Annotated in this window: 107 protein-coding genes, 1 pseudogene and 1 riboswitch (1 of these 109 only partly in view); of the genes and pseudogenes, 55 read left to right on the forward strand and 53 right to left on the reverse strand. The window is 71.6% G+C overall.

What is annotated here, in order from left to right:
- Positions 1 to 833: hypothetical protein (locus tag Tsedi_RS03220; RefSeq protein WP_221934193.1), on the forward strand; the 833-nt coding region annotated here is incomplete at its 5' end.
- A 15-nt stretch (positions 834 to 848) separates the two neighbouring features.
- Here the strand turns inward: Tsedi_RS03220 and Tsedi_RS03225 are convergent.
- The gene (locus Tsedi_RS03225) at positions 849 to 3404 is read right to left on the reverse strand and encodes a motility associated factor glycosyltransferase family protein (RefSeq protein WP_185970568.1); all 2556 of its coding nucleotides are present in this window, start codon (positions 3402 to 3404) and stop codon (positions 849 to 851) included.
- A gap of 117 nt (positions 3405 to 3521) precedes the next feature.
- Between Tsedi_RS03225 and Tsedi_RS03230 the strand changes: the two genes are divergently transcribed.
- The 7 genes from Tsedi_RS03230 to Tsedi_RS03260 are packed head-to-tail and all read left to right on the forward strand — an operon-like array spanning position 3522 to position 10320.
- Positions 3522 to 4496, forward strand: a complete 975-nt coding sequence (locus Tsedi_RS03230) for an NAD-dependent 4,6-dehydratase LegB (protein WP_246099178.1) — start codon at positions 3522 to 3524, stop codon at positions 4494 to 4496.
- Positions 4489 to 5649, forward strand: coding sequence for a LegC family aminotransferase (locus Tsedi_RS03235; RefSeq protein WP_143893568.1), 1161 nt, complete (start codon positions 4489 to 4491; stop codon positions 5647 to 5649). The genes Tsedi_RS03230 and Tsedi_RS03235 overlap by 8 nt, the downstream gene beginning before the upstream one ends.
- A gap of 4 nt (positions 5650 to 5653) precedes the next feature.
- Positions 5654 to 6829, forward strand: a complete 1176-nt coding sequence (gene neuC, locus Tsedi_RS03240; protein ID WP_221934195.1) for a UDP-N-acetylglucosamine 2-epimerase — start codon at positions 5654 to 5656, stop codon at positions 6827 to 6829.
- The gene (gene neuB, locus Tsedi_RS03245) at positions 6801 to 7919 is read left to right on the forward strand and encodes an N-acetylneuraminate synthase (RefSeq protein ID WP_246099160.1); all 1119 of its coding nucleotides are present in this window, start codon (positions 6801 to 6803) and stop codon (positions 7917 to 7919) included. The genes neuC and neuB overlap by 29 nt, the downstream gene beginning before the upstream one ends.
- Complete coding sequence (locus Tsedi_RS03250; protein WP_143893570.1) at positions 7912 to 8559, forward strand: acetyltransferase; 648 nt, start codon at positions 7912 to 7914, stop codon at positions 8557 to 8559. Before neuB ends, Tsedi_RS03250 begins: the two co-directional genes overlap by 8 nt.
- On the forward strand, positions 8556 to 9617 hold the full coding sequence (locus Tsedi_RS03255) for a nucleotidyltransferase family protein (RefSeq protein WP_143893572.1): 1062 nt from the start codon (positions 8556 to 8558) through the stop codon (positions 9615 to 9617). Before Tsedi_RS03250 ends, Tsedi_RS03255 begins: the two co-directional genes overlap by 4 nt.
- Positions 9610 to 10320, forward strand: coding sequence for an acylneuraminate cytidylyltransferase family protein (locus tag Tsedi_RS03260; RefSeq protein ID WP_143893574.1), 711 nt, complete (start codon positions 9610 to 9612; stop codon positions 10318 to 10320). The genes Tsedi_RS03255 and Tsedi_RS03260 overlap by 8 nt, the downstream gene beginning before the upstream one ends.
- A 24-nt stretch (positions 10321 to 10344) precedes the next feature.
- On the opposite strand, the gene Tsedi_RS03265 is transcribed toward Tsedi_RS03260, so the two are convergent.
- From Tsedi_RS03265 to Tsedi_RS03275, 3 genes are all read right to left on the reverse strand, one after another.
- On the reverse strand, positions 10345 to 11202 hold the full coding sequence (locus Tsedi_RS03265) for a flagellin N-terminal helical domain-containing protein (protein ID WP_143893575.1): 858 nt from the start codon (positions 11200 to 11202) through the stop codon (positions 10345 to 10347).
- 150 nt (positions 11203 to 11352) lie between these two features.
- Entirely contained in the window at positions 11353 to 12762 is a 1410-nt protein-coding gene (gene fliD / locus Tsedi_RS03270; RefSeq protein WP_143893577.1) for a flagellar filament capping protein FliD, read from the reverse strand.
- A 150-nt stretch (positions 12763 to 12912) separates the two neighbouring features.
- Positions 12913 to 13746, reverse strand: coding sequence for a flagellin N-terminal helical domain-containing protein (locus Tsedi_RS03275; RefSeq protein WP_143893579.1), 834 nt, complete (start codon positions 13744 to 13746; stop codon positions 12913 to 12915).
- 191 nt (positions 13747 to 13937) lie between these two features.
- Between Tsedi_RS03275 and Tsedi_RS03280 the strand changes: the two genes are divergently transcribed.
- The 5 genes from Tsedi_RS03280 (at position 13938) to Tsedi_RS03300 (ending at position 18453) form a co-directional block, all read left to right on the forward strand.
- Positions 13938 to 15224 (forward strand): HD-GYP domain-containing protein, encoded by a 1287-nt coding sequence (locus Tsedi_RS03280; protein WP_143893580.1) that lies wholly within the window; start codon positions 13938 to 13940, stop codon positions 15222 to 15224.
- Positions 15225 to 15246: 22 nt separating this feature from the next.
- On the forward strand, positions 15247 to 15987 hold the full coding sequence (locus Tsedi_RS03285; RefSeq protein ID WP_143893582.1) for an endonuclease/exonuclease/phosphatase family protein: 741 nt from the start codon (positions 15247 to 15249) through the stop codon (positions 15985 to 15987).
- A complete protein-coding gene (clsB, locus tag Tsedi_RS03290; protein WP_246099161.1) occupies positions 15978 to 17213 on the forward strand; it encodes a cardiolipin synthase ClsB in 1236 nt (411 codons plus the stop codon). Before Tsedi_RS03285 ends, clsB begins: the two co-directional genes overlap by 10 nt.
- A gap of 62 nt (positions 17214 to 17275) precedes the next feature.
- Positions 17276 to 18010, forward strand: a complete 735-nt coding sequence (gene folE, locus Tsedi_RS03295; RefSeq protein WP_143893968.1) for a GTP cyclohydrolase I — start codon at positions 17276 to 17278, stop codon at positions 18008 to 18010.
- Positions 18011 to 18027: 17 nt separating this feature from the next.
- Positions 18028 to 18453, forward strand: a complete 426-nt coding sequence (locus tag Tsedi_RS03300) for a BLUF domain-containing protein (protein WP_143893584.1) — start codon at positions 18028 to 18030, stop codon at positions 18451 to 18453.
- Here the strand turns inward: Tsedi_RS03300 and Tsedi_RS03305 are convergent.
- The 3 genes from Tsedi_RS03305 to gpmA form a co-directional block, all read right to left on the reverse strand.
- Positions 18437 to 19204, reverse strand: a complete 768-nt coding sequence (locus tag Tsedi_RS03305; protein ID WP_143893586.1) for a HesA/MoeB/ThiF family protein — start codon at positions 19202 to 19204, stop codon at positions 18437 to 18439. The two genes, Tsedi_RS03300 and Tsedi_RS03305, sit on opposite strands and share 17 nt — an antisense overlap.
- A gap of 22 nt (positions 19205 to 19226) precedes the next feature.
- On the reverse strand, positions 19227 to 20690 hold the full coding sequence (locus Tsedi_RS03310; protein WP_143893588.1) for a S41 family peptidase: 1464 nt from the start codon (positions 20688 to 20690) through the stop codon (positions 19227 to 19229).
- Between the two features lie 129 nt (positions 20691 to 20819).
- Complete coding sequence (gene gpmA / locus Tsedi_RS03315; RefSeq protein WP_143893590.1) at positions 20820 to 21566, reverse strand: 2,3-diphosphoglycerate-dependent phosphoglycerate mutase; 747 nt, start codon at positions 21564 to 21566, stop codon at positions 20820 to 20822.
- Between the two features lie 153 nt (positions 21567 to 21719).
- Between gpmA and Tsedi_RS03320 the strand changes: the two genes are divergently transcribed.
- From Tsedi_RS03320 to Tsedi_RS03335, 4 genes are all read left to right on the forward strand, one after another.
- Positions 21720 to 22130: a rhodanese-like domain-containing protein gene (locus tag Tsedi_RS03320; RefSeq protein WP_143893592.1), complete on the forward strand. Its 411-nt coding sequence runs from the start codon at positions 21720 to 21722 to the stop codon at positions 22128 to 22130.
- Between the two features lie 23 nt (positions 22131 to 22153).
- Positions 22154 to 22423: a glutaredoxin 3 gene (gene grxC / locus Tsedi_RS03325; RefSeq protein WP_143893594.1), complete on the forward strand. Its 270-nt coding sequence runs from the start codon at positions 22154 to 22156 to the stop codon at positions 22421 to 22423.
- Between the two features lie 128 nt (positions 22424 to 22551).
- Complete coding sequence (gene secB / locus Tsedi_RS03330) at positions 22552 to 23025, forward strand: protein-export chaperone SecB (RefSeq protein WP_143893596.1); 474 nt, start codon at positions 22552 to 22554, stop codon at positions 23023 to 23025.
- Between the two features lie 19 nt (positions 23026 to 23044).
- Positions 23045 to 24070 (forward strand): NAD(P)H-dependent glycerol-3-phosphate dehydrogenase, encoded by a 1026-nt coding sequence (locus tag Tsedi_RS03335; RefSeq protein ID WP_143893598.1) that lies wholly within the window; start codon positions 23045 to 23047, stop codon positions 24068 to 24070.
- 26 nt (positions 24071 to 24096) lie between these two features.
- On the opposite strand, the gene panC is transcribed toward Tsedi_RS03335, so the two are convergent.
- Together panC and panB are read right to left on the reverse strand one after the other, a co-directional pair.
- The gene (gene panC / locus Tsedi_RS03340; protein WP_143893600.1) at positions 24097 to 24948 is read right to left on the reverse strand and encodes a pantoate--beta-alanine ligase; all 852 of its coding nucleotides are present in this window, start codon (positions 24946 to 24948) and stop codon (positions 24097 to 24099) included.
- Between the two features lie 40 nt (positions 24949 to 24988).
- The gene (gene panB / locus Tsedi_RS03345; protein WP_143893602.1) at positions 24989 to 25864 is read right to left on the reverse strand and encodes a 3-methyl-2-oxobutanoate hydroxymethyltransferase; all 876 of its coding nucleotides are present in this window, start codon (positions 25862 to 25864) and stop codon (positions 24989 to 24991) included.
- Positions 25865 to 26011: 147 nt separating this feature from the next.
- Between panB and nadC the strand changes: the two genes are divergently transcribed.
- From nadC to Tsedi_RS03360, 3 genes are all read left to right on the forward strand, one after another.
- A complete protein-coding gene (gene nadC / locus Tsedi_RS03350) occupies positions 26012 to 26944 on the forward strand; it encodes a carboxylating nicotinate-nucleotide diphosphorylase (RefSeq protein ID WP_425472715.1) in 933 nt (310 codons plus the stop codon).
- Between the two features lie 16 nt (positions 26945 to 26960).
- The gene (gene nadA, locus Tsedi_RS03355) at positions 26961 to 28058 is read left to right on the forward strand and encodes a quinolinate synthase NadA (RefSeq protein WP_143893604.1); all 1098 of its coding nucleotides are present in this window, start codon (positions 26961 to 26963) and stop codon (positions 28056 to 28058) included.
- Between the two features lie 128 nt (positions 28059 to 28186).
- Complete coding sequence (locus Tsedi_RS03360) at positions 28187 to 28849, forward strand: hypothetical protein (RefSeq protein ID WP_143893606.1); 663 nt, start codon at positions 28187 to 28189, stop codon at positions 28847 to 28849.
- On the opposite strand, the gene Tsedi_RS03365 is transcribed toward Tsedi_RS03360, so the two are convergent.
- The 3 genes and pseudogenes from Tsedi_RS03365 to thiC form a co-directional block, all read right to left on the reverse strand.
- On the reverse strand, positions 28846 to 29151 hold the full coding sequence (locus Tsedi_RS03365; protein ID WP_143893608.1) for a DUF2442 domain-containing protein: 306 nt from the start codon (positions 29149 to 29151) through the stop codon (positions 28846 to 28848). The two genes, Tsedi_RS03360 and Tsedi_RS03365, sit on opposite strands and share 4 nt — an antisense overlap.
- Positions 29152 to 29181: 30 nt before the next feature.
- Positions 29182 to 29451, reverse strand: a complete 270-nt coding sequence (locus tag Tsedi_RS03370; protein WP_143893610.1) for a DUF4160 domain-containing protein — start codon at positions 29449 to 29451, stop codon at positions 29182 to 29184.
- A 79-nt stretch (positions 29452 to 29530) separates the two neighbouring features.
- A pseudogene (gene thiC, locus Tsedi_RS03375) lies at positions 29531 to 31345 on the reverse strand (phosphomethylpyrimidine synthase ThiC); the annotation flags it as partial.
- Between the two features lie 92 nt (positions 31346 to 31437).
- Positions 31438 to 31533: riboswitch (TPP riboswitch) on the reverse strand.
- A 322-nt stretch (positions 31534 to 31855) separates the two neighbouring features.
- On the opposite strand from thiC, the gene aceA reads away from it, so the two are divergent.
- Complete coding sequence (gene aceA, locus Tsedi_RS03380) at positions 31856 to 33175, forward strand: isocitrate lyase (protein ID WP_143893614.1); 1320 nt, start codon at positions 31856 to 31858, stop codon at positions 33173 to 33175.
- Positions 33176 to 33308: 133 nt separating this feature from the next.
- Here aceA and Tsedi_RS03385 read toward each other — a convergent pair whose 3' ends face one another.
- Positions 33309 to 33902, reverse strand: a complete 594-nt coding sequence (locus Tsedi_RS03385) for a malonic semialdehyde reductase (protein ID WP_143893616.1) — start codon at positions 33900 to 33902, stop codon at positions 33309 to 33311.
- Positions 33903 to 34142: 240 nt separating this feature from the next.
- Between Tsedi_RS03385 and thrS the strand changes: the two genes are divergently transcribed.
- Both thrS and infC read left to right on the forward strand, forming a co-directional pair.
- Entirely contained in the window at positions 34143 to 36068 is a 1926-nt protein-coding gene (thrS, locus tag Tsedi_RS03390; RefSeq protein WP_143893618.1) for a threonine--tRNA ligase, read from the forward strand.
- A gap of 15 nt (positions 36069 to 36083) precedes the next feature.
- Positions 36084 to 36692, forward strand: coding sequence for a translation initiation factor IF-3 (infC, locus tag Tsedi_RS03395; protein WP_143893620.1), 609 nt, complete (start codon positions 36084 to 36086; stop codon positions 36690 to 36692).
- Between the two features lie 51 nt (positions 36693 to 36743).
- Here the strand turns inward: infC and Tsedi_RS03400 are convergent, their stop codons facing one another.
- On the reverse strand, positions 36744 to 37730 hold the full coding sequence (locus Tsedi_RS03400; RefSeq protein ID WP_143893622.1) for a WD40 repeat domain-containing protein: 987 nt from the start codon (positions 37728 to 37730) through the stop codon (positions 36744 to 36746).
- 140 nt (positions 37731 to 37870) lie between these two features.
- On the opposite strand from Tsedi_RS03400, the gene rpmI reads away from it, so the two are divergent.
- From rpmI to Tsedi_RS03425, 5 genes are all read left to right on the forward strand, one after another.
- Complete coding sequence (rpmI, locus tag Tsedi_RS03405) at positions 37871 to 38074, forward strand: 50S ribosomal protein L35 (protein WP_143893973.1); 204 nt, start codon at positions 37871 to 37873, stop codon at positions 38072 to 38074.
- Between the two features lie 38 nt (positions 38075 to 38112).
- Positions 38113 to 38484, forward strand: a complete 372-nt coding sequence (gene rplT, locus Tsedi_RS03410; protein ID WP_143893624.1) for a 50S ribosomal protein L20 — start codon at positions 38113 to 38115, stop codon at positions 38482 to 38484.
- A gap of 127 nt (positions 38485 to 38611) precedes the next feature.
- Positions 38612 to 39682, forward strand: coding sequence for a phenylalanine--tRNA ligase subunit alpha (pheS, locus tag Tsedi_RS03415; protein ID WP_143893626.1), 1071 nt, complete (start codon positions 38612 to 38614; stop codon positions 39680 to 39682).
- A 31-nt stretch (positions 39683 to 39713) separates the two neighbouring features.
- Positions 39714 to 42134 (forward strand): phenylalanine--tRNA ligase subunit beta, encoded by a 2421-nt coding sequence (gene pheT, locus Tsedi_RS03420; protein ID WP_143893628.1) that lies wholly within the window; start codon positions 39714 to 39716, stop codon positions 42132 to 42134.
- A 26-nt stretch (positions 42135 to 42160) separates the two neighbouring features.
- Entirely contained in the window at positions 42161 to 42511 is a 351-nt protein-coding gene (locus Tsedi_RS03425; RefSeq protein WP_143893630.1) for an integration host factor subunit alpha, read from the forward strand.
- On the opposite strand, the gene Tsedi_RS03430 is transcribed toward Tsedi_RS03425, so the two are convergent.
- On the reverse strand, positions 42477 to 43379 hold the full coding sequence (locus Tsedi_RS03430) for a DMT family transporter (protein WP_246099162.1): 903 nt from the start codon (positions 43377 to 43379) through the stop codon (positions 42477 to 42479). The two genes, Tsedi_RS03425 and Tsedi_RS03430, sit on opposite strands and share 35 nt — an antisense overlap.
- Positions 43380 to 43485: 106 nt before the next feature.
- On the opposite strand from Tsedi_RS03430, the gene Tsedi_RS03435 reads away from it, so the two are divergent.
- The 3 genes from Tsedi_RS03435 to Tsedi_RS03445 are packed head-to-tail and all read left to right on the forward strand — an operon-like array spanning position 43486 to position 47360.
- Positions 43486 to 44880, forward strand: a complete 1395-nt coding sequence (locus Tsedi_RS03435; RefSeq protein WP_143893634.1) for a phosphomannomutase/phosphoglucomutase — start codon at positions 43486 to 43488, stop codon at positions 44878 to 44880.
- Positions 44881 to 44905: 25 nt separating this feature from the next.
- A complete protein-coding gene (locus Tsedi_RS03440; protein WP_143893636.1) occupies positions 44906 to 45988 on the forward strand; it encodes a glycosyltransferase family 4 protein in 1083 nt (360 codons plus the stop codon).
- On the forward strand, positions 45963 to 47360 hold the full coding sequence (locus tag Tsedi_RS03445) for a 3-deoxy-D-manno-octulosonic acid transferase (protein ID WP_425472716.1): 1398 nt from the start codon (positions 45963 to 45965) through the stop codon (positions 47358 to 47360). Before Tsedi_RS03440 ends, Tsedi_RS03445 begins: the two co-directional genes overlap by 26 nt.
- Here Tsedi_RS03445 and Tsedi_RS03450 read toward each other — a convergent pair.
- From Tsedi_RS03450 to Tsedi_RS12335, 5 genes are all read right to left on the reverse strand, one after another.
- On the reverse strand, positions 47326 to 48678 hold the full coding sequence (locus Tsedi_RS03450) for a TolC family outer membrane protein (protein WP_246099163.1): 1353 nt from the start codon (positions 48676 to 48678) through the stop codon (positions 47326 to 47328). The genes Tsedi_RS03445 and Tsedi_RS03450 overlap by 35 nt on opposite strands.
- An 84-nt stretch (positions 48679 to 48762) precedes the next feature.
- Positions 48763 to 49113, reverse strand: a complete 351-nt coding sequence (locus tag Tsedi_RS03455) for a rhodanese-like domain-containing protein (RefSeq protein ID WP_143893638.1) — start codon at positions 49111 to 49113, stop codon at positions 48763 to 48765.
- A gap of 12 nt (positions 49114 to 49125) precedes the next feature.
- Entirely contained in the window at positions 49126 to 49818 is a 693-nt protein-coding gene (locus Tsedi_RS03460; protein ID WP_143893640.1) for a protein-L-isoaspartate O-methyltransferase family protein, read from the reverse strand.
- A gap of 43 nt (positions 49819 to 49861) precedes the next feature.
- Positions 49862 to 52570, reverse strand: a complete 2709-nt coding sequence (gene mutS / locus Tsedi_RS03465; protein WP_246099164.1) for a DNA mismatch repair protein MutS — start codon at positions 52568 to 52570, stop codon at positions 49862 to 49864.
- Between the two features lie 7 nt (positions 52571 to 52577).
- Entirely contained in the window at positions 52578 to 53471 is an 894-nt protein-coding gene (locus Tsedi_RS12335; RefSeq protein ID WP_143893642.1) for an inositol monophosphatase family protein, read from the reverse strand.
- Positions 53472 to 53654: 183 nt separating this feature from the next.
- Between Tsedi_RS12335 and Tsedi_RS03475 the strand changes: the two genes are divergently transcribed.
- Together Tsedi_RS03475 and cysE are read left to right on the forward strand one after the other, a co-directional pair.
- Entirely contained in the window at positions 53655 to 54410 is a 756-nt protein-coding gene (locus tag Tsedi_RS03475; protein WP_143893644.1) for an RNA methyltransferase, read from the forward strand.
- 11 nt (positions 54411 to 54421) lie between these two features.
- Entirely contained in the window at positions 54422 to 55204 is a 783-nt protein-coding gene (gene cysE, locus Tsedi_RS03480; protein WP_185970572.1) for a serine O-acetyltransferase, read from the forward strand.
- On the opposite strand, the gene Tsedi_RS03485 is transcribed toward cysE, so the two are convergent.
- The 3 genes from Tsedi_RS03485 to yjgA are packed head-to-tail and all read right to left on the reverse strand — an operon-like array spanning position 55182 to position 58087.
- On the reverse strand, positions 55182 to 56804 hold the full coding sequence (locus Tsedi_RS03485; RefSeq protein ID WP_143893646.1) for a sensor domain-containing diguanylate cyclase: 1623 nt from the start codon (positions 56802 to 56804) through the stop codon (positions 55182 to 55184). The genes cysE and Tsedi_RS03485 overlap by 23 nt on opposite strands.
- 11 nt (positions 56805 to 56815) lie before the next feature.
- Positions 56816 to 57415 carry a molybdopterin adenylyltransferase gene (gene mog / locus Tsedi_RS03490; protein ID WP_143893648.1) on the reverse strand — a complete coding sequence of 200 codons (600 nt, stop codon included), beginning with the start codon at positions 57413 to 57415 and terminating at the stop codon, positions 56816 to 56818.
- 39 nt (positions 57416 to 57454) lie between these two features.
- Positions 57455 to 58087 carry a ribosome biogenesis factor YjgA gene (yjgA, locus tag Tsedi_RS03495; protein WP_143893650.1) on the reverse strand — a complete coding sequence of 211 codons (633 nt, stop codon included), beginning with the start codon at positions 58085 to 58087 and terminating at the stop codon, positions 57455 to 57457.
- A 22-nt stretch (positions 58088 to 58109) separates the two neighbouring features.
- On the opposite strand from yjgA, the gene pmbA reads away from it, so the two are divergent.
- Entirely contained in the window at positions 58110 to 59525 is a 1416-nt protein-coding gene (gene pmbA / locus Tsedi_RS03500) for a metalloprotease PmbA (protein ID WP_143893652.1), read from the forward strand.
- Positions 59526 to 59539: 14 nt separating this feature from the next.
- Here the strand turns inward: pmbA and murI are convergent, their stop codons facing one another.
- From murI to rpsU, 3 genes are all read right to left on the reverse strand, one after another.
- Positions 59540 to 60361 carry a glutamate racemase gene (gene murI, locus Tsedi_RS03505; protein WP_143893654.1) on the reverse strand — a complete coding sequence of 274 codons (822 nt, stop codon included), beginning with the start codon at positions 60359 to 60361 and terminating at the stop codon, positions 59540 to 59542.
- Between the two features lie 18 nt (positions 60362 to 60379).
- Positions 60380 to 60847 (reverse strand): GatB/YqeY domain-containing protein, encoded by a 468-nt coding sequence (locus Tsedi_RS03510; protein WP_143893656.1) that lies wholly within the window; start codon positions 60845 to 60847, stop codon positions 60380 to 60382.
- Between the two features lie 129 nt (positions 60848 to 60976).
- The gene (gene rpsU, locus Tsedi_RS03515; RefSeq protein WP_132961253.1) at positions 60977 to 61189 is read right to left on the reverse strand and encodes a 30S ribosomal protein S21; all 213 of its coding nucleotides are present in this window, start codon (positions 61187 to 61189) and stop codon (positions 60977 to 60979) included.
- 162 nt (positions 61190 to 61351) lie between these two features.
- Here rpsU and pap point away from each other — a divergent pair, with 162 nt between their 5' ends.
- Positions 61352 to 62836 (forward strand): polyphosphate:AMP phosphotransferase, encoded by a 1485-nt coding sequence (gene pap / locus Tsedi_RS03520; RefSeq protein ID WP_143893658.1) that lies wholly within the window; start codon positions 61352 to 61354, stop codon positions 62834 to 62836.
- A gap of 21 nt (positions 62837 to 62857) precedes the next feature.
- Here pap and Tsedi_RS03525 read toward each other — a convergent pair whose 3' ends face one another.
- From Tsedi_RS03525 to Tsedi_RS03535, 3 genes are read right to left on the reverse strand one after another with little or no spacing between them, the layout of a single operon-like run.
- Positions 62858 to 63181: a YkgJ family cysteine cluster protein gene (locus tag Tsedi_RS03525; RefSeq protein WP_143893660.1), complete on the reverse strand. Its 324-nt coding sequence runs from the start codon at positions 63179 to 63181 to the stop codon at positions 62858 to 62860.
- A 22-nt stretch (positions 63182 to 63203) separates the two neighbouring features.
- Positions 63204 to 64157, reverse strand: a complete 954-nt coding sequence (gene argF / locus Tsedi_RS03530; RefSeq protein ID WP_143893662.1) for an ornithine carbamoyltransferase — start codon at positions 64155 to 64157, stop codon at positions 63204 to 63206.
- A complete protein-coding gene (locus Tsedi_RS03535) occupies positions 64154 to 65359 on the reverse strand; it encodes an aspartate aminotransferase family protein (protein ID WP_143893664.1) in 1206 nt (401 codons plus the stop codon). The genes argF and Tsedi_RS03535 overlap by 4 nt, the downstream gene beginning before the upstream one ends.
- Before the next feature lie 155 nt (positions 65360 to 65514).
- On the opposite strand from Tsedi_RS03535, the gene Tsedi_RS03540 reads away from it, so the two are divergent.
- Positions 65515 to 65841, forward strand: coding sequence for a DUF3579 domain-containing protein (locus Tsedi_RS03540; protein WP_143893666.1), 327 nt, complete (start codon positions 65515 to 65517; stop codon positions 65839 to 65841).
- A 178-nt stretch (positions 65842 to 66019) separates the two neighbouring features.
- Here Tsedi_RS03540 and rpsT read toward each other — a convergent pair whose 3' ends face one another.
- Complete coding sequence (gene rpsT, locus Tsedi_RS03545; protein ID WP_143893668.1) at positions 66020 to 66325, reverse strand: 30S ribosomal protein S20; 306 nt, start codon at positions 66323 to 66325, stop codon at positions 66020 to 66022.
- Positions 66326 to 66549: 224 nt separating this feature from the next.
- Between rpsT and Tsedi_RS03550 the strand changes: the two genes are divergently transcribed.
- Complete coding sequence (locus Tsedi_RS03550) at positions 66550 to 67659, forward strand: fatty acid desaturase (protein ID WP_143893670.1); 1110 nt, start codon at positions 66550 to 66552, stop codon at positions 67657 to 67659.
- Positions 67660 to 67756: 97 nt separating this feature from the next.
- Positions 67757 to 69262 (forward strand): DEAD/DEAH box helicase, encoded by a 1506-nt coding sequence (locus Tsedi_RS03555; protein WP_143893672.1) that lies wholly within the window; start codon positions 67757 to 67759, stop codon positions 69260 to 69262.
- Positions 69263 to 69271: 9 nt separating this feature from the next.
- Here Tsedi_RS03555 and Tsedi_RS03560 read toward each other — a convergent pair whose 3' ends face one another.
- Positions 69272 to 70120, reverse strand: coding sequence for a symmetrical bis(5'-nucleosyl)-tetraphosphatase (locus Tsedi_RS03560; protein WP_143893674.1), 849 nt, complete (start codon positions 70118 to 70120; stop codon positions 69272 to 69274).
- An 11-nt stretch (positions 70121 to 70131) separates the two neighbouring features.
- Here Tsedi_RS03560 and Tsedi_RS03565 point away from each other — a divergent pair, with 11 nt between their 5' ends.
- Positions 70132 to 71466 (forward strand): hemolysin family protein, encoded by a 1335-nt coding sequence (locus Tsedi_RS03565; protein ID WP_143893676.1) that lies wholly within the window; start codon positions 70132 to 70134, stop codon positions 71464 to 71466.
- Here the strand turns inward: Tsedi_RS03565 and Tsedi_RS03570 are convergent.
- Positions 71354 to 72331 carry a LysR family transcriptional regulator gene (locus Tsedi_RS03570; protein WP_143893678.1) on the reverse strand — a complete coding sequence of 326 codons (978 nt, stop codon included), beginning with the start codon at positions 72329 to 72331 and terminating at the stop codon, positions 71354 to 71356. The two genes, Tsedi_RS03565 and Tsedi_RS03570, sit on opposite strands and share 113 nt — an antisense overlap.
- A 121-nt stretch (positions 72332 to 72452) precedes the next feature.
- Between Tsedi_RS03570 and Tsedi_RS03575 the strand changes: the two genes are divergently transcribed.
- From Tsedi_RS03575 to Tsedi_RS03600, 6 genes are all read left to right on the forward strand, one after another.
- Positions 72453 to 73877, forward strand: a complete 1425-nt coding sequence (locus tag Tsedi_RS03575; RefSeq protein WP_143893680.1) for a form I ribulose bisphosphate carboxylase large subunit — start codon at positions 72453 to 72455, stop codon at positions 73875 to 73877.
- A 48-nt stretch (positions 73878 to 73925) separates the two neighbouring features.
- Positions 73926 to 74285 (forward strand): ribulose bisphosphate carboxylase small subunit, encoded by a 360-nt coding sequence (locus tag Tsedi_RS03580; protein ID WP_143893682.1) that lies wholly within the window; start codon positions 73926 to 73928, stop codon positions 74283 to 74285.
- A 63-nt stretch (positions 74286 to 74348) separates the two neighbouring features.
- Positions 74349 to 75152 carry a CbbQ/NirQ/NorQ/GpvN family protein gene (locus tag Tsedi_RS03585; protein WP_143893684.1) on the forward strand — a complete coding sequence of 268 codons (804 nt, stop codon included), beginning with the start codon at positions 74349 to 74351 and terminating at the stop codon, positions 75150 to 75152.
- A gap of 25 nt (positions 75153 to 75177) precedes the next feature.
- Positions 75178 to 77478, forward strand: coding sequence for a nitric oxide reductase activation protein NorD (locus Tsedi_RS03590; protein WP_143893686.1), 2301 nt, complete (start codon positions 75178 to 75180; stop codon positions 77476 to 77478).
- A 58-nt stretch (positions 77479 to 77536) separates the two neighbouring features.
- On the forward strand, positions 77537 to 78508 hold the full coding sequence (locus Tsedi_RS03595; RefSeq protein ID WP_143893688.1) for a sodium-dependent bicarbonate transport family permease: 972 nt from the start codon (positions 77537 to 77539) through the stop codon (positions 78506 to 78508).
- Positions 78509 to 78513: 5 nt separating this feature from the next.
- Positions 78514 to 78798 carry a P-II family nitrogen regulator gene (locus Tsedi_RS03600; RefSeq protein ID WP_143893690.1) on the forward strand — a complete coding sequence of 95 codons (285 nt, stop codon included), beginning with the start codon at positions 78514 to 78516 and terminating at the stop codon, positions 78796 to 78798.
- 69 nt (positions 78799 to 78867) lie between these two features.
- On the opposite strand, the gene Tsedi_RS03605 is transcribed toward Tsedi_RS03600, so the two are convergent.
- From Tsedi_RS03605 to Tsedi_RS03660, 12 genes are all read right to left on the reverse strand, one after another.
- Positions 78868 to 79725 (reverse strand): protein NO VEIN domain-containing protein, encoded by an 858-nt coding sequence (locus Tsedi_RS03605; protein ID WP_246099165.1) that lies wholly within the window; start codon positions 79723 to 79725, stop codon positions 78868 to 78870.
- A gap of 110 nt (positions 79726 to 79835) precedes the next feature.
- On the reverse strand, positions 79836 to 81413 hold the full coding sequence (locus Tsedi_RS03610; protein ID WP_143893692.1) for a cryptochrome/photolyase family protein: 1578 nt from the start codon (positions 81411 to 81413) through the stop codon (positions 79836 to 79838).
- A complete protein-coding gene (locus Tsedi_RS03615) occupies positions 81410 to 81568 on the reverse strand; it encodes a DUF2256 domain-containing protein (protein ID WP_143893985.1) in 159 nt (52 codons plus the stop codon). Before Tsedi_RS03615 ends, Tsedi_RS03610 begins: the two co-directional genes overlap by 4 nt.
- Before the next feature lie 8 nt (positions 81569 to 81576).
- Entirely contained in the window at positions 81577 to 83268 is a 1692-nt protein-coding gene (locus tag Tsedi_RS03620) for a cryptochrome/deoxyribodipyrimidine photo-lyase family protein (RefSeq protein ID WP_143893694.1), read from the reverse strand.
- Positions 83269 to 83277: 9 nt separating this feature from the next.
- The gene (locus tag Tsedi_RS03625; protein ID WP_143893696.1) at positions 83278 to 83736 is read right to left on the reverse strand and encodes a nuclear transport factor 2 family protein; all 459 of its coding nucleotides are present in this window, start codon (positions 83734 to 83736) and stop codon (positions 83278 to 83280) included.
- Between the two features lie 12 nt (positions 83737 to 83748).
- Entirely contained in the window at positions 83749 to 84519 is a 771-nt protein-coding gene (locus Tsedi_RS03630; RefSeq protein ID WP_143893698.1) for an SDR family NAD(P)-dependent oxidoreductase, read from the reverse strand.
- Positions 84516 to 85103 (reverse strand): DUF3833 domain-containing protein, encoded by a 588-nt coding sequence (locus Tsedi_RS03635; RefSeq protein ID WP_143893700.1) that lies wholly within the window; start codon positions 85101 to 85103, stop codon positions 84516 to 84518. The genes Tsedi_RS03630 and Tsedi_RS03635 overlap by 4 nt, the downstream gene beginning before the upstream one ends.
- Complete coding sequence (locus Tsedi_RS03640; protein WP_143893703.1) at positions 85100 to 86416, reverse strand: MFS transporter; 1317 nt, start codon at positions 86414 to 86416, stop codon at positions 85100 to 85102. Before Tsedi_RS03640 ends, Tsedi_RS03635 begins: the two co-directional genes overlap by 4 nt.
- The gene (locus Tsedi_RS03645) at positions 86413 to 86841 is read right to left on the reverse strand and encodes a chalcone isomerase family protein (RefSeq protein ID WP_221934196.1); all 429 of its coding nucleotides are present in this window, start codon (positions 86839 to 86841) and stop codon (positions 86413 to 86415) included. Before Tsedi_RS03645 ends, Tsedi_RS03640 begins: the two co-directional genes overlap by 4 nt.
- Before the next feature lie 157 nt (positions 86842 to 86998).
- Positions 86999 to 88255 carry an SAM-dependent methyltransferase gene (locus Tsedi_RS03650; protein ID WP_143893707.1) on the reverse strand — a complete coding sequence of 419 codons (1257 nt, stop codon included), beginning with the start codon at positions 88253 to 88255 and terminating at the stop codon, positions 86999 to 87001.
- Positions 88252 to 89085, reverse strand: coding sequence for a DUF1365 domain-containing protein (locus tag Tsedi_RS03655; protein ID WP_143893709.1), 834 nt, complete (start codon positions 89083 to 89085; stop codon positions 88252 to 88254). Before Tsedi_RS03655 ends, Tsedi_RS03650 begins: the two co-directional genes overlap by 4 nt.
- Before the next feature lie 18 nt (positions 89086 to 89103).
- Positions 89104 to 90408, reverse strand: a complete 1305-nt coding sequence (locus Tsedi_RS03660; protein WP_143893711.1) for an NAD(P)/FAD-dependent oxidoreductase — start codon at positions 90406 to 90408, stop codon at positions 89104 to 89106.
- 114 nt (positions 90409 to 90522) lie between these two features.
- On the opposite strand from Tsedi_RS03660, the gene Tsedi_RS03665 reads away from it, so the two are divergent.
- Positions 90523 to 91506: a MerR family transcriptional regulator gene (locus Tsedi_RS03665; RefSeq protein ID WP_143893713.1), complete on the forward strand. Its 984-nt coding sequence runs from the start codon at positions 90523 to 90525 to the stop codon at positions 91504 to 91506.
- Here Tsedi_RS03665 and Tsedi_RS03670 read toward each other — a convergent pair.
- A complete protein-coding gene (locus tag Tsedi_RS03670) occupies positions 91467 to 92411 on the reverse strand; it encodes a LysR family transcriptional regulator (protein WP_143893715.1) in 945 nt (314 codons plus the stop codon). The genes Tsedi_RS03665 and Tsedi_RS03670 overlap by 40 nt on opposite strands.
- Before the next feature lie 99 nt (positions 92412 to 92510).
- Between Tsedi_RS03670 and Tsedi_RS03675 the strand changes: the two genes are divergently transcribed.
- The 9 genes from Tsedi_RS03675 to Tsedi_RS03715 all read left to right on the forward strand — a co-directional run bounded on the left by Tsedi_RS03675 (position 92511) and on the right by Tsedi_RS03715 (position 102444).
- Positions 92511 to 93236, forward strand: coding sequence for an HAD-IA family hydrolase (locus Tsedi_RS03675; RefSeq protein ID WP_143893717.1), 726 nt, complete (start codon positions 92511 to 92513; stop codon positions 93234 to 93236).
- 47 nt (positions 93237 to 93283) lie between these two features.
- Positions 93284 to 94366: a class 1 fructose-bisphosphatase gene (locus Tsedi_RS03680; RefSeq protein ID WP_143893719.1), complete on the forward strand. Its 1083-nt coding sequence runs from the start codon at positions 93284 to 93286 to the stop codon at positions 94364 to 94366.
- A 55-nt stretch (positions 94367 to 94421) separates the two neighbouring features.
- Complete coding sequence (locus Tsedi_RS03685) at positions 94422 to 95306, forward strand: phosphoribulokinase (RefSeq protein ID WP_143893721.1); 885 nt, start codon at positions 94422 to 94424, stop codon at positions 95304 to 95306.
- Positions 95307 to 95344: 38 nt separating this feature from the next.
- A complete protein-coding gene (tkt, locus tag Tsedi_RS03690) occupies positions 95345 to 97381 on the forward strand; it encodes a transketolase (protein WP_143893723.1) in 2037 nt (678 codons plus the stop codon).
- Positions 97378 to 98097, forward strand: coding sequence for a phosphoglycolate phosphatase (gene gph, locus Tsedi_RS03695; protein ID WP_246099166.1), 720 nt, complete (start codon positions 97378 to 97380; stop codon positions 98095 to 98097). The genes tkt and gph overlap by 4 nt, the downstream gene beginning before the upstream one ends.
- Positions 98098 to 98163: 66 nt before the next feature.
- Positions 98164 to 99186 (forward strand): type I glyceraldehyde-3-phosphate dehydrogenase, encoded by a 1023-nt coding sequence (gap, locus tag Tsedi_RS03700; RefSeq protein WP_143893725.1) that lies wholly within the window; start codon positions 98164 to 98166, stop codon positions 99184 to 99186.
- Between the two features lie 82 nt (positions 99187 to 99268).
- Entirely contained in the window at positions 99269 to 100474 is a 1206-nt protein-coding gene (locus Tsedi_RS03705) for a phosphoglycerate kinase (protein WP_143893727.1), read from the forward strand.
- A gap of 26 nt (positions 100475 to 100500) precedes the next feature.
- Positions 100501 to 101568: a class II fructose-bisphosphate aldolase gene (gene fba, locus Tsedi_RS03710; protein WP_143893730.1), complete on the forward strand. Its 1068-nt coding sequence runs from the start codon at positions 100501 to 100503 to the stop codon at positions 101566 to 101568.
- Between the two features lie 162 nt (positions 101569 to 101730).
- Entirely contained in the window at positions 101731 to 102444 is a 714-nt protein-coding gene (locus Tsedi_RS03715; protein WP_143893733.1) for a Crp/Fnr family transcriptional regulator, read from the forward strand.
- A gap of 25 nt (positions 102445 to 102469) precedes the next feature.
- Here Tsedi_RS03715 and lapB read toward each other — a convergent pair whose 3' ends face one another.
- The 8 genes from lapB to serC form a co-directional block, all read right to left on the reverse strand.
- Complete coding sequence (gene lapB, locus Tsedi_RS03720; RefSeq protein WP_143893735.1) at positions 102470 to 103618, reverse strand: lipopolysaccharide assembly protein LapB; 1149 nt, start codon at positions 103616 to 103618, stop codon at positions 102470 to 102472.
- Positions 103608 to 103904, reverse strand: a complete 297-nt coding sequence (locus tag Tsedi_RS03725) for a lipopolysaccharide assembly protein LapA domain-containing protein (RefSeq protein ID WP_143893737.1) — start codon at positions 103902 to 103904, stop codon at positions 103608 to 103610. Before Tsedi_RS03725 ends, lapB begins: the two co-directional genes overlap by 11 nt.
- Positions 103901 to 104203 carry an integration host factor subunit beta gene (locus Tsedi_RS03730; RefSeq protein ID WP_143893739.1) on the reverse strand — a complete coding sequence of 101 codons (303 nt, stop codon included), beginning with the start codon at positions 104201 to 104203 and terminating at the stop codon, positions 103901 to 103903. The genes Tsedi_RS03725 and Tsedi_RS03730 overlap by 4 nt, the downstream gene beginning before the upstream one ends.
- 150 nt (positions 104204 to 104353) lie before the next feature.
- The gene (gene rpsA, locus Tsedi_RS03735; RefSeq protein WP_143893741.1) at positions 104354 to 106036 is read right to left on the reverse strand and encodes a 30S ribosomal protein S1; all 1683 of its coding nucleotides are present in this window, start codon (positions 106034 to 106036) and stop codon (positions 104354 to 104356) included.
- Between the two features lie 161 nt (positions 106037 to 106197).
- A complete protein-coding gene (locus Tsedi_RS03740; RefSeq protein ID WP_143893743.1) occupies positions 106198 to 108228 on the reverse strand; it encodes a bifunctional 3-phosphoshikimate 1-carboxyvinyltransferase/cytidylate kinase in 2031 nt (676 codons plus the stop codon).
- An 8-nt stretch (positions 108229 to 108236) separates the two neighbouring features.
- Positions 108237 to 109136 carry a prephenate dehydrogenase gene (locus Tsedi_RS03745; RefSeq protein WP_143893745.1) on the reverse strand — a complete coding sequence of 300 codons (900 nt, stop codon included), beginning with the start codon at positions 109134 to 109136 and terminating at the stop codon, positions 108237 to 108239.
- On the reverse strand, positions 109133 to 110263 hold the full coding sequence (gene pheA / locus Tsedi_RS03750) for a prephenate dehydratase (protein ID WP_143893748.1): 1131 nt from the start codon (positions 110261 to 110263) through the stop codon (positions 109133 to 109135). The genes Tsedi_RS03745 and pheA overlap by 4 nt, the downstream gene beginning before the upstream one ends.
- Positions 110264 to 110279: 16 nt before the next feature.
- Positions 110280 to 110487: the final stretch of a 3-phosphoserine/phosphohydroxythreonine transaminase gene (serC, locus tag Tsedi_RS03755; RefSeq protein ID WP_143893750.1), read on the reverse strand. Its footprint extends 935 nt past the window's final position; 208 of the gene's 1143 nt are visible here — the last part of the coding sequence; its start codon lies beyond the right edge, outside the window; its stop codon occupies positions 110280 to 110282.

A 110487-nucleotide genomic window follows, 5' to 3' on the forward strand; every position in this document is an offset into this window, starting at 1 on the left:
GCACCTGGCAGGATAGAGAACTACGCAAGAACCGCGCGCTGCCGGTGACGCTGGAGCGCTACAAGGCCGCGCGCGAGCGCCTGATCCAGAGCCGCGCCACGCACCTCGATCAGCTCACCGACAAGCTGCGGGAGCCGCGCGTGCACGCCGTCATCAGCCGGATCCTGGCCGCCGACGACCGCGAGGCCGACGCCCTGCACGAGCAAGTGCCGCTCGATGACCTGCAATACGTCGAAGACCTGGGCCTGATCGAGTCGCGCCCCCAGTGGCGCATTGCCAACCGCATCTACCGCGAAGTCATCCCGCGCGAGCTCACCTACACCACGCAGACCCGCATCACCCACGAGCAGGCCTGGTACGTCCGCCCGAGCGACCGGCGGCTGGACATGGACAAGCTCCTTGCTGCCTTCCAGCAGTTCTTCCGTGAGAACGCCGAGGCCTGGATCGAGCGCTTCCAGTACCGGGAAGCCGGCCCGCAGCTGCTGCTGCAGGCCTTCCTGCAGAGGATCGTCAACGGAGGAGGCCGCATCAGCCGCGAGTACGGCCTCGGCCGTCGCCGAACCGACCTCTTTCTCGAGTGGCCGCTGGATGAAGCGCAAGGCTTTCTCGGGCCGGTGCAGCGGGTCGTCCTCGAACTCAAGATCCTGCACAAGAGCCTGGAAGCGACGATCGAGGAAGGGCTCACCCAGACGGCGGCGTATGCCGACCAGTGCGGCGCGCAGGAAGCGCACCTGATCGTCTTCGACCGCCGGCCCGGACGCAGCTGGGAGGAGAAGATCTTCCACCGCCGCGAGACCTTCGGCGGCCGTACGATTGGCGTGTGGGGGATGTGAGCCGTTCCTTTCCTTTCAGGAACCGGGACGATCCGGAGTGGATCGCAGCATGTCGCGGATGGAACCAGCCAGTGGCGCTCCGCCTGGGAGACGCTCCAGATGGGCAGCCATCAGGGAGGCAGCTTCATCAGACCCGGCGTTGACCATGAGGCGGCCCAAGCGCGCCATGGCGTCGATATCCTGCGGGTGCTCGGTCAGATGGCGCTCATAAACGTCAATGGCTTGTGGGAGCCGACCCGTGGCGGCGAGAAAATCACCATACTGGGTGCGATAGCCCGGAAGCAGGTCAGCCAAGCACTGCAGGGCTTGACCCGCCATCTCCGTCTCACCGCGTTGCAGCGCCCAACTGGCCACGCGCACCAAAGCCATTTTCCATAGACTGCGCTCCGCGGTCTGCAGAACCTGGTCGTAGTAAGCCAGCGCCTCGTCTGGACGATCCTCGAGCTCCGCAAGCAGCCCGCGCGCCAAGGCGATATAGGGCGTTGCCGTTTGCGTGTCGTGAACCCGTTCCAGTCCGGCCAGGGTGTTGCGCAGGCCCTCGGCATTGCGCTGCGCGAACAGCTGCTCCATCCGGACGAGTGCCGCACGCAGGTCGCCATGCGATCGGGCGCGGCGCAAGTGGACACCATCGGTGGCTTGCAGATCCTTCTGCAGCGCGCGCTGAAGTTCATCGAATGCCTCGTGGGCCTGGGCTGGCGCGTCCGAAGGCAGGGCACCGTGACGGCGCAGCCAGCCGAGTACCCGGCCGGGTTCGCCGTGCTGCATCCAGGTCTTCGCCAGCTCGGGTAGCGACAGATGGCCGCCGTACTCCCGCCGGCGCCGCCGTGCCTTGGCCAATCCTTGCTCGATCCAAGTGCGCAGCTGACGCGCCCCGTTCAGGTAGGCGTCGTAATAGCCCTGCAGTGCCTCCTGTACATCCTTTGCGTCGAGCGATTCGAGTTCGCGCACCGGTTTCATGCTGCGCAGCATGCCGGCGCGTCCCAGCTGACTGATCAGCTTCGACAAATCGGGGTGTTGGCGGCTGATTTCCGCCTCCAAGCTTTCCAGCCGCAGGCGAAGGTTGCGGTTGCGGATCGTGCCGTCGTCAGTGAAAAGCTTGTCAGTGACCTTGCGCGCTTGGCGAAGCTGCTGCTCGAACTGCGTGAGTTCGGCGAGCCGGCGTTCGAATTCGCGCGCGAGGCGCTCCGCATGGCGCACGCGCCGGTCATCGGGAAGAGGCTCCAGTGCCACGACCGGAGGGCGGGCGGTATGAGGGTCTTCATCCCATTCGATGTTCTCGAGAGGCAGGTGCTCGACCGATTCGACCCGTGCCGCGCCCGGTGCCGGGTTGATGAGACGCAGGCCACGCTGACGCAAGTGTTGTGCCTGTTGCGCCAGCGTGTCGATGGCAGCCGCGAAGTCAGCCGTCGTACTGGCGCGGCGGCCGTCGTTCGTCTCCACCTCCAGGTTGGTCAGATCGAAGCGCGGTCCGGCCAGCCGTTCGTTGCTGCCTTGCGCATGGGTGTAGCCCTCCGGGGTGAAACACAGGTCGACCCCGGCCAGAATCAGTCGCTGCAGGCCCAGCTCGCCGGCGAACTGCAAGGCCGTGTTGGTAACGGTCGGTCCCACGCCGTGCAGGGGATCAGTTGGGTTCAGCGTCGACGGCCAAGGCAGCAGCGGTCCAAGGTAGTAGCTGCGATGCGGCCACTGGCTCAGCAGGCGCGGGTTGACATGGTACTGGTGGATGAAGATCACCCGGTCACTGAAACGCAGCATGTCGCGACTGATCTCGTAGCTCATCTCGGTGGGATCGACCGAGAACACGAAATCCGGCTCCAACCCCACCTGCAGCAACCGACGGCTGATGCGCGAGACGGCCAGCACGACCAGCCGGTCGCGGTGCTGCCGCACCCACTCCAGGGCTGCATCCAATGACGGCCCGCCGGCCAGCAGCACCCCTGTGCGTCCCGGCATCCTGCCACGCCAGAAGCCGGCCGGTTCCACGTTGTCCGGTGCGTTGGTGAGCTGGCAGGCGATGAAGGCGCCGACCCCGTGCTGGGCCACCGTGCGCCAATGCAGGGAAGCCACCGCCTCGCGCAACGTCCAGCCGAGCTGGGTGTAGTCCGGGGCCTCAGTGGACTGAGCGGCCAGCGAAAAGACCACTTCGACCCGGTCGATGAACAGATAATCCGCCAGACGCAGATCGCCGGCCACTTCCAGCCAATCATCCGGCGTGGCGCAGCGGACATGGGCCGGCAAGTCCTCCAGCAGGCCGGCCTCCTTCAGGGCGGCATGCACCGCAGTCGGCTCCACGAACAGGTAGCGGGTGCCGGCCGGAGGCGGCTCGCGCAGCACGTGACGAATCAGATGGCCGGAGTCGCTGCCCGCGAAGACGTAAAGCGTGTCCTGGGCGCGCAGCTGGCCGCGGAAGGCCTGCTCCAGCGTCAGCGTGACCCCCAGTCTGTCGAAGGTCGTGGGGTTGACCGCCTCCAGCGTGCGCTCCCCGAGAGCGTTGACCCGCCACTGCAGCCTGGGTTGCTTCTCGAGACCGGTGTCCGCGATGGGGTCATCTGGCTGGGGGGATGGGATCATTTCCGGGGTCTTTCTGCAGTTGGATTGCGATAGGATCATAGTGTCAAACCAACACACGGCGATGCGCGCAACAGCCCGATGAACCCACGACCGAACGATGAGCCGTCTCTGTTGGGGATGTGCCTGGTGACCGGAGCCGATGGCTTCATTGGCTCGCACCTCGTGGAGCTGCTGGTGGCACGGGGCTGTCGGGTACGGGCGCTGGCCCAGTACAACAGCTTCAACCACTGGGGGTGGCTGGAGAGCCTGACGTGCCTGCCGCAGGTGGAAGTGGTGAGTGGAGACATCCGTGACCCCCATTTCTGTCACCGGATGATGGAAGGGGTGGACGTGGTGTTCCACCTCGCCGCGTTGATTGCCATCCCTTACTCGTACGTGGCTCCCGACAGCTACGTCGAGACCAACGTGCGCGGCACGCTCAACGTCTGCCAAGCGGCGCGGGCCGTCGGCGTGCGCCGCCTCGTCCACACTTCCACCAGCGAGGTGTACGGTACTGCGCGCTACGTGCCGATCGACGAGGCGCACCCGCTGCAGCCGCAGTCGCCGTACAGCGCCTCCAAGGTCGGTGCGGATGCGATCGCGCTGAGCTTCCACAGCAGCTTCGGCCTGCCGGTGACGGTCGCACGGCCGTTCAACACCTATGGGCCACGGCAGTCCGCGCGTGCGGTCATTCCGACCGTCATCAGCCAGGTGGCCGCCGGCTGCCGTGTCCTCAAGCTCGGCGACCTGCGCCCGACGCGCGATTTCAACTACGTGGAGGACACCTGCCGCGGGCTGCTGGCGTTGGCCCAGTGCGATGCGGCGGTTGGTGAAGTGGTCAACATCGGTTCCAACTACGAGATTTCCATTGGCGATACGGTCAGGCTCATCCTGGAGCTGATGGGCGCTGAGGTCGAGGTGCAGCAGGAAGATGAACGCCTGCGCCCGCCGCAGTCGGAAGTGTTTCGCCTGTGGTGCGACAACCGCAAGATCGAGCGGTTGACCGGGTTCCGTCCACGTGTCGATCTGCGCGAGGGGTTGCAACGCACGATCGCATGGTTCACCGATCCGGTCAACCTGCAGCGTTACAAGCCCCACCAATACAATGTTTGACGTCGAGGGCTTCATCCGCTTTGTGCGCGGGCTGTACGGCCAGCCTGAGGGTGTCATCCCCCTGCACGCCCCGGTCATGGGGGCTCTCGAGAAGGCCCGGGTGGCCGAGGCCATTGACTCGACGTACGTGTCCAGCGTCGGCGCCTTCGTGAACCGGTTCGAGGAGGCGGTGGCCGCCTTCGTCGGGGTGCGTCATGCCGTGGCCACCGTCAACGGCACTGCCGCGCTGCACGTGGCGCTCCGGGTCGCGGGCGTCCAGCCCGGCGACTTGGTGGTGACCCAGGCGCTCACGTTCGTCGCCACCGCCAACGCCATCACCTACTGCGGGGCCGCGCCGGTGTTCGTTGACGTGGAGGAAGAGACCCTCGGCATGGATCCGCGGGCGTTGGAGGCGTGGCTGCGACAGCACGCCACCGTCCGGCAGGGCGTGTGCGTGGAGCGCGGCAGCGGCCGGCCCGTGCGCGCCTGCGTGCCGATGCACACGCTCGGCCACCCCGCGCGCATCGAGGCCATTGCCGAGGTCTGCGCTGAATGGGGGCTGGTGCTGGTGGAAGACGCGGCCGAGGCGATAGGAAGCCTGCGCCAAGGCCGCCATGCCGGGACCTTCGGCCGGCTGGGGGTGTTCAGCTTCAACGGCAACAAGGTCATCACGACCGGCGGCGGAGGCGTGATCGTCACCGACGACGAGGCCTTGGCGCGGCGGGCCCGGCACCTGACCACCACCGCCAAGCGGCCGCATGCCTGGGCCTTCGAGCATGACGAGGTGGGTTACAACTACCGCCTGCCGAACCTGAACGCCGCCTTCGGCGTGGCGCAGATGGAGCGCCTGACGGCGTTGCTGGCCAGCAAGCGGGAGGTGGCCGGCGCCTACGCACGGGCGGCGCAGCGTGACGGTTGGCACTTCGTGCACGAACCGGCGGGTGCGCGCAGCAATTACTGGCTCAATGCGCTGCGGCTGCCCGACGTGGCCGCGCGGGATGTCTTCCTGCGAGCCACCAACGCGGCCGGCGTGATGACGCGTCCGCTGTGGACGCCGATGCACCGCCTGCCGATGTACGCTGATTGCCGCCGCGACGCCCTGGAGGTGACCGAGCGGCTGGCCGGTACCGTGGTCAACGTGCCGAGCTCGCCCCTGCCTGGGCGAGGGGGATGAACCCGTGGTGCGCCGTATCGCCGTCGTCACCGGCACGCGGGCGGACTACGGTCTGCTCTATTGGCTCATCCGGGAACTGCACGAGGCGCCGGACTTCGATCTCCAACTGCTGGTCACCGGCATGCACCTCATGCCGCGCTTTGGACGCACGGTGGAGATGATCGAGCGCGACGGCTTTCCCATCGCGGCTTCGGTCGATCTGGGGCTGGAGGACGACACGGCACTTGCGGTGGCGCGCGCGATCGGGACCGGGACGGCGGGCTTCGCCGATGCGTTGGCCCGCTTGCACCCGGAGCTGGTCGTCATCCTTGGCGATCGCTTCGAGGCTTTGGCGGCGGCCTGCGCCGCGTTTACCCTGCGCATGCCGATTGCGCACATTCATGGAGGAGAGGTCACCGAGGGCGCACTGGATGACGGCTACCGGCATGCCATCACCAAGCTGGCAGCGCTGCACTTCACCGCCGCGGAGCCGTATCGCCGCAGGGTCATCCAGATGGGTGAACCGCCGGAGCGCGTCCACACTGTCGGCGCGCCCGGGCTGGAGCATTGGGTACGAACCCCGTTGCTGTCGCGCAGCGAACTGGAGCGCGTGCTCGATTTCGAACTCGGTGAGCCGACGTTGCTCGTGACCTTCCACCCGGCGACGCTGGACGAGGGCAGTCCCGCTGACCAGTGCCGCGAGCTGCTGGCCGCGCTGGATGCGTTCGGTCAGGCGCGCGTCGTCTTCACGCTGCCGAATGTCGATCCGGGCGGGGCGGCCATCATCCCGCTGCTGGAGGACTATGTGGCTCGTCATCCGCAGCGTACTCGTCTGTTCGCCTCGCTCGGCCAGCAGCGCTACCTGTCGCTGCTGCAGCATGTGCAGGCCGTGGTTGGCAACTCCTCCAGCGGCATCATCGAGGCACCCAGCGCCGGTTGTGCGACCGTGAACATCGGCGACCGCCAGCGCGGCCGGCTGCGTGCGGCCAGCGTGATCGACTGTGCCCCCCGCCGCGCCGACATCGAGGCGGCGATCCGGCGGGCTCTCGATCCGGTCTTCCGCGCGACGCTGCGCGAGGTGCGCAACCCCTATGGCGACGGGTGCGTCGCGGCGCGCATCCTGCGGGTCTTGCGCGAGGTCGATCCGCGAGCCCTGCTGCGCAAGCCCTTTCATGACCTGCCGGGAGTGGCCGATGGGTGAAGCGATTACCCCAGAGCCGGTGTTGGTGATCGCCGAGGCCGGCGTCAATCACAACGGTCGTCCCGACTGGGCGTTTCAGCTCATCGAGGTGGCCGCGCAGGCCGGGGCAGACGTGGTCAAGTTCCAGACCTTCCGGGCCGACTGCCTGGTGACCGCCGATGCGCCGAAGGCCGCCTATCAGCAGCGCGCCACCGGGGCAGGGGAGTCCCAGCTGGCCATGCTGCGCCGACTGGAGCTGCCGGCGGCGCTGCACCGGGAGCTGAAGAAGCATGCCGAGCAGCGCGGGCTGCGGTTTTTGTCCACCGCCTTCGACGAGCCGAGCCTGCGCCTGCTGGTCGACGAGCTTGGCCTCACGCTGCTCAAGATCCCGTCCGGCGAATTGACCAACGCGCCGTTTCTGCTGCAACATGCGCGCAGCGGTGCCGAGCTGATCGTTTCCACCGGTATGGCGACGCTGGCGGATGTCGAGCAGGCGCTGGGGGTGATCGCCTTCGGGCGCATCGCCGGGGCGCAGGAACGGCCGGGGCCGGCCGCATTCCGGGCCGCCTACGCGTCGCCCGAAGGGCAGGCGGCGCTGCGCCACGGGGTAACCCTGCTGCATTGCACCAGCGATTACCCGGCCGTGGCCGAGGCTGTGAACCTGCGCGCGATGGACGCCATGGCGGCCGCGTTCGGTCTGCCGGTTGGATACTCGGACCATACGCTCGGCATCGAGGTGGCGCTGGCCGCCGTCGCCCGTGGCGCCCGTGTGCTCGAGAAGCATTTCACGCTGGATCGCACGCTGCCGGGGCCGGACCATGCGGCGTCTCTGGAGCCGCCGGAACTGGCGCGTCTGGTGGCCGGCGTGCGCACGGTCTCGGCAGCGCTGGGGGATGGCATCAAGCGGCCGCAGCCCGCCGAGCCGGCCACCGCGGCGGTGGCGCGCAAGAGTCTCGTGGCCCGGCGGGCGATCCGCGCCGGGCAGGTGCTCGGTGCGGAGGACGTCGCGGTGATGCGGCCCGGCACCGGCATGTCGCCAATGGCGTACTGGGACGTGATTGGGCGGGCGGCCTCGCGTGACTACGCCGCCGGAGATCTGCTGGATGAGTGACCCGTTCGTCATCCTCGGTGGAGGTGGCCACGCGCGGGTCGTGTTGGACGTGTTGCGCAGCCTCGGTCGACCCGTTCTCGGGGTGTTGATGCCCGAACGGCCCGCCGGCGCCGACTGGTACGGCCTGCCGGTGCTCGGCGATGATGCCTGGCTGGAGCAGCCGCAGGCGCACGCGTGCCTGTTTGCGATCGGCGTGGGCATGGTCCCCGGTCGCCGGTTGCGCCGGCAGGCGGTTCTCGAGCGGCTCAGGGCGCTGGGGTTGCGGGTGCCGGCGCTGGTGCATCCGGCGGCGGTGGTGTCCCAGGCCGCCGGGATGGCCGGGGCGGTGCAGGTCATGGCGGGCGCGATCGTGCAGCCGGGGGTGCGGCTGGGCGCCGGGGTGCTGCTCAACACCGGCGCGCGGGTGGATCATGATTGCGCGATCGGCGAGGGCGCGCACATCGCTCCTGGCGCGATCCTTTGCGGGGATGTGCGCGTCGGCCCACGGGCCTTCGTCGGCGCCGGGGCGGTGGTGCTGCCCGGCGTGACCGTTGGCGAAGGCGCCGAGGTGGCTGCGGGGGCCGTCGTGCGGCGGGACGTGCCGCCGCGATGTCGCTACATTCCGGGGCAGCCGCTCAAGGCGGTGGAGGACGAGGCATGATCAGCGACTGGCAAGACCTGCTGTTGCGACGCGACGACACCATCCGGCGCGCCATCGAGGTGATCGACCGTGGCGCCAAGCGCATCGCGCTGGTGGTGGACGAGGCCGGGCGGCTGCTCGGTACCGTCACCGACGGCGACGTGCGCCGCGGCATCCTGCGCCACCTGGGCCTGGATGCGCCTGTGGCGGAAGTGATGAACCCGCAGCCGCGTGTGCTGCGGCCTGGCTATGGCCGCGAGGAGGCTTTGCGACTGCTGGGCAGCGCGCAGGTGCTGCAGGTGCCGATCGTGGGCGAGGGCGGCGTGTTGGTCGGCCTGGAAACCCTGACCGACCTGCTCAAGCGCCCGCGGCTGGAAAACCCGGTGTTCCTGATGGCCGGAGGGTTCGGGACGCGCCTGCGGCCGCTGACCGACGACTGTCCCAAGCCGATGCTGCCTGTGGGCGGGCGGCCGATGCTGGAGCACATCCTGCAGGATCTGGTCGACTACGGCTTCTACCGCTTCTACATTTCCGTTCATTACCTGCGCGAGAAGGTCATCCAGCACTTCCAGGACGGCAGCCGCTGGGGCGTGACGATTCAGTACGTGCACGAGGATACGCCGCTCGGCACGGCGGGGGCGCTGGGCCTGCTGCCCAAGGAGGCGGTGCAGCGACCGCTGATCGTCGTCAACGGCGACATCATGACGCGCGTCAACTACGAGGCTCTGCTGCAGGACCACGACCGCCACACCCCTGCGGCCACCGTGTGTACGCGTCAGTACGACTTTCAGGTGCCGTACGGCGTGATCGAGCACGACGAGCAACGGATCACCGACATCATCGAAAAGCCGGTCCATCATTTTTTCGTCAGCGCTGGCATCTACGTGCTGGCGCCGCAGGTGGTGCACGCGGTGGAGCCGAACGTCCGTCTGGACATGCCCGATCTGCTGAAGCGCCAGATCAAGTCTGGCCGCGAGGTGCGCATGTTTCCGGTGCACGAATACTGGCTGGACATCGGCCGCGTGGGCGACTTCGAGCTGGCGCAGCGCGACGCGCCGCGGGTGATCGACCATGGCTGACGAGGCTGAAGGAACGGTGCTGGCCCTGATCCCCGCGCGCGGGGGCAGCAAGGGCGTGCCGGGCAAGAACGTCCGGGAGGTGGCCGGGAAGCCGCTGATCGCCTGGACCATCGAGGCGGCCCGTCAAGCGACCTGCATTGACCGCATCGTCGTGTCATCGGACGATGCGGTGATCCTTGATGTCGCGCGCGCCTGGGGGGCCGAGACGCCGTTCGTGCGGCCGGCGGAACTCGCGCGCGACGAGACGCCAGGCACCGACGTGGTGCTGCACGCGCTGCAGCAGTTGCCCGGCGTGGCTTGGGTGGTGCTGCTGCAGCCGACGTCCCCGCTGCGCACGGCGCAGGACATCGATGCGGCCTATGCCCTCTGCCAAGAGAAGGACGCACCGGCCTGCGTCAGCGTGACCGAGGTCGCGACGCCTCCGTGGTGGATGTTCCGCCTTTCCGACGAAGGACGGCTGCGCTCGTTTCTCCCCGAGAGCGAGCGTCCACAGCGGCGGCAGGAGGCTCCGCCACTTTACGCGCTCAATGGGGCAGTTTATGTTGCCCGCGCCGACTGGCTGCGGCGCACGCGGTCTTTTCTGACGGATGAAACGCTGGCCTACGTGATGCCGGCCGAGCGTTCCATTGACATCGACACGCCGCTGGATCTGACGACCGCGGCGTGCCTGTTGCGCGAGCGGTTGCCGCACGGCGGCGCATGAACGCGCCGCCGGCGATGCGCGTCGTCAACCCTGCAGCAGCCGCAGCACGTTCTGCGGCAGCTGATTGGCCTGGGCGATCATGGCGGTGCCGGCCTGCTGCAGGATCTGCGTGCGGCTGAGGTTGGCGGTCTCGGCGGCGAAGTCGGCATCCATGATGCGGCCGCGGGCGGCCTGCTGCTTCTCGATGCCGACGCGCAGGTTGGTCATGATGTTCTCGAAGCGGCTCATGTAGGCGCCGAGCTCGGCGCGGCGGGCGACAATCTTTTGGATTGCGCCGTCCAGCGCGACAAGGAGCAGCGAGGCACTCGTTGCATCGGCGGTGGAGGCGATCGAGAAGCCCGCGCTCATGACGGACTGCAGGAAAGAGGTTTGCGAAAGCGCGGTCAGACCCGTGATGGAGACAGTTTGCCCTCCGCGCGCACCGACCTGAAAGACGTAGTTCGAGCTGAAAGTCGAAGTGTCGTCATACAGGACTGCACGGCCGTTGAAGCTGGTGTGGCGCGCGATACGGTCGAGCTCGTTTCGAAGTTGGACGAATTCTTGATTGATGTTGGCCCGCTCGGCGGTCCCGTTCGTCCCATTGGCGGCGCGCAGAGCCAGATCGCGCATGCGCTGCAGCACGTCGGTCACGGTGGACAGGGCACCATCGATGACCTCGACCATCGACAGCGCATCGGCGGTGTTCTGCAGCGCCACGGTCATCCCGCGTGCCTGGCTGTTCATGCGCTCGGCGATGCCCAAGCCCGCGGCATCGTCCTTGGCGGTGTTCACACGCAGGCCCGACGACAGGCGCGCCATCGTCGTCTGCAGCGACTGCATGTTGTTGATGGTGTTGCGCTGGGCATTCAGCGACATCACGTTGGTGTTGATGGTCAAGGCCATGGTGCGCTCCTAGCAAGTGAGTCCAGGGAACGGCGGCCTGGCGTGCGGTCGGGGCCCGTCCAGCGCCTCCATGGCCGAAATGATCGGCAATCCAGCAAACGACAAAGCCCCGATGAACGGGGCTTTGTCGGGTCAATTGAGACGATTGGCTCAGCGCTTGGGCGCGTTCCAGCCGGCCAGCTGCTGGTTGATGAAGTTGCTCAGCCCACTGTAGCCCGCCATCTTGGTGTCGAGCATCGTGTACTGCGCCCGCAGTGCCGCCTCGGTGCGCTGGACACGCTGCTCGATGCGCTCGATCTCCTGGTTCTTGCGCTTGATCGTGTCCTGCAGGCTGCGCTCGCGCGAGGCGGCCGCGCCGCTGGCCGCCAGCGCGTCGCGCGCGAAGTTGCGGATGCGTTCACCGATGCCGCCGTTGCCGAACAGGCCGGCCAAGCCCTGCGGGCTGGCCAGCGCGGCCTCCAGCCGGGTACCGTCGATCGCCAGCTGCCCGTTGCGGTCAAACATCAGCCCGGCTTCGTTCAGGGTCGAGGGCGTGTTGCCGCTGACCGCATCCGTCGCATAGCGGCGCAGCATCGTCAGGATGCCGATCGCGGCGGAATCGCCGCGCAAGGGACCGTTGCCCAAGCCGGTGGGGTCGCTGCGTGTCAAGTCCCGGATCGTCTTGCTCAGCTCGTTGAAGGCACTGCGGAAATCCTCGACCGCCTTGCGCATGCCCTCGGCGTCGGACGCCACCGTCAGCGTGACCGGCTGGCTGGTGACGGCCTTGGCCGTGAAGGTGATGCCGGACAGCACGTTCTCGAACGTGTTGGTGGGCGACGTCACGGTGATCCCTTCCACCGTCACCTGGGCATCCGCGGCCGACTGCACCAGCGTCTGACCGACCGCCACGCCACCATCCTCGAAGAAAGCCAAACGGCCGATTCCGGTGGTGGTGTTGTAGACGAGATTATCCGCGCCGTCGAAGGCGACGACAGAGAAGCCATTCACCTGCCCGGTGTCCGTACCGCGCAGCACCAACCGCTCCTCGCCGCCGCTGCGCACCACCACGGCCCGCACACCGGCATCGGCCGCGTTGATCTTGCCGGCGATCGTCGTCAAGGTGTCCGTCGCGGCGATCGAGATGCTGACGGAACTGCCGCTGCCGGGGGTGAAGAGTCCGCCGTTCCACTGCCCGAGCTGGATCTCGAGCCTTCCGGTCTCGCCGACGGCTTCGCCCACCCCGAACGCCGAGGTGCGCGTGCTCTGCGCCTGCGCCAGCGCCTGGACCTGCACGGCGAACTGACCGGTAACGGCCCCTGCCTGGGCGGAGACCGCCACGGCATCCGGCTGGCTGGCCTCGGCGCGCAGGGCCTCCCACGTGGAGGTGGCAGCCAGCTTGCCGGCGGCGTCCTGCAGCTTGGCCAGGCCAGCCTTGATCTGGGCCCAGGCCGAGATGCTGGACTGCAGCGAGCCGATCTGCGACTGGATGTTGGCGATCGGCTTGCGTTCCAGCGCCACCAGTTGCGAGACGATGCCGTTGACGTCGAGGCCGCTGCCGACCCCGGGTGATGAGATGGCCATGGCCCGCTCCTCGATGTGGACTTACTTTCCAGGCCGCTTTTTATACCTCCGCCGCAGGCTGCGCAAGCCCCGCATCATGGCCCGATCAGCGGGGCACTTCCGACGACCAAAGGCCGCCCGATCACAGGCGGCCCTGGCGCCACGAGGGGCTTATCGCAGCAGCGCCAGCACGTTCTGCGGCAGCTGGTTGGCTTGGGCGATCATGGCGGTGCCGGCCTGCTGCAGGATCTGCGTGCGGCTGAGGTTGGCGGTCTCGGCGGCGAAGTCGGCGTCCATGATGCGGCCGCGGGCGGCGGTCTGCTTCTCGATGCCGACGCGCAGGTTGGTCATGATGTTTTCGAAACGGCTCATGTAAGCGCCGAGCTGTGCACGACGCTGAACGATGCCTTGAATTGCGGTATCCAGTTGGGTGATGACAGATTCGAAGGCAGAGGCGCCCGACAGCGATCCGATCGTAAGCGAGCCCAAGCCGGAAAGGCCGGCGGTGGAAGTTAGGGCTTGAAATTGGATGCTCAAAACCTGTCCCCCGTTGGCGCCAATTTGAAACACGAAGGTATTTGCGTCGGATCCCAAGATGCGCAGGCGGTTGAATTCGGTTTGCGTGCCAATGCGGCCAATTTCGGCAGCCAACTGGGTAAACTCTTCGTTGATGTTGGCGCGCTCTTGCGCCCCGTTGGTGCCGTTGGCGGCCCGCAGCGCCAGATCGCGCATGCGCTGCAGCACGTCGGTCACGGTGGACAGGGCACCGTCGGCGACCTCCACCATCGACAGCGCATCGGCGGTGTTCTGCAGTGCCACGGTCATGCCGCGCGCCTGGCTGTTCATGCGCTCGGCGATGCCAAGACCAGCGGCGTCATCCCGGGCGGTGTTGACGCGCAGGCCCGACGACAGGCGCGCCATCGTGGTCTGCAGCGACTGCATGTTGTTGACGGTGTTGCGCTGGGCGTTCAGCGAGATGACATTGGTGTTGATGGTCAAGGCCATGGCGGTCACTCCTTGGGATGGTTGCCGGTTGGCTGGCCGCTCGGGCCCCGTGCCTTGCGCTGGTCAGCCGTTTGACGTCCGGTTGCCTGCTATATCGGGCGGTCTGCGGCGGACTTGAGGGTTTTTATACCGTTTGAGGGGCCGTCCTCGCTGCCACGGCGGCAGGCGGGGCGCCTACAATGCCGGCTCCGATGAGCGGCCCGGCCCATCCTCCCGTTCCCCTGCCCACCGAGCAGCTGCGCGTGGGCATGACGCTGCCGTTCACGCTGCTGGATGCGGCCGGGCGCGTGCTGCTGGCCAAGGGGCACGCCATCGAGGATGAGCAGCAGCTGCGGCTGCTGCGCGAGCGGCGCCAGGTGTTCGTGCCGTTCGAGGAGTCGGAGCTGGCGGTCAAGGTGCTGATGACCGGGCTGCTGGAGCTGGACCGCCGCGGCGGGGCGATCAAGGATCTGGACCGCTACGTGCGGCTGGACGAGGGTGAGGCCGACGGGCAGGGCGCCGAGCCGCTGCGCGGTACGCTGCCGGAGCAGTGCGCCGAGGTGTCGGCGCGGCTGCGCCGGCTGCTGGCCGGCATCGAGATGGGGGCGGTGGCGCCCGCCGAGGGGCCGGCGCGCTTCGAGCGGCTGTGGCGCGACATCGGGCAGCTGACCGCCAGCGCGGCGCAGGCGGAGGCCGGCACGCTGGTGCTGACCTACCGCGCCTGCACCAGCCCGGCGGAGTACAGCGTGCTGCACGCGCTGCAGTGCGCGGTGCTGGCGCGGCAGGTGGCGCCGCTGCTGGGGCTGCAAGGGCAGGAGGCGCGCACGCTGGTGCTGGCCACGGCCAGCATGAACGTGGCGATGCTGCGGCTGCAGGATGCGCTGGCGCAGCAGCATGGGGCGCCCTCGCCGGTGCAGCGCGCGCAGATCGACGCCCACGCCGCCGAGGGCGAGCGGCTGCTGCGTGCCGCCGGCGTGGCCGACCCGCTGTGGCTGGAGGCGGTGCGGCTGCACCACACGCCCCTGGCGCCCGGGGTGCGGCTGGCGCAGCGGCCGCCGGCGCAGCGGCTGGCGCACGTGATCCAGGTGCTGGACCGCTACACCGCCTCGATGAGCCCGCGCGCCAGCCGCCCGGGCCGCACCGCCAAGGACGCGGCGCGCACGGCGATCCTGTTTCGCACCGGCGGCGAGCAGGACGAGGTGGGGCTGGCGCTGGTGCGGCTGCTCGGGATGTACCCGCCGGGCACGTTCGTGCGGCTGAAGGGGGGCGAGACGGCGCTGGTGCTGCGCCGCGGCGCGCGTGCGGGCACGCCGGTGGTGGCGGTGGTGGTCAACCGCGCCGGCGAGCCGCTGGGCACGCCCAAGCTCGTCAGCACCGCCCGTGCCGGTCAGGAGGTGGCCGACGCCGTACCCGGCTCGGCGGTGCGCGCGCGCGTCAACCTCGACGAGATGGTGCGCCTGCTGGCCTACTCCCGCACGCCGGCTGCGGGGCTGGGGTGAGCGCCGAAGGTCTCCGGCGGTCATGGCCACCCTGCGCATCGCCACGTACAACATCCACAAAGGGGTGCAGGGTCTGGGGCCGCTGCAGCGGCTGGAGATCCACAACCTGCGCCATGCCATCGCGCAGCTGGGCGCGGACATCGTCTGCCTGCAGGAGGTGCGCGCCTTCCATCACCGGCTGGCGCGGCGCTTCGGCGTGCACTGGCCGCACGAGCCGCAGGCGCAGGTGCTGGCACCGCCGGACTGGGCGGCGGTGTACCGCACCAACGCGCTGACGCGCCACGGCGAGCACGGCAATGCGCTGCTGAGCCGCTTTGCGGTGCTGGCGGTGGCGCACCGCGACGTCTCGGACCACCGGCTGGAGCAGCGCGGCCTGCTGCACGTGACGCTGGCCGTGGCGGGGCCGTGGCGGCCGCTGCACGTGATCGTGGTGCACCTGGGTCTGATCCACGCCAGCCGCCGGCGCCAGGTGGCGGCGCTGGGGCGCTACCTGGCCGAGGCGGTGCCGCCGCAGGCGCCGCTGGTGGTGGCCGGCGACTTCAACGACTGGAGCGAGCGGCTGCACGCCGAGCTGGCGCCGCTGGGCCTGCACACGCTGACAGAGGCGCGCGTGCCGACCTTTCCGGCGCGGCTGCCGTTGCTGGCGCTGGACCGCATCTACGTGCGCGGGCTGCGGCTGCTGGCGCTGCACGCGCCGCACGGCGGCCCGTGGGCGCGGCTGTCGGATCACCTGCCGCTGGTGGGGGAGGTGGCGTGGGCCTGACGCTGCGGCTGCAGCCCGGCCATCACCTGCGCCTGCTGGAGGGGGCGGCCGAGCTGATCCCGGCGATGGTGCAGGCGATCGACCGCGCCCGGCGGCTGGTGCACGTGGAGACCTACATCTTCCACTTCGCGCATGCGGCGCTGGGCGTGGCCGAGGCGCTGGAGCGGGCGGCGCGGCGCGGCGTCGAGGTGCGGCTGGTGGTGGATGCCGTCGGCACGCCGCGCGTGCCGGCGGAGTGGGTGCGGCGTTTCGCCGACGCAGGGGTGCAATGGCGCGCGTTCCGGCCGCTGGGGCGGCTGGGGTTGCTGATTCCGAGCCGCTGGCGCCGGCTGCACCGCAAGCTGTGCGTGGTCGACGGGGTGGTGGGGTTCTGCGGCGGCATCAACCTGATCGACGACCAGGACGACGTGGTGCTGGGGCGGCTGGCGCGGCCACGGCTCGATTTCGCGCTGCAGGTCAGCGGCCCGCTGGTGGCCGAGATGCTGGAGCAGATGGAGCAGCTGTGGTGGCGCATGCAGGCGGTGCAGGCCGCCGCGCAGCGCGACCTGCGCCAGGCCTGGAGCGCGCTGCGCGAGGGGGTGACGTGGCTGGACGAGCTGCTGCGCGCCGAGCCGGCCGCCCCCGTGGCGCTGCGGCGGCCGGAGGCGCGCGGGGCGGCGGCGGCGCTGCTGTGGCGCGACAACCTGCGCCACCGCCACGACATCGAGCGCGCCTACCTGAAGGCCATCGGCAGCGCGCGCGGGCAGATCGTCATCGCCAACGCTTATTTCATCCCCGGGCGGCGGCTGCGCCGCGCGCTGGTGCAGGCGGTGCGCCGCGGCGTGCGCGTGCGGTTGCTGATCCAGGGCAAGTACGAGCGCTTCCTGCAGTACCACGCGCCGCGGCCGGTGCACCAGGCGCTGCTGGCCGCCGGCGTCGAGATCCATGAATATGCGCCCAGCGCCCTGCACGCCAAGGTGGCGGTGGTGGACGACCGCTGGGCCACGGTCGGCTCCAGCAACCTCGACCCGATCAGCCTGCTGTTGGCGCGCGAGGCCAACGTCGTGACCACCGACCGGCGCTTCGCGCTGGCGCTGCGCCGGCGGCTGGAGCAGCTGATGCAGGAGCAGGGCGCGCCGCTGGAGCTGGCGGCGCTGCGGCGCCGGTCCTGGGCCGACAAGGCGCGCGACTGGCTGGCCTTCGCGGTGATGCGCACGGTGCTGTTCCTCACCGGCCACCGTTACTGAGCGCCGCGCGCCCCCGGCGCTGGTGGGGCCGCGGCTTCGGTGTTAGCATGCCTGCCATGCTCATGCCCAACCCCGACGCCATGACCGCCGCCCCTGCAGCCGACGACGACGGTGTGCCCGTCTCGGTGCGCATCCGCGAGCGCATCCGCGCTGCGCGCAAGCGCTTCCACGCCAACGACAACATCGCCGAGTTCATCCGGCCCGGCGAGCTGGAGCAGCTGCTCGACGAGGTGACCGAGAAGATGCAGGCGGTGCTGGACAGTCTGGTGATCGACACCACGAGCGACCACAACACCGAGGACACGGCGCGGCGGGTGGCGAAGATGTACCTCAAGGAGGTGTTCGCCGGGCGCTACGTCAAGGCGCCGGCGATCACCGAGTTCCCCAACGCCGAACACCTCAACGAGCTGATGATCGTCGGGCCGATCACGGTGCGCAGCGCCTGCAGCCACCACTTCTGCCCGGTGATCGGCAAGCTCTGGATCGGCGTGATGCCCAACGAGCACACCAACGTCATCGGGCTGTCGAAGTATGCCCGGCTGGCGGAGTGGATCATGGGCCGGCCGCAGATCCAGGAGGAGGCGGTGGTGCAGCTGGCCGACCTGATCCAGGAGAAGACCCAGCCCGACGGGCTGGCCATCGTGATGGAAGCGACGCACTACTGCATGGCCTGGCGCGGCGTCAAGGACATGGACAGCCGCATGATCAACTCGGTGATGCGCGGCGTGTTCCTGAAGGACGCCAACCTGCGGCGCGAATTCCTGTCGCTGATCCCGCGCCACGTGGCGCCGCAGTGAGCGCGAGGGGGCGAGCGATGCTGGTGCGACTGCTCTACGTCAGCCGGGCGCGTCCCGGCCACACCGCGCAGGACATCGAGGACATCCTGCAGTCGGCGCGCCACCACAACCTGCACAACGGCATCACCGGCATCCTGTGCTACGGCGGCGGCATCTACCTGCAGGCCATCGAGGGCGGCCGCAGCGCGGTCAACCGGCTCTACCGGCAGATCATCGAGGACCCGCGCCACCACGACGTCGAGCTGCTGCTCTACGAGGAGATCAGCGAGCGGCGCTTCGGCGGCTGGACGATGGGGCAGGTCAACCTGTCCAAGCTCAACACCTCGATCGTGCTGAAGTACTCCGAGCGGCCGGAGTTCGATCCCTACGGCGTCTCGGGCAAGGTGTCGCTGGCGCTGCTGGAGGAGCTGATGGCCACCGCCAGCATCATCGGCCGGGCGTGAGGCCGTCGGCGCCGCAGACCGGGCAGTCCGGCCGGCGCGCCAGCCGCACCTCGGTGAACTGGCTGGCGCGGCCGTCGAACATCAGCAGCTTGCCGGCCAGCCCGGCCGGCATGCCGGCCAGCAGCTTGATCGCCTCGGCCGCCTGCAGCGTGCCGATCACCCCCACCAAGGGCGCGAACACCCCCATCGTCGCGCAGCGCACTTCCTCCGGTGGCTGCTCCTCCGGAAAGAGGCAGGCGTAGCAGGCGCTGCCGTCGGCGCGCGGGTCGAACACCGCCACCTGACCGTCGAAGCGGATCGCCGCGCCCGACACCAGCGGCACGCGGTGACGGCGGCTGGCGCGGTTGAGCGCGTGGCGCGTGGCGAAGTTGTCGCTGCAGTCCAGCAGCACGCTGGCGCCGGGCAGCAGGGTGTCCAGCAGCGCCTCGTCGGCGCGCTGCGCGCGCGCCTCCACCCGCACCAGGGGGTTGAGCGCCCGCATCGCCGCGCGGGCCGATTCGACCTTGGGCTGGCCGAGGCGGTCGGTGGTGTGGGCGATCTGGCGCTGCAGGTTGGTCAGATCCACCGTGTCGGCGTCCAGCAGCGTGATGCGGCCGACCCCGGCGCTGGCCAGGTACAGCGCCACCGGCGAGCCGAGCCCCCCTGCGCCGACCACCACCGCGTGCGCCGCCAGCAGCCGCTGCTGACCCTCCACGCCCAGCTCGTCCAGCAGGATGTGGCGCGAATAGCGCAGCAGCTCCTCGTCGGTCATCGTGGGGGCGGGGCGCGGGGGATCAGTTCTCGGCCTTGGCCGGGCGCTCGCTGGCGGTCTTGCTGGCCACCACCGGCAGACCCTTGAGCTGGTTGAGCGCCTGCTGCAGCTGGAAGTCCTTCTCGGAGCCGAACTCCGGCAGCAGCCGCGCGCCGGGGTTCTTGCGCTGCTCCTCCTCCAGCCGCTGGCGCGCCTGCTCGCGCTCGCGTTCGCGCTGGCGCAGCGCCTCGCGCTCGGCCTCGGTCAGCCTGGCCTCGTCCGGCCCGGCCAGGTGCTTCTCGAGGTCGGCCTCGCGCGTGCGCAGCGCGGCGAACAGGTTGCCCTCCGGCGTCTCGTCCACCCACACGTCGGGCACGATGCCCTTGGCCTGGATCGAGCGGCCGCTGGGAGTGTAGTAGCGCGCGGTGGTGAGCTTGAGCGCCGTGTCGGGGCCGAGCGGCCGCACCGTCTGCACCGAACCCTTGCCGAAGGTCTGGCTGCCCATGATGGTGGCGCGCTTGTGATCCTGCAGCGCGCCAGCGACGATCTCACTGGCCGAGGCCGAGCCCTCGTTGACCAGCACCACCAGCGGGATGCGCTTGAGCAGCCCCTGCGTCGTCACGGTCAGGCGCGCCACCGGGTCGCTGCCCGGTCGGCGCAGGTAGTCGCGCGGCGTGGCGCGGTAGGTGGCCTTGCTCTCCTCGAGCTGGCCGTTGGTGGTGACGACCACCGCATCGTCCGGCAGGAACACCGCCGCCAGGCCCACCGCCGCATCCAGCAGGCCGCCGGGGTCGTTCCTCAGGTCCAGCACCAGCCCCTTGAGGTGGGGTTCGGCGCGCACGATCTCTTCGACCTTGCGCGCGAAATCCTCCAGCGTGCGCTCCTGGAACTGCGACACGCGCACCCAGGCGTAACCCGGCTCGACCACGCGCGCGCGCACGCTGACGGTCTTGATCTCCTGCCGCGTGATGGTGACGCGGAAGGTGCGGTTCTCGTCGCGGCGGAACACCGTCAGGTCGACCTTCGTGTTGGGCTCGCCGCGCATGCGCTTGACGGCCTCGTTGATCGTGAGGCCCTTGACGGCGGTGTCGTCGATCTTGGTGATGAGGTCACCGGCCTTGAGGCCGGCGCGGAAGGCCGGCGAGTCCTCGATCGGCGAGACGACCTTGACCAGGCCGTCCTCCATCGTGATCTCGATGCCGACGCCGACGAAGCGCCCCGAGGTGCCCTCGCGGAATTCCCTGAAGCTCTTGGCGTCGAAGTACTGCGAGTGCGGATCCAGTGCCGACACCATGCCGGCGATGGCGTCGGTGATGAGCTTCTTGTCGTCGACCGGCTCGACGTAGTCGCTCTTGATGAGCCCGTAGACGGCGGCGAACTGCTGCAGCTCCTGCAGCGGCAGCGGCGCGAACGTGGCCCGCGCGGTGGCCTGCAGCCCCACGGTGGTCAACGCCCCGGCCAGCGCACCCAGCGCCAGCCATCCTGCGATTCTCAGCTTGTGCCCCATCGGCGTGTCCTGCTCCAACGCTTGGCACTATACACCTTGGAGGTCGGCCGCGCCGGAGCGGTTCCGCGCCCATCCCCCCGGGCTGGAGGGCTGCCCGGGCCGGCGCACCGCGGCGGTTCGGCGGCGTGCTCAGCCTGCCGCGCCCTGCCGCGCCACCGCGGCGGCGGCGGCTTCCGCCGCCGCGGCGTCGCCCAGGTAGTAGCGCCGCAGCGGCCGCAGGTCGTCATCGAACTCGTAGACCAGCGGCACGCCGTTGGGGATGTTGAGGCCGACGATGTCGGCATCCGAGATACCGTCCAGGTGCTTGATCAGCGCGCGGATCGAGTTGCCGTGCGCGGCGATCAGCACGCGCCGGCCGGCACGGATCGCCGGCGCGATGGCTTCGTCCCAGTACGGCACGACGCGCGCCACGGTGTCCTTCAGGCACTCGGTCAGCGGGATCTGCTCCGGGCGCAGATGGGCGTAGCGGCGGTCATGGCGCTGGCCGCGCGGGTCGTCGGGCTGCAGCGCCGGCGGCGGCACGTCGTAGCTGCGCCGCCACAGCAGCACCTGCTGCTCACCGTACTGGCGCGCCATGTCGGCCTTGTTGAGGCCCTGCAGCGCGCCATAGTGGCGCTCGTTGAGCCGCCAGTCCTTGACCACCGGCAGCCAGGTGCGGTCCATCTCGTCCAGCACGTACCACAGCGTGTGGATGGCACGCTTGAGCACGCTGGTGAAGCACAGGTCGAAGTCCCACCCTTCCTCGCGCAACAGGCGCCCGGCCGCGATGGCCTGCGCGATGCCGGTGGGGGTGAGGTCGACGTCGGTCCAGCCGGTGAAGCGGTTCTCCAGGTTCCAGGTCGATTCGCCGTGGCGGATGAGGACGAGCTTGTGCATGATGGGCGCGGGGGAGGCGCGCCGGACGTGGCAGCCCGGCTGCGTCATCGGGAAAACCCCATCATTCTAGAATACCGCGCCGGGCATCGGCCACCGCGCGCCGCGGCGGCACGGCCCGTGACCCCCTTTTCCCGACAACCGAAGCGAGCAAGCGTGGACTTTCTGATCGACAACTGGATGCTGGTGGCGGTGGCGGCGGGCTCGGGCCTGATGCTGCTGTGGCCGGCGCTGACGGGCGGCGTGGCCGCCGGGGTCAACCCCACCGAGGCGGTGCAGCTGATCAACCGCGACAAGGCGATCGTGATCGACGTGTGCTCCCCGGCCGAGTACGCGGCCGGGCACGTGGCCGGCGCGCGCAACGTGCCGCTGGACGAGCTGGCCACGCGCCTGCCGCAGGTGGTCAAGAACAAGGCCACGCCGGTGGTGCTGGTGTGCGCTTCCGGGGTGCGGTCGCGCCGCGCCGCGGCGATCGCGAAGAAGCTCGGCTACGAGAAGGCGGTGTCGCTGGCCGGCGGGCTGGCCGCCTGGCGCGCCGCCAGCCTGCCGGTGCAGACCGGTGCCTGAGTGTCCCACCCGGAAGCCCGACCATGGCCCACGTCAAGATCTACAGCAGCGACTACTGTCCGTACTGCCACCGCGCCAAGGCGCTGCTGCGCGCGCGCGGCGTCACCGAGTGGGAGGAGATCAACGTCGACGGACGCCCGGAGATCCGCCAGGAGATGGCGCGCCTGGTCGGCCGTACCAGCGTGCCGCAGATCTTCATCGAGGGCCGCCATGTCGGCGGCTGCGACGACCTGCACGCGCTGGATGCGTGCGGCGGGCTGGAGCCGCTGTTGCGCGGTGCGGCGGCGGGCTGACCCTCCTCGCCGCGGGGGCCGCCGGGGGCATGCGGGCGGGCTGCCATAATCGGCGCCTGGCCCTCAGGGGCCGACCGAGCCCGCCGGCAGCCGCCGGCTCCCCCCTTCGACCCAAGCCCAAGCCCACCATGGCGGACGAACAGCAGCAACCGACTCCCGTGTTCCAGATCCAGCGCGTCTACCTGAAGGAAGCGTCGCTGGAGCAGCCCAACTCCCCGGCCATCTTCCTCGAGCAGCAACAGCCCTCGGTCGACATCCAGCTCGGCGTGGAGGCGCAGTCGGTGGCCGAAGGCATCTACGAGGTCGCGGTGGTCACCACCGTGCACACCAGGATCGGCGAGCGCACCGTCTTCCTCGTCGAGGCCAAGCAGGCCGGCATTTTCGAGATCCGCCACATTCCGCAGGAGATCCTGCAGCAGGTCATCGGCATCCAGTGTCCGCAGATCGTCTACCCGTACCTGCGCGCCAACGTCGCCGATCTGATCCAGCGCGCCGGTTTCCCGCCGGTGCACCTGGCGGAGCTGAACTTCCAGGCCATGTACGAGCAGCAGCTGGCCCAGCAGCAGGCCGCCGCAAGCGCCAACGCCAACGGTCAGGCCTGACCACGCTGCCCGCCCGCCCATGCGCATCACGGTGATTGGCGCCGGCGCCTGGGGGACGGCGCTGGCGGTGGCGGCAGCCCAAGCCGGCCGCGACGTGCTGCTGTGGGCGCGCGACGCCGCGCAGGCCGAGGCGATGGCGCGGGCGCGCGTCAATGCGCGCTACCTGCCGGAGGTGACGCTGCCGCCGGCGTTGCGGGTGGCCGGCGGTGAGCCGGCCGGCCTTCAGGTCGCCCTCTCCGGCACCGACCTCGTCGTCATCGGCACGCCGATGGCGGCGCTGCGCCCGTGGCTGGCCTGGCTGGCGCAGGCGCTGCCGGCATGCGGCCGCGCCGAGGTGCCGGTGGTGTGGCTGTGCAAGGGCTTCGAGCGGGCGCAGCCGGACGCCGAGTACGGCCTGCTGGGCCACGAGGTGGCGCAGCAGGTGGCCCCGGCGCTGCGCGTCGGCGTCTTCAGCGGGCCGAGCTTCGCGCGCGAGGTGGCGCAGGGCCTGCCGACGGCGCTGGTGGCCGCCAGCGCCGAGCCGGCGGTGCGCGCGGCGCTGGTGGCCGCCTTCCATGGCCCGGCGCTGCGCGTCTACGCCAACGATGACATGATCGGCGTGGAGGTCGGTGGCGCGGTGAAGAACGTGCTGGCCATCGCCACCGGCCTGTGCGACGGGCTGCGCCTGGGCCACAACGCGCGCGCGGCGCTGATCACGCGCGGGCTGGCGGAGATGACGCGGCTGGGCGTGGCGCTGGGTGCGCGGGCCGAGACCTTCATGGGTCTGACCGGCCTGGGAGACCTGGTGCTGACCGCCACCGGCGACCTGAGCCGCAACCGTCAGGTCGGCCTGCGGCTGGCCGAGGGGCTGGGCGCGGAGGCGGCGGTGCACACGCTGGGCCACGTGGCCGAGGGCGTCTACAGCGCGCGCACGGTGGCGCAGCGCGCGCGCCGGCTGGGCGTGGACATGCCGATCACCGAGGCGGTGGTGTCGCTGCTGGACGGCGCGCTGGATGCGCGCGGCGCGGTGGAGCGGCTGATGGGCCGCGACCCCAAGGCCGAGTAGGGCAGCGGCGGGGGCGGCCGCGCGGCTCAGAATTCCCAGTTGTCGATCAGGCGCGTGCGACCCAGCCGCGCCGCGCCCAGCGCCACCAGCCGGCCCGGCTGGATGTCGTGCGGCTCGGGCGGCTGCAGGTCCTCGCGCCGGCGCACCGTCAGGTAGTCCGGCTGCCAGCCGCGCGCCGCCAGCGCCTGCAGCGCGCGCTGCTCCAGTGCCGACAGGTTGTGTTCGCCGCCCAGCACGTCGGCTGCCAGCAGCCGCAGCGCCTGCACCAGCTGCGGCGCCTCGGCGCGCTCCTCGGGCGACAGGTAGCCGTTGCGCGAGCTCAGCGCCAGCCCGTCGGGTGCGCGCGCCGTCTCCAGCCCGTGGATCGTCACCGGCAGCGCGAACTGACGCACCATGTGCCGGATCACCATCAGCTGCTGGTAATCCTTCTTGCCGAAGACGGCGTGGCGCTCGCCCTTGGCCTGGGCGAACACGCACTGGAACAGCTTCATCACCACCGTGCACACCCCGGTGAAGAAGCCCGGCCGGAAGTGGCCTTCGAGCATGTCGGCCAGCGCCGGGTGCGGCTGCACCTTGAAGGTCTGCGGCTCCGGGTACAGCTCGGCTTCGTCGGGCGCGAAGACGATGTCGCAGCCGACCTCGGCCAGGCGCGCGCAGTCGGCCTCCAGCGTGCGCGGGTAGGTGTCGAAATCCTCGTGCGGCAGGAACTGCAGCCGGTTGACGAAGATGCTGGCCACCGTCACGTCACCCAGCGTGCGCGCGTGGCGCACCAGGCTCAGGTGGCCCTCGTGCAGGTTGCCCATCGTGGGCACGAAGGCGGGATGGTCGAACGGCGCGAGTGCCTGGCGCAGTTCGGCGATGGTGCGGACGACTTGCATCGGGCGGGGGGTCCGTGAAGAGGACGCACGCGGGCGGGGTTCACCACGCGTGCAGGGTGTTGTCGGGGAAGCTGCCGTCCTTGACGGCGGCCACGTAGGCGGCGATGGCGTCGCGCACGCTGGCGGCGCCCTCCATGAAGTTGCGCACGAAGCGCGGCGTGCGGCCGAGGTGGATACCCAGCATGTCGTGCATCACCAGGACCTGACCGGCGGTACCGTTGCCGCTGCCGATGCCGATCGTGTGGCAGCGCGGCAGCTGCCGGGTGATGTCCGCCGCCAGCGTCGCCGGCACCATCTCCAGCACCAGCATCGTGGCACCGGCATCCTGCAGCTCCAGCGCCTGCCGGCGCAGCCGCTCGGCCTCGGCCTCGCTGCGGCCCTGCACGCGATAGCCGCCCAGCGCGTGCACGGTCTGCGGCGTCAGGCCCAGGTGGGCGCACACCGGAATGCCGCGCTCGACCAGGAAGCGCACCGTCTCCACCGTCCAGCCGCCGCCTTCGAGCTTGACCATGTGCGCGCCGGCCTGCATCAGCGCGGCGGCGCTGCGCATCGCCTCCTCGCGCGAGGTCTGGTAGCTGCCGAACGGCAGGTCGCCGATGACCCAAACCGTGCCCTGCACGCGGCGCACGCCGCGCACCACGCACTCGGTGTGGTAGCACATCTCTTCCAGCGTCACGCCCACCGTGCTGGGCCGGCCCTGGCAGACCATGCCGAGCGAGTCGCCCACCAGCAGGCAGTCCACGCCGGCGGCGTCGGCCACCGCGGCGAACGTCGCGTCGTAGGCGGTGAGCATGGCGATTTTCTCGCCGCGCTCGCGCATCTCCTGCAGGCGCGGCAGGCTCACCGGCTTGCGCGGCGGCAGCGGGGCGGCAGCGGGCAGGGTGCCGTAGGGCGTGCGGGCCGAGGTGTCGGTCATCGTCGCAGGGGGCAGCGGTATCCAAAAGGCCTCCTAGTCTAGTGCATGCGCCCGCCCGGTCCGCGGCGGCCGCCTGCCCGGCGTTGTATCCTTGGAAGCCTCGGCCGCGCGGGGCACCCCGGCGGCCGGCGCCCCGCGAGTGCCAAGATGATGCCCGCCCTGTCCGATCAGCCCGCCCCGTCCGCCTGGCCCGCCGGCCGGCCCGATCCGCTCAGCCTGCAGCCGCCGCTGCCGGACGTGACCGCGCAGGCCGAGGCCGATGCGGCACGCGCGCTGGCGGAGGATGTCGGCAGCGGCGACCTGACGGCGGCGCTGGCGCCGGCCGGGCAGCGCGTGCGCGCGCGCGTGATCGCGCGCGACAGCGCCGTGGTGTGCGGCCGGCCGTGGGTGCAGGCGGCGCTGCACGCGCTGGACGCCGGCGCGCGCTGGGACTGGCGCGTCGACGAGGGCGGCCGCGTGGAGCCCGGCGCCACCGTGTTCGAGGTCGAGGCCGAGGCGCGCGCGCTGCTGAGCGCCGAGCGCACGATGCTGAACTTTCTGCAGACGCTCTCCGCTGTGGCCACCTTGACGCGCCGCTATGTGGACGCCGTGGCCGGCACGCGCGCGCGCATCTGCGACACGCGCAAGACGCTGCCCGGGCTGCGCGTGGCGCAGAAGTATGCGGTGCGCATGGGCGGAGGGCTCAACCACCGCATGGGCCTGCACGACGCCATCCTGATCAAGGAAAACCACATCGCCGCCTGTGGCGGCGTGGCCGAGGCGCTGCGGCGCGCGCAGCGGCTGGCACCGCAGGCGCTGTTCGTGCAGATCGAGGTCGAGACGCTGGCCCAGCTCGACGAGGCGCTGGACGCCGGCGCGCGTCTGATCCTGCTGGACAACATGGAGCTGCCGACGCTGCGCGAGGCGGTGCGGCGCAATGACGCCCACCCCGGCGGCGGGGCGGTGCTGGAGATTTCGGGCGGCGTGACGCTGGCCAACGTGCGGGCGCTCGCGGAGACCGGCGTGGACCGCATCTCGGTGGGGGCGCTGACGAAGGACGTGCAGGCCGTGGACCTGTCGATGCGCCTGCTGCCGGCGTAAAAGGACGAGCGACGAGATGGAACACGTGATCGAGGTGGAGGTCGAGCAGCCGGCGTGCACCACGCGCCACGCGTGGGCGCGGGTGCCGCAGGAGCCGTCCCCGGCGGAGCGGCAGGCGCTGAAGGCCCGCATCGCCGAGCTGCTGCGCGCGCGCGACGCGGTGCTGGTGGCGCACTACTACGTGCACCCGGACCTGCAGGATCTGGCCGAGGCCACCGGGGGGCTGGTCAGCGACAGCCTGGAGATGGCGCGCTTCGGCCGCGACCATCCGGCGCGCACGCTGGTGGTGGCCGGCGTGCGCTTCATGGGCGAGACGGCCAAGATCCTGTCGCCCGACAAGACGGTGCTGATGCCGGATCTGGACGCGACCTGCTCGCTGGACATCGGCTGCCCGCCCGACGACTTCGCGGCGTTCCGCGCCGAGCACCCCGACCGCACGGTGGTGGTCTATGCCAACACCAGCGCCGCGGTGAAGGCGCAGGCCGACTGGGTGGTGACCTCCAGCTGTGCGCTCGACATCGTCGGTGCGCTGCGCGACGCCGGGCACCGCATCCTGTGGGCGCCGGACAAGCACCTGGGCGGCTACATCCAGCGCGAGACCGGCGCCGACATGGTGCTGTGGCGCGGCTCCTGCGTCGTGCACGACGAGTTCAAGGCGTTCGAGCTGGAGGCGCTGCGGCGCGAGTACCCCGAGGCCAAGGTGCTGGTGCACCCGGAAAGCCCGGCGGCGGTGGTGGCGCAGGCCGACGTGGTCGGCTCGACCTCGCAGATCCTGCAGGCCGCCGCCACCCTGCCGGCCAGGGTGTTCATCGTCGCCACCGACAGCGGCCTGATGCACCAGCTGCGCCAGCGCCACCCGGACAAGCTGTTCCTGGAGGCCCCCACCGCCGGCAACGGCGCCACCTGCAAGAGCTGCGCGCACTGCCCGTGGATGGCGATGAACGGCCTGCGCGGCGTGCTGGAGGTGCTGGAGACCGGGCTCAACGAGATCCACGTGGCGCCGGAGCTGATCCCGCGTGCCCGGTTGCCGATCGAGCGGATGCTGGCCTTCACCGCGGCGCGCAAGCGCGGCGAGCCGCCCGGCGCGCTGGTGCCGGGGCTCGGCGCGGTCTGAGGCCGGCGTGCCCGCCAAGACCCTTCAGGCTGCAGGGTGATGGCGGGCCGCTGCCAACCGTGGCATCGTGCGGTCCGCAGGCGCTGCCGGCTCAGGCCGGCGGCTGCCCGGCACGAGGAGCGGACACGATGGTGACGAGCATGCGACCGGCGCCCCGCTGGCGGGCCTGGGTCATCGCCCTGGCGACCATGGAGGCGGCGTCGCGGGCGACGGCCCTGACGCTCGACGATGTCGCCCGCGAGGGTGAACTGCGCTTTCTGGCCGAGCGGCCCGACCCGGGCGCCTACCGCTACGACGCCGAGGCGCGCATCGACGCCGACAGCCTGCGTGAGGGCGTGGTCACGATGCGCACCTGCCATCGCCAGCTCGATCCCAACCCGCGCATCGTGGTGGCGTTCAACCCCGAGCGCGTGCAGTCGATCGACATCGTCAGCACCGAGGGCGTCGGCCGCGCGTGGGTGGAGGGGCGTCGTGTCGAGCTGGCCGACGTCCGCCGCGGTGGCAGCGTCTGCATCGACCTGCGCACGCGCGCGCTGGAGCCGATCGGCGAGGGCCGCTGGCGTCTGCACGCCGGCCCGCTGATGCGCCGCTATCTGGACGGCTACCTGCCGATGGAGGCCGAGCTCAAGGTCGTCTGGCCGCCGGGCCTGCTGCAGGTGACCACCACCGATCCCGCACCGCAGCCGGGCGTGAAGCTGTCGGCCGGCACCGACGGCGCCACGCTGCACGTGACCTTCGCCGGCCGCCTGTCGGCCACGTGGGAGCTGCAGCGCCCCGCCGCGGCGCGCTAGGCCGCGGCCGGTGCACCGGTTGCGGACTGTTCTGCGGTGGCTTGCGTGTCGCCTGCCGTGGCGATCGGAACACTGCGGTCGTACAGGGTCTCGGGGGCGATGTCGATCTCGCCGGCCCAGGCCACCGTCCCCCAGGCCACGTGGGCGGTGGCGAAACGGCCCGGTTCCTTCAGACGGTCAAATGGCGGACGCGCCAACAGCGGCTCGACGTCGAAGCGGCGCTGCTCGCCATTTTCGAAGCGCAGGCGCAGCGTCCACGGCGGCTCCACCTGCACTTCCACCACGTCCAACAGCGTTGACATCGGCTGACTCCTTCGACGACGGACCTCGGCTCACTGCAGCGGGGGGATGCGGAATGGTTCGACGCCCTGACAGACCAGTTCCCAGTCCGCCATCAGCTCGTCGCGGTGCAGTTCGATCCCGGCCTGCAGCAGCCTGAGCTGCTTCGGCGGCAGTTCGCCGGCCAGCACCGAGCCGTCGTCGATCGCCACCGCCGCCTTGTGCCCCTGGTAGCGGGCATGGATGGGGGCGCGGTGGTGGCGATCCTGGTCCTCGTAGAAGATCGCCACCACGATCCCGTAAAACATGCTGATGACGGGCATGGATGCTGATGACGGGCATGGCCGGCCCAGTCTAGCGCAAGACCGTCACGGCGGGGGAGAGTTACGTCACGTTCCGCGCGCGCAGTTCCTGCGTGATGCGCATCGAGCAGAACTTCGGCCCGCACATCGAGCAGAACGGCGCGCTCTTGGCGGCGTCCTTCGGCAGCGTGGCGTCGTGGTAGGCGCGCGCGGTGTCAGGGTCCAGCGCCAGGTTGAACTGGTCCTGCCAGCGGAATTCGAAGCGCGCCTTGGACATGGCGTTGTCACGGATCTGCGCGCCGGGGTGGCCCTTGGCCAGGTCGGCGGCGTGCGCCGCGATCTTGTAGGCGATCAGCCCCTGCTTGACGTCGTCGCGGTCGGGCAGGCCGAGGTGCTCCTTGGGCGTGACGTAGCACAGCATCGCCGTGCCGTACCAGCCGATCTGCGCCGCGCCGATGGCGCTGGCCAGATGGTCGTAGCCGGGGGCGATGTCGGTCACCAGCGGCCCCAGCGTGTAGAACGGCGCCTCGTGGCAGTGGCGCAGCTGCTCGTCCATGTTGGCCTGGATCAGCTGCATGGGCACGTGGCCGGGGCCCTCGATCATCACCTGCACGTCGTGGCGCCAGGCGATGCGCGTCAGCTCGCCCAGCGTGCGCAGCTCCGCCAGCTGCGCCTCGTCGTTGGCGTCGTGGATGGAGCCGGGGCGCAGTCCGTCGCCGAGGCTGAAGGCGACGTCGTACGCCTTCATGATCTCGCAGATCTCCTCGAAGTGGGTGTAGAGGAAGTTTTCCTGTCCGTGCGCCTGGCACCAGCGCGCCATGATCGAGCCGCCGCGCGAGACGATGCCGGTCAGCCGCCGCTCGGTCAGCGCGATGAAGTCGCGCCGCACGCCGGCGTGGATCGTGAAGTAATCGACCCCCTGCTCGGCCTGCTCGATCAGCGTGTCGCGGAACACCTCCCACGAAAGCGCCTCCGGGTCGCCGCCGACCTTTTCCAGCGCCTGATAGATCGGCACCGTGCCGACCGGCACCGGGCTGTTGCGGATGATCCACTCGCGCGTCTCGTGGATGTGGCGCCCGGTGGACAGGTCCATCACCGTGTCGGCGCCCCAGCGCACCGCCCAGACCATCTTGTCCACCTCGGCGGCGATGTCGGAAGCCAGCGCCGAGTTGCCGATGTTGGCGTTGACCTTGACCAGGAAGTGGCGGCCGATGATCATCGGCTCGCTTTCCGGGTGGTTGACGTTGGCCGGGATGATGGCGCGGCCGGCGGCCACCTCCTGGCGCACGAACTCCGGCGTGATCTCGGCCGGGATGCGCGCGCCGAACGCCTGGCCGGGGTGCTGGCGCAGCAGCCGCTCGGCCATCGCCCGTCCGCGCGGGCCGCAGGCGCGCAGCGCCTCCAGATACGCCTGACGGTTCTGGTTCTCGCGGATGGCGACGAACTCCATCTCGGGCGTGACGAGGCCGCGGCGCGCGTAGTGCAGCTGCGTCACGTTGGCGCCGGCGCGCGCGCGGCGGATCGGGCGCGCCGGCGCCGGCATGCGCAGGTGGGCCGTCGCCGGGTCATTGAGCCGCGCCTGCCCCCAGCTGCTGCTCGGCCCGGGCAGCGTCTCGGTGTCACCGCGCTCCTCGATCCAGCGCAGGCGCAGCGGCGGCAGGCCGCGGCGGATGTCGATGTCGGCGTCGTGCGCCGTGTAGGGGCCGGAGGTGTCGTACACCCACACCGGCGGGTTGGGCTCGCCGCCCAGCGCGGCGGGTGTGGCCGACTGGGCGATCTCGCGCATCGGCACGCGCAGGTCGGGGCGGCTGCCGGTGACGTGGATCTTGCGCGAGCCGCAGATCGGTCCGATCGTGACGGCCTGAGGGGCGGGGGCGCGTGGCGGGCGCGCGACGGTGACGGAGGTCTCGGACATCGGCGTTCTCCTCGGAGGGGCGGGGTGGACGACGCTCCGGGGACGCCACGCGCGACCGCGCGCCTGGTGCCGGCCCGCTGGGCGGGCAGGCGGCTCGTCCTTTCGCCGGCATGATCCGGATCAAGTTCGACGGGTTCGGCGCGCGCTCGGGCGCCGTCTCAGCCCACGTGCCGTGGACACCCCGGAGCGGGTGCGATTGTAGGAAAGGTCGGTCGTGCGTGCACCTGGTTTCATGATGTGGAATCAAGCCTCACTATCGTGAAAGCGGTGCCGCGCCGTGCGTGCGTCTCGTTCCGTATCGTCATGACGACATTCCATAATTCGAAATAGTTGCGCAACCCATTGAAATACAAGATGCAAAACTAGTCTTCTATAAGACACAAGACATGTTTTATGTCTTATAGAAGACTTATACTTGCGCCAACGGCGGCGCGGTGTTCCTGGCGGACGATGCGGCGCCGCCGACGGGGTTGACCTTTTTGCCTGCAACGACGACCAAGGAGTCTGACGATGACGCAACCACTCACCCGCGAGCAGCAGATCGCCGCGCTGGAGAAGGACTGGGCCGAGAACCCGCGCTGGAAGGGCATCAAGCGCGGCTACACCGCCGCCGATGTCGTGCGCCTGCGCGGCTCGGTGCAGATCGAGTACACGCTGGCCAAGCGCGGCGCCGAGAAGCTCTGGCGCCTGATCAACGGCGAGGCCAAGAAAGGCTACGTCAACGCCTTCGGCGCGGTCACCGCAGGCCAGGCGATGCAGCAGGCCAAGGCCGGCCTGGAGGCGGTGTACCTGTCGGGCTGGCAGGTGGCGGCGGACGCCAACACCAGCGAGACGATGTACCCGGACCAGTCGCTCTACGCCTACGACTCGGTGCCGACGATGGTGCGCCGCATCAACAACACCTTCAAGCGCGCCGACGAGATCCAGTGGAGCCGCGGCATCGGCCCCGGTGACGCCGGCTACATCGACTACTTCCTGCCGATCGTGGCGGACGCGGAAGCCGGCTTCGGCGGCGTGCTCAACGCCTTCGAGCTGATGAAGAACATGATCGCCGCGGGTGCGGCCGGCGTGCACTTCGAGGACCAGCTGGCCGCGGTGAAGAAGTGCGGCCACATGGGCGGCAAGGTGCTGGTGCCGACGCAGGAGGCGATCGAGAAGCTGATCGCCGCGCGCTTCGCGGCCGACGTGATGGGCGTGCCCACCATCGTGCTGGCGCGCACCGACGCCGAGGCGGCCAATCTGCTGACCAGCGATCACGACCCCAACGACCGTCCGTTCCTGACCGGCGAGCGCACGCAGGAGGGCTTCTTCCGCGTCAGGAACGGCCTGGAGCAGGCGATCAGCCGCGGCGTGGCCTACGCGCCGTACGCCGACCTGGTGTGGTGCGAGACCGGTACGCCGGACCTGGGCTTTGCGCGCGAGTTCGCGCAGGCCATCCACGAGAAGTACCCCGGCAAGCTGCTGGCCTACAACTGCTCGCCGTCGTTCAACTGGAAGAAGAACCTCGACGACAAGACCATCGCCGAGTTCCAGGACAAGCTGTCGGAGATGGGCTACAAGTACCAGTTCATCACGCTGGCCGGCATCCACATCAACTGGTACAACACGTTCATGTTCGCGTACCACTACGCGCGCGGCCAGGGCATGAAGCACTACGTCGACATGGTGCAGGAGCCCGAGTTCAAGGCGCGCGAGCTGGGCTACACCTTCGTGTCGCACCAGCAGGAAGTCGGCGCCGGCTACTTCGACGACGTCACCACCGTCATCCAGGGTGGCTCCTCCAGCGTCAAGGCGCTGGCCGGCTCCACCGAGGAGGCGCAGTTCCACTGATCGGCGCCGCTGCCGCGCGCCCCGGACGGGGGCGCGGCGCGGTCCGTGCCGCCCGCCCGCGCAGGCCCTCGTGGCCGCGCGGGCTTTTCGCCTGGGGCGGGCGCCGCGCCGCCGCCGTGGCGCCAGAACGGCGTCAGACGATGCGACAGGCCTCGTCGAAACCGAGTCGGGGGCCGCGCGGGTGCAGCCCGGCGGGGTCCCCATAGCCGAGGTTGCACAGGAAGTTCGTGCGCACCGTCGTGCCGGCCCAGAAGGCCGCATCGACCGCCGCGGCGTCGAAGCCGCTCATCGGTCCGCAGTCCAGGCCCAGCGCGCGCGCCGCCAGGATGAAGTAGCCGCCCTGCAGGCTGGCGTTGCGCAGCGCGGTGGTGGCGATCAGCTCCGGGTTGCCCGCGAACCAGTCGCGTGCCGCCGGGTTGTGCGGAAACAGCCGCGGCAGCTGCTCGTAAAACGCCATGTCCATGCCGAGGATGGCCGTCACCGGTGCGGCGGCGGTCTGGGCGCGGTTGCCCTCCATCAGGCACGGCAGCAGGCGCGCCTTGGCCTCGGGGCTGGTGACGAAGACGATGCGTGCCGGGCTGCAGTTGGCCGAGGTCGGCCCCCACTTCATCAGGTCGTAGAGGCGGCGCAGCAGCGCCTCGGGCACCGGGCGCGGCTGCCAGGCGTGGTGGGTGCGCGCGTGGTCGAACAGTTGCTCGGTGGTGATCGGATGGAGGGTGTCGGTCATGGCGTTGGTGGAGTGGAACGGGACGCGCGACGCGATTGTGCCGCGCGCGCCTGCGGCACGGCTCGCCTGGGGCTTCTGTGCGAAAATCGGGCGACTCCGGCGGCGGCGCGCCGGCGCCCCTTGGCCCGCGGTCTCCCGCGCGCCGGCAGGGTGCTGGCCGGATACCCCCCACTCGCCCCGCCGCATGCCAGTGTTGCAGCGCGGCCGCCAGCCGCGCTTTTGCCTTCAGGACCTGCATCCATGATCCAGATCACGCTTCCCGACGGCGCGCAGCGCAGCTTCGACGGTCCCGTGACGGTGGGCCAGATCGCCGCGGCCATCGGTCCGGGCCTGGCCAAGGCGGCCGTGGCCGGCAAGGTGCAACACGACGGCGAGGCCGCGGCGCGCACCGTGGACCTCAGCCACGTCGTCGAGCGCGACGCGCGCGTCTGGATCCTGACGCCGAAGGATCCGGAGGGGCTGGAGGTGGTGCGCCACTCCACGGCGCACCTGCTGGCGTACGCGGTCAAGGAGCTGTTCCCGGACGCGCAGGTCACCATCGGCCCGGTGATCGAGGACGGGTTCTACTACGACTTCAGCTACAAGCGCCCGTTCACGCCAGAGGATCTGGCCGCGATCGAGAAGAAGATGGCCGAGCTGGCCGCGCGCGACGAGCCGGTGCAGCGCCGCGTGCTGCCGCGCGAGGAGGCGGTGGCGCATTTCCGGGCGATGGGCGAACACTACAAGGCCGAGATCATCGCCAGCATCCCCGAGGGCGAGGAGATCAGCCTCTACCGCGAGGGCAGCTTCGAGGATCTGTGCCGCGGCCCGCACGTCCCCTCCACCGGCAAGCTCAGGCACTTCAAGCTGATGAAGGTGGCCGGCGCCTACTGGCGCGGCGACCACCGCAACGAGCAGCTGCAGCGCATCTACGGGACCGCCTGGGCCAGCAAGGAGGATCTGCAGGCCTACCTGCACCGGCTGGAGGAGGCCGAGCGGCGCGACCATCGCCGGCTGGGCAAGGAGCTCGACCTGTTCCACCTCGACGAGCATGCGCCGGGGCTGGTGTTCTGGCACCCGAAGGGCTGGACGCTGTGGCAGCAGGTCGAGCAGTACATGCGGCAGGTCTACCGCGACAACGGCTACCTGGAGGTCAAGGGCCCGCAGATCCTGGACAAGGCGCTGTGGGAGAAGACCGGCCACTGGGACAAGTACCGGGACAACATGTTCATCACCGAGAGCGAGAAGCGCGACTACGCGATCAAGCCGATGAACTGCCCCGGCCACATCCTGATCTTCAAGCAGGGGGTGAAGAGCTACCGCGACCTGCCGCTGCGCTACGGCGAATTCGGCCAATGCCACCGCAACGAGCCCAGCGGCGGCCTGCACGGCCTGCTGCGCGTGCGCGGCTTCACGCAGGACGACGGCCACATCTTCTGCACCGAGGACCAGATCCTGGCGGAATGCGACGCCTTCACGCGGTTGCTGAAGAAGGTGTACGCGGACTTTGGCTTTACCGAGATCCTCTACAAGGTCTCGACGCGGCCGGCGGCGCGCATCGGCTCGGACGAGCTGTGGGACAAGGCCGAGGCCGCGCTGATGCAGAGCCTGCGCGAGTCGGGCTGCGCGTTCACGATCTCGCCGGGCGAGGGCGCCTTCTACGGCCCGAAGATCGAGTACACGCTCAAGGACGCCATCGGCCGCGAATGGCAGTGCGGCACGATCCAGGTCGACTTCAACCTGGCCGAGCGGCTCGATGCCGAGTACGTGGCCGAGGACGGCAGCCGGCGCCGCCCGGTGATCCTGCACCGCGCCATCGTCGGCAGCCTGGAGCGCTTCATCGGCATCCTGATCGAGCAGCACGCCGGCGCCCTGCCGGCGTGGCTGGCGCCGGTGCAGGCGGTGGTGCTCAACATCACCGACGCGCAGGCCGACTACTGTGGCGAAATTGCCAAGGCGTTGCGTGAACAGGGCTTTCGCGTCGCGCTGGATCTTGGCAGCGAGAAGATCACCTATAAAATCCGCCAGCATGCGCTGCAGAAGGTGCCCTACATCCTCGTCGTCGGTGACAAGGAGAAGGCCGCCGGCAGCGTGGCCGTGCGGGCGCGCGGCAACCAGGATCTCGGGGTGATGCCCCTGGCCGGTTTCATCGAGCGCCTGCGTTCGGACATCGCGTCCAAACGTTGACGAAGGAAATCCACCATCGCTACCCCGCGTCCCAGCAACTTCCGTGACCGCCGCCAGCGCGAAGAGCGGCAGCACCGGCTCAACCGCGAGATCACCGCGCCCGAGGTGCGCCTGACCGGCCCCGACGGGCAGCAGATCGGCATCGTGCCGCTGCAGGAGGCGTTGCGCATGGCCGGCGAGCTCGACGTCGATCTGGTCGAGATCGCGCCGATGGCCAATCCGCCGGTGTGCCGGCTGATCGATTACGGCAAGTTCAAGTACGCCGAACAGAAGAAGGCCGCCGAGGCCAAGGCCAAGCAGAAGGTCATCGAGGTCAAGGAAGTCAAGTTCCGTCCCGCCACCGACGAGGGCGACTACCAGGTCAAGATGCGCAACATCCGCCGCTTCCTGGAGGACGGCGACAAGTGCAAGGTGACGCTGCGCTTCCGCGGGCGCGAGATCACGCACCAGGAGCTGGGGCTGGCGCTGCTGGAGCGCATCCGCAACGACCTGGGCGACAGCATCGTCGTCGAGCAGTTTCCCAAGCTCGAGGGGCGCCAGATGGTGATGATGATCGCGCCGGCGCGCAAGAAGGGCGGCGGCGCGCCGAAGTCCGAGGCACCCAAGGCCGACGCGGCGGCCTGACGGCGGGCCCGATCCCTCGGGGCGAGTGAGGCCCGGGGCGCGGCCCTGGATTCAGACGCCCCAGGCGGCCACCTGGCCGCTGGACAGCAGTGCCGCGTAACTGCCCTTGCCGAGCGCCGTCACCGCCAGCACGGCGTTGGGCCGGCTGGCGCGCTGCTTGTCGGCGCGCCGTGGCGCGTTCCAGGCGGCCTTGCGTTCGCCGCTCTTCAGGCTCCACAGGGCCACCTCGCCGCTGGCGCTGCCGGTGACGAGTCGCCGGCCGTCGGCCGTGAACGCCAGCACGGCGAAGCCCGCGCGCGCGGGGCCGATGGCGGGCCCGGCGGGGCGTCCGTCCTCCAGGTGCCACAGCCGAACCGGCCCGATGCCGGGGGCGGCGGCCAGTACCCGTTCGTCCGGCGACAGCGCCAGCGCGCGGATCGGCGCGCCCAGCGCCCAGCGGTGACGCGCCGTGCCGTCGGCCAGATCCCACACGCGCACCACGCCGTCGTCGCTGCCGGTGACGCCAAGCCGCCCGTCGGCCGTCAGCGCCACGCAGCCGATGGCGGCGTTCTGCCGGATCGGCGCCGGCCGGCCCTGCCGCGGCGGCGGCAGGTGCCAGGCCACCATGCCCTGCGTGCCGATGAGCAGGTGCTCGGCGTCGCCCGTCAGCGCCACCGCGCGGATCGGGCTGCCGAGCTCCCACGGGCCGACGTGGCGCTGACGTGCCGGCTGCCACAGGTGCAGCCGGCTGCCGGCGGCGGTGGCCAGCCAGGCCCCGTCCGGCGCGGCCGCGCAGGCACGTACCGCGGCGGCCCCGGAGGGCTCGGGAGCCTCGTGCGCGAAGCGCGCCAGCTGGCGCTCGTCGCGCCACTGCCACAGCGTCGCCTCGCCCTGCAGCGTGCCGGCCAGCACCTGCTCGCCCTGCGCCAGAAAGCAGCCGCACTGCACCCCGGCGGCGGCCACCGGAAACAGCGCCGGCGCCGCCGCATCGGCCGCGCGGCCCAGCAGGAGCAGCGGTGCCGCCAGCAGCGCGCGGCGTGGGAGCAGGGGGCGTGACATGGCCGAAAGTGTATAATGGCTGGCTTTCAGCAGAAGCGGCGGACAGGGCCAGGCTCGAAGCGAAGACCGTGCGCGGTGGGCAGCCGCGGCGGCGCCTTGCGGCCGCAATCCACCTCCACTCGATCCACGAGGAAGCCATCATGCCCAAGATGAAGACCAAGAGCAGCGCGAAGAAGCGTTTTCGCGTGCGTCCCGGCGGCACGGTCAAGCGTGCGCAGGCGTTCAAGCGCCACATCCTGACAAAGAAGACGACCAAGAACAAGCGCCAGCTGCGCGGCCCGGCCAACGTGCATGAGCGTGATCTGGGTCACGTCGCCCAGATGATGCCCTACGCGGGTCTGTGACCGCGGGTCGTCCCTGACGAACGGAAAAGGAGCAAGCCATGCCTCGCGTCAAACGTGGTGTCACCGCGCGTGCCCGCCACAAGAAGGTCCTCGCCCTGGCCAAGGGCTTCCGCGGTCGCCGCAAGAATGTCTTCCGCGTCGCCAAGCAGGCGGTGATGAAGGCGCAGCAGTACGCCTACCGCGACCGCCGTACCCGCAAGCGCGTCTTTCGCCAGCTCTGGATCGCCCGCATCAACGCCGCGGCGCGCGAGCTGGGTCTGACCTACAGCCAGTTCGCCAACGGCCTGCGCAAGGCCGCCATCGAGATCGACCGCAAGGTGCTGGCCGATCTGGCCGTGCACGACAAGGCGGCGTTCGCCGCCATCGTCGAGCGCGTCAAGGCCGGGCTGGCGCAGGGCGCGGCGGCCTGACGGCGCCACCGCGCGGTGCGGCGTGGTCGCCGCGCCGGATGCTTTCGACGGGCCAGCGGCCGCCACGGACGCTGGCCCTTCGTTTTGGGGCCGCCGGCACGGCCCCGTCCCATCGACGGATCCCGGCATGAACGATCTGGATACCCTGGTGCAGGCGGCGCGCACGCAGTTCGCGCAGGCCCGGACCGCGCCCGAACTCGAGAACGCCAAGGCGCGCTTCCTCGGCAAGAGCGGCGCGCTGACCGAGCGCATGAAGGGGCTGGCGGCGCTGAGCCCCGAGGACAGGAAGGCCGCCGGTGCGGCGATCAACGCCGCCAAGCAGGCCATCGAGGCGGCGCTGCAGGCGCGCCGCGCCGAGCTGGCCGAGGCCGAGCTGCAGCGCCAGCTGGCCGCCGAGGCGCTGGACGTGACGCTGCCGGGGCGCCAGCGCGGCCAGGGCGGCCTGCATCCGGTAAGCCTGACGCTGGAGCGCATCGAGGCGATCTTCGGCTCGATGGGCTTCGAGGTCGCCGACGGGCCGGAGATCGAGACCGACTGGTTCAACTTCACCGCGCTCAACACGCCGGCGGACCACCCGGCGCGCTCGATGCACGACACCTTCTACGTCGAGGGCGGCACGCCCGAGGCGCCGCTGCTGCTGCGTACGCACACCAGCCCGATGCAAATCCGCCACGCGGTGCAGCACGTCAAGCGCGCGCGCGCGGCAGCCGGCGACGACGGGGTGGAGCCGTTCGCCGGCGACATGCCGGAGATCCGCGTCATCGCCCCGGGGCGCACCTACCGCGTGGACAGCGACGCCACGCACTCGCCGATGTTCCACCAGTGCGAGGGGCTGTGGATCGGCCGCAACGTCAGCTTCAAGGACCTGAAGGTGGTCTTCACGGCGTTTTGCCGCGCGTTCTTCGAGACCGACGCCCTGGCGCTGCGCTTCCGGCCGAGCTTCTTCCCGTTCACCGAGCCCAGCGCCGAGATCGACATCCAGTTCGCCCACGGTCCGCTGGCCGGACGCTGGCTGGAAGTGGCCGGCTCCGGCCAGGTGCACCCCAACGTGGTGCGCAACATGGGGCTCGATCCGGAGCATTACATCGGCTTTGCGTTCGGCATGGGTCCGGACCGGCTGACGATGCTGCGCTACGGCGTCAGCGACCTGCGGCAGTTCTTCGAGGGCGACCTGCGCTTCCTGGCGCAGTTCCGCTGACGCGCCGTCCCACCCGACGACCGAGGTCACGATGCAGTTTCCCGAATCCTGGCTGCGAAGCTTCTGCAACCCGGCGCTCGCCAGCGATCAGCTGGCCGAGCTGCTGACGATGGCCGGCCTCGAGGTGGAGGAAGTGCGCCCGGTGGCGCCGCCCTTCTCCCGCGTGGTGGTGGCCGAGATCCTGAGCGCCGAGCCGCACCCCAACGCCGACCGGCTGCGCGTCTGCCGCGTCGACGCGGGGCAGGGCGAGCCGCTGCAGATCGTCTGCGGCGCCCCGAACGCGCGCGCCGGCATCCGCGTGCCGTGCGCGCTGGTGGGCGCGGTGCTGCCCCCGGGCGAGGATGGCAAGCCGTTCGAGATCCGCGTCGGCAAGCTGCGCGGGGTGGAGAGTCACGGCATGCTGTGCTCGGCGCGCGAGCTGGGCCTGTCGGACGACCACGGCGGGCTGCTGGAACTCGCCGCCGATGCGCCGGTCGGTCGCGATCTGCGCGAGGCGCTGGCGCTGGATGACCGCATCTTCACCCTCAAGCTCACGCCCAACCTCGCGCACTGCCTGAGCGTCTTCGGCGTGGCGCGCGAGGTGGCAGCGCTGACCGGCGCGCCGCTGCACGCCCCGGTGGTCGTGCCGGTTGAGCCCCGCCACGGCGAGGTGCTGCCGGTACGGATCGACGCGCCGGACCTGTGCGGGCGCTTCACCGGCCGCATCATCCGCGGCATCGACCCCACGGCCAGAACCCCCGACTGGATGGTGCAGCGCCTGGCGCGCTGCGGCCAGCGCAGCATCTCGGCGCTGGTGGACATCTCCAACTACGTGATGTTCGAGCTGGGCCGCCCGTCGCACATCTTCGACCTGGATCGCATCCACGGCGGTCTGCAGGTGCGCTGGGGCCGCGCGGGCGAGACGCTGGAGCTGCTCAACGGCCAGACCGTCACGCTGGACGAGACGGTGGGCGTCATCGCCGACGACCGCGGGGTGGAGTCGCTGGCCGGCATCATGGGCGGGCAGGCCACGGCGGTGTCGGATGCCACGCGCAACGTCTACGTGGAGGCGGCGTTCTGGTGGCCGCGCGCGATCGCGGGCCGCGCGCGCCGCTTCAACTTCAGCACCGAGGCTGCTCACCGCTTCGAGCGCGGGGTCGATCCGAGCACGACGCGCGAGCACGTCGAGCGCATCACGCAGCTGATCCTGGAGATCTGCGGCGGCGAGCCGGGCCCGATCGACGACCACGTCGTCAACGTGCCGCAGCCGCAGCCGGTGACGCTGCGCGTGGCGCGCGCGGCCAGGGTGATCGGCATGCCGCTGACGCAGGCGCAGTGCGCCGAGCCGCTGCGCCGGCTGGGGCTGGAGGTGGCCGAGGGCGAGGGCGTGCTGACGGTGACGCCGCCGCCGTACCGCTTCGACCTGCAGATCGAGGAGGATCTCATCGAGGAGGTGGCGCGCGTCATCGGTTACGACCGCCTGCCGGATACGCCGCCGCTGGCCCCGGTCGTGCCGCGCGTGCGGCCCGAGGCGCAACGCAGCGCCCATGCCGTGCGGCGCCAGCTCGCGGCGTTCGGCTATCAGGAGACGATCAACTTCAGCTTCGTCGAGGAGCGCTGGGAGCGTGACTACGCGGGCAACGAGGCGCCGATCCGGCTGCTCAACCCGATCGCCAGCCACCTGAGCGTGATGCGTTCCAGCCTGATCGGCAGCCTGCTGGCGGTGCTGCGCCACAACGTCGACCGGCGCGCGCCGCGCGTGCGCGTGTTCGAGATCGGGCGCGTGTTCCGCCGTGACCCGTCGGTGCCCGACAGCGACACGACGGTGGCCGGCATCGACCAGCCGCTGCGCGTCGCGGGGCTGGCGTGGGGCGACGCCTGGCCGCTGCAGTGGGGCGAGCGTGCGCGGCCGGTCGATTTCTTCGACGTCAAGGGCGACGTCGAGGCGCTGCTGGCGCCGCGCGCGGCCACCTTCGAGCCGGCGACGCACCCGGCGCTGCATCCCGGGCGCTGTGCGCGCATCGTGCTGGACGGGCGCGCCATCGGCGTCATCGGCGAGCTGCACCCGCGCTGGCGTCAGGCCGAGGGCTGGACGCAGGCGCCGGTGCTGTTCGAGCTGGAGCTGCAGGCGGTGTTGCAGCGGCCGGTGCCGCAGGCGCTGCCGATCGGCCGCCACCAGCCCGTGCAGCGCGACCTGGCGGTGGTGGTGCGCGAGGCGGTCACGCACGCCGAACTGATGGCCGCCATCGAGGCGGCCGGCCAGCCATGGCTGCGCGCGGCGGTGCTGTTCGACGTCTTCCGTCCGAAGGCGGGCGCCGCTGCGGCGGGCATGGGCGAAGGGGAGAAGAGTCTGGCGGTGCGGCTGACGCTGGAGCGTGATGAGGCCACGCTGACCGATGCCGAGATCGACGCCGCGGTGGCGGCGGTGTTGGCGTCGTTGCAACAGCGGCTGGGCGCGCGCCTGCGTGCCTGAGGTGGCATGCTGCTAGCATAGTGCGCATGACTGCCCGATCCCGCGAACGTGGTCCGGCTGGTGCCGGGCCGCACGACGATGCGCCGACGCTGACGAAGGCCGAGCTGGCGCAGGCGCTGCACGAGCGTATCGGCTTCAGCAAGCGCGAGTCCAGGGAGCTGGTCGACGCCTTCTTCGCCATCGTGGCCGAGCGGCTGGTGGCCGGCGAGGCGGTGCGCATCGCCGGCTTCGGCCAGTTCGGCGTGCGCGACAAGGCACCGCGACCGGGCCGCAACCCGCGCACCGGCGAGCTGGTGCCGATCGCCGCCCGGCGCGTCGTTACCTTCCACGCCAGCCCCAAGCTCAAGGAAGCGCTGCAGGCCGGTGCCGCGCCGTGAGGCGGGCCGGATCGACGAACCCGGTGGCCAGCGCCACCCCGGCCAGGATCACCGCGCCGCAGCCGACCATCCATGGCGTGACCGGCTCGTCCAGCAGCACGGCGCCATAGCCGATCGCAAACAGCGGGATCAGGAACGTGACGGTCAGCGTTCGCGCCGGGCCGGCCGACTCGATCAGGCGGTAGAAGATCAGGTAGGCCAGCGCCGTGCACACCAGCCCCGCGGCGAGCACCGCCAGCCACGCACGGGCGCTGACCGGCCCGGCGGGCCAAGTCAGCCATGCCGGTGTCAGCAGGCCCAGCGCGGCGCCGATCTGGCTGCCGGTGGCGGTGGCCACCGGGGCGATGCCCATCAGGTGCTTCTTCGTGTAACTGGCCGCGATCGCGTACAGCACGGTGGCCGCCAGGCACGCCACCACCGCCCAGCCGGTGCCCCCGGACTGGAAGCTGGCCTTGTTCCATGACAGCAGGGCCACGCCGGTGAAACCCAGCGCCAGGCCCAGCGCGCGCCAGCACCCCGGACGCTCGCCAAGCCACAGCCACGCCACCACCGCGCCGAAGAGCGGCACGGTGGCGTTGAGGATCGCCGCCAGGCCGGTGCTGATCGACAGCACCGCGTAGGCGAACAGGCCGAACGGGATGCCGGCATTGATCAGGCCGACGAACAGGATGCGGCCACCGTGGCGGCGCAGCGTACGCCAGTGTCCGCCCAGCAGCAGCACCGGCAGCAGCGCCACGCTGGCCACCGCCACGCGCAGCCAGGCGGTGGCCACCGGCCCGAACTCCAGCGCGGCCTGGCGCGTGAACAGGAACGAGGCGCCCCACAGGGCGGCGAGCAGGACGAATTCGGCGGCGAGCTTGGGCGACATCGGCAAGGCGGCAGGCGGCCCCGCAGGGTGCCGCATGAAGCGAGGCGGCGATCTTAAGCCCTTCTACAATGGCACCCTGTCCCCGATGCAGCCATCGCCCGTTCGCATGACCGACGCCTTTCGTCCTCCTGCTCACGTCTTCAAGGCCTACGACATCCGCGGCGTCGTGCCCGACGATCTCGACGCGGACTTCGCGCGCGCGCTCGGGCGGGTGTTCGGGGCGCGTGCGGCGGCGCTGGGTGAGCGCACCGTGGCGGTCGGACGCGACGGGCGGCTGTCCAGTCCGATGCTGGCCGAGGCGCTGATCGAGGGCCTGCTCGAGGCCGGCGTCAATGTGCTCGACGTCGGCATGGTCACGACGCCGATGCTCTATTTCGCGGCCAGCACGCGCTGCGCCAGCGGCATCCAGGTGACCGGCAGCCACAACCCGAAGGACCACAACGGCTTCAAGATGGTGCTGGCGGGGCGCGCGATCCACGGCGACGAGATCCAGGCGCTGCGCGCGGCGATGGAAAGCGGCGCCCTGGCGGCGTCCGGGCGCGGGCGGGCGCACCGGCTGGACATCCAGCCCGAATACCTCGCGCGCATCGCCGGCGACGTGCGTCTGGCGCGGCCGCTCAAGCTCGTGATCGACTGCGGCAACGGTGTCACCGGCGCCAGCGCCCCCGACCTCTTCCGGGCGCTGGGCTGCGACGTCACGGTGCTGTACGGCGAGGTCGACGGCGAGTTCCCGAACCACCATCCGGATCCGTCCAAGCCCGAGAACCTGCGCGACCTGATCGCCGCCCTGCAGCGCACGGGCGCCGATCTGGGTTTTTCCTTCGACGGTGACGGCGACCGGCTGGGCGTCGTCACGCCCAGCGGGCAGAACATTTTTCCGGACCGGCAGCTGATGCTGTTCGCGCAGGACGTCCTGCAGCGCGTGCCGGGGGGGACCATCGTCTTCGACGTCAAGTGCAGCCAGCGGCTGGCGCCGGCGATCCGCGCCGCCGGCGGCGTGCCGCTGATGCACAGGACCGGCCACAGCCTGATCAAGGCCAAGATGCGCGAGGTCGGCGCGCCGCTGGGCGGCGAAATGAGCGGGCACATCTTCTTCCAGGAGCGCTGGTATGGCTTCGACGACGGCAGCTACGCCGGCGCGCGGCTGCTGGAAATCCTGAGCCGCCATCCCGACCCGGGCGCGGTGCTGGAGGCGCTGCCGACCAGCCACGCGACGCCGGAGCTCAACGTCGCCTGCGCCGAGGGCGAGCCGCACCGCATCGTCGCCCAGCTGCAACGCCTGGCGCGCTTCGATCCCCCGGCCGAGGTCAGCACGGTGGACGGCGTGCGGGTGGACTGGCCGGACGGCTTCGGCCTCATCCGCGCCTCCAACACCACGCCGGTGCTGGTGCTGCGCTTCGAGGGGCACACGCCCGAGGCGCTGGCGCGCATCGAGGCCGAAATGATGGCGCTGCTGCGCCGCGTCAAGCCGGACGCCGAGGTCGGCGCGGCGGCGCATTGACGCGGCGCCCGTGTGGAAAGCCGCCGTGGCCGACGCCGTTTCCGCCATCCTCCATCCGGATCCCGACCCGGAGGTCATCGTCTTCAACCTGAAGCGGCGCTACACCGGGGTGTCGGCCACCGTCAACGCGCTGGTGCCGATCCAGGCGCGCCAGTGGCGGCTGGCGTACTGCGGCACGCCGCTGCCGCACGGCATGCCGGGCCTGACGCTGCGGCAGGCCATCGCCCTGTCGCGCCGGCCGCCGGCGGGGCGGCCGTTCCGTATCTGGCACGTGCGCCGCGACCACGAGATGGCCGCGGGCCTGTGGGCGCGCGACGTGCTGCGGCTGCCGGTGCGGCTGGTGTTCACTTCGGCGGCACAGCACCGGCACGGTTGGTTTCCGCGCTGGCTGATCAGCCGCATGGACGCCGTGATCGCCACCACGCCGAAGGCCGCCAGCTTCGTGCCCAACACCACGGCGGTGGTGCCGCACGGCATCGACCTGGCGCGCTTCTCTCCGCCGCCGGACAAACTGGCGGCCTGGGCCGACAGCGGCCTGCCGGGGCGCGTCGGCGTCGGCGTGTTCGGGCGCGTGAGGCCCGACAAAGGCACCGACGTGTTCGTCGATGCGATGATCGCCGCGCTGCCGCACCTGCCGGACGTGACGGCGGTGATCGCGGGCCGCGCGATGCCGCAGCATGAGGCCTACCAGCGCGCGCTGCAGGCGCGCATCGACGCGGCGGGCCTCGCGGATCGCATCCGCTTCCTCGGCGAGGTGCCGGCGGCCGAGGTGCACCGCTGGTACCAGCGCTGCCTCGTCTGCGTGGCCTGCCCGCGCTACGAGCCCTTTGGCCTGACGCCGTTCGAGGCGGCGGCGTGCGGCTGCGCCGTGGTGTGCTCGCGCACCGGGGCGTTCGAGGAGCTGGTGCAGCCCGGCGTCAACGGCGCACTGGTGGACACCGGCGACGCCGCAGGGCTGGCCGCGGCGCTGCGGCAGGTGCTGGCCGATCCGCAGGCTGCCGCCCGCATGGGGCAGGCCGCGCGCGCGCGGGTGGCCGAGCGCTTCTCGCTCGAGCGCGAGGCGGCCGGCATCGGGGCGGTGTATGCGCGGCTGTTCGAGCAGGGTTGAACCGTCGCCCGGCGAGCGCGCGGCGCTGCGCCTCTACGGCGCGGCGATGACGCTGCTGCGGCCCTTGCTGCGCGCCAAGCTGCGCCGCCGCAGCCGCGCCGAGCCGGGCTACCTCCATGCGGTGGAGGAGCGCTTCGGCCACTACGGCGGCGCGCCTTCGAGCGGCTGGCTGTGGGTGCATGCGGTGTCGCTGGGAGAAACGCGCGCCGCCGCGCTGTGGGTGCGGGCGCTGCAGCAGCGCCGCCCAGACCTGCGCATCCTGTGGACGCACGGCACGGCCACCGGCTGGGCCGAAGGGCAGCGCCATCTGCGCCCGCAGGACGCGCAGGCATGGCTGCCGTGGGACGACCCAGCTTCGGTGCGGCGCTTCCTCGCCCACTGGCGGCCGCGGTTGGGCGTGTTGATGGAAACCGAGGTCTGGCCGGCGCTGGTGCAAGGCTGCCGCGCTGCCGGGGTGCCGCTGTGGCTGGTCAACGCGCGGCTCAACGCCGTCTCGCTGCGGCGCGCACAGCGGCTGCGTTGGCTGGCCGGCCCGGCCTACCGCGGGCTTTCCGGTGTGCTGGCGCAGACCGAGGACGATGCGGCGCGGCTGCGAGCGCTCGGTGCGCCGGTGCGCGCCGTCACCGGCAACGTCAAGTTCGACCTGCCATGGCAGCCTGACCCATGGATGGCGGCGCGGCGCTGGCGCGAAGCCTGGCGCGCGTGCACGGGCCGCCCCGTGCTGGCGCTGGCCAGCAGCCGCGAGGGGGAGGAGGATGCGTGGCTGGCGGCGTGGCGGCGCGTCGCCCCGGCGTGGCCGGATCCCAAGCCACTGTGGCTGATCGTGCCGCGCCATCCGCAGCGCTTCGACGAGGTGCACGCGCGGCTGGCGCAGGCTGGCCTGCGGGTGCTGCGGCGCAGCCACTTGGGCCCGTGGGAGGGGGAGGCGCGCTGGCCTGCCGAGGCGGCGCAGGCCGACGTCCTGCTCGGCGACAGTGTCGGTGAGATGGCGGGCTACTACGCGCTGGCGGATCTGGCGCTGATCGGCGGCAGCTTCGCGCCGCTGGGCGGGCAGAACCTGATCGAGGCGGCGGCGTGCGCCTGTCCCGTTGTGCTCGGTCCGCACACGTTCAATTTCGCCGAGGCGGCGCAGGCGGCGCTGGAGGAGGGCGCGGCGCGGCGCGCCGAGGACTTCGACGCGGCGCTGCACGTGGCGCGGGGGTGGCTGGCCGACCCCGCCGCTCTGCAGGCGGCGCGCGAGGCCGCGCACGCCATCCTGCGCCGCCACGGCGGGGCATCAGCCCGCACGGTGGCGGCGTTGCTCGACGCCTGGGATGCGATAGCAGCGCCGGCCGGGGTCAGCGCGCCTGCAGCAGCGCCTCGATCGGCTTGACGTCGTCGGCGCCGAGCACGCCGGCGGCCTGCTTCAGACGCAGGCCGCCGACCAGCACGTCGTAGCGTGCCTTGGCCAGCTGGGCCTTGGTCTGGTAGAGCTGGCTCTGGGCGTTGAGCACGTCGATGTTGATGCGCACGCCGACCTGGTAGCCGAGCTGGTTGGCCTCCAGCGCCAGCTGGCTGGAGGCTTCGGCCGCCTCCAGCGCCTTGACCTGGCCGAGCCCCGACTGCACGCCGAAGAACGCCGCGCGCGTGGCCTGCGCGACGTTGCGCGCGGCGGCCTCGGCGTCGTTGCGCGCCTTGTCCTCCAACGCCACCGCTTCCTTGATGCGGTTGTCCAGCGCGCCGCCGGTGTAGAGCGGCAGGTTGAACTGCACGCCGACGCTGGCGACGTGGTTGCGCACGTAGGGAAACGGCGGCTGCTGCGCCGGGTTGCGGTTCCACTGATACTGTGCCACCGCATCCAGCGTCGGGCCCTTGGCGGCCTGCGCCTTGCGTACCTCAAGCCGCGCCACTTCCAGCTGCGCCTGGGCGGCGCGCACCGCCGGATGCTCGGCGCTGGCGCGCTGCACCCACGCCTGCACGTCGTCCGGCGTCGGTGCCGGCAGCGCCGCGCCGGCCTTCAGCGGCCACGGATCCGTGCCGCTGCGGCCGACCAGCTGATCCAGCGCCAGCCGCTTGACGCGCAGGTCGTTCTCGGCGGCCACCTCCTGCGCCCGCACGAGGTCGTAGCGCGCCTGGGCCTCGCGCGTGTCGGTGATGGTGGCGGTGCCGACCTCGAAGTTGCGCTGGGCGGCGGCCAGCTGCTGCTCCACGGCGGCCTTCTGCGCACGCACGAACGTCAGCGTGTCCTGTGCGCCCAGCACGTCGAAGTAGGCCTGCGCGACGCGCACGACCAGTTCCTGTTCCGCGAGCTGCAGCTGCGCCTGCGCGGCCTGCAGCGCGCGCTCGGCCTGCTCGACCTCGAGCTGGTTGCCGGGGCGGTAGAGCGGGTGGCTGGCGCCCAGCTTGATGCTTTGGCTGGTGAAGGTGTCGTCCAGCCCGGGCACGGAGCTGTCACGCCGGTTGGCGAAGGCGTCGGCCGACAGGCCGACAGTGGGCAGCACGCGGCTGCGGGCCTGTTCGGCCTTGGCGCGGTTGGCCTCGAACTGCGCCTGTGCCGCGAGGTAGGCAGCGTCGTAGCCGCGCGCGGCCTCCAGCAGCGTCTGCAGGCTCTGGGCGTGGGCGGCGCCGGCCAGTCCGAGGGTCAGCAGGGCAGCCGCTGCGGCGCGCCGCAGCGGCGTCATCGGCAGGAGCGTGCGGGCAGTCTTCGGCATGGCGATCGATCCCTGGTTCGTTGATACGTCCGGGAGTATACGGCGATGCGGCCGACCCTGCACGCGCCGGGCCGTGAGCCGCCCTCAATACTGGGGCACGCCGGGGTCGCGCTCCATCGCCCAGGCATGGATGCCGCCGGCGATGTTGACGACGTCCTCGTAGCCTTGCCGGTGCAGGAAGTAGGCCACCTGGGCGCTGCGGCCACCGTGATGGCACAGGCAGGCGATCGGCCGGTCGCGCGGCAGTTCGTGCAGCCGCGCCGGAATCGAGGCCATCGGCATGTGCTTCAGCTCGAAGCCTTCGGCACGGACACTGGCGGCGGCCACCTCCCACGGCTCGCGCACGTCGAGCACGATGGGCGTGACGCCCGGAGCATGCCGGGCGCAGTCCTGCAGCCACTGATCGAGCTGGGCGGGGCGGATGTGGGGCACCATCGACGTGGCCTTTCAGAAGCGGAAGCGCGCCGGCTCGGGGAAGTTGCGCAGGCGCGGCACGACGATGTCCCACGGCTGCTCGCTGTGGTAGCTGGCCTCGCCGGCGCGAGTGACCACGGTGGCGCGCATGACGACCTCGTCGCCGACGAAGGCCAGCAGGCGCCCGCCGACGCGCAGCAGCTCGAGCAGGTCCGCGGGCACCTCGGCCACGCCGCCCGACAGCACGATGGCGTCGTACGGCGCCTCGTCGACGCAGGCGGCGAAGCGCGCCGCGGCGGCGTCGGCGGTCTTGACCTTGACGTTGGTGGCGCCGGCACGTGCGAGGTTGGCGCGCGCCATGTCCGCCAGGCGCGGGTTGATCTCCAGCGTCAGCACCTGGCGGGCCAGCCGGCCCATCAGCGCAGCCATGTAGCCGGAGCCGGCGCCGATCTCCAGCACGTTGTCGGTAGGCTGCAGGTCGAGTTCCTGCAGCGCGCGCGCCTCGACCTTGGGCGGCAGCATGCATTCACCCTCCACCGCCGGGCGCGACAGCGGGATCTCCAGATCCGACAGCGCCAGCGCGCGGTAGGCCTCGGGGACGAAATCCTCGCGCTTGACCTGCGCCAGCAGCGCCAGCACGCGGGCGTCGAGCACCTCCCACGGGCGGATCTGCTGCTCGATCATGTTGAAGCGGGCTTGCTCGAAGTCGAACGCGGTCGCGCTCATGTGGGTACTCCTGCCAGTATTCGAAGTGTCTCCGAGGTTCATTCTACCGAACGCGTGTTGCCGCCTCGTTGCCGGGACCGAGCAGCGCGCGCAGGCGGTACAGCTCCTCCAGCGCCTGCCGCGGGCTGAGGGCGTCGGGGTCCAGCTCGGCCAGCCGCTGCAGCACCGGGTGCTCCTCGGCGGCGGCCGGCCCATCCGGTGCCGGCTCCGGTTCGGTGGGGGCGGCAAACAGGTCCAGCTGCGGCTGCGCCGCCGCGCCGGCCTGCTCCAGCTGCGCCAGCAGCTGGCGCGCGTGCTGAACCACGGACGCCGGGATGCCGGCCAGCCGCGCGACCTGCACGCCGTAGCTGCGGCTGGCGGGCCCCGGCTCCAGCCGGTGCAGGAAGACGATGTCGCGTCCCTTGCCCTCCACGGCGCTGACGTGCAGGTTGACCGCAGCGGGGCAGCGCGCCGGCAGCTGCGTCAGCTCGAAGTAGTGCGTGGCAAACAGCGTGAAGGCGCGCACGCGGTCGTGCAGGTGGGTGGCGATGGCGCTGGCCAGGGCCAGTCCGTCGTAGGTGGAGGTGCCGCGGCCGATCTCGTCCATCAGCACCAGGCTGTGCTCGGTGGCGCCGTGCAGGATCTGCGCCGCCTCGGTCATCTCCAGCATGAAGGTGGACTGCGCGTTGGCCAGGTCGTCGGCGGCGCCGATGCGGGTGTGGATGGCGTCGATCGACCCCAGGCGGCAGGCGTCCGCGGGCACGTAGCTGCCGATGCTGGCCAGCAGCACGATCAGCGCCACCTGGCGCATGTAGGTGGACTTGCCGCCCATGTTGGGGCCGGTGATGATCTGCAGGCGCGTGCGCGCATCCAGCACCGTGTCGTTGGGGATGAAGGGGCCGGCGCCGGTCTCCTGCAGCCGCGCTTCCACCACCGGGTGGCGTCCGGCGCGGATCTCGATGCCGGGCTGGGTGCTGAAGGTGGGGGCGCACCAGTTCAGCGTCAGCGAGCGCTCCGCCAGCGCCGCCAGCACGTCCAGCGTCGCCAGCGCGCGCGCCAGGTTACCCACCGCCGGCACGAACGGCTGCAGGTCGTCGAGCAGCCGCTCGTAGAGCCACTTCTCGCGCGCCAGCGCGCGTTCCTGCGCGCTCAGCGCCTTGTCCTCGAACGCCTTGAGCTCGGGCGTGATGAAGCGCTCGGCGTTCTTCAGGGTTTGGCGGCGGCGGTAGTCGGCCGGTACCTTGTCGAGCTGGCCCTGCGTGACCTCGATGTAGAAGCCGTGCACGCGGTTGTACTGCACGCGCAGGTTGGCAATGCCGGTACGCGCGCGCTCGCGCGCCTCCAGATCCAGCAGGAACTGGTCGGCGCCGCCCTGGATCGCGCGCAGTTCGTCCAGCTCGGCGTCGAAGCCCGGCGCGATGACGCCGCCGTCGCGGATCTGTGCCGCCGGCTGCGGCAGCAGCGCGCGTGCCAGCAGCGCGGGCAGCTCGGCCGGCACCTGCAGCGCGGGCCGCAGTTCCTCCAGCAGCGGCGCCTGCGCCAGCGGCCAGTCCTGCATGTCGGCGGCCAGCTGCGCGGCCCGCTGCAGCGTCGGCACGAGGGCGGCCAGCTCGCGCGGGCGCACCTGCTTCAGCGCCACGCGCGCGGCCAGCCGCTCCACGTCGGCCAGCCCGCGCAGCGCGCCGCGCAGCGTCTCGGGGCCGAGCGTGCGCAGCACGCCGATGGCCTGCAGGCGCGCCTGCGCCGGGGCGCGGTCGCGCGCGGGCTCCAGCAGCCAGCGGCGCAGCAGCCGGCTGCCCATCGCGGTGGCGCAGGTGTCCAGCAGCGACAGCAGGGTGGGGGCGGGCTCGCCGCGCAGCGTCTGCGTCAGCTCCAGGTTGCGCCGGGTGGCCGGTGGCAGGTCGATCCACTGCTGCGGCCGCACCACGCGCAGGGTGCGCACGTGGGCAAGCCGCCGGCCCAGCGCGTGCTCGCCGTAGTCCAGCAGGGCCGCGGCGGCCGCGTGCGCGGCGGCCAGCTCCTGCGCCCCCCAGCCTGCGAGGCTGGCGACCTGCAGCTGCTCGCACAGGCGGCGCTGGCCCAGCGCGGCATCGAAGTGCCAGGCGGGGCGCAACGTCAAGGCCGTGCGGGCGCCGCCGCTGCCGAGGCCATCCAGCCAGCCGCGCAGCTGCGCTTCCAGCGGCGCGGGCAGCTCGGCGCTGACCAGCACCTCCTGCGGCGCGAGCCGTGCCAGCCAGCCGCGCAGCTCCTCCCACGCGCACTCGGCCAGCTGCAGCGTGCCTTCGGTGACCGCCAGCCACGCCAAGCCGCAGTGCCCGCGCACGCCGCGGTGCAGCGCCAGCAGCACGGCGTCGGCCTTGTCGGCCAGCAGCTCGGCCTCGGTCAGCGTGCCCGGCGTGACGATGCGCACCACCTGGCGCTCCACCGGTCCCTTGGCGCTGGCCACGTCGCCGACCTGCTCGCAGATCGCCACCGACTCGCCCAGCCGTACCAGGCGCGCCAGGTAGCTTTCCACCGAATGCACCGGCACGCCGGCCATCGGGATCGGTGCGCCGGCCGACTGGCCGCGCGTGGTCAGCGTGATGTCCAGCAGCCGCGCCGCCTTGTGCGCGTCGTCGTAGAACAGCTCGTAGAAATCCCCCATGCGGTAGAACACCAGCGTGTGGGGGTGCTGCGCCTTGATGCGCAGGTACTGCTGCATCATCGGCGTGTGCGCCTCCAGCGGCGCCTGCGGCGCCCCACCCGGGGCGACCGGTGCGGGGGAGGTGGTCATCGCCGCCTCACCAGGGCGCGTCGCCGTCGCCGGGCGCCGGCGGTGCCACGGCCGGGGCGTTGCCAGCCGGTGTGGCCGCCGGGGCCGCCGCGCCGAAGCGGCTGTACTTGCCCAGCACGGCCACCATCTGCCCGTAGATGCGCGGGTTGGCCGCCAGGCACTCGCGCGCCTCGAGGAAGTCGGCCTCGCCGCTGAAGTTGCCGACCAGACCGCCGGCCTCGGTGACCAGCAGCGCGCCGGCGGCCACGTCCCACGGCGACAGGCCCATCTCGAAGAAGCCATCGGCAAAGCCCGCGGCGACGTAGGCCAGATCGAGCGCCGCCGAACCCGGTCGGCGCACGCCGGCCACGCGCGGCAGCATGTCGGCGAACAGCTTCAGGTAAGTGTCGTAGGCATCGCCGGGGCGGAACGGAAAGCCGGTGCTGAGCAGGCAGTCGCTCAGCCGCGTGCGCCTGGCCACGCGGATGCGGCGCTCGTTGAGGTAGGCGCCGCGCCCGCGGCTGGCGGTGAACAGGTCGTTGCGCGTCGGGTCGTAGATGACGGCCTGCTCGAGCCGCCCGTCCACCATCAGCGCGATGCTGACGCAATAGACGGGAAAGCCGTGGATGAAGTTGGTGGTGCCGTCCAGCGGGTCGATGATCCAGACATGTCCCTTGCCGCGGCCCTTGCCTTCGCGGCGGCCGGACTCCTCGGCCCAGATGCCGTGGTCGGGGTAGGCGGTGAGCAGCGTGTCGATGATGGCCGCCTCGGCGGCATGGTCCACCTCGGTGACGAAGTCGTTGGCCTGCTTGGTGCCGACGCGCAGCGCCTCCACGTCCAGCGAGGCGCGGTTGATGATCGCGCCGGCGGCGCGGGCGGCCTTGACGGCCACGTTGAGCATGGGGTGGAGGTGGGCGGTCATCGGGCGTGGACAAGGAACGGGGTCGACCCCGCGCGATGGCGGGCGCTGCCGGGCGGCAGCCGCCGCCCTCTTTTTGAAAGACAATCTGACATTCTATCGCCTTTGTGCGCCACGGCTGTGCGTGGGGCGCCCGGCCCTTGGCGCCGCGGCCGGGCCGGTACGCCGCCATCCGCTTCGTGTCCGATGCTGACCCGCTTCGTCCTCGTCGAGCCCAGCCACGCCGGCAACGTCGGCGCGGTGGCGCGCGCGCTCAAGGTCATGGGCTTTGGCGACCTCGTGCTGGTGCGCCCGCGCTGGCCGGACGTGCTGCGGCGGCCCGAGGCACTGGAGCGCGCCAGCGGGGCCGCCGACGTGCTCGCCGGCGCCCGCATCGTGGCGACGCTGGATGAGGCGCTGGTGGGCATCAGCCACGTCTGCGCCACGGCGATGACGCCGCGCGACTTCGGCCCGCCGGTGGCCGCGCCGCGCCAGTACCTGGCGGCGCTGGCGCCGCGCGCGCGGGCCGGCGGCGAGCAGGGGGTGGCGTTCGTCTTCGGGCCGGAGCGTTACGGGTTGGCCAACGCCGACGTGTACCGCAGCCACGTCTGCCTGCGCATCCCGGTGGCGCCGGACTACGGCTCGCTGAACCTGGCCGCAGCGGTGCAGGTGATCGCCTACGAGTGGCGGCTGGCGCTGGGTGGCTTCGACGACGGACCGCCGACGGTGACGGGCGGGCCGGTGCGCGAGCCCCCGGCCGATGCCCCGGCCGTCAGCGGCCTGCTGGAGCACTGGCGCGAGGCGCTGCTGGCGGTCGGCTACCTCGACCCGGCCAGCCCGAAGAAACTGATGGCGCGGCTGCGCCTGCTCGTGCAGCGCGCCGCCCCCACCGCCAGCGAAGTCCATATCCTGCGCGGGGTGGCGCGAGCCGTGATCGCGGCCGCGCGCCGGCGCAGCGGCTAAACTGCGACCCCATGCCGCGAGCCCTGCTGCGTCTGCTGCGCGACGACATCGACGCCATTCTCGAGCGCGACCCGGCGGCGCGCTCGCGCTGGGAGGTGCTGACCTGTTACCCCGGCCTGCACGCGATCTGGCTGCACCGGGTGGCGCACGCACTGTGGCGGCGCGGCTGGAAGTGGCTGGCGCGCTGGCTGTCGCACTGGAACCGCTGGCTGACCGGCATCGAGATCCATCCCGGCGCGCGCATCGGGCGGCGCGTCTTCATCGACCACGGCATGGGGGTGGTGATCGGCGAGACGGCCGAGGTCGGCGACGACTGCACGATCTACCACGGCGTCACGCTGGGGGGCACGTCGCTGTACAAGGGCACCAAGCGCCACCCGACGCTGGGGCCGGGCGTCATCGTCGGCGCCGGGGCCAAGATCCTGGGCGGCTTCGAGGTCGGCGCCGGCGCCAAGGTGGGCAGCAACGCGGTGGTGACCAAGCCGGTGCCGGCCGGGGCCACCGCGGTGGGCAACCCGGCGCGCATCATCGTGGCCGACGCCGATGCGCGGCGCGAGGAGGCGGCGGCGCGCATGGGTTTTTCGGCTTATGGCGTGACGCAGAACGACGACCCCCTGAGCCAGGCGCTGCGCGGCCTGATCGACAACGCCGCCAGCCACGAGCACCAGATCGCGCTGCTGTGGCAGGCCATCGAAAAGCTCGCCTGCGCCCAGCGCGGCCAGTGCCTGCCGCCCGATGCCGCGCGCACCGAGCACTTCGAGGCCGAGCGGCTCAACCAGCTGGTGGGGAAGTGACGTCGGGATCGTCGGCCCAGCGCACGCAGTCGCGCCCGGCGCGCTTGGCGGCGTAGAGCGCCGCGTCGGCGCGCCCCAGCAGGGCCTGCAGCGGTTCGTCGGGATCGCTGCTGGTGACGCCGCCGATGCTGACGGTCACCGTCAGGCCGGGCGCGCCGTCGGCGGCGGGCAGGGGCGTCTGCGCCACGGCATGCCGCAGCTTCCAGGCCACCTGCTGCGCGGCCTCGCGGCCGGTTTCCGGCAGGATGACCAGGAATTCCTCGCCGCCGAGGCGACCGAAGCGGTCGGTGGCGCGCAGCTGCCGTTGCACCGTCTCGGCGAAGTGGCGCAGCACCCGGTCGCCCTCGGCGTGGCCGTGGGCGTCGTTGACGGCCTTGAAGTGGTCCAGGTCGAGCGACAGCAGGCTCAGCGGCCGGCCGTGGCGGCGCACGCGCCGCCACTCCTCTTCCAGCATCTGCAGCAGGTGGCGGCGGTTGGCGATGCCGGTCAGCGGATCGGTGATGACCAGCCGCTGCAGTTCGCGGTTGGCCGCTGCCAGTGCGGCGCGGTGGGCGCGCGCCTGCCACAGCGCCGCGGCCAGCAGCATCAGCACGGCCAGCAGCGCCACGGCCAGCGCCGCACCCAGCCCGAACAGCAGGCGCCGCTGCGCGGCCACCTCCTGCAGCCACGTGGCCGGCTGCAGCACGTGCACCTCCAGCAAGCCGTCCAGCACCATGCCGCGCGCCTCCAGCACCGGGGTCGAGTGGGCCGGATCGTCGATCCACCACAGCCCCGGCCGCGGGCCGGGTTGCCACGGCCACAGGCGTGGCGGATGGTTGCCGTACAGCGGCCAGCGCTCCCCGGAGGGAGGCGGCGTCCAGACGGGCTCGTGCACCAGCCGGTGGAACAGCCGGCGCGGATCGCGGCTGAGGACGATGACGCCGTGCTCGTCGCTGACGAGCACCTGATCGGCGGTGGCCGGCAGCAGCCCCTCGTCCAGCGTGACCGACACCCCCACGTAGCCGACGAAGCGCCCCTCCACCATGACCGGCTCGGCGAAGACGATGCTGCGCCGTCCGGTGGTCTCGCCCACCAGGAACAGCCGCGCCGGACGCCCCTGGCGCGTCTGCAGGTGCAGCGGTCCGCCGCCGTAACGGTTGCCGACGAACGAGGGGATGCCGGGCGGCTCGCCGGCGGCCACCACCACGCCGTCACGGTCGGCCACCGCGATCAGGCCCAGCGCCAGTTCCTGCACCGCGATGTCCAGGCGCCGGTCCAGCGCCTGCTGGCGTGTCCGCAGCTCCGGCCGGTCGGTGCCTTCGCCACGCGCCAATGCCGCCAGGAGCAGGCGCACATCCTCGCCACGCGCAAAGCTCACCGCCACGCCGTGCGCCGGCGCCAGGTGCTGGTTGAGCACCGCCGCCGTGGCCTCGGCCAGCATGTGGGCGCGCATCCGCTCGGTTTCGTGCGCGCGCGCCTCGGCCTGCCGGGCCCACCAGCGGCTGGCGCGGTCGACGGCGGCCACCGCCAGCACCGCCAGCAGCAGCGTGACCAGCCCCGCCACCAGCCACACGCGCGCACGGCGGGCGGCCGGCGTGGCGGGCAGGGCGGTGGCGTCCATCGGCGGCCGGCTCAGGCCGTACGCGGCGGGCGCTGCGCCGACTTCGGCCGAAACGCCGCGCACACCGCCTCGTCCGTTTCGAGGTAGGGGCCGCCGATGAGGTCGAGGCAGTACGGCACGGCGGCGAAGATCCCGTGCACGAGCGGGCGGCCGTCGGCGTCCTTCAGACCCTCCAGCGTCTCGGCGATCGACTTCGGCTGCCCCGGCAGGTTCAGGATCAGGCTGCGGCCGCGGATCACGCCGACCTGGCGCGACAGGATCGCCGTGGGCACGAAGCGCAGGCTGATCTGGCGCATCTGCTCGCCGAAGCCCGGCAGCTCACGGTCGGCCACCGCCAGCGTCGCCTCCGGCGTGACGTCGCGCGGCGCCGGCCCGGTGCCGCCGGTGGTCAGGATCAGGCTGCAGCCGGCCCGATCCGCCAGCTCGATCAGCGTGGCGCTGATCACCTCGCGTTCGTCGGGGATCAGGCGCTCGACGAAGGTGATGGGGTTTTTCAGCGCGCGCGTCAGCCAGTCGCGCAGCGCCGGCAGGCCCTTGTCCTCGTAGACGCCCTGGCTGGCGCGGTCGCTGATGGAGACGATGCCGATGGTGACGGGGTCGAAGTCGGTCATGGAGGGACGGGATCTCGGTTGGGGCGGGTGCCGGGACGGTCAGGCGGTGGCGAGGCCGTCGGCGCGCGCCTGCAGTGCCGCGCGCACGTGCTGGAACAGCTCACGGTAGGCGCGCCCGTGCCGGGGCGGCTGGCCGGCCGCAGCGGCGGGCGCCTCGGCGGCGTCCTTGCGCGCCTGGCGGATGAGCGCGCGCAGACGCTGCCAGTCGGCCTGCGGCTCGATGTCGCGCCAGGCCTCCAGCGCGGCGTCGTCGGCCAGCAGCCGCTCGCGCCACGCCTCGGCCTCGTGCAGCCGCTGCACCTCGGCGGCGCTGCCCTGGCGCTGCTCGGCCAGCGCCGCCTCCACGGCGGCCACCTGCGCCTCGTCGAGCCGACGCATCAGCTTGCCGACGTACTGCAGCTGGCGGCGCCGACCCTCGAAGTCGTCGATGCGGCGCGCCTCGGCCAGCGCTTCCCGCAGCGTCTCGTCCAGCCCCAGGCGCTGCAGCGCCGCATCCTTGAATGCGAGCAGCTGCTCGCCCAGCGCCTGCAGGTGGGCGCTGCGCCGCTTCAGGTCGGTCTTGCTGAAGTCGGCGTCCCACTTGGCGGCGCGCTTGAGCTCGGCGTCCTCGGCGCTGCCGTAGGCGACGAACTGCCCGCGCACGAAATACCCCTTGGGCGGCTTGCGTGGCATGGCCGCTATGATAGCCGTCAGCATGAAAGCGTCCACCCGTTCCCGCAAGGACAAGGCGGCTGCGGCCGCGCAGGGCTTCCAGTTCACCCAGGCACAGTTCGAGGAGCTGGCCGACTTGGCGCTCAAGACCGCGCGTGCGCTCGGCGTGGCCGACGCGGCGGTGGAGGTCTCGGAGGGCAGCGGGCTGAGCGTGTCGGTGCGTCGCGGCGCGCTGGAAAACGTCGAGCGCAACCGCGACAAGGCGCTGGCCGTCACCGTCTATGTCGGCCAGCGCCGCGGCCATGCCTCCACCTCCGACTTCTCCGCCGAGGCCGTGCGCCAGACCGTGCGCGCGGCCTACGACATCGCGCGCTTCACCGCCGAGGATGCGGCCGCCGGCCTGCCGGAGGAGACTGACGTCGCCAACGACTACCCCGATCTCGACCTGTTCCACCCGTGGCCGATCAGCGCCGAGCAGGCCGCCGAGATCGCGCTGCGCTGCGAGCAGGCCGCCTTCGCCGTCAGTCCCCGCATCACCAACAGCGAAGGCGCGGCGGTGTCGGCGCAGCAGTCGCACTTCTGGGCCGAGCACATGCGCGGCGGCGAGCGGCGCCGCCAAGGCATCTTTCACGGCGGCTACGCCAGCTCGCGCCACAGCCTGTCGGTGGCGCCGATCGCCGGCAAGGGCGACGGCATGCAGCGCGACCATTGGTACAGCTCGCAGCGCGATCCGGCCGAGCTGGCCAGCCCCGAGGCGGTGGGGCGTTACGCCGCCGAGCGCGCGCTGGCGCGCCTGAGGCCGCGCAAGATCGCCACCACCGCATGCCCGGTGCTGTTCGAGGCGCCGCTGGCGGCCGGGCTGCTGGGCGCCTTCGTGCAGGCGGTCAGCGGCGGGGCGCTGTACCGGCGCACCAGCTTCCTGCTCGACAGCCTGGGGCGACAGGTGTTCGCGCCCCACGTCGACGTCTTCGAGGACCCGCACATCCTGGGGGCCAAGGGCAGCGCGCCGTTCGACGACGAGGGCGTGCGCACGATCGCGCGGCCGGTGGTCTCGGGCGGCTGCGTCAAGGGGTATTTCCTCAGCACCTACTCGGCGCGCAAGCTGGGGCTGCGCACCACCGGGCATGCGGGCGGCTCGCACAACCTGCTGATGACCAGCCGCCTGACGCAGCCGCAGGACGACCTGCCGGCGATGCTGCGCAAGCTCGGCCGCGGTCTGTTCGTCACCGAGCTGATGGGGCAGGGCGTCAACCTCGTCACCGGCGACTACTCGCGCGGCGCCGCGGGTTTCTGGGTCGAGGACGGCGTCATCGCCTACCCTGTGCAGGAGATCACGATCGCCGGCAACCTGGCCGAGATGTTCAAGGGCATCGTCGCGATCGGCGCCGACGCCTACACGCTGGGCGCCAAGACGGTCGGCTCGGTGCTGATCGAACGCATGAAGGTGGCCGGCAGCTGAGGCCTCGGCGCGGCTCAGTCCAGCGGCTGCGCGTGCACGCGCAGCGCATCGCCCAGCAGGCGCTGCGCCACCGCGCCCACGGCGGCGGGATCGCCGCTGGTCTGCAGCGTGAGCACGGTGGCCGGCGGGCCCTCCGGCGCCAGCAGATCCAGCGCCTGCAGCCGGCGCCGCAGCTCGCGCGCCACCGCGGGGGCCGGGTCCAGCACCTCCACGCCGGCGCCGGCGACGCGCTCGATCACCGGGCGCAGGAACGGATAGTGCGTGCAGCCGAGCACCAGCACGTCGGCGCCGGCCTGCACGAGCGGATGCACGTGCTGCGCCACCGCCGCCTCGGTGGCGGGGCCGTCGAGCTCGCCGCGCTCGACGCGTTCCACCCAGCCGGAGCAGGCGCGTGTCAGCACCCGCACGCCCGCCGCGTGCGCCGCGATCAGGCGCGCCAGACCGGGGCTGGCCACCGTGTTGCGCGTGGCCAGCACGCCGATGGTGCCGCGGCGCGTGCGCTGGGCGGCGGGCTTGACGGCCGGCTCGATGGCCACGATCGGCCAGCCCGGGTGCTGCGCGCGCAGCGCCTCGATCGACAGCCCGGTGACGGTGTTGCACGCCACCACGGCTGCCTTGCAGCCGGCCTCGCGCAGTCGCCGCAGGCCGTGCGCGGCGCGCGCCTGCACGTACTCCACCGGCTTGTCGCCGTAGGGCGCGTGGGTCGAGTCGGCCACGTAGTGGAGCGCCTCGGCGGGCAGCAGGGCATGCACTGCGCGCAGCACCGTCAGCCCGCCGACCCCGGAGTCGAACACGCCGACGGGGGCGGCGGCGGGCGGGCGCTGCACCGAGGTCATGGGCGCGGCGGCCGGGGATCAGCCGCCGGCCAGCGCGGCCTTGACGGCGGCGGAGACTTGCGCCATGTCGGCCTTGCCGGCGAGCTCGGCCTTGGCTGCGGCCATGACCTTGCCCATGTCGGCCGGCGTGGGCGCGCGGCCCAGCTCGGCGGCCAAGCGCTGCACCAGCGCCTGCACCGCCGCGGCGATGGCGGCCGCCTCCAGGCGCTGCGGCAGGTAGGCTTGCAGCACCTCGGCCTCGGCGCGCTCCTTGGCCGCCAAGTCCTCGCGGCCGGCCTGCTCGTAGGCGGCGATCGAGTCGCGCCGCTGCTTGAGCAGCCGGTCGACCACGGCGATGACGCCGGCGTCGTCCAGCGTCACGCGCTCATCGACTTCCTTCTGCTTGATCGCGGCCAGCAGCAGGCGGATGGCGCCCAGGCGCGCGCCGTCCTTGGCGCGCATGGCGGCCTTCATGTCGTCCTGGATGCGGTCTTTCAAGGTGCTCATGACAGGGACGAGGGCAGGAGCGGAACGAAAACAGCCCGCCAAAGCGTCCTCTGGCGGGCTGCGCGGAAGGGCGGGTGCGGCGGTCGCGGGGCCCGGGATGCGACGGCGGCACCGACCCGAGCGGCGGCGTCAGTACAGCCGCTGCGGCAGCTGCATCGAGCGCACGCGCTTGAGGTGACGCTTGATCGCGGCGGCGCGCTTGCGCTTGCGCTCGGCCGTGGGCTTCTCGTAGAACTCGCGGGCGCGCAGCTCGTTGAGAAGACCGAGCTTCTCGATCGTGCGCTTGAAGCGACGCAGGGCGACGTCGAACGGTTCGTTTTCTTTGACGCGGATGGTGGTCATTGGCCAATGGTTTCCGAAAAGGGGTCAGGCGCGGGTGTCCATGCCTGACGGACTTTGCCAGCAAAGACTGCCATTATACCGTTTCGGCCGCTTCCCGAGTGTGTCATCATGTCGGGCGCGCCGCGCCCGCGGGCGCGGCGCACACGCCAGGAGGAGACGACCATGTTCGAATCGGCCGAGATCGGCCACCGGGTCGACCGCGCCACCTACAAGGCGCAGGTGCCGGCGCTGCGCGCCGCGCTGCTGCAGGCGCAGTACGAGCTGCTGGATCGCGCCGACCGCGCGGTGTGCATCCTCATCAACGGCGTCGAGAGCGCCGGCCGCAGCGAGACGGTCAACACGCTCAACGCCTGGATGGACCCGCGCCACATCCGCACCGAGGCGTTCGACCCGATGACCGAGGAGGAGCGGCGTCGGCCGGAGATGTGGCGTTTCTGGCAGGTGCTGCCGCCCAAGGGGCGCATCGCCATCCTGTTCGGCTCGTGGTACACCGACCCGATCCACTGCCGCCTGATGGGCCGCGACGACCGCGACCGCTTCGCGCTGCGGCTGGAGCGCATCCGCCGCTTCGAGCGCATGCTGGTGGCCGAAGGGGTGGTGCTGGTCAAGTTCTGGTTCCATCTCTCGAAGAAGGCGATGCGCGCGCGCCTGAAGGCGCTGGCCGCCGACCCGCGCACCGCCTGGCGCGTCGGCGCACGCGAGAAGGCGCACCTGAAGGGCTACGACGACTTCGTCGCCGTGGCCGACGAGGCGCTGCGCAGCACCAGCCTGGGCGAGGCGCCGTGGATCGTCATCGACGGCAGCGACGACGCCTACCGGGAACTGACCGCCGGCCAGCACCTGCTGGCGGTGCTGCGCCACCATGCCAGCGCCCCGGTGGCCGCGGTGCCGGTGCCGCCGGCGGTGCTGGAGCCGCCGGCGCGGCCCTCGACGCTGCTGCAGGCGTTCGACTACACGCGCCGGCTGGACGGCGAGCGCTACGAGCGGCAGCTGGCGCGCTGGCAGGGCGAACTCAACGAGCTCAGCCGCCACCCGAGGATGCGCCAGCGCGCGCTGGTGGTGGTGTTCGAGGGCATGGACGCCGCCGGCAAGGGCAGCACGATCCGGCGCCTGACGGCGGCGTGGGACGCGCGCTTCTACCGCGTGGTGCCGGTGGCGGCGCCGAACGAGAACGAGCGCGCGCAGCCGTACCTCTGGCGCTTCTGGCGCTACATCCCGGCGCCGGGACGGGCGGTCATCTTCGACCGCTCGTGGTACGGACGCGTGCTGGTGGAGCGGGTGGAGGGCTTCTGCAGCGAGGCCGACTGGATGCGCGCCTACGGCGAGATCAACGCCTATGAGGAGGAGCTGGCCGAGGCCGGCGTCATCATCGTCAAGTTCTGGCTCGCCATCACGCCCGAGGAGCAGCTGCGCCGCTTCCGCGAGCGCGAGACCACGCCCTACAAGCAGCACAAGATCACGCCGGAGGACTGGCGCAACCGCGAGAAGTGGCCGCTGTACGAGCGTGCGGTGGAGCAGATGGTGGACCGCACCTCGACACGGGTGGCGCCGTGGCACATCGTGGCCAGCGACGACAAGCGTTGGGCGCGCGTGGAGGTGCTGCGCACGCTGGCCAAGCGGCTGCGCGCCGAGCTGGGCGACGATTGAGGCCGCGCCGCGGCGGCGGACTCACGCGGGCGCGGCACCCGCATCCATCGGTGGCAGGCCGTGGCGGGCGCGGGCGCGCGCGCAGGCGTCGCCGCCTTCGGCGAACTCGCGGCACGGCGAGGGTCGCCACTCGTAGATGGCGCAGGCGACCTGCCGGCCGACCGTGCCGGTCAGTGCCGCGCAGCGCGGCGGCCAATGGTCGGTGCCGCGCAGGCGCACGGTGGCGCCGGCCACCTCCACCGTCAGGCCGTCGGGCACCTGACCGCCGCAGCCCTGGGTTTCATAGACCGAGAAGTCGACGCGGAACCAGGCGCAGCACGCGCCGCAGCGTTGGCACTCGCTCATCCTTCCCCGAAAACCGCATGGATCACAGCCTGCCCAGCAGCAGGTATTCCATCAACGCCTTCTGCACGTGCATGCGGTTTTCCGCCTCGTCCCAGACGACCGACTGCGGGCCGTCGATGACCTCGGCGTCGACTTCCTCGCCGCGGTGCGCCGGCAGGCAGTGCATGAACAGCGCCTCGGGCTTGGCCTGCGCCATCATCGCCGGCGTCACGCGCCAGGCGGCAAACGCCTTCTGGCGCGCTTCGTTCTCGGCCTCGAAGCCCATGCTGGTCCACACGTCCGTGGTGACGAGGTCGGCGCCGCGGCAGGCTTGCATCGGGTCGTCGAACACCTGCCAGAAGTCGCCGCGCGGCACGCCGGCCACGGCGGGGTCGACCTCGTAGCCGCGCGGGGTGCTGAGGTGCACGCGAAAGCCCAGGATCTGCGCCGCCTGCAGCCAGGTGTTGGCCATGTTGTTGCCGTCACCGACCCAGGCCACCGTGATGCCGCGCAGCGCGCCCGGATCCAGGGTGCCGTCGGCGCGGCGGCCGCGGAATTCGAGCCAGGTGAACAGATCCGCCAGGATCTGGCACGGGTGGAATTCGTTGGTCAGGCCGTTGATGACCGGCACGCGCGAGTGCGCGGCGAAGCGCTCGATCTTGCTCTGCTCGAAGGTGCGGATCATCACCAGATCGACCATGCGGCTGATGACGCGCGCGGTGTCCTCGATCGGCTCGCTGCGGCCGAGTTGGCTGTCGCCGGTGGTCAGGTGCACCACCGAGCCGCCCATCTGGTACATGCCGGCCTCGAAGCTGACGCGCGTGCGCGTGCTGGCCTTCTCGAAGATCATCGCCAGCGTGCGGTCCACCAGCGGCTGGTAGCGCTCGTAGGTCTTGAACTTGTGCTTGATGAGGGCCGCGCGCTCGAACAGATAGGCGTATTCGTCGGCGGTGAAATCCTTGAACTGCAGGTAGTGGCGAAGGGGTGCGGGGGTCATGCGGACGTCTCCTGCAGGAACGCGCGGATCTGCGGCACCAGCTTGGCGATGATCTCGTCGGCCTCGGCGCGCGAGAGGATCAGCGGCGGCACCAGGCGCACCACGCGCTCCGCGGTCACCGAGATCAGCAGGCCGGCCTTGGCGCAGCGCAGCACCAGCTCGCCGCACGGGCGGTCGAGCTCGATGCCGATCATCAGGCCCTTGCCGCGCACCTCGCGCACGCCGGTCACGCTTCTGAGCTCGGCCCACAGCTGCATCAGCAGATGCTGGCCCTGCGTGGCGGCGTTGGCCAGCAGGCCCTCGTCCTCCATGATGCGGATGGTCTCCAGCCCCGCGCGCGTGGCCAGCGGGTTGCCGCCGAAGGTGGTGCCGTGGTGGCCGGGCTGGAACAGCTCGGCGGCCTTCGGGCCGGCCACCACCGCGCCGATCGGCACACCCGAGCCCAGCCCCTTGGCCAGCGGCATCACGTCGGGCCGGATGCCGGCCCACTGGTGCGCGAACCACTTGCCGGTGCGGCCCATGCCGCACTGCACCTCGTCGATCATCAGCAGCCAGTCGCGCTCGTCGCACAGCGCGCGCACGCCGGCGATGTAGTCGGGATCCAGCGGGTGCACGCCGCCTTCACCCTGGATGGCCTCGAAGAACACCGCCACGACGTTGGGGTTGCCGTCGGTGGCGCGCCTGAGCGCCTCCAGGTCGTTGATCGGCACGCGGATGAAGCCCTCCACCAGCGGCTCGAAGCCCGCCTGCACCTTGGGATTGCCGGTGGCCGACAGCGTCGCGATCGAGCGGCCGTGGAAGGCGCGCTCGTACACCACGATCTCGGGCCGCGCGATGCCCTTGGCGTGGCCGAACTTGCGCGCGAGCTTCAGCGCCGCCTCGTTGGCCTCCAGTCCGCTGGAGCAGAAGAACACCTTGCTCAGGCCCGAGCGTTCGCACAGTGCGGCGGCCAGTGGCTCGGTCCAGGGATGGTGGTGGTAGTTGCTGACGTGGATCAGCTGCGCCACCTGATCCTGCAGCGCGCGCACCAGCCGCGGGTGCGCGTGCCCCAGCGTGTTGACCGCGATGCCGGCCAGGGCGTCGAGGTACTCGCGCCCCTGCGCATCCCAGACGCGGCAGCCGCGGCCGTGCGTCAACAGGATCGGCACGCGGGCGTAGGTGGCCATCACGTGCGGCTCGGGGATCGGGGCGAAGTCGTCCATGGGCATCGGGCCGTTGCGGCGCAAGGTCGGCGAAAGACAAGGCCCCGATTCTATCGACGCCGGCGGCGTCGCCCGCCGCCGGTCCGGCCCCGTCGGGCGCGGGGAACGTTCCGGTCACGGAACTGAAGTCTTATATAAGATACAATAGTTGCGAGATGGACACACCCCAAGCGCAGCAAGTCTTCATCCAGGGGGTGACCCGCAGCGGGCGCACCTTTCGGCCCAGCGACTGGGCCGAGCGTCTGGCCGGGGTGCTCAGTCCATTCCATCCGCAGGCCCGTCAGCACGGGCCCGGGGCGCACCTGCGCTATTCGCCGTGGGTGGTGCCCACCGTGGTCGGTGGCATCAAGTGCGTGGTCGTCGACCGCGCGCTGCGCGACTATGACGAGCGCGCGTGGGATTTCGTGATGGGCTTCGCGCGCGACAACGACCTCGTCGTCACCGAGGCCTGCCTGTTGCCCGACGCGCCCAAGCCCGGCTGAGACGGGCGTCGCCGCGTCCGCTCGCCTCTTCGCGCAAGCCTGTCCGAAAAGCACGACGCCTCCGCGGGCGGAGGCGTCGTGGCGGGGTGGCCCTGCGCGACCGGGCCTTTGCTGGCAGCGCACCCCTTCCAAGGCGGTGCGGCGCCACGGCGCCGCACCGGGCGGGTTCGCGCGGAGTTCAGGCGGCCGCGGCGGGCGCCGCGCCCAGGGCCTTGACCTTGGCCGACAGGCGGCTCTTGTCGCGCGCGGCCTTGTTCTTGTGGAAGATGCCCTTGTCGGCGATCGAGTCGACGATCGACTGCATCTGGGCGAACAGCTCGGTGGCCTTGGCCTTGTCGCCGGCGGCGATGGCTTTCTCGACCTTCTTGATCGCGGTGCGGTACTTGGAGCGCAGCGAGCTGTTGTGGGCGTTGAGCTTGGCGTCCTGGCGGGCGCGCTTGCGGCCCGACTTCAGGCGCGGCGACTTGTTGGACTTGGTGGCCATGATGAGATCCTGTGAGGAACGTTTGGGAGGATGTTGCCAGCAAAACCCGCAATTATAAGGTTGCGCGGGGCCGCAGGGTGCGCCGAAAAGGCAGCCGCGCGCGCCGGTGCCGCGTTGATCGTCGTCAACGCCGCGCAAGGTGACTCGGGCATACTTGCAAAGCTGCCCGTCGTGGGCGTTGTCTTCCTTGAACCTTTTCGCGCGTACCGGTTCCGATCACCGTCATGACCCAGGAAAACCCCTCCGCCGCCGCGCTGGCGGCCCAGCCGATCCCCCCCGGCGCCCCGCTGCCGCACCGCAAGATCATCCGCAGCTGGATCACGCCGCTGTCGCAGCGCCGCACCGCCATCGCCGTGCTGCTGCTGTTGTTGGACTGGGCGATCTTTGCCGCGCTGATGGCCGGCACCGTCGCCTTCGAGGCCTGGTGGGCCAAGCTGCTGTGCGGGCTGGCGGCCGGCTTCATGATCGGCCGTCTGTTCATCATCGGCCATGACGCCTGCCACCAGAGCTACACGCCGCACCGCGGCCTCAACAAGCTGCTGGGCCGCCTCGCGATGCTGCCGTCGCTGACGCCCTACAGTCTGTGGGAGGTGGGGCACAACGTCGTGCATCACGGCTACACCAACCTCAAGGGCGTGGACTTCGTCTGGGCGCCACTGACCAAGGAAGAGTTCGACGCGCTGCCGCGCTGGCGCCAGTGGCTGGAGCGCGTCTACCGCAGCGGCTGGGGACCGGCGCTGTACTACCTGGTCGAGATGTGGTGGCTGCGCATGTTCTTCCCGCGCAAGGCCTACATGGGCGCGCGCCGGCCGGAGTTCATCTGGGACGGCGTGTTCGTGCTGGTGGTGGGGCTGGCCTGGATCGGGGCGATGGTGGCCGCGGCGCTGCTGACCGGGCAGTCGGTGGCGCTGCAGGTGATCATGGGCTTCGTCGTGCCGTTCCTGTTCTGGAACGCGATGATCGGCTTCGTCGTGTACGTGCACCACACGCACCCGGCGGTGCAGTGGCACGACGACAAGATCGCCTGGGCCAAGGCGGCACCGTTCGTCTCCACGACCGTGCATCTGGAGTTTCCGCTCAAGATCGGCGCGCTGATGCACCACATCATGGAGCACACCGCGCACCACGTCGACATGAGCGTGCCGCTGTACAAGCTCAGGCAGGCGCAGAAGAAGCTGGAGGAGATGCTGCCCGGGCGCATCATCGTGCAGCGTTTCAGCTGGCGCTGGTACTTCGACACCGCGCGCCGCTGCAAGCTGTACGACTTCACGCGCCGCTGCTGGACCGACTTCCAGGGTCGTCCGACCAGCGATCCGGCGCCGTCGTACGCCTGAGCTGCGGGTCGGGCGGGCAGCGCGCGGGCGGCCGCTGGCGGGCGGCCGCCCGTGTCGTTTCATGCGCGGCGGGTGCTGCGGTGCGACAATGCGGCCTATGAGTTCCGAATCGACCGCTACCCCTCCCACCTTCGCCAGTCTGGGGCTGGCCGAGCCGCTGACGCGCGCGGTGGCCGAGATGGGCTACACGTCCATGACGCCGATCCAGGCCCGGGCCATTCCGGTGGTGCTGCAGGGTCGCGACGTGATGGGGGCGGCGCAGACCGGCACCGGCAAGACGGCGGCGTTCTCCCTGCCGCTGCTGCAGCGGCTGTTGCGTCACGCCAACACCTCGACGTCACCCGCGCGCCATCCGGTGCGGGCGCTGGTGCTGCTGCCCACCCGCGAGCTCGCGGACCAGGTGGCGCAGCAGGTGCGGCTGTACGCCAAGTACACCCCGCTGCGCAGCGCCGTGGTGTTCGGCGGCATGGACATGAAGCCGCAGGTCGAGGAGCTGCGCAAGGGCGTGGAGATCCTGGTGGCCACGCCGGGGCGGCTGCTGGATCACATCGAGGCGCGCTCGGTGGTGCTCAACCAGGTCGAGTACGTCGTGCTGGACGAGGCCGACCGCATGCTCGACATCGGCTTCCTGCCGGATCTGCAGCGCATCCTGGCCTACCTGCCGCGGCAGCGCACGACGCTGCTGTTCTCGGCCACCTTCTCGCCGGAGATCAAGCGGCTGGCCGCCAGCTACCTGCAGGATCCGGTGGTCATCGAAGTGGCGCGCCCCAATACCACCGCCTCCACCGTCGAGCAGCGCTTCTTCCGTGTCGAGGAGGAGGACAAGCGCGCGGCGCTGAAGGCCCTGCTGCGCGCGCACGCGATCCAGCAGGCCTTCGTCTTCGTCAACAGCAAGCTGGGCTGCGCACGGCTGGCGCGGGCGCTGCAGCGCGACGGCTTGGCGGTGGCGGCGCTGCACGGCGACAAGAGCCAGGACGAGCGCCTCAAGGCGCTGGAGGCGTTCAAGCAGGGCCAGGTGCAGCTGCTCGTCTGCACCGACGTGGCCGCGCGCGGGCTGGACATCAAGGACGTGCCGGCGGTGTTCAACGTCGATGTGCCGTTCAACGCCGAGGACTACGTGCACCGCATCGGCCGCACCGGGCGCGCCGGCGCCACCGGCTTGGCCTTGACCTTCGTCACCGGACGCGACGCGCGCCAGCTGGCCGAGATCGAGAAGCTGATCGGCCGCAAGGCCGAGGTGGAGCCGCTGGAGCTGCCCGACGAGCGTCGCGGCCGCCCGGCGCGCGGCCATGACGGGGCGCGTGGCGCGCGCGGCGCGGTGGCCGCGGCGCCGCAGGAGGCCGCCCCTGGCCGTGCCCAGGCGGCCGCCCCGGCACGCCCGCCGGTGCCGCCGTCCGCCAGCCCGGACCCGCTCGGCGACCGGCCCTACGAGCCGTCGCTGCCGCCGGACGTCACCCCGGAGTGGGAACGCAACGCGCGCAGCGCGGCGCCGAAGGGGCTGTCCGCCTACATCCGCCCCAAGCGCAAGGTGCCGGCCCTGCTGCGTGCGCCGCTGCCGGCCGCCGCGCCGGCGGCGCCAGCCGACAGCGCGGTGACGGCCTAGGCCCGTGCCCTAGCGTCCCGGCCGCTGCGCCTGCGGGCAGGGGATGCGGACGACCTCCACGGCGCGGGCGTCGGCCGCCTCGACGCCGTCGGGCAGGCGGGCGGCGCTGAGCTGGCCGCCCCAGACGCAGCCGCTGTCCAGCGCCAGCAGGTCGGCGCGCTGCAGCGGCCCGAGCGTCGACCAGTGACCGAACGCGATCGGCGTGCCGGCGCTGCGGCGGCCCGGTGCGTCGAACCACGGCACGTGGCCGGGCGGGGCGCCGTCGCGACCGTCCTTCGTGTCGAACTCCATCACGCCGTCGGGCGTGCAGTAGCGCAGCCGCGTCAGCGCGTTGACGATCACGCGCAGCCGCGCCTCGCCCTGCAGGCGGTCGTCCCAGGCCGCCGGCTCGTTGCCGTACATGCGGTGCAGCCAGGCGTCGCGCTGCGGGCTGCGCAGCACCGCTTCCACCTCGGCCGCCAGCGCCAGCGTCTGCGCCGCATTCCAGGCCGGCAGCACTCCGGCGTGCACCAGCAGCCAGCCGCGCTCGCGCAGCGCCAGCGGCCGGTGCGCCAGCCACTGCAGCAGCGCGCCGCGGTCGGGGGCGGCGAGGATCGTCTCCAGCGTGTCGCTGCGGTGCGGGGGGCGCACGCCGGCCGCCACCGCCAGCAGGTGCAGGTCGTGGTTGCCGAGCAGCGTCTCGGCCGCGCCCTCCAGCCGCATCAGGCGGCGCAACACCGCCAGGGACTGCGGCCCGCGGTTGACCAGATCGCCCAGCACGATGAAGCGGTCGCGGCTGGGCGAGAAGCCCACCTCGGCCAGCAGGCGCTGCAGCGCCTTGTCGCACCCCTGCACGTCGCCGATCAGGTACAGTGCCATGGCGCAAGATTATGGACGTGCTCATCATCCTGCTGCTGGCGCTGCTCAGCGGCCTGTTCTCGATGACCGAGATCGCGGTGGTGTCCAGCCGCCGCGTGCGGCTGGAGGCGCTGGCCGGCGACGGCGACCGCGGCGCGCGCGCGGCGCTGTGGCTGCAGGACAACCCGACGCTGTTCTTCTCGACGATCCAGATGGGCAACACGACGGTGGCGTTGCTCAACGGCATCGTCGGCGAGGGGGCGTTCGGCGCCGGACTGGCGGCCGCGCTGCATGGCCTCGGCCTGCCGGAGACGGTGGCCGAGGCGCTGGCCACGACGCTGGTGGTGGCCGGCGTCACCTACGTCACGATCGTCATCGGCGAGCTGGTGGCCAAGCGCATCGGCCAGAGTGCCCCGGAGGCCATCGCGCGCTGGATGGCGCGGCCGCTGCTGGCGCTGGCCACGGTGGCCAAGCCGGCGGTGGCGCTGCTGGCGGCCTCCACCAACGCGATCCTGCGGCTGCTGGGCATTCCGCCGCTGCCGCGGCACGAGGTGACGGTGGAGGAGATCCAGGCGCAGCTGGCGCACGGGGTGCGCTCCGGCGTGATCGAGCGCGACGAGCACCGCATGGTGCACAACGTGCTGGCGCTGGACGAGCGCCAGCTCGGCAGCCTGATGGTGCCGCGTGCCGAGATCGACTGGCTGGAGGCCGAGCGGCCGCTGGCCGAGGTGCTGGCGCACGCGCGTCACGGCGGACATTCGTGGTACCCGGTGTGCCACGGCGGGCTGGACGACGTGCTCGGCGTCATCCATCTGTCGCACCTGATCGCGCTGGAGGAGACCGGCGGGCGCGAGCGCGACTGGGCGCGCGACGTGCAGCCAGCGGTGTTCGTGCCGGAAACGCTGTCCGGGCTGGACCTGCTGGAGCAGTTCCGCGCGCGCGCGATGCGCATGGTGTTCGTGGTGGACGAGTACGGGGAGGTGCAGGGGCTGCTGACGCCGCTGGACCTGCTGGAGGCGATCACCGGCGAGCTGCCGGGCGACGAGCCGCACGACGCCTGGGCCACCCCGCAGCCCGACGGTTCGTGGCTGCTGGACGGCAGCATGCCGGCACACGAGTTCAAGACCCGGCTGGAGATCGCGGCGCTGCCGGACGAGGACCGCGACCGCTACGCCACGCTGGCCGGGCTGATGCAGACGGTGGCCGGCAATCTGCTGAAGATCGGCGATGCGGTGGAAGTGGCCGGCTGGCGGCTCACGGTGCTGTCGATGCAGGGGCGCCGGATCGACCGCGTGCGCGCCGAGCGGCTGGCGGACGGCGAGCCGGGGCCGACGCCTGACCCCGGTGCGCATACAGCCAGTCCTTGAACGCCGCCGCCGCCGGTGAGAGCCGCTTGCCGCGCGGGTACACCACGTGCCACTGGCGCAGCAGCGGAAAGCCCTGCACGTCCAGCTGCACCAGCTCGCCCAGCGCCAGCTCGGCGGCCACCGTATGGGCCGACAGCACCGCCAGCCCCAGCCCGCCGGCCACGGTCTGCTTGATCGCCTCGTTGCTGCCGACTTCCAACCGGGCGCGCACCCGCACGCCCAGGGCGTCGAAGAAGCGCTGCATGGTGGCCCGCGTGCCGCTGCCGGGCTCGCGCAGGATGAAGGGTTCGCCTTCCAGCCGGCGCGGGTCGATGGCGCGCTCGCGCGCCAGCGGATGGTCGGGCGGGGCCACCAGCACCAGCGGGTTGTCGGCGAACGGCTCGCTGACGACGTCCCATTCCTGCGGCGGCTGGCCGAGGATGTAGAGGTCGTCCTGGTTGGCCGCCAGCCGCTGCAGCAGCGCATCGCGGTTGCCCACCACCATGGCCACCTCGATGCCGGGATGGGCGGCGGCGAAGCTGCCCAGCAGCTTGGGCACGACGTACTTGACCGTGGTCAGGATCGCCAGCCGCACGCTGCCCTTCTCGATGCCCTGCAGCGCGGCGATGTCCTCCGCGAGCCGGCGCAGCCGTTCCTCGACGTCGGCGGCGGCCTGCGCCAGCGCGTGGCCGGCGGCGGTCAGATAGATGCGCCGGCCGATCTGCTCCACCAGTGGCTGCCCCACCGTGCCGGCCAGCTGCTTGACCTGCAGCGACAGCGTCGGCGGCGCCAGGTGCAGCGCCTCGGCCGCGCGCGCGAAGCTGCCGTGCTGCGCCACGGCGTGGAAGATGCGCAGCTGATGCAGGGTGAGGTGGCGCGGGTTCATGGATTTATTCCAATAAAGTGCTTCGGTTTGAATATTTTACTTTTCATGAGTAGAAGCGGCGTCTACGATCCGCCCAGACCTGACAGGAGCGCAGGTTGCGCCATCAACCCGAGGAGTGAGCATGAGCACACGCAAGACCTACGACGCCGGCGTCAAGGAATACCGGACGATGTACTGGCAGCCGGATTACCAGGTGAAGGACTCCGATTTCCTGGCCTGTTTCAAGATCGTCCCGCAGCCGGGCGTGCCGCGCGAGGAAGCCGCGGCGGCCGTGGCGGCCGAGTCGTCCACCGCCACCTGGACCACGGTGTGGACCGACCTGCTGACGGATCTGGAGTACTACAAGGGCCGCGCCTACGCGATCGAGGACGTGCCGGGCAGCGACGAGGCGTTCTACGCCTTCATCGCCTACCCGATGGACCTGTTCGAGGAAGGCTCGGTGGTCAACGTGTTCACCTCGCTGGTGGGCAACGTGTTCGGCTTCAAGGCGGTGCGCTCGCTGCGGCTGGAGGACGTGCGCTTCCCGCTGTGGTTCGTCACCACCTGCCCCGGGCCGCCGCACGGCATCCAGGTCGAACGTGACAAGCTGGACAAGTACGGCCGGCCGCTGCTGGGCTGCACGATCAAGCCCAAGCTCGGCTTGTCGGCGCGCAACTACGGGCGCGCGGTCTACGAGTGCCTGCGCGGCGGGCTGGATTTCACGAAGGACGACGAGAACGTCAACAGCCAGCCCTTCATGCGCTGGCGCGACCGCTTCCTGTTCTGTCAGGAGGCGACCGAGAAGGCCGAGAAGGAGACCGGCGAGCGCAAGGGGCACTACCTCAACGTGACCGCCCCGACGATGGAGGAAATCTACAAGCGCGCCGAGTTCGCCAAGGAGATCGGCGCCAAGATCATCATGTCGGACTACCTCACGGTGGGCTGGGCGGCGCACCAGAGTCTGTCGAAGTGGTGCCGCGACAACGGGATGCTGCTGCACGTGCACCGCGCCATGCACGCCGTCATCGACCGCAACCCCAACCACGGCATCAACTTCCGCGTGCTGGCCAAGCTGCTGCGCCTGATCGGCGGCGACCATCTGCACTCCGGCACGGTGGTCGGCAAGCTGGAGGGGGACCGCGCCGCCACGCTGGGCTGGATCGACCTGATGCGTGACCGCTACGTCAAGGCCGACCGCTCGCGCGGCATCTTCTTCGACCAGGACTGGGGCGCGATGCCGGGCGTCTTCCCGGTGGCTTCCGGCGGCATCCATGTCTGGCACATGCCGGCGCTGGTGTCGATCTTCGGCGACGACTCGGTGCTGCAGTTCGGCGGCGGCACGCTGGGCCACCCCTGGGGCAACGCCGCCGGTGCGTGCGCCAACCGCGTGGCGCTGGAGGCCTGCGTGCAGGCGCGCAACGAGGGGCGCCAGGTCGAGCGCGAGGGCAAGGAGATCCTGACCGAGGCGGCCAAGTCGTGCCCCGAGCTGCGCGTCGCGATGGAGACGTGGAAGGAGATCAAGTTCGAGTTCGACACGGTGGACAAGCTCGACGTGCAGCACCGCTGAGCCGTCCTCCCGCCAACGCCCTGAACCGTCGAAGAAAGGAACACAGTCATGAGCAACCAAGTGCAGGATTACCCCTCGCGCCTGTCCGATCCGGCCAGCCGAAAGATGGGCACCTTCTCGTACCTGCCGCCGATGGACGAGCAGAAGATCCGCCGGCAGATCGAGTGGATCGTCAAGAACGGCTGGAACCCGGCCATCGAGCACACCGAGCCGGAAAACGCCTGGAGCCACTACTGGTACATGTGGAAGCTGCCGATGTTCGGCGAGACCGACGTCGAGCGCATCCTGGCCGAGCTGGAGGCGTGTCACCGTGCCAATCCCGGCAACCACGTGCGCCTGATCGGCTATGACAACTACCGCCAGACCCAGGGCACCAGCATCGTGGTCTACCGCGGCCGCATGGTCTGAGCCGGCGCTGCCAGCCACCGTGGGGGGCCGTACCGCGGCGCCCCCGCGCACCAGGAGGGGACGATGAGCGATCCGATGGAGGCGTACCGCATCGACGCCGAGCCGTATTACCGGCCGGTGGGCGATGAGATCGAGCTGTTCGAAGCCGCGTATGCGGCGCGCATGCCGATGATGCTCAAGGGCCCGACGGGCTGCGGCAAGTCGCGCTTCGTCGAACACATGGCCTGGCGCCTGCGCCGTCCGCTGGTGACGGTGGCCTGCAACGAGGACATGACGGCGGCCGACCTGGTGGGGCGCTTTCTGCTGGACGCCGAGGGCACGCGCTGGCAGGACGGGCCGCTGACGCTGGCGGCGCGCCACGGCGCGATCTGCTACCTCGACGAGGTGGTGGAGGCGCGCCAGGACACGACGGTGGTGATCCATCCGCTGACCGACAGCCGTCGCGTGCTGCCGCTGGAGAAGAAGGGCGAGCTGCTGCGCGCGCATCCCGATTTCGTGCTGGTCATCTCGTACAACCCGGGTTACCAGACGCTGCTGAAGGACCTGAAGCAGTCGACCAAGCAGCGCTTCGGTGCGCTGGACTTCGGGTATCCCGAACATGCGGTCGAGGTCGAGATCGTCGTGCACGAGACGGGCGTGACGACGGCGGTGGCCGACAAGCTGGTGGCGATCGCCGAGCGCGCGCGCAACCTCAAGGGCCACGGGCTCGAGGAAGGCATCTCGACGCGCATGCTGGTGCACGCCGGCAAGTTGATCGCGCAGGGCGTGGAACCGCGCGCGGCGTGCCGGGTGGCGCTGGTGCGGCCGATCACCGACGACGCGGACATGCGCGACGCGCTGGACGCGGCGGTGGCCACCTACTTCTGAGGCCGCCGGCGGCGGAGGGCGGGACGTGCGGCTGGCCGACTACGCCGAGCTGACCGAGGGCTGGAGCGCTGCCCAGCGCACGGCGCTGGAAGCGGCCTGGCAGGAGGCTGCGCGCGTGCTGTCGCCGCGCGGGCTGGACAACTGGCTCAAGGGGGCGGCGGCGCTGGCGCGCATGGGCCGCGGCGAGGGGGTGGTGACGTCGTGGCTGGAGGCCGCCCCGGCGGTGGCGCGCGAGGTCGGCGAGGACGTCATCCCCGAGCTGGCCCAGCAATGCCTGCTGTTTGCCTCGCGCACGTCGGCGGCGGTGATCGAGCTGATCGTGGCCACGGCGCCGGTGGCGGCGCGACGGCTGGGCGATGCGGAGCTGTTCCTCGGCTACCTGCAGCTGCTCAACGTGCTGCTGGGCCAGGCGCCGCGCGGGCTGCGCCCGATGCTCGAGCACCTGGATGCGCTGTTGGGTGTGCTGACGCTGGGCGGGTTGCGGCGCTGGGCGCTGTGGGGCGCCCAGGCCCACCGCACTGACTACGAGGCGCAGGCGCGCTATTTCGCGCTGCAGTCGCCGCAAGCGCTGGCGGTGCTGCAGAAGGAGCGCAAGGGCACGCTGTTCGTCGACATCCAGCGCCGGCTGGGTATGTACCTGCGCGCGCTGTGGGGGAGGGACTTCCTGCTGCGGCCCAGCGCCGGCGACGGCGACGCGCCCACGCGGCCGTTCATCGCCGGCCAGGTGCTGCACCTGCCCGACGCGCTGGACGACGAGGGCGACGTGACGGCGATGGATCGCTACCGCGCGGCGGCGGCGCACGCCGCGGCCCACATCGTCTCGCTGCCGCGCCACCTGGAGGGGGCCGGACTCGGGGCGCTGGAGAAGGCCTGCGTCGGCGTGTTCGAGGACGCGCGCGCCGAGGCACTGGCGATCGCGCGCTTTCCGCGCCTGGGCGATCTGTGGCGGCGCCTGCACGACGCGCGTCCGCAAGGCGAGACGGCGGCGGCGCTACTGGCGCGCATCGCGCGCGCGCTGCTGGATCCGGCCTACGAGGACGGGCACCCGCTGGTGGCGTGGGCGCGCGAGCAATTCGAGACCATGCCGCTGGAGCGCCCGCGCGCGGCGCACGCACTGGGCCTGGAGCTGGCGGCGCAGCTGCGCGCGCGCGGGGCGGCCTTTTCGCCGCAGCGCGACCGCATCGGCCCCGACTATCGCGACGACAACCGCTACCTGTGGGAGTTCGACCCGGACGCTGCCGATTGGTACGTCCCGGCGACCGAGGCGGCGCCGCGGCAGGTACGCAAGTACGTCTCCGTGATGGAGATGGTCAACGAGGTCGAGGTCGAGACCGCCGGCGATGATGCGCAGGAAATCTGGGTCTGCGCCAGCGAGCTGTTCGACGACGACGGCACCTCGTTCAACGCGCGCGAGGGACGCGAGCCGTTGCCCGAGCCGCGCCATTACGACGAATTCGACTACCACCTCCAGCTCGATCGGCCGGCCTGGGTGACGGTGCTGGAGAAGCGGCCCAAACTGGGCGATCCCGCCGAGGTGGAGGCGCTGCTGGCCGAGCATCAGGACGTGACGCGGCAGCTGCGCCGCCTGCTTGATGCGCTGCAGCCGCAGGGCGTGCAGCGCATCCGCAAGCTGGAAAACGGTGACGACGTCGACCTGGACGCCGCGGTGCGGGCGGCGGTGGACCGCCGGCTCGGGCGCCAGCCCGACCCGCGCGTGATGCTGCGCACGCAGCGCAAGGTGCGCGACATCGCGGTGCTGGTGCTGCTGGATCTTTCGGCCTCCACCCAGGATCGGCTGCCGGGCAGCGAGCGCACCGTGCTGGAGCTGACCCGCGCAGCCACCGCGCTGCTGGGGCAGGCCATTCACCAGGTCGGTGACCGCTTCGCGATCCACGGCTTTTGCTCCGACGGCCGCCACAACGTCTTCTACGAGCGTTTCAAGGATTTCGAGCAGCCCTGGGGCGAGCTGGCCAAGGCGCGCCTGGCGGGGATGCAGGGGCGGCTGTCGACCCGCATGGGCGCGGCCATCCGCCACGCCGGCCATCACCTGGGGCGCGTGGCGGCGGCGCGCCGGCTGCTGCTGGTCGTCACCGACGGCGAGCCCGCCGACGTCGACGTGCGCGATCCGGCCTATCTGCGGCACGATGCCCGCCGCGCCGTCGACACCGTGGTGGCGCAGGGTGTGCAGCCGTTCTGCCTGACGCTGGATCCGCGCGCCGACCGCTACGTCGCCTCGATCTTCGGGCCGCGCAACTACCTCATCCTCGACCGCGTCGAGCAGCTGCCCCAGCGCCTGCCGCTGCTGTATACGGCGTTGGCGCGCTGAAGGCTCGGCCCGGCGCGGGGGCGGAACCTTTGGCGCGCGCCCGGCTCTCAACGGCACCGTGCTTGACCCCATCGTGCTGTTCTTCCTGCTCGGCGTGCTGGCCGGGCTGAGCAAGTCGGACCTCAAGATCCCGGCGGCGATCTACGAGGCCCTGTCGATCTACCTGCTGTTGGCCATCGGACTCAAGGGCGGGGTGGAGCTGTCGCGCTACCCGCTGGGGGAGCTGTTGCACAGCAGCGCGTGGGTGCTGGCCGCGGGCCTGGCGATCCCGCTGATCGCCTACCCGGTGCTGCGCCATCTGGGCCGGTTCGGCCACCACGATGCGGCGGCCATCGCGGCCCACTACGGGTCGGTCAGCGTGGTCACCTACTCGGTGGCCGTGGCCGCGCTCGGCGAGGCCGGCATCGGCCACGACGGCGTGATGGTGATCTACCTCGTGCTGCTGGAGATGCCGGCGCTGCTGCTCGGCGTGGTGCTGGCGCGGCTGGGCGATGCGCCCGCCGGCGGCGGTGGCCGCCTGCAGGCGCTGCGCCAGGTGCACTGGGGGCGCCTGGCGCACGAGGTGTTCCTCGGCAAGAGCATCCTGCTGCTGGCCGGCGGGCTGGTGATCGGCTACGTGGCCGGTGAGGCCGGCTACGCGCCGATCGCGCCGGTGTTCCGCGACGCCTTCAAGGGAGTGCTGGCGCTGTTCCTGCTCGAGATGGGGCTGGTGGCGGCCTCGCGCGCGGGAGCGTTTCGCACCAGCGGCGTGTTCCTGCTCGGCTTCGCCATCGTCATGCCGCTGGTGGCCGCCGCCATCGGCATCGCCACGGCCCGGCAGCTGGGCTTCTCGGTGGGCAACGCGGCGCTGCTGGCTACGCTGTATGCCAGCGCGTCGTACATCGCAGCGCCGGCGGCCATGCGCATTGCCGTGCCGCAGGCCAACCCGGCGCTGTCGATCGGCGCCTCGCTCGGCATCACCTTCCCCTTCAACCTTTTCGTCGGCATCCCGATCTACCTGTGGATGGCGCGGACCTTCATTGCGGGCTGACGGCCATGGCGCGACCTGCCAAACTCGTGACCGTGTACTGCGAGGCGGTGCTGGAGCCGCTGGTGATCCGCGAGCTGGACCGGCTCGGGGTCGTCGGCTACACCGTCAGCGACTGCCGCGGCCGCGGCCAGCGCGGCGAGCGCGGCGGCCAGTGGCGCATGAGCGCCAACGTGCGCATCGAGGTGGTGTGCGACCCCGTCACCAGCGAGCGCATCGCCGCGGCGCTGCGGCCGTATGAGCCGGACTATGGCCTGCTGGTGGTGCGCGGCGATGTCGAGGTGTTGAATTGACCCCTGGAGACGCTGCCGGCCTGAGTGCCGTGAAGTCCCGGAGTTCGGAAGTTGGCACCCGAACGCTCACTACCGGGGCCACGCCAAGAATGAGACCGCAGACAGCTGGCAGGTTTGCCGTATGGCGCCGCTCAGGATGTACAGGCGGGGCGTGCGCCGGAACTCGTACAGCCGGTACACGTGGTAGTGTGCGGCGTGTCGGCTGGACGTCTCGACTTCGTGACGGGTGACGTAGAACGGCGTGTGATCGCCATACTTGGTCGTCTTGACTTCGATCAGCCTTTCTTCGCCTGACGGTTCGAACGATAGGATGTCGTACCCCTCATGGTCGCCTCGAACCCGAGCCGTATGCTCAATCCGAGCGGCGAGCTGCTCGCATCCGAGGCGTGTCAGCCGCTCCTGTTCGTAACGGAGCACGAACTGCTCGCCGGCGGCGCCAAGAGATCGGTTGGCGGCCTCGCGTTCGAGGTAGTCGACCCCACCAACCCTTGGCATGGACTGGAGCCTCGCGAGGCCTGGCCGCGATGGGGGCGACACGTTCAGATGGGGCGGATTGCGTTTTACCGCCAGCACATCGTCGACTTCGGGCATGACCATCGGCCGGTCGGCGTCTGCCGCGGCGAGGTCTTGCAGCTTCGTGTTGGCCGCCAGTCGCTCGGTGACGACGTCGTTCAACAGCGCCTGGTAGTGGTACCGTGGTCGGTAACCGGCCAAATAGGGGTAGCCAGCGTCGATCAGCGCTGCGCTGATGTTGCAGTATTTGAACTCGATGGCCTGCTCGGAGCGGTCTTGCAGGCGCGATTGCAGGGCTCGTCGGTGCGCAGCCTTGCTGTACCGCGTGCCCGTCAGCTCATGCGCCAGCATGACGAGATAGTCGTCGACGATCGCCTCCAGCTCCGATCGGGACCAATCGCGGTTGCGCATCATGCGGTGGGACGTTCAAAAGGCGAGAGATACAGGTGGACGACGCCGTGTCGTACGCCACAGGATTCTAGGCTCGTGTTCCGTGGCGAAAGGCAAGGCAGCGGGCCGAAGCTTCAGGCGTCATCCCATCGCTGCACGAGATGCTCCGCCCACGTCCGCACCGCGTGCCGCTCGTCGTCGGGCAGCTGGCGCCACTGGCGCACCATCATCGCCATGCGCGGGTGGGTGGCGAAGCGCGCCTCGTGCCGGGCGATGAAGTCCCAGTAGAGCGCGTTGAACGGGCAGGCGTCGGCGCCGGTGCGGCGCCGGGGATCGTAGCGGCAGCCGCGGCAGTGGTCGCCCATGCGCTGCAGGTAGGCGGCGCTGGCGGCATAGGGCTTGGTGGCCATCAGGCCGCCGTCGGCCCACTGGCTCATGCCGAGCGTGTTGGGCGCCTCCACCCACTCGAAGGCGTCGACGTAGACGCCGAGGTACCAGCGGTGCACCTCGGCCGGGTCGCAGCCGGCGATCAGCGCGAAGTTGCCGGTGACCATCAGCCGCTGGATGTGGTGAGCGTAGGCGTCGCGCAGCGTCTGGCCGATGGCGGCGCGCAGGCAGGCCATGTCCGTCTCACCGTCCCAGTAGAAGCGCGGCAGCGGTCGGGTGTGGGCCAGCGCGTTGCGTTCGGTGTAGCCCGGCATGTGCGCCCAGTAGACGCCGCGCACGTACTCACGCCAGCCGAGGATCTGACGGATGAAGCCTTCGACGCTGGCCAGCGGGGCGTGGCCGGCGCGCCAGGCATCCTCGGCGCGGCGGATCACCTCCAGCGGGTGCAGCAGCTTGACGTTGAGCGCGAACGACAGTTGCGAGTGGAACAAGCGCGGGCGCCCCTCGGCCAGCGCGTCCTGGTAGGGGCCGAAGTGCGGCAGCGCCTGTTCGACGAAGGCGTCCAGCTGCGCCAGCGCCTCGGCGCGCGTCAGCGGCCACGGCAGCGCCGCGGCGGCGGGCTCGCCAACGGTGGCCACGCCGGCCTGCCGCACCATCGCCCACAGCGCGCGCACGTCGTGCCGCGGGCGGGGATCGGGTGGCTCGGGCGGCTGGCCGCGCCAGGGCTGGCGGTTGGCGGCGTCGAAGTTCCAGCGTCCGCCGGCGGGCTGATCGCCGTCCATCAGCACGCCGTGTTCACGGCGCAGCGCGCGGTAGAGGTGCTCCATGACCCAGCGCCGCCGAGCGCCGAGCCGCCGCGCCACGCCGTCGCGCGGCAGCAGGAAGTGCCGCGTCTCCACCATGCGCACCGGCAGCGGCGCCTGCTGCGCCCAGCGGCGCAGCGCCGCATCGAGCCGCCATTCGTCGGGCTGCTGGTATTCCACCGCCCGCGCACCGTGCGCCTGCGCCAGCGCCTGCAGGTTGGCCACCACGTCCTGCCGGTTGTGCGGGTGGTCGAGCGCGATGTAGCGCACCCGGTGGCCGCGCTGGCGCAGCGCGGCGGCAAACGCGCGCATCGCGGCGAAGATCGCCAGCACCTTCTGCGTGTGGTGGCGGGCGTAGTCGGTCTCGCTGCGCACCTCCATCATGACGTGGAGCACGTCGGCGCGCGGCTCGCACAGCCACGGGTGGTCGAGGTCGAGCTGGTCGCCGAGGATCAGCCGCAGCGTCGGTGCGGCCACGCTGGCCGCCTCGCCGGTCGGCGCGGCGAGACAGGCGCCGTTCAAGCGTCGGACTCCTTTCGCGCCGCAGGGCGCTGGCGCCGGCAGCGTTCGGAGCAGTAGACGACACGTTCCCAGTCGCGCGCCCACTTGCGCCGCCACGCGAACGGGCGGCCGCAGACGAGGCAGGTCTTGGTCGGCAGGAAGGGCTTGCGGTGCATCGCGGAACTCACCAGTCGAAGCCGAGCTGTTCGGGTACGGCCGGGGGAGCGGCGCGCGCGGCGGCTCGGCGCAGGGTGCCGGTGGCGCTGAAGCGGCGTTCGAGCCCGGTGGCCGGATCGCGCGCCAAGGCCCCCGGCATGCCGCGGCGCGAGCCGTGCCGCTGCGCCACCGCCTGCGCCTCGGCGCGCATCTCGGGGCGTTGGCGCCAGGCGTGCAGGCGCGCCTTGGCCGTGCGCAGGGCGGCCTCCAGCTCCACCGGGGGCTGCGGCCAGTCGGCGCCGACGCGCACGCCGCACGCCTGCTGCACGCCGGCCGGCATGCGCCACGGCTCGAACAGCCAGGCATCCGGCACGCGCCGCAGCACCGGGCACCACGCGCGCACGAACGTGCCGTGCGGGTCGTGATCGAGCGCCTGCTTGACGGGGTTGTAGACGCGCGTGGCGTTGATGCCGGTGGTGCCGGACTGCATCTGCACCTGCGGCCAGTGGATGCCGGGTTCGTAGTCGAGGAACAGGCGAGCCAGCCACAGGCCGACCTCGCGCCAGTGCAGCCACAGCGGGTAGGCCGCCACCGACACCAGCATCGCGCGCATGCGGAAGTTCAGCCACCCGTGCGCGCGCAGCATCGCCACGCAGGCGTCCACCATCGGCCAGCCGGTGCGGCCCTCGCGCAGCGCGGCCCAGCGCGCCTCGTCCCATTCGGCTTCGCGCAGGCCGTCGTAGCCGCGGTGCAGGTTGCGCCACTCCAGCTCCGGTTCGCTTTCCAGCTTCTGGATGAAGTGGCAGTGCCAGTAGAGCCGGCTGGCGAAGGCGCGCAGGCCGGCGCGCAGCCGCGCGGCTTCGGCATGCCCGGGGCCGCGGCAGTCGGCCAGCGCCTGCAGCCGCGCCTCGGTGGCCTGCACGACCTCGCGCAGGCTCAGCACCCCGTAGGCCAGATACGGCGACAGGCGCGAGCAGGCGCCGGGGGCGCTCAGCGGCGAGGAGATGCCGCCGCGGTAGCGCACCGCGCGCCGTTGCAGAAAACCGTGCAGCGTGGCTTCGGCACGCGTGCGCCCGCCGCGCTGGCGCTGCGGCGGCTCCCACGGATCCAGGCCCAGCGCGGCGGCGTCCGGCCACGGGCCGGCGCGCGGTTCCCCATCCTCGCCGAGCCACCAAGCCAGCGGCGCGATGGCGGACCGCACCGCCCACGGCCACGGCGCGAACGCCAGCCGCGGCGGCGGCCACGGGGCCTGCGGCGCGCGCATCAGCCGCTCGCGCGCCGCGAGCCACCGGTCGCGGTCGCGCAGGCCGCGCACGACGCCGAACGCCGCCACCTCGTGCAGCGCCACCCCGTGCGCGCGCGCCCAGCGCCGCACGGCGGAGTCGCGCGCGGACGTCCAGCCGTTGCCGGTTTCCTCGTGCGCGTGGATCGCCGCGAGGCCCATGCGGCGGTGCAGCGCCGCCAGCACCGCCACCGCGTCGCCGACGGCCACGTGCAGCGCGGCGTGCGGCCGGCCCGTGGCGCGCAGCGCGGCGTCCAGCTCCAGCAGGCTTTCGCGGATGAAGCCCCAGTGCTGCGCGGCGGCGTCGGGCTGGCGCCACAGCCCGGGCTCGACGATGTAGAGCGCCAGCACCGGCCCGCGCGCCGCAGCCTGCACCAGCGGCGCGTGGTCGCGCACGCGCAGGTCGCGCTTGAACCAGACGAGCTGCACGCCGCTCATGCCGCCGGTTCACCCCCGGTGCGCGCCGCCGGCCACCCGCGCGGCCAGCCAGCGCATCAGCGCGCCAAGCAGCGGCAGCTGGCCGTAAAGCTCCTCGGCGGCGTCCCAGTAGTCGCGGTGTTCGGTGATGCGGCCATCGGCGTCGAAGCGAAAGTGCGTGGCGCCGCGGATGCGTCGCCCCTGCCGCTGCCCGCGCCAGCGGAACGCGAGCGTCCAGGTGACGAAGCCCTGCGTCGCATCGCCGAGCCGCTCGTGCACGACGAAGCGCGGCTCATCCAGCTGCGCGAACATGCGCGCGAAGATCGCGCGGATCGCCGCAAGCCCCTGCACCTCGTGGAACGGATCCTTGAAGCGCGCATCCGGCGCGTAGAGGGCGTCCAGCGCGTCGAGGCGCTCGGCGCCGAGCCGCTCGAACACGGCGGCGGCGCGCGCGGTGGGATCGGGCGGGGCAGGGGGCACAGAGGTCATGGCGGCGCGGGTTCACAGGCCGGTGGCGCGGCGCACCAGCGGGAAGTAAAGCCGATACGGCAGGCAGCGCAGCAGCCGCAGCACGAGCGTGAAGCGCTTGGGAAAATGGATGTCGAACGCGCCGCTTGCCCAGCCCTGCAGGATCCGCTGCGCGGCCTGCTCGGGCGTCAGCAGCGCGGGCATGCGGAAGGTGTTGTGCGCCGTCAGTGGTGTGGCCACGAACCCCGGGTTGACGACGCTGACGCCGATGCCGCGCGGGCGCAGGTCGAGGTGGAGGATTTCGGCCAGGTGGATCAGCGCCGCCTTGGTCGGCCCGTAGGCCAGCGCCTGGGGCAGGCCGCGCCAGCCGGCCACGCTGGCGATCAGGCTCAGGTGTCCGTGGCCCTGCGCCAGCAGCCGCGGCACCACCGCGCCGACCACGTGCAGCGTGCCCTCGACGTTGACGCGCTGGTGGCGCAGCAGCTCGTCGAGGTCCAGCACCGTGGCGCGCTGCGGCTGGTAGTGCGCCGCGGCGTGCAGCACCAGGTCCACCGGCCCTTCGGCCCACAGGTGCGCCGCGGCGGCGGCCACCGCGGTGCGGTCGGTCACATCCAGCGGCAGCGCCTGCCGCCGTGGCGCGGCGGCGGCCCAGGCGGCCAGCGCCTTGGCCTGCCGGGCCGAGGCGATGACGCTGGCGCCGCGCGCGTGCAGCGCTGCGGCCACCGCGCGGCCAATGCCGCTGGAGGCGCCGACGATCCAGACGCGCCGGCCGTGCCAGTCGCGCAGCGGGGGATTGGCGCTCATGGATCCAGCCGCGTGAACGACAGCGTCACCTCGCCGAGCCGGATGCCCCACTTGCGCATGGTGGCGCGGTTGAGCATCGTGCGCTCGTCAATCAGGAACATCCAGTCGTCGAACTGCACCTCCCACACCCGCCCGTCCACCGGCAGGGCCAGCGTGTAGCGCCAGTTCAGCGCGTTGCCGGCGGCCACGCCCTGCGCGGTGCCGACGACGTCGTCGGCGCGGCCTTCGTAGCGGCCGTCGCCGAGGTCGGTCAGCCGCCAGACGCGCCGCTCGGTGGCGCCGTCGCCGTAGGTGAAGCGCTCGTCCAGCACGCCGTCGCGCCCCTGCCACTGCGCGCTCATCTCGACGATGAAGCGCCGCCGCACGTGGCCGAAGCGGTCCTGGAACATGCCGTGCGCCACCAGCCGCCCGTTGAAGTAGGTCTTTAGGTCCAGCACCGGACGCTCGGCGGCATACTGCTGCGGCGTCGGCGTGGCGCAGCCGGCCAGCATCAGGGCCAGCGCCGCCAGGCCCAGCGCGGTGGCGCGCCGGCCGCGGCGGGTCGCCGTGGGCACGGCGGGGGAGGGAGGCCAAGTCGTGTTCATGACGGGTGCACTCCGCAGGTGGGGGTGGCCGCCACCGCGCTGGACGCGGGGGCAGGGGCATCGCAGCGCCGCAGCGTGGCCAGCAGCGCCGCGGCCAGCAGCTTGAGCGCGCACGGCAGCACGGCGTAGGCGAACGTCAAGGCCTGCAGGCCGACGGGGTCGGCGCCGCCCGGCTGGTAGCCGAGCCGCTGCAGCAGCGGCAGCGCCAGCCCGGCGGCCAGCGCGAGGTTGGCCTTGGCCAGCAGGCTCCACCAGCCGAAGTAGGCGCCTTCGTGGCGGCCGCGCCCGCCGGCGGCGGCCACGACGCCGGTCAGCAGCGCCGGCGGCAGCGCCAGGTCGGCGCCGAGCGCCAGGCCCGACAGCGCGCAAATGACCGCGAACGCCGCCACGTCACCCGCGCCGAGCGTGGCGGTCCAGGCAAAGCTGGCCACCGCCAGCAGCATGCCGAGTCCCCAGGCGCGCACGGCGCCGAGACGGGGCACCAGCCGCAGCCACAGCGGCAGCCCCGCCGCCGCGGCGAGGAAATACAGCGCCAGCAGCGGCCCCTGCCAGGCGGCAGCCTGCAGCCGGTCGGTGATGAAGAACAGCACCAGCGTGGCCGGGATTGCGCTGGCCAGGCCGCTTACCACGAACACCGCCGCCAGGCGCCGAAATGCCGGCTGCCGCCATGGATGGCCCCAACCGGCCTGCGGAGCCGCAGTCGATTCCGGCGCCGATCTGGCTGGAGGTCGCGGCGCGCGCGCCAGCGCCGCCGCGCCCAGCGCCAGCAGCGCGGCCAGCAGCGCCAGCGTCGCGGGCCAGCCGATCAGCCCCGGCAACAGCGAGGCCAGCACCACGCCGGCCAGCGCCAGCCCCTCGCGCCAGCCGGCCAGGCGCGCCTGCCGCGCGGTGTCGCCGCCCAGGCGCGCGGCCCAGCTCTGGTGCGCGATCGCCAGCGCGCTGTAGGCCAGCGTCGTGACCAGCACCCCGGCCAGCGCCCAGGCGGCCAGCGCCGCGGGCGGCAGCGCCGGTGGACGCAGCAGCGCCGCCAGCGCCAGCGCCAGCAGCGCGGCCAGCCCCGCCACGCGCCGCAGCACGGCGGCCACACCGCCGCGCGCGAAGGCACGATCCCACGCGCGCCCGAGCCACGGGTCGGTGACGGCGTCGAACGCGCGGGCGGCCAGCAGCAGCGCACCCAGCCACGCCAGCGGCACCCCCAGCTGCGCGTAGACGTGCGGCACGTGCACATAGAGCGGCAGCGCCGCAAACGCCAGCGGCAGGCCGAGCAGCCCGTAGCGCAGGCCGTCGGCGGAGGGCAGGGCCGCGCCGTTCATCGTGCCGCCGTGGGGCCGGAAAGTCCGAGCAGCGCCGCGCGCAGCGCCGGCTGCGACGTGGTCGGCGCCAGCCAGATGCCGAAGAAGCGCTCGGCAAAGCGCGGCTCTGCCAGCTCGCCCAGCGGCTGCGGCACACCGCCCGCGCGCGCCAGCGCGAAGCGCGCCCCGTGCGCCGGATCCCACAAACCGGCGATGTGGTCGCCGTCGGCCACGTCCGGGAACAGCCGCTGCATCGCGGCCAGCCAGCGCGCCTCGTCGGTCGGATCGATCGGCCCAGCGCGGCGCATCTCCTCCAGCGAACGCTGGGCGATGTCGCGGCCCCGGAACGAGCGCAGGTAGTGCAGCTCCAGCACCAGCGGCGCCTGCCCAAGCTGGCCGGGCTGCCAGCCGGGCACGGCCCACAGCGTGGCATGATAGACCGCCAAACTCAGAAAACGCAGCGTGCCGCGCCCGACCGGCGCCGCCCCCGGCAGCAGCGTGGGACCGAGGCCGCCGGGCTCTGTGCTGGCGGCTGCAAGCGGACTTGCGGCGCAAGAGGCCAGCAGCAGCCAGCCGGATACGGCCCGCAGCAGCGCGCGCCGCTCACGCGCGCTCGAGCGTGACCTGCACCACATCGATGTCCCCGGCGTCGAAGCCGGCCTCGCAGTAGGCCAGGTAGAACGTCCACAGCCGCACGAAGCGCTCGTCGAACCCCTGCGCCCGCACGGCCTCAAGCTGCGCGAGGAAGGCGCGCCGCCAACGCCGCAGCGTCTCGGCGTAGTCGGCCCCGAAGGCCAGCTCGTCGCGCACCTGCAGGCCCGCGCGCGCCGCCTGGCGGTGGATCTCGCCGCGGCTGAGCAGGCAGCCACCCGGGAAGACATACTGCTGGATGAAATCGGTGCCGCGCAGGTAACGCTCGAACAGCTCGTCGCGGATGACGATGGCCTGGATGCAGGCGCGGCCGCCCGGGCGCAGCAGGTGGCGCACGGCGTCGAAGTAGGCCGGCCAGTAGGCCTGCCCGACGGCCTCGATCATCTCGATCGAGACGATCGCATCGAACGGCCCGTCGGCGATGTCGCGGTAGTCCTGCAGCCGCAGCTCGACGCGCTCGCTCAGGCCCGCGTGCGCCAGCCGCCGCATCCCGTGCGCCAGCTGCTCGGTCGACAGCGTCACGCCGACCACGCGCGCGCCGAACTCGCGCGCCGCCATCTCGGCCAGCGCCCCCCAGCCGCAGCCGATCTCCAGCACCCGCGCCCCTTCGGCGACGCCGGCCTGCTGCAGCGCGCGGCGCATCTTGGCGCGCTGCGCCTGCTCCAGCGTCTGGCCAAAGTCGCCGCCGAACCACGCCGACGAGTAGGTCATGGTGTCGTCCAGCCACAGGCGGTAGAAGCCATTGCCGAGGTCATAGTGCGCATGGATGTTGCGCCGGCTGCCGGCGCGGCTGTTGCGGCGCAGCCGGTGGCGCAGCCGATACAGCAGCCGCCCGGCCCAGTGGCCGTGGATGGCTGCATCGATCTCGCGCCGGTTGGCCAGCATCACGCGCAGCAGCGCCGCCAGGTCCGGCGTGCTCCAGAGGCCATCGAGGTAGCCCTCGGCAAAGCCGATGTCGCCGCGGCGCAGCGCGGCGGCGGCCACGCGCCAGTCGTGCAGCTCCAGCCGCGCGTGTAAACCAGCCGGGGCGTGCGGCGCGCCGAAGCGCAGCGTCAGACCGTGCGGCGTGCGCAGCTCCAGCTGGCCGTGGCGCATCTGGCGCAGCAGCCGCAGCACGCTGCGGCCGGCCGCGGGGGCCTGGCGCAGGGCGAGCTGCCAGACGGTGGCATCGCCGCCGGGCGGCAGCGGAGGGGCGGACAGCAGGCTCATCGGACGGCTCCGGTAGGGTTGAGCGGGCTCTGGCGGGTCACCCACAGCGCGGGGGCGGGCGGCTTGGCGTGCACGGGCACGCCCTTGAGCCACAGGCGCAGCGCGTGCCAGTGAATGCGCGCGATCACCGCCGCGCTGTGCCAGCGATGGCGCCACAGCAGCCGCGGCCAGTCGCCGGGCCCGGCGGGGCGCAGCGCGCCGCTGACGCTGGTGCGCAGCAGCGCGCCGGCTTGGTCGGCGTAGTCGATGCGCACCACCGTGCGCGGCTGGCCGTCGGCGTGCGCATGCAGAAAGCGAAACGCATAGCCGCCCTCGACGCGGCAGAACGGCGAGACGTGAAACGCCTTCGGCGCGTGCAGCGTGGCGCCCCAGGCCGGACGGTCCAGCACGTAGCAGTGGCGCTCGCCGAAGGTGTTGTTGACCTCGGCGACGATGGCGCGCAGCGTGCCGTCGGCACGGTGACAGTACCAGAAGCTGACCGGCTTGAACGCGTAGCCGAGCACGCGCAGGTAGGTGTGCAGCCACACCGGCCCGTCGGCGTCGTGCACCCCGTGCGCGGCCAGCAGCGCGCGCAGCCACGTCAGTGCACCTCCATCAATGGGGCCGCGGCCATCGCCGTGGTCGCTGTCGAAAAACGCGATCGCGCCGCGGCGGTTCAGCGCCAGGCCGCTGGCGGCCGCCGCTTGCGGCAGCGCGTGCATCGGCAACAGCGCAAACCAGGTTCGGTGTTCGAAACCGTGGGCACGCGGGCGCAGACGGTGGTGGCGCACCACGCCCTCGCCGATCCAGACGCGTTCGGCCTCCAGCGGGGTCGGGGCGGTGGGGCTCATGCGGCAGGCTCCGCCTCTTCAGGCCGCGGCACGGCGCCGCGCCAGCCGGGCCTGCAGCGCCTCGGCCACCGCCTGGCCGGCGCGCAGGCCGTCCTCGTGGAAGCCATAGCCGAGCCAGGCGCCGGCATACCAGGTGTGCCATCGGCCCTGCAGCGCGCCCAGGCGGCGCTGCGCGTCGACGGCGGCGGCGTCGAACACCGGATGCGCGTACTCGAACTCGGCGATCACGCGCGCCGGATCGATCGGCCGCACCGGGTTGAGCGACTCCACCAGCGGCTGCGCGAACGGCAGCGGCTGCAGGACGTTCAGCCAGTAATGCAGGCACACGCGCGCCGACTCACGGCCGGTGTCGGCGGCGCGCTCGTAGTTCCACGCCGACCACACCGCGCGGCGCCGCGGCAGCACCGACACGTCGGTGTGCAGCACCGCGCGGTTGGGCTGGTAACGGATCGCGCCCAGCAGCGCGCGCTCCTCGGCGCTCGGCCGTGCCAGCAGCGCCAGCGCCTGGTCGCTGTGCGTGGCCAGCACCACCTCGTCGAAGCGCTCGGCACCGGCGTCGGTGAACAGCGTCACGCCGGCCTCATCGCGCTCGACGCGGCGCACCGGCGTGCGCAGCCGCGCATCCGGCAGCCGCGCCACGATGCGCTGCACGTACTGGCGCGCGCCGCCGGCCACCGTGTACCACTGCGGACGGCCGTGGACCTGCAGCAGCCCGTGGTTGTGGCAGAAGCGGATCATCGTGCCGACCGGAAAGGCCAGCATCTGGTCGGTCGGGCAGCTCCAGATGCAGCCCAGCATCGGCAGCAGGTACCAATCGCGCAGCGGTCGCCCGAAGCGGTGGCGGTCAAGGAAATCTCCGAGCGGTTCGGCCAGCGCCGCATCGTCGCCCCGCTGCGCCAGCGCGGTGCACAGGCGGTTGAAGCGCAGCAGGTCCGCCAGCATTCCCCAGAAGCGCGGTCGCAGCAGGTTGCGCCGCTGCGCGAACACGGTGGCCAGCGACGCGCCGCCCCACTCCAGCGCCGGCCGTCCGTCCGGGCCGGGCAGCTGTACCGAGAACGACATGTCCGACGGCGCGGTCGGCACGCGCAGCTCCTCCAGCAGCGCCTTCAGCCCCGGGTAGGTGCGGTGGTTGAATACCAGAAAGCCGGTGTCCACCCCGTGCGTGACCGGGCCACCGTCGCGACCCGGCAGCGTCACGTCCACCGTGTGCGTGTGGCCGCCGAAGTGGGTGCCGGCCTCGAACAGCGTGACGTGCGCGCAGGCGCGCAGCCGGTACGCGGCGGCCAGCCCCGCGATGCCGGATCCCACGACGGCGACCTTCATCTGCACCTCCGGCGGCGGCCCGGTGGAACCGCCAGTTTGTCTTGGACAAAAACCATTGTATGCTCCATCGACCCGTTTTGCATCCGCCGGTTCCCGGCCCTTGCCGTCCCGCCCATGACCGATGCCACCACTCCTTCCGAGACCGTCGACGGCGCGCTGTGGACGATCGCCGACGTCGAGCGCGACACCGGCATCGGCAAGGACACGCTGCGCGTGTGGGAGCGGCGCTACGGCTTTCCGCGGCCGCGCCGCGACGGCCACGGCGACCGCCTGTACGACGCCGCGCAGCTGGCGCGGCTGCGCCTGATCCGCCGCCTGATGGACGCCGGCCTGCGCCCCGGGCGCATCGTCGGCCTGCCGCCGGCGCAGCTGGAGGCGCTGGCGCAGCAGCTGAGCGCGCCGGCGGCGGCCCCGCTCGCCGCCGGGGGGGCGGATGACGCCGTGGCGCGCGCGCTCGCGTGGCTGCGCGAGGACCGTGTGGAGGCGCTGCGCGCCGAGCTGCGCGCAGCGCTGCGCCGGCTTGGCCTGGCCCCCACCATCGACGCGCTGGTGGCGCCGCTGGCGGTGGAAGTCGGGCTGGCGTGGCAGCGCGGCGAGCTGCTGGTCTATCAGGAGCACCTGTTCACCGAGACCGTGCAGGGCGTGCTGCGCGAGGCGCTGGCGGCCGCCGAGCCCGCCGCGGACGCGCGGCCGTGCGTGCTGCTGACCACCACGCCGGGCGAGACGCACCAGCTCGGTCTGCTGATGGCGCAGTGCCATCTGGCCGAGGCCGGGGCGCGCTGCGTGGCGCTGGGGCCGGCCACGCCGCTGGCCGACATCGTCGAGGCGGCGCGGCGCACCGCGGTCGACGTCGTCGGCCTGAGCTACAGCGCCTGGAGCGCGCCGCGCGACGTGCTGGAGGCGGTGCAGCGGCTGCGCGCGGCGCTGCCGCCGGCGGTGGCGCTGTGGGTCGGCGGCGCCGGCGCGCAGCGGCCGCTGCGCCGCGTCCGCCTGCCGGGGGTGACGCTGCTGGCGCGCGCCGCCGACGTGGGGGCCGCCGTGCGGCGCTGGCGGGCCGCTCAGGCGCCCGGCGGCGCCAGCGGCAGCAGCGCGCCGTAGCGCTCCGCCAGGAAGGCCTCGCCGCGCTCCAGCACGAAGTAGCGGAACGCCTCCGCTGCCGGCGACAGCAGCTTGGCCAGCGTGTGCACCACGTGCCAGGCGCGCACCAGCGGCGTGCCCTCCACGTCCAGGCGCGCGATCAGGCCGTGCTGCAGCTCCAGCTTCAGCGCATGCAGCGACACGAAGCCCAGCCCGAGCCCGGCCATCACCGCCTGCTTGATCGCCTCGTTGTCCGGCAGCTCCATCGCGATGCGCAGCTCCAGTCCGTGGCGCTGCGCGAACTGTTCCAGCAGCGCGCGCGTGCCCGAGCCGCGTTCGCGCACGATGAACGGGTAGGGCGCCAGCGCCTCCGGTGTCGGGTGACCGACGCGCAGCAGCGGGTGATCCAGCGGCGCGACGAACACGTGCGGGTGCGCGGCGAACGGCTCGGCGCGCACCGCCAGCTCCGACGGCGGGCGCCCCATCACCGCCACGTCCAGCTCGTTGGCCTGCAGCAGGCGCAGCAGCTGCTCGCGGTTGCCGGTCACGAGCCGCACGTCGACGCCGCGGTGCTCGCGCCGGAAGGCTGCCAGCAGCGCCGGCAGGAAATACTGTGCCGAGCCGACCATGCCGATCGTCAGCTGCCCCGCCTCCAGGCGCTTGAGGCGCGCCGCGGTGTCCTCGGCGTCCTTCAGCGTGGCCAGGACTTTGCGCGCGTAGACCAGCATGTACTCGCCGGCGGTGGTCAGCGCCACGCGCCGGCCCTGACGCTCGAACAGCGGCAGCCCGACGTGGCCCTCCAGCTCCTTGATCTGCATCGTCACCGCTGGCGGCGTCAGGTGCAGCGCCTCGGCGGCGCGGGCGAAGCTCAGGTGCCGCGCCACCTCGACGAAGATGCGCAGCTGACGGAAGGTGGCGTTGCGCATGGTTAAGTGATAGCTGAATCGAAGGTGAAGAAAACGTGAATTTACCTTATGTAAGCTGATGCTTATAGTGATGCCGACCATCGCTGCAGGAGGTGCACCATGCTCCACGCCCTGATCTTTGACGTCGACGGCACGCTGGCCGACACCGAGCGCGTCCACCTCGCGGCCTTCAACGCCGCCTTCGCCAGCGAGGGGCTGGACTGGCACTGGGACGAGGCGCTCTACACCCGGCTGCTGGAGATCTCCGGCGGCAAGGAGCGCATCCGTCACTACTGGCAGCAGGTGCACCCCGAGCGGCAGGACATCGACGGCACCGAGCTGCGCGCGCTGATCGACCGTCTGCACGAGGTCAAGACCGCCTTCTACGAGGAGGCGGTGCGCCAGGGCGCGGTGCAGCTGCGCCCCGGCGTGCTGGCGCTGATCGAGCAGGCGCGCCGCGCCGGCCTGCGGCTGGCGATCGCCACCACCACCTCGCCGGTCAACATCGCCGCGCTGCTGCGCAGCGCGATGGGGCCTGACTGGCAGCTGGCGTTCGACGTGGTGGAGGACGCTTCCACGGCGCCGCGCAAGAAGCCGCACCCGCAGGTCTACAGCCAGACGCTGGCGCGGCTGGGTCTGCCGGCGGCGCAGTGCCTGGCGCTGGAGGATTCGGCCAATGGGCTGCAGGCCGCGCGCGCGGCGGGGCTGGCCACCGTCATCACCCGCAACGCCTTCACCGCGCACCACGACTTCACCGGCGCGCTGCGCGTGCTGGACGACCTGCAGGACGTCGACCTGGAGGCGCTGCGGCGCTGGCACGCCGAGGCCGTCGCCACCGTCACCTGAATACCCCGACGATCCCCGATACGAAGAAAACCCGAGGAGTCCCACCGATGCCCCTGTCCCAACGCACCACGCTGACGCAGTTCCTGATCGAGCAGCGCCGCCGCTTCCCCAGCGCCAGCGGCGACTTCAACGCCCTGGTGCTGGACGTGGCGCTGGCGTGCAAGGCCATCGCGCGCAGCGTGGCCTTCGGCGCGCTGGGCGGCGTGCTGGGCGCGCAGTCCGGCTCGATCAACGTGCAGGGCGAGGAACAGAAGAAGCTCGACGTCATCAGCAACGAGCTGTTCGTGCGCGCCAACGAGTGGGGCGGCCACCTGGCCGGCATGGCCAGCGAGGAGATGGACGAGCCCTGCAACATTCCGTCGGCATACCCGCGCGGCAAGTACCTGCTGGTGTTCGACCCGCTGGACGGCTCCAGCAACATCGACGTCAACGTCTCGGTCGGCAGCATCTTCTCGATCCTGCGCGCGCCGCAGGACGTCATCGACAGCGGCCGCGACGTGACGGCGGCGGACTTCCTGCAGCCGGGCTGCCAGCAGCTGGCCGCCGGCTACGCGCTCTACGGCCCCTCGACGATGCTGGTGCTGACGGTGGGCACCGGCGTGCACGGCTTCACGCTCGACCCCAACCTCGGCGAATTCTTCCTCTCGCACCCCGACATCCGTGTGCCCGAGGACACGCAGGAGTTCGCGATCAACGCCTCCAACAGCCGCTTCTGGGAGCCGCCGGTCAAGCGCTACGTCGACGAATGCCTGGCCGGCAAGACCGGCCCGCGCGGCAAGGACTTCAACATGCGCTGGATCGCCAGCATGGTGGCCGAGGCGCACCGCATCCTGATGCGCGGCGGCGTCTTCCTCTATCCGCGCGACACCAAGGACCCGAGCAAGCCCGGCCGGCTGCGCCTGCTGTACGAGGCCAACCCCATTGGCTTCATCATGGAGCAGGCCGGCGGGCGCGCCAGCACCGGGCGCGAGCCGATTCTGACCGTGCAGCCGACCTCGCTGCACCAGCGCATCGGCCTGGTGTTCGGCAGCAAGAACGAGGTCGAGCGCATCGAGCGCTACCACCGCGAGCCCGCGCCGTACAAGGACGACAACCCGCTGTTCGGCGAGCGTTCGCTGTTCCGCGACTGAAGGTCCGCCGCCGCGACGTCCACCGGATTCGAGACGACCCGAGGAGAACCCCGCCATGTCCGAGAAGCACCCGATCATCGCCATCACCGGCTCCTCCGGCGCCGGCACTTCCACCGTCACGCGCACGTTCCAGAACATCTTCCGCCGCGAGGGGGTCAAGGCCGCCATCATCGAGGGCGACAGCTTCCACCGTTACGACCGCAAGGAGATGCGCCAGCGCATGGCCGAGGAGGAGGCGCGCGGCAACCGCCACTTCAGCCACTTCGGACCGGAGGCCAACCTGTTCGAGGAGCTGGAAAACCTCTTCAGGACCTACGCCGAAACCGGCCGCGGGCGCTTCCGCAAGTACCTGCACAGCGAGGAGGAGGCCGCGCCGTACGGTCAGGAGCCGGGCACCTTCACGCCGTGGGAGGACCTGCCGGAGGACACCGACATGCTGTTCTACGAGGGCCTGCACGGCGCGGTGGTCACCGACAAGGTCAACGTCGCGCAGTACCCGGATCTGCTGATCGGCGTGGCACCCTCGATCAACCTGGAGTGGATCCAGAAGCTCATCCGCGACAAGACGCAGCGCCGCTACAGCCAGGAAGCGGTGGTGGACACCATCCTGCGCCGCATGCCGGACTACGTCAACTACATCTGCCCGCAGTTCGCGGTGACGCACGTGAACTTCCAGCGCGTGCCGGTGGTGGATACTTCGAACCCGTTCATCGCGCGTGACATCCCCACCCCCGACGAGAGCGTGTGCGTGATCCGCTTCGCCAAGCCCAAGGGCATCGACTTTCCGTACCTGCTGTCGATGATCGACGGCTCGTGGATGAGCCGGGCCAACACCATCGTCGTGCCCGGTGGCAAGATGGAGCTCGCGATGCAGCTGATCTTCACGCCCTTCATCTGGCGCATGATGGAGCGGCGCAAGCGCGCGCTGGGCCTGGCCTGACGCGTCCGCCCCCTTTTCGAGACCACGAGCACGACGACATGAACCTGAGCGACCTCCCCTCCCGCGCCGCCCCGGCGCCCGAGCTGGCCCGCCGCATGGCCAACGCGATCCGCATGCTGGCGGTCGACGCCGTGGAGCAGGCCAAGAGCGGCCACCCCGGCGCCCCGATGGGCATGGCCGAGATCGCCGAGGTGCTGTGGAACCGCCACCTCAAGCACAACCCGGCCAACCCGGCCTGGGCCGATCGCGACCGCTTCGTGCTGTCCAACGGCCACGGCTCGATGCTGATCTACGCGCTGCTGCACCTGACCGGGTACGACCTGCCGATCGAGGAGCTGAAGGCCTTCCGCCAGCTGCACAGCAAGACCCCGGGCCACCCGGAGGTCGGCATCACCCCCGGCGTGGAGACCACCACCGGGCCGCTGGGGCAGGGGATCGCCAACGCGGTGGGCATGGCGCTGGCCGAAAAGCTGCTGGCCGCCGAGTTCAACCGCCCCGGCCACACCATCGTCGACCACTACACCTACGTCTTCCTCGGCGACGGCTGCATGATGGAAGGCATCAGTCACGAGGTCTGCTCGCTGGCCGGCACGCTGCGCCTGTCCAAGCTGATCGCCATTTACGACGACAACGGCATCTCGATCGACGGCCACGTCGAGGGCTGGTTCGCCGACGACACGCCGGCGCGCTTCGAGGCCTACGGCTGGCACGTCATCCGCAACGTCGACGGCCATGACACCGAGGCGGTGGACGCCGCGATCCGGCTGGCCAAGGCGCAGGCGCGCCGCCCGGACGGCAAGCCGACGCTGATCTGCTGCAAGACCGTGATCGGCCAGGGCTCGCCGAACAAGGCCGGCACGCACGACGTGCACGGCGCGGCGCTGGGCGCGGCCGAGGTCGCCGCCACGCGCGCGGCGCTCGACTGGCCCCATGCGCCATTCGAGATCCCGGCCGAGATCTACGCCGCGTGGGACGCGCGCGCCCACGGTGCGGCGGCCGAGGCCGCGTGGCGCCAGCGCTTCGCCGCCTACGCCGAGGCCCACCCGGAACTGGCCGCCGAGTTCGAGCGCCGCATGCGCGGGGAACTGAAGCCCGAGCTGGCCGAGCGCCTGCCGGCGCTGCTGGACGCGGCCGCCGCCCGCACCGATGCCGTGGCCACGCGCAAGGCCAGCCAGCTGGCGCTCGATGCGCTGGCGCCGCTGATCCCGGAGTTCTTCGGCGGCAGCGCCGACCTGACCGGCTCCAACCTGACCAACTTCAAGGGCTGCACCATCGCCGGCCGCGACCGCTGGGGCAACCACCTCAGCTACGGCGTGCGCGAGTTCGGCATGGCCGCCATCATGAACGGCATCGCGCTGCACGGCGGCTACCTGCCCTACGGCGGCACGTTCCTGACCTTCAGCGACTACAGCCGCAACGCCATCCGCATGGCGGCGCTGATGAAGCAGCGCGTCGTGCACGTCTTCACGCACGACTCGATCGGCCTGGGCGAGGACGGCCCGACGCACCAGAGCGTGGAACACGTGCCGAGCCTGCGCCTGATCCCGCAGCTGGACGTGTGGCGCCCGGCCGATGCGCTGGAGACGCTGGTGGCCTGGGCCGCGGCGGTGCAGCGCCGCGACGGCCCCACCGCGCTGTGCCTGTCGCGCCAGAACCTGCCGGTGGTCACGCAGCGCGCGCACGCCGACGGCGCCGCGCGCGGCGGCTACGTGCTCAAGGACATGGAGGGCGCGCGCGCGGTGATCGTCGCCACCGGCTCGGAGGTCTCGATCGCGCTGAAGGCCCAGGAGCTGCTGGCCGCCGAAGGCATTCCGACGCGCGTGGTCTCGATGCCCAGCACCACCGTGTTTGACCGCCAGGACGCCGCTTACCAGGACGCCGTGCTGCCACCGGCGCTGCCGGCGGTGGCGGTGGAGGCCGCGCATCCGGACTTCTGGCGCAAGTATGTCGGCCGCCGCGGCCGCGTGGTCGGCATCGACCGCTTCGGCGAGTCCGCCCCGGCGCCGGCGCTGTACGAATACTTCGGCCTGACCCCGGCCAAGGTGGCGCAGGCCGTGCGCGAGGTGCTGGCGTGAGCGCGCCGGCGCGCACCGCGCTGCCGTTCGACCTGATGCTGTTCGACCTGGACGGCACGCTGGTCGAGACGGCGCCGGAGATCGCCGACGCCGTCAACGACACGCTGACCGAGCTGGGCCTGCCGCCGGCGTCGCTGGAGCAGGTGACGCGCTGGATCGGCCACGGCACGCGCGAGCTGCTGGTGCAGGCGCTGGCCGCACGCCAGGGCCGCAGCGCCGACGCCGTGCGCGGCGACCCCGGCTTCGCGGCGGCGGAGGCGGTGTTCCAGCGCCACTACGAGGCGCGCTGCGGCACGCGCAGCCACCCGTACCCGCGCGTCGTGGAGGCGCTGCAGGCGCTGCGCGCCGCCGGCGTGCGCCGGGTGGTCGTCACCAACAAGGAGGCGCGCTACACCGCCCGTGTGCTGCAGGCCCATGCGCTCGAATCCCTGTTCGACCGCGTCATCAGCGGCGACACGCTGCCCGTCAAGAAGCCCAACCCGCTGGCCGTGGCCGACAGCCTGTTACGCTATGGGGTTGACCGCAGCCGCGCGCTGCTGGTGGGCGACTCCTCCATCGACGTGGCCACGGCACGCCATGCCGGCATCGCCGTCTGGTGCGTGCCGTACGGCTACAACATGGGCGAGCCCATCGAGGCCTGCGGCCCGGACCGCGTGATCGCGGACTTCGGGGCGCTGATGCCGGCGGCGTTGCAGACGGCCGCGGTGGCGGGCTGAGCGGCAGTCCGAGACCACGGCCCCGATCACCGACTTTTTCGTACCACCATTCAGGAGAGACCAACCATGACCATCCGCGTCGGCATCAACGGTTTCGGCCGCATCGGCCGCATGGTGTTCCGCGCCGCGCTGCGCAACTTCCAGGGCGACATCGAGATCGTCGGCATCAACGACCTGCTGGAGCCCGACTACCTGGCCTACATGCTGAAGTACGACAGCGTGCACGGCCGCTTCCAGGGCGAGGTGGCGGTGGAGGGCAGCACCCTCGTGGTCAACGGCCGGCGCATCCGTCTGACGGCCGAGCGCGATCCGGCCAACCTGCGCTGGGGTGACGTCGGCGCCGACGTGGTGATCGAGTCCACCGGCATCTTCCTCGACGACGCTGGCGCGCGCAAGCACCTGCAGGCCGGCGCCAAGCGCGTCATCATGAGCGCGCCGAGCAAGGACGACACGCCGATGTTCGTCTACGGCGTCAACCATGGCAGCTACGCCGGCCAGGACATCATCTCCAACGCCAGCTGCACCACCAACTGCCTGGCGCCGCTGGCCAAGGTGGTGCACGATCAGTGGGGCATCAAGCGCGGCCTGATGACCACCGTGCACGCCGCCACCGCCACGCAGAAGACCGTCGACGGACCCTCCAACAAGGACTGGCGCGGCGGCCGCGGCATCCTCGAGAACATCATCCCCAGCTCCACCGGTGCGGCCAAGGCGGTCGGCAAGGTGATCCCGAGCCTGAACAAGAAGCTGACCGGCATGGCCTTCCGCGTGCCCACCAGCGACGTCTCGGTGGTGGACCTGACCTGCGAGCTGGAAAAGCCCGCCACCTACGACGAGATCTGCGCGGCGATGAAGGCGATGGCCGCCAAACCGGTGGCCGAAGGCGGCCTGGCCGGCGTGCTCGGCTACACCGAGGACAAGGTCGTGGCCACCGACTTCCGTGGCGAGGTCTGCACCAGCGTCTTCGACGCCGAGGCCGGCATCCAGCTCGACCCGACCTTCGTCAAGCTGGTGGCCTGGTACGACAACGAGTGGGGCTACTCGAACAAGTGCCTGGAGATGGCGCGCGTGGTGGCGCGCTCGCTGTAAGGCTGGCGCTACCTGCTCGCCGCATGCTGTCGCCCTCGCGCGGTGGCCCGCCGGCCGCCGCGCCCCATGGAGCCCGAACCCGATGGACTTCATCCGCTTTGCCGATCTGTGCGCCCAGGGCCAGGCCCGGGGCAAGCGCGTCTTCATCCGCGCCGACCTGAACGTGCCGCTGGCCTTCGAGGAAGGCGTGGCGCGCATCACCGAGGACACCCGCATCCGCGCCTCCGTGCCGGCGATCCGCATGGCCCTGGAAGCTGGCGCGGGGGTCATGGTCACCTCGCACCTGGGCCGCCCGACCGAGGGCCAGCCCAAGCCCGAGGACACGCTCGCCCCGGTGGCCGAGCGCCTGAGCGAGCTGCTCGGCCAGCCGGTGCCGCTGATCCAGCGCTGGGTCGACGGCGGCTTCACGGTGGCGCCGGGTCAGGTGGTGCTGCTGGAGAACTGCCGCCTCAACAAGGGCGAGAAGAAGAACAGCCCCGAGCTGGCGCGCAAGATGGCTGCGCTGTGCGACATCTTCGTGCACGACGCCTTCGGTACCGCGCACCGCGCCGAGGCCAGCACCTACGGCATCGCCGAGCACGCGCCGGTGGCCTGCGCCGGGCCGCTGCTGGCCGCCGAGATCGACGCCATCACGCGCGCGCTGGAGCAGCCGGCGCGTCCGCTGGTGGCGATTGTGGCCGGCTCCAAGGTCTCCACCAAGCTGACCATCCTGCAGTCGCTGGCGCAGAAGGTCGACCGCCTGATCGTCGGCGGCGGCATCGCCAACACCTTCATGCTGGCCGCCGGCCTGCCGGTGGGCAGGAGCCTGGCCGAGCCCGACCTGGTCGGCGAGGCCAAGGCCGTCATCGAGGCGATGAAGGCGCGCGGCGCCGAGGTGCCGATTCCGGTCGACGTGGTCGTGGCGCCGGAGTTCAAGCCGGATGCGCCGGCCACCGTGAAGGCTGCTGCCGAGGTCGGCGCGGGCGACATGATCCTCGACATCGGCCCGCAGACGGCGGCGCAGCTGGCCGCGCTGCTGGAAAGCGCCGGCACCATCGTCTGGAACGGGCCGGTGGGCGTGTTCGAGTTTGCCGCGTTCGAGAACGGCACGCGCACGCTGGCGCAGGCCATCGCGCGCTCCAAGGCGTTCTCGATCGCCGGCGGCGGCGACACGCTGGCGGCGATCGCCAAGTACGGCATCGAGAAGGATGTCGGCTACATCTCCACCGGCGGCGGCGCCTTCCTGGAGGTGCTGGAGGGCAAGACCCTGCCGGCCTTCGAGATCCTGCAACGCCGCGCGCGCGGCTGATCCGCTTTTCCCCGAGGAGCAACGCCATGGCATTGATCACCCTGCGTCAACTGCTGGACCACGCCGCCGAGCACGGCTACGGCGTGCCGGCCTTCAACGTCAACAACATGGAGCAGATCCACGCCATCATGCAGGCGGCGGCGGCCACGCGCAGCCCCGTGATCCTGCAGGCCTCGGCGGGGGCGCGCTCCTACGCCGGCGAGCCGTTCCTGCGCCATCTGGTGCTGGCGGCGCTGGAGCAGTACCCGGACATCCCGATCTGCATGCACCAGGACCACGGCACCACCCCGGGCGTGTGCATGCGCTCGATCCAGTCCGGCTTCAGCTCGGTGATGATGGACGGCAGCCTGCGCGAAGATGGCAAGACCCCGTCCGACTACGAGTACAACGTGCGCGTCACCCGCACCGTGGTGGAGATGGCGCACGCCTGTGGCGTCTCGGTGGAGGGTGAGCTCGGCTGTCTGGGCAGCCTGGAGACCGGCAAGGCCGGCGAGGAGGACGGCGTCGGCGCCGAGGGCACGCTGGATCACTCGATGCTGCTGACCGACCCGGACGAGGCGGCCGACTTCGTGCGCAAGACCCAGGTCGACGCGCTGGCCATCGCCATCGGCACCAGCCACGGTGCCTACAAGTTCTCGCAGAAGCCCACCGGCAAGGTGCTGCGCATCGACCGCGTCAAGGAGATCCACGCCCGCATCCCCAACGTCCACCTGGTGATGCACGGCAGCTCCAGCGTGCCGGAGGACTGGCTGGCCATCATCAACACCTACGGCGGTGACATGGGCACCACCTACGGCGTGCCGGTGGAGGAGATCGTCGAGGGCATCAAGCATGGCGTGCGCAAGGTCAACATCGACACTGACCTGCGCATGGCCGCCACCGGCTCGATCCGCAAGTTCCTGGCCGAAAACCGGAAGGAATTCGATCCGCGCAAGTTCCTGAAGGAAGCCACCAAGGCCATGAGCGGCATCTGCAAGGCGCGCTACGAGGCCTTCGGTTGCGCCGGCATGGCCGACCGCATCGGCAAGATCTACGGCCTGGAGGCGATGGCCAAGCGTTACGAGAAGGGCGAGCTGGCCGCACAGGTGGCCTGACCACCGTGCTGCGCCGGCCCGCGGTGCCCGCCGAGGCGACGGGTGCCGTCACGCCGCCGAACCGTGCGTACCCCCGCCCGTCGGCGGGGGTCGTCATTGGCGGATACGGGGTTTGGCCGATGCCGGTGCACCGCCGCGCCGGAAACGGCGACAATTCGGCGCATGATCCCGATCAAGACCGAATCGGCCTGGCGCGGCACGGCGGACTGCAAGGCCTGCGGCATCCGCGACATGGTGCTGTTCGCCGACCTCAACGAGCAGGACTTCAACCTCATCCACGCGCCGATCGACGACCTGGTCTACGCCGCGGGCCAGACGCTGTACGCCGAAGCGGCGCCGGCGCACAGCGTCTTCACGCTGCGCAGCGGACTCATCAAGCTGGTGCGCAGTACCCCGGACGGGCGTCAGCGCGTGTTGCGCCTGCTGCGCCCGGGCGATGTCGTCGGCATCGAGGCACTGGCCGGTGCGCGCTACGACAGCGAGGCGGTGGCGCTGACCGAAGCGTCGGTGTGCCGCATCCCGGTGGAAGTGATCCATCGCCTGGCACAGAACTCGCCGCGGCTGCACATGCGCCTGCTGCAGAAGTGGCAGGCGGCCCTGCGCGAGGCCGACGACTGGCTCGCCGCGCTCAACTTCGGCAGCGCGCGCCAGCGCGTGGCCAACTTCGTCCTGAAGATGCGTCACGCCACCGACCCGCAGGTCGTCACGCTGTTTTCGCGCGAGGACATGGGCGCGATGATGGACCTGAAGCTGGAGACCGTCAGCCGCGAGATCAGCGCGATGGTCAAGGCCGGCATCCTGGAGCCGCTGGATCGCGTCGGCCGTCTCTACCGCATCGCCGACGAGACGGCGCTGCAGGCGCTGGTGACGGGTTGACGCTCGGGCACCACCGGCCCTGCCGTCACAGCTCCTCGACGCGCTGCGGCGGGTAGGTGTCCCAGCCCTGGCAGCCCGGGCAGTGCCAGAAATATTGCCGCGCCTCGAAACCGCAGGCCGCGCAGCGGTAGCGCTTCAGCGGCTCGCAGGCCTGCTGCAGCGCGCGGCGTACCAGGGGTTCAGCCTCGTCGTCGCCCAGGGGCACGCCAGCCAGCCACAGGTTGGCCGCCACCAGCGACGGCGCCTGGCGCAGGTGCTCGACGTAGCGCCGCCGGGCGGCTGAGGCGTCGTCCTCCAGGCTGGCCAGCGCCTGTGTCACGTCCACTGACGGGGGGTGGCGCTGTGCCCATTCCTGCAGCAGCACGCGCACCTCGTCGCGGCATCCGGACGCGGCCGCCGCCTGCACCAGCGGATGGGCCACCAGCGGCACGTGGCTCGGCACGTGCCGCGCCAGCGCCAGCAGGGCCTGCAGCGCGCCGTCGGCCTGCCCCAGTGCCTGCCGCACCTCGGCCAGAGTCACCCACGCGCGCGCCGACTCGGGCGTGCGCTGCACCTGCGCCTCGAGCAGCGCCAGCGCCTCGCCGTGGCGTCCCTGGCGCTGCAGCGCGGCGGCCTGCTCGCAGACGTGATGGGCGCGGCGCAGGCGAAAGCTGCCGTGCTCGCCGCCGTCCAGCGTCTCGGCCATCGCGGCCGCGCGCGCCCAGTCGCGCCCACGCTCGTACACGTGCAGCAGCGCCAGGCGCGCGTCGGCATCGAAGCGCGTGCCCAGCAGCGCGCTGAAGGCCGCCTCGGCGCGGTCCAGCAGACCGGCCTTGAGAAAGTCGTGGGCCAGCGCGTGCTGCGCGCGCTCGCGCTCGGCCGCGCTGAGATCGGCGCGCGCCAGCAGGTGCTCGTGCACGCGCACGGCGCGCTCGTAATCGCCGCGGCGACGGAACAGACCGCCCAGCGCGAAGTACAGCTCGGCGGCGTCCGGGTCGTGCCGCACCGCTTCGACGAAGGCATCGATGGCCTGGTCCTGCTGCTCGTTGAGCAGGTGATGCAGGCCGCGGAAGTAGGCGCGCGGCGCGCGCCGGCCTTCCAGCCGCCACTGGCGCAGGTCCAGGCGCGAGGCCAGCCAGCCCAACCCGAAGGCCACCGGCAGCGCCCACAGCAGCCAGCTCAGGTCAAACGGCATCGGGCCAGTCCGTGGCGTGGGCGGCGCCGGTGGCCGGCGGGGTGGAGGCGGCGGGGCTGGCGGAGTCGCGCCGTGCCTGGCGTCGCGCGCGCCACCACAGCGGCGTCATGACCGCCATGCCGAGCAGCACCCCCAGCAGCAGGACGACCAGCAGCACCAGCGCCAGCGGCCCCTGCCACTGGGTGCCGAACAGGCCGTGCACCACCACCGGCGCGGTGTTGTTGAGCGCCAGCGCAAAGATCAGCAGGAAGAAGGCGGCGCGCAGCAGCCAGGCAAGCACTTTCATGGGGTGGTGGCACCGGCCGCGGCGCCGTCGACCGCGTCGCGCAGCGCCTTGCCGGGCTTGAAGTGCACCGTGCGCCGTTCGGGCACCTCCACCGCCGCGCCGGTGCGCGGGTTGCGCGCCTGCCGCGGCCGGCGCTGGTGGACGCTGAAGCTGCCGAAGCCGCGCAGCTCGATGCGCTGACCGGCGGCCAGCGCGGCGGCCATCGTCTCGAGGATGGTCATCACGGCGGCCTGGGCGTCGGCCTCCGTCAGGTGCGGGTAGCGCTCGGCCAGCGCGTCGAACAGGTCGCTGCGGTTCATGCGACGATTATGCCCAAGCGCGGGCGGACGCGGCGCCCCGGTGGTGTCCCCAAAAAGCAAGATCCGCCGGGCCGGCGGGCCGCGGCGGGTCTTGGCTCGGGCGAGGCAGGCCCGCCCCGGGCGGGGACGGAAGCCGACCCCGGCGGGCGGTCAGTTGCCGCTGCTGCTGTCGAGCTTGGCGCGCAGCAGCGCCCCCAGGTTGGTGGTGCCGGCATTGCCGGCGTTCTGCGCGAGGCTGGCCATCGCCTCCTGCTGGTCGGCGGCGTCCTTGGCCTTGATCGACAGCTGGATGCTGCGGTTCTTGCGGTCGACGTTGATGATCACCGCGGTGACCTCGTCGCCTTCCTTCAGGACGTTGCGGGCGTCCTCGACGCGGTCACGCGAGATCTCGCTGGCGCGCAGGTAGCCGGTGACGTCGTTGCCGAGGTCGATCTCGGCGCCCTTGGCGTCGACGCTCTTGACCGTGCCGGTGACGGTCGAGCCCTTGTCGTGGATCGACACGAAGGTCGTGAACGGATCGGCGTCGAGCTGCTTGATGCCCAGGCTGATGCGCTCGCGCTCGACGTCGACGCCCAGCACGACCGCCTCGACCTCCTGACCCTTCTTGTAGTTGCGCACCGCGACTTCGCCCGGTTCGTTCCACGACAGGTCGGACAGGTGCACCAGGCCGTCGATGCCATTTTCCAGCCCGACGAAGATGCCGAAGTCGGTGATCGACTTGATCGGGCCCTTGACGCGGTCACCCTTGCGGTGCGTGTCGGCGAACTCCTGCCACGGGTTGGGCTTGCACTGCTTCATGCCGAGGCTGATGCGGCGCTTGTCCTCGTCGATGTCCAGCACCATGACCTCGACCTCGTCGCCGATCGAGACGACCTTGCTCGGCGCGACGTTCTTGTTGGTCCAGTCCATCTCGGAGACGTGCACCAGCCCCTCGATGCCGGGCTCCAGCTCGACGAAGGCGCCGTAGTCGGCGATGTTGGTGACCTTGCCGAACAGGCGCGTGCCGGCCGGGTAGCGGCGCGCCACGCCCAGCCAGGGGTCGTCGCCCATCTGCTTCAGGCCCAGGCTGACGCGCTGGCGCTCGGGGTCGAACTTGAGCACCTTGGCGGTGATCTCCTGGCCGACCTGCACCACCTCGTTCGGGTGGCGCACGCGGCGCCAGGCCATGTCGGTGATGTGCAGCAGGCCGTCGATGCCGCCCAGGTCGACGAAGGCACCGTATTCGGTGATGTTCTTGACCACGCCGGTGACGATGGCGCCTTCCTTGAGGGTTTCCAGCAGCTTGGCGCGCTCTTCGCCCATGCTGGCTTCGACCACGGCGCGACGGCTGAGCACGACGTTGTTGCGCTTGCGGTCCAGCTTGATGACCTTGAACTCCATGGTCTTGCCCTCGTAAGGCGTCAGATCCTTGACGGGGCGGGTGTCGACCAGCGAGCCCGGCAGGAACGCGCTGATGCCGTTGACCATGACCTTGAGGCCACCCTTGACCTTGAACGTGGTGGTGCCGGTGACGAATTCGCCCGACTCGAGCGCCTTTTCCAGCATCGCCCACGCGGCCAGACGCTTGGCCTTTTCGCGCGACAGGATGGTGTCGCCGTAGCCGTTTTCGACCGCCTCGACGGCCACGGCCACGAAGTCACCTTCGCGCACTTCGAGCTCGCCCTGGTCGTCTTTGAACTCCTCGATCGGGATGTAGGCCTCGGACTTGAGGCCGGCGTTGACGACGACGAAGTTGGGGTCGATGCGCACCACCTCGGCGGTGATGACCTCGCCTACGCGCAGGTCGGCGCGCTTGAGCGACTCTTCGAACAGGGCGGCAAAGGATTCGGACATGAAATTTCCTGTGGCAGACCGCCGCGCCCGGGACGGCCGGCGGGACGGGTTGACACCCGGCGCGTGGCGCGGGTGGTTGGGTTGACGAACCCTCGGGCGTGCGCGGCGCGGAAAGCCGCGGCGGCGCCCTCGGGGCCTGCAACGGTTGGCCGCGCGAAGCCTCAGGCTTCGAACGGCCGGCGCTGCGCCCACCAACCCAGCACCGTCTCGACCGACTCCTCGATCGTCTGGTGCGTGTTGTCAAGCGCCAGCGCATCCTCGGCCGCCGCAAGCGGCGCCACGCTGCGTGCACGGTCGCGCGCATCGCGGGCCTCAAGCTCGGCCAAAAGACTTTCAATGCTAGCATGTTCGTTGCGTGCGCGCAACTGTTCGTGGCGCCGTTGGGCGCGCGCACGCGCGCTGGCGGTCAGGAACACCTTGAGCGCCGCGTCCGGAAACACCACCGTGCCCATGTCGCGCCCGTCGGCCACCAGCCCCGGCAAGCGGCGGAAGGCCCGCTGCAGCGCCAACAGCCCGGCGCGCACGGCGGGGATCGCCGATACGCGCGAGGCCGCCGCGCCGGCCTCCTCGCTGCGCAGTTCGGCGGTGACGTCCTCCTGCCCGAGCCATACGCGCCCGCCGTCGAAGCGCGCCGGCAGCGTGCGCGCCAGCTCCCCCAGCCGCGCCTGCACCGCCTCGTCCTGCAGCGCCGCGGCGTCGGTCGGCACGCCGGCGCGCGCCGCCGCCAGCCCCACCAGCCGGTACAGCGCGCCGGAGTCCAGCACGTGGTAGCCGAGCCGGCGCGCCAGCGCCGACGCCAGCGTCCCCTTGCCGGAGGCGCTGGGGCCGTCGATGCAGATCACCGGGATGTCGGCGGGGTCGGCCTCGACCACCTGCCACAGGGTTTCGAAGTAGTCCGGAAAGGTCTTGGCGACGCACTTGGGGTCGAGGATGCGCACCGGACGGCGCGCCGGGTTGAACGCCGCCAGCGACCCGCACATCGCCATGCGGTGATCGTCGTAGGTGTGCAGCGCCGCGGCGCGCCAGCCGTCGGCCGGCAGCGGGTGCACGCGCAGCCAGTCCGGCCCTTCCTCGACGGTGGCGCCGAGCCGTCGCAGTTCGGTGGCCATGGCGGCGATGCGGTCGGTCTCCTTGACGCGCCAGCTGCCGATGCCGCGAAGGGTGCTCGCGCCGTCGGCGTAGAGCGCCATGACCGCCAGCGTCATCGCCGCGTCCGGAATGGCGTTGCAGTCCAGCTCCAGCGCGCGCAGCGGCCAGGCGCCGCGGCGCACGTGCAGCCGGTTGGCTTCGCCTTCCACCTCCGCGCCCATCGCGCGCGCGGCCTCGGCGAACGCCACGTCGCCCTGGATCGAGGCCAGCCCCACGCCCTCGATCGTCACCGGTTGCGCCGTGGCCGCCAGCGCCCCGGCGGCGATGAAGTAGCTCGCCGCCGAGGCGTCGCCCTCGACGTGCACCTCGCCCGGGGTGGCGTAGCGCGCGCCGGCCGGGATGGTGAAGCGGCGCCAGCCATCGCGCTGCACCGCCACGCCGAAGCGCGCCAGCAGCTTCAGTGTCATCGCGACGTAGGGCTTGGAGATCAGCTCGCCGCTGACCTCCACCACGATCGGCTGCGCCTGCGCCACCAGTGGCAGCGCCAGCAGCAGCGCCGTCAGGAACTGGCTGGAGACGTCGCCGCGCACCCGGATCGGCGCCTCCAGACGCAGCGTTGCCGGCCCGTGCACGCGCAGCGGCGGGTAGCCCTCCTGCCCCAGGTACGCGACGTCGGCGCCGAGCTGGCGCAGCGCCTCGACCAGGTCGCCGATCGGCCGCTCGTGCATGCGCGCCACGCCGCGCAGTTCGAAGCTGCCACCCTCGCGCGCGGCCAGCAGCGCCAGCGCCGCCGTCAGCGGCCGCATCGCGGTGCCGGCGTTGCCGAGGAACAGCGCCGCCTGCCGCACCGGCAGCCGCCCGCCGAGGCCCGTCACCGCCACCGTGGTGGCGTCGAGCCGCTCGAGACCGCAGCCCAGCGTCTGCAGCGCCTGCAGCATCACGCGCGTGTCGTCCGAATCCAGCAGGTCGCGCACGACGGTGCGGCCGGCGCTGAGCGCCGCCAGCAGCAGCACGCGGTTGGAAATGCTCTTGGAGCCGGGCAGGCGCACGGTGCCGCCGGCGCGGCGCAGGGGGGGCAGGTCGAGAAAGGGGATGTCGTACATCGGCTCGATCAGGGACTGGGGGGCGCGCCGGCCGGCGCCCAGGCGCGGCGCGCGCGGCTGGCCGCCTCGATCAGCCGCTGCAGCCGCGCCGGCTCGTCCAGCGCCGCCTCGAAGGCGTCCAGCGCGGCGCGAAACGCCGCCGCCTGCGCGCGCACCTCGGCGGCGTTGGCGTGCAGGATGTCGCGCCAGACCTCGGGGTCGCTGGCGGCGATGCGCGTGAAGTCGCGAAACCCCGGGCCAGCCAGCGCCAGGAAGCGCCCTCCATCGGGCTGCTGTGCCAGCGCGTGCATGGCGGCGAACGCCAGCAGGTGCGGCAGGTGGCTGACCGCCGCCAGCGCCGCGTCGTGCTCGTGCGGGCTCATCGCGTGCACGCGCGCCCCGAGCGCCTGCCACAGTGTCCGCGCGCGCCGCTGCGCGTCGGCGGCGGTTTGCGGCAGCGGCGTCAGGATCACCGGCGCGCCGCGGTAGAGGTCGGCGCAGGCGTGCTCGACGCCTGCCTTTTCCTTGCCGGCGATCGGGTGCGCCGGCACGAAGCGCGCCAGGCGCCGCGCGTCCAGCGCCGCGCGCGCCGCGGCCACGACGTCGGCCTTGGTGGAACCGACGTCCATCAGCAACGTGTCGTCGGCCAGCGCCGGGGCGAGCGCGCGCAGCGTCGCTTCCGTGGCGGCCACCGGCACCGCCAGCAGCACCACGTCGGCGCCGCGTGCGGCAGCCGCGGGGTCGTCGGTGGCTTCGTCCGCCACCCCCCGCGCCGCGGCGCGCGTCCGTGCCTCGGGCGAACGCGCCACCCCCACCACGTGACGCACCAGCCCCGCGGCGCGCAGCGCCAGCGCGAACGAGCCGCCCATCAGACCGCAGCCGATGACGGCCAGGCGCTGCACCGGCTCGGGGGGGGACGCCGTGCTCATGTCTCCGACACCGGATAGGCGCCCAGCATCTTGTAGAACGCGCACAGCCCCTGCAGCTCCTGCAGCGCCGCGCCGACGTGCGGCTGCGACGGATGGCCGGCGATGTCGATGTAGAAGTAGTACTCCCACTGCCCCGATTTGGCCGGGCGCGACTCGAAGCGCGTCATCGAGACACCGTGCTCCTTCAGGGGTTTGAGCAGGTCGTGCACGGCGCCGGGACGGTTCGGTACCGACACGACGATGCTGGTGCAGTCGCGCCCGCTCGGACCGGGCATGGCCATCGTCTGCGGCAGGCAGATGATGGCAAAGCGCGTGCGGTTGTAGGCTTCGTCCTGAATCGCGTGCGCGACGATGTGCAGCGCGTATTGCGCCGCGGCACGCTCGCTGGCCAGCGCCGCCCACGCCGGGTTGGTGGTGGCAAGCCGCGCCCCTTCGGCGTTGCTGGCCACGGCGCGCCGTTCGGCGTGCGGCAGGTGGGTCGACAGCCAGCCCTGGCACTGCGCCAGGGCCTGCGGGTGTGCCATCACCACCTCGATGCCCTCCAGGCTCGGCACCTGGCGCAGCAGGTTGTGGCGCACCAGCAGGCTGACCTCCCCGACGATGTGCACCGGCGAGCGCAGGAACAGGTCGAGCGAGCGCGCCACCACGCCCTCGGTGGAGTTCTCGACGCCGACGACGCCGAACTGGGCGGTGCCCGCCGCGGTGGCGTGGAAGACCTCGTCGAAGCTCGGACAGTGGATCAGCTCGGCGGCGCTGCCGAAGTATTCGATCGCGGCCTGCTCGCAGAACGTCCCCTCGGGGCCGAGCACGGCCACGCGCATCGGCGCCTCCAGCGCCAGGCACGCCGACATGATCTCGCGCCAGATCGCCGCCACGTGCCGGTTGTGCAGCGGGCCCGGGTTGGCGGCCTCGATGTTGGCGATCACCTGCGCGACGCGGTCGGGGCGAAAGAACGGCGAACCCTCGGCGCGCTTGACCTCGCCGACCCGTTGCGCGATGCGCGCGCGCTCGTTGAGCAGGCGCAGCAGCTCGCGGTCGATGGCGTCGATCTGGTCGCGCAGCGCGCGCAGCGCCGGGCTGGCCTGCGGCTGCGGGGAGGCGGCGAGGGAGGGGGAGGGCGTGGTCATCCGCGCGGACTCCATCTCAGGCGCTGCGCTCGAACTCGCGCAGGTACTCGACCAGGGCCTGCACGCCCTCGATCGGCATGGCGTTGTAGAGGCTGGCGCGCATGCCGCCGACCGACTTGTGGCCCTTGAGCTGCAGCAGCCCGCGCTGCTGCGCCCCGCGCAGGAAGGCAGCGTTGCGCGGGTGCGCCGGATCCTTCAGCGGCCGGCCGTCGTCGCCGCGCAGG

It is taken from the genome of Tepidimonas sediminis, from assembly GCF_007556605.1.
GTDB lineage: Bacteria > Pseudomonadota > Gammaproteobacteria > Burkholderiales > Burkholderiaceae_C > Tepidimonas > Tepidimonas sediminis.

Excerpts from the sequence above, each read along its gene's own strand:
- Tsedi_RS03225 (WP_185970568.1), bottom strand. The coding sequence starts at position 3,404 with ATGATCCCATCCCCCCAGCCAGATGACCCCATCGCGGACACCGGTCTC.
- Tsedi_RS03230 (WP_246099178.1), top strand. The coding sequence starts at position 3,522 with ATGTGCCTGGTGACCGGAGCCGATGGCTTCATTGGCTCGCACCTCGTG.
- Tsedi_RS03235 (WP_143893568.1), top strand. The coding sequence starts at position 4,489 with ATGTTTGACGTCGAGGGCTTCATCCGCTTTGTGCGCGGGCTGTACGGC.
- neuB (WP_246099160.1), top strand. The coding sequence starts at position 6,801 with ATGACCTGCCGGGAGTGGCCGATGGGTGAAGCGATTACCCCAGAGCCG.
- Tsedi_RS03250 (WP_143893570.1), top strand. The coding sequence starts at position 7,912 with ATGAGTGACCCGTTCGTCATCCTCGGTGGAGGTGGCCACGCGCGGGTC.
- Tsedi_RS03255 (WP_143893572.1), top strand. The coding sequence starts at position 8,556 with ATGATCAGCGACTGGCAAGACCTGCTGTTGCGACGCGACGACACCATC.
- Tsedi_RS03260 (WP_143893574.1), top strand. The coding sequence starts at position 9,610 with ATGGCTGACGAGGCTGAAGGAACGGTGCTGGCCCTGATCCCCGCGCGC.
- Tsedi_RS03265 (WP_143893575.1), bottom strand. The coding sequence starts at position 11,202 with ATGGCCTTGACCATCAACACCAACGTGATGTCGCTGAATGCCCAGCGC.
- fliD (WP_143893577.1), bottom strand. The coding sequence starts at position 12,762 with ATGGCCATCTCATCACCCGGGGTCGGCAGCGGCCTCGACGTCAACGGC.
- Tsedi_RS03275 (WP_143893579.1), bottom strand. The coding sequence starts at position 13,746 with ATGGCCTTGACCATCAACACCAATGTCATCTCGCTGAACGCCCAGCGC.
- Tsedi_RS03280 (WP_143893580.1), top strand. The coding sequence starts at position 13,938 with ATGAGCGGCCCGGCCCATCCTCCCGTTCCCCTGCCCACCGAGCAGCTG.
- Tsedi_RS03285 (WP_143893582.1), top strand. The coding sequence starts at position 15,247 with ATGGCCACCCTGCGCATCGCCACGTACAACATCCACAAAGGGGTGCAG.
- folE (WP_143893968.1), top strand. The coding sequence starts at position 17,276 with ATGCCCAACCCCGACGCCATGACCGCCGCCCCTGCAGCCGACGACGAC.
- Tsedi_RS03300 (WP_143893584.1), top strand. The coding sequence starts at position 18,028 with ATGCTGGTGCGACTGCTCTACGTCAGCCGGGCGCGTCCCGGCCACACC.
- Tsedi_RS03305 (WP_143893586.1), bottom strand. The coding sequence starts at position 19,204 with ATGACCGACGAGGAGCTGCTGCGCTATTCGCGCCACATCCTGCTGGAC.
- Tsedi_RS03310 (WP_143893588.1), bottom strand. The coding sequence starts at position 20,690 with ATGGGGCACAAGCTGAGAATCGCAGGATGGCTGGCGCTGGGTGCGCTG.
- gpmA (WP_143893590.1), bottom strand. The coding sequence starts at position 21,566 with ATGCACAAGCTCGTCCTCATCCGCCACGGCGAATCGACCTGGAACCTG.
- grxC (WP_143893594.1), top strand. The coding sequence starts at position 22,154 with ATGGCCCACGTCAAGATCTACAGCAGCGACTACTGTCCGTACTGCCAC.
- secB (WP_143893596.1), top strand. The coding sequence starts at position 22,552 with ATGGCGGACGAACAGCAGCAACCGACTCCCGTGTTCCAGATCCAGCGC.
- Tsedi_RS03335 (WP_143893598.1), top strand. The coding sequence starts at position 23,045 with ATGCGCATCACGGTGATTGGCGCCGGCGCCTGGGGGACGGCGCTGGCG.
- panC (WP_143893600.1), bottom strand. The coding sequence starts at position 24,948 with ATGCAAGTCGTCCGCACCATCGCCGAACTGCGCCAGGCACTCGCGCCG.
- panB (WP_143893602.1), bottom strand. The coding sequence starts at position 25,864 with ATGACCGACACCTCGGCCCGCACGCCCTACGGCACCCTGCCCGCTGCC.
- nadC (WP_425472715.1), top strand. The coding sequence starts at position 26,012 with ATGATGCCCGCCCTGTCCGATCAGCCCGCCCCGTCCGCCTGGCCCGCC.
- nadA (WP_143893604.1), top strand. The coding sequence starts at position 26,961 with ATGGAACACGTGATCGAGGTGGAGGTCGAGCAGCCGGCGTGCACCACG.
- Tsedi_RS03360 (WP_143893606.1), top strand. The coding sequence starts at position 28,187 with ATGGTGACGAGCATGCGACCGGCGCCCCGCTGGCGGGCCTGGGTCATC.
- Tsedi_RS03365 (WP_143893608.1), bottom strand. The coding sequence starts at position 29,151 with ATGTCAACGCTGTTGGACGTGGTGGAAGTGCAGGTGGAGCCGCCGTGG.
- Tsedi_RS03370 (WP_143893610.1), bottom strand. The coding sequence starts at position 29,451 with ATGCCCGTCATCAGCATGTTTTACGGGATCGTGGTGGCGATCTTCTAC.
- aceA (WP_143893614.1), top strand. The coding sequence starts at position 31,856 with ATGACGCAACCACTCACCCGCGAGCAGCAGATCGCCGCGCTGGAGAAG.
- Tsedi_RS03385 (WP_143893616.1), bottom strand. The coding sequence starts at position 33,902 with ATGACCGACACCCTCCATCCGATCACCACCGAGCAACTGTTCGACCAC.
- thrS (WP_143893618.1), top strand. The coding sequence starts at position 34,143 with ATGATCCAGATCACGCTTCCCGACGGCGCGCAGCGCAGCTTCGACGGT.
- Tsedi_RS03400 (WP_143893622.1), bottom strand. The coding sequence starts at position 37,730 with ATGTCACGCCCCCTGCTCCCACGCCGCGCGCTGCTGGCGGCACCGCTG.
- rpmI (WP_143893973.1), top strand. The coding sequence starts at position 37,871 with ATGCCCAAGATGAAGACCAAGAGCAGCGCGAAGAAGCGTTTTCGCGTG.
- rplT (WP_143893624.1), top strand. The coding sequence starts at position 38,113 with ATGCCTCGCGTCAAACGTGGTGTCACCGCGCGTGCCCGCCACAAGAAG.
- pheS (WP_143893626.1), top strand. The coding sequence starts at position 38,612 with ATGAACGATCTGGATACCCTGGTGCAGGCGGCGCGCACGCAGTTCGCG.
- pheT (WP_143893628.1), top strand. The coding sequence starts at position 39,714 with ATGCAGTTTCCCGAATCCTGGCTGCGAAGCTTCTGCAACCCGGCGCTC.
- Tsedi_RS03425 (WP_143893630.1), top strand. The coding sequence starts at position 42,161 with ATGACTGCCCGATCCCGCGAACGTGGTCCGGCTGGTGCCGGGCCGCAC.
- Tsedi_RS03430 (WP_246099162.1), bottom strand. The coding sequence starts at position 43,379 with ATGTCGCCCAAGCTCGCCGCCGAATTCGTCCTGCTCGCCGCCCTGTGG.
- Tsedi_RS03435 (WP_143893634.1), top strand. The coding sequence starts at position 43,486 with ATGACCGACGCCTTTCGTCCTCCTGCTCACGTCTTCAAGGCCTACGAC.
- Tsedi_RS03445 (WP_425472716.1), top strand. The coding sequence starts at position 45,963 with ATGCGCGGCTGTTCGAGCAGGGTTGAACCGTCGCCCGGCGAGCGCGCG.
- Tsedi_RS03450 (WP_246099163.1), bottom strand. The coding sequence starts at position 48,678 with ATGCCGAAGACTGCCCGCACGCTCCTGCCGATGACGCCGCTGCGGCGC.
- Tsedi_RS03455 (WP_143893638.1), bottom strand. The coding sequence starts at position 49,113 with ATGGTGCCCCACATCCGCCCCGCCCAGCTCGATCAGTGGCTGCAGGAC.
- Tsedi_RS03460 (WP_143893640.1), bottom strand. The coding sequence starts at position 49,818 with ATGAGCGCGACCGCGTTCGACTTCGAGCAAGCCCGCTTCAACATGATC.
- mutS (WP_246099164.1), bottom strand. The coding sequence starts at position 52,570 with ATGACCACCTCCCCCGCACCGGTCGCCCCGGGTGGGGCGCCGCAGGCG.
- Tsedi_RS12335 (WP_143893642.1), bottom strand. The coding sequence starts at position 53,471 with ATGACCGCCCACCTCCACCCCATGCTCAACGTGGCCGTCAAGGCCGCC.
- Tsedi_RS03475 (WP_143893644.1), top strand. The coding sequence starts at position 53,655 with ATGCTGACCCGCTTCGTCCTCGTCGAGCCCAGCCACGCCGGCAACGTC.
- cysE (WP_185970572.1), top strand. The coding sequence starts at position 54,422 with ATGCCGCGAGCCCTGCTGCGTCTGCTGCGCGACGACATCGACGCCATT.
- Tsedi_RS03485 (WP_143893646.1), bottom strand. The coding sequence starts at position 56,804 with ATGGACGCCACCGCCCTGCCCGCCACGCCGGCCGCCCGCCGTGCGCGC.
- mog (WP_143893648.1), bottom strand. The coding sequence starts at position 57,415 with ATGACCGACTTCGACCCCGTCACCATCGGCATCGTCTCCATCAGCGAC.
- yjgA (WP_143893650.1), bottom strand. The coding sequence starts at position 58,087 with ATGCCACGCAAGCCGCCCAAGGGGTATTTCGTGCGCGGGCAGTTCGTC.
- pmbA (WP_143893652.1), top strand. The coding sequence starts at position 58,110 with ATGAAAGCGTCCACCCGTTCCCGCAAGGACAAGGCGGCTGCGGCCGCG.
- murI (WP_143893654.1), bottom strand. The coding sequence starts at position 60,361 with ATGACCTCGGTGCAGCGCCCGCCCGCCGCCGCCCCCGTCGGCGTGTTC.
- Tsedi_RS03510 (WP_143893656.1), bottom strand. The coding sequence starts at position 60,847 with ATGAGCACCTTGAAAGACCGCATCCAGGACGACATGAAGGCCGCCATG.
- rpsU (WP_132961253.1), bottom strand. The coding sequence starts at position 61,189 with ATGACCACCATCCGCGTCAAAGAAAACGAACCGTTCGACGTCGCCCTG.
- pap (WP_143893658.1), top strand. The coding sequence starts at position 61,352 with ATGTTCGAATCGGCCGAGATCGGCCACCGGGTCGACCGCGCCACCTAC.
- Tsedi_RS03525 (WP_143893660.1), bottom strand. The coding sequence starts at position 63,181 with ATGAGCGAGTGCCAACGCTGCGGCGCGTGCTGCGCCTGGTTCCGCGTC.
- argF (WP_143893662.1), bottom strand. The coding sequence starts at position 64,157 with ATGACCCCCGCACCCCTTCGCCACTACCTGCAGTTCAAGGATTTCACC.
- Tsedi_RS03535 (WP_143893664.1), bottom strand. The coding sequence starts at position 65,359 with ATGGACGACTTCGCCCCGATCCCCGAGCCGCACGTGATGGCCACCTAC.
- Tsedi_RS03540 (WP_143893666.1), top strand. The coding sequence starts at position 65,515 with ATGGACACACCCCAAGCGCAGCAAGTCTTCATCCAGGGGGTGACCCGC.
- rpsT (WP_143893668.1), bottom strand. The coding sequence starts at position 66,325 with ATGGCCACCAAGTCCAACAAGTCGCCGCGCCTGAAGTCGGGCCGCAAG.
- Tsedi_RS03550 (WP_143893670.1), top strand. The coding sequence starts at position 66,550 with ATGACCCAGGAAAACCCCTCCGCCGCCGCGCTGGCGGCCCAGCCGATC.
- Tsedi_RS03555 (WP_143893672.1), top strand. The coding sequence starts at position 67,757 with ATGAGTTCCGAATCGACCGCTACCCCTCCCACCTTCGCCAGTCTGGGG.
- Tsedi_RS03560 (WP_143893674.1), bottom strand. The coding sequence starts at position 70,120 with ATGGCACTGTACCTGATCGGCGACGTGCAGGGGTGCGACAAGGCGCTG.
- Tsedi_RS03565 (WP_143893676.1), top strand. The coding sequence starts at position 70,132 with ATGGACGTGCTCATCATCCTGCTGCTGGCGCTGCTCAGCGGCCTGTTC.
- Tsedi_RS03570 (WP_143893678.1), bottom strand. The coding sequence starts at position 72,331 with ATGAACCCGCGCCACCTCACCCTGCATCAGCTGCGCATCTTCCACGCC.
- Tsedi_RS03575 (WP_143893680.1), top strand. The coding sequence starts at position 72,453 with ATGAGCACACGCAAGACCTACGACGCCGGCGTCAAGGAATACCGGACG.
- Tsedi_RS03580 (WP_143893682.1), top strand. The coding sequence starts at position 73,926 with ATGAGCAACCAAGTGCAGGATTACCCCTCGCGCCTGTCCGATCCGGCC.
- Tsedi_RS03585 (WP_143893684.1), top strand. The coding sequence starts at position 74,349 with ATGAGCGATCCGATGGAGGCGTACCGCATCGACGCCGAGCCGTATTAC.
- Tsedi_RS03600 (WP_143893690.1), top strand. The coding sequence starts at position 78,514 with ATGGCGCGACCTGCCAAACTCGTGACCGTGTACTGCGAGGCGGTGCTG.
- Tsedi_RS03605 (WP_246099165.1), bottom strand. The coding sequence starts at position 79,725 with ATGATGCGCAACCGCGATTGGTCCCGATCGGAGCTGGAGGCGATCGTC.
- Tsedi_RS03615 (WP_143893985.1), bottom strand. The coding sequence starts at position 81,568 with ATGCACCGCAAGCCCTTCCTGCCGACCAAGACCTGCCTCGTCTGCGGC.
- Tsedi_RS03620 (WP_143893694.1), bottom strand. The coding sequence starts at position 83,268 with ATGAGCGGCGTGCAGCTCGTCTGGTTCAAGCGCGACCTGCGCGTGCGC.
- Tsedi_RS03625 (WP_143893696.1), bottom strand. The coding sequence starts at position 83,736 with ATGACCTCTGTGCCCCCTGCCCCGCCCGATCCCACCGCGCGCGCCGCC.
- Tsedi_RS03630 (WP_143893698.1), bottom strand. The coding sequence starts at position 84,519 with ATGAGCGCCAATCCCCCGCTGCGCGACTGGCACGGCCGGCGCGTCTGG.
- Tsedi_RS03635 (WP_143893700.1), bottom strand. The coding sequence starts at position 85,103 with ATGAACACGACTTGGCCTCCCTCCCCCGCCGTGCCCACGGCGACCCGC.
- Tsedi_RS03640 (WP_143893703.1), bottom strand. The coding sequence starts at position 86,416 with ATGAACGGCGCGGCCCTGCCCTCCGCCGACGGCCTGCGCTACGGGCTG.
- Tsedi_RS03650 (WP_143893707.1), bottom strand. The coding sequence starts at position 88,255 with ATGAGCCTGCTGTCCGCCCCTCCGCTGCCGCCCGGCGGCGATGCCACC.
- Tsedi_RS03655 (WP_143893709.1), bottom strand. The coding sequence starts at position 89,085 with ATGAGCCCCACCGCCCCGACCCCGCTGGAGGCCGAACGCGTCTGGATC.
- Tsedi_RS03660 (WP_143893711.1), bottom strand. The coding sequence starts at position 90,408 with ATGAAGGTCGCCGTCGTGGGATCCGGCATCGCGGGGCTGGCCGCCGCG.
- Tsedi_RS03665 (WP_143893713.1), top strand. The coding sequence starts at position 90,523 with ATGACCGATGCCACCACTCCTTCCGAGACCGTCGACGGCGCGCTGTGG.
- Tsedi_RS03670 (WP_143893715.1), bottom strand. The coding sequence starts at position 92,411 with ATGCGCAACGCCACCTTCCGTCAGCTGCGCATCTTCGTCGAGGTGGCG.
- Tsedi_RS03675 (WP_143893717.1), top strand. The coding sequence starts at position 92,511 with ATGCTCCACGCCCTGATCTTTGACGTCGACGGCACGCTGGCCGACACC.
- Tsedi_RS03680 (WP_143893719.1), top strand. The coding sequence starts at position 93,284 with ATGCCCCTGTCCCAACGCACCACGCTGACGCAGTTCCTGATCGAGCAG.
- Tsedi_RS03685 (WP_143893721.1), top strand. The coding sequence starts at position 94,422 with ATGTCCGAGAAGCACCCGATCATCGCCATCACCGGCTCCTCCGGCGCC.
- tkt (WP_143893723.1), top strand. The coding sequence starts at position 95,345 with ATGAACCTGAGCGACCTCCCCTCCCGCGCCGCCCCGGCGCCCGAGCTG.
- gap (WP_143893725.1), top strand. The coding sequence starts at position 98,164 with ATGACCATCCGCGTCGGCATCAACGGTTTCGGCCGCATCGGCCGCATG.
- Tsedi_RS03705 (WP_143893727.1), top strand. The coding sequence starts at position 99,269 with ATGGACTTCATCCGCTTTGCCGATCTGTGCGCCCAGGGCCAGGCCCGG.
- fba (WP_143893730.1), top strand. The coding sequence starts at position 100,501 with ATGGCATTGATCACCCTGCGTCAACTGCTGGACCACGCCGCCGAGCAC.
- Tsedi_RS03715 (WP_143893733.1), top strand. The coding sequence starts at position 101,731 with ATGATCCCGATCAAGACCGAATCGGCCTGGCGCGGCACGGCGGACTGC.
- lapB (WP_143893735.1), bottom strand. The coding sequence starts at position 103,618 with ATGCCGTTTGACCTGAGCTGGCTGCTGTGGGCGCTGCCGGTGGCCTTC.
- Tsedi_RS03725 (WP_143893737.1), bottom strand. The coding sequence starts at position 103,904 with ATGAAAGTGCTTGCCTGGCTGCTGCGCGCCGCCTTCTTCCTGCTGATC.
- Tsedi_RS03730 (WP_143893739.1), bottom strand. The coding sequence starts at position 104,203 with ATGAACCGCAGCGACCTGTTCGACGCGCTGGCCGAGCGCTACCCGCAC.
- rpsA (WP_143893741.1), bottom strand. The coding sequence starts at position 106,036 with ATGTCCGAATCCTTTGCCGCCCTGTTCGAAGAGTCGCTCAAGCGCGCC.
- Tsedi_RS03740 (WP_143893743.1), bottom strand. The coding sequence starts at position 108,228 with ATGTACGACATCCCCTTTCTCGACCTGCCCCCCCTGCGCCGCGCCGGC.
- Tsedi_RS03745 (WP_143893745.1), bottom strand. The coding sequence starts at position 109,136 with ATGAGCACGGCGTCCCCCCCCGAGCCGGTGCAGCGCCTGGCCGTCATC.
- pheA (WP_143893748.1), bottom strand. The coding sequence starts at position 110,263 with ATGACCACGCCCTCCCCCTCCCTCGCCGCCTCCCCGCAGCCGCAGGCC.